Raw genomic sequence first — 114,586 nt, forward strand, 5'->3', positions numbered from 1 at the left:
TATATTGTTTGTTATTTTCAATTTATTGTTTTTAAAAATGAAAAAGCATTATATCAAAAAAAAAAAAAACGAAAGGGGGAGTTGGGGAGTTTTTGTGAAAAGTTTGGGGAATCTTAAGCATATACCTTAAGTTCATTATACAAGCTATCTCTTTCAACTGGGATTAAATTTGAAGTTTTAATCAGCTCTATAAAGGTATCAAGCTTAGTTCCTCTTGCGCTTTTTGCCCCGCCTGCACTTTGTATGCTTTCTTTTTCTATGGTGCCATCTAAATCATTTGCCCCAAATTCTTGTGCTACCATAGCTAAATTTAAGCCCATAGTCGCCCAGTAAGCTTTGATATTGTTGATATTATCAAGCACTATGCGGGCTATGGCTATGGTTTTAAGAATTTCTTCACTATCAAGCTGGTGCTTGACATCTAAAAAGCTATTATCCTTTTGCCACACAAGAGGGATAAAGGCATTAAAGCCCTTTGTTTCATCTTGCAAGGCACGAAGTCTTAGCATATGATCGATCCTGTGTTCTTTTTGCTCTATATGCCCAAAAAGCATAGTGGCGTTGCTTTGACGTCCCTTTTTATGCCAAAGTTTATGAATTTTAAGCCAGTTTTCACTGCTTACCTTGCCTTTGCAAATTTTAGCACGCACACCCTCATCAAAAATTTCAGCCCCACCTCCGGGCATAGAATCAACGCCGTATTCTATCATCTTTTCTATAGTATCTTCATACTCTAAGCCAAAACGACGTTTTAAAAAGTCAATTTCTGCTGCTGTCATAGCTTTGACATGAAGTTGTGGATATTTATCTTTAATCATCTTAAAAATTTCTAAATACCACTGCCAAGAGCGATCTTTGTTATGAGCTGAAACGATATGCACTTCTTTTGTGCCTCTTTGTATGGTTTCATCAACGATTTGCATAATCTCTTCATGACTCATAAAATAAGGATTTGGGTTTTTTCTATGAGCTGAAAAAGCACAGAATTTGCAAGTATCTGCACAAATATTTGTAGGATTGATATGACGATTAGCGTTAAAATATACCTTTTTGCCATGCAAATCAAGCCTTTTTGCATGAGCGTATTTTGCAAGGATAAAAAGATCTAAATCATAAAGCTTGTAAGCAAGCTCATCATCGATACGTTCTTTGTTTTCAAGTTTTTTTAAGAGTGTAGTCATCATCAGCCTTATCGTTTTTAAAGTGTAATTATAGGCTTAAATTGCTAAAAAAAAGTTTAGAAATTAAAATTTGAGTTTGTGAAAAGAAAAAATCCTCGCTGCAATAGCGAGGAAAAATATATTAACGTTTAGAAAATTGTGGGCTTCTTCTTGCTTTTCTGCGTCCGTATTTTTTACGCTCAACGCTTCTGCTATCGCGAGTAAGCAAGCCTTTAGGTTTAAGCAAAGCTCTAAAATCAACATCCATAGCCGCCAAAGCTCTTGAAATTCCATGTCTTAAAGCCTCAGCTTGGGCATTATAACCGCCTCCAAGCGTGCTTGCTTTTACATCCATTAAAGCTTCTTGTTTGGTTACAAGTAGAGGTTGAACAACTTTAAGCTTAATCGCTTCGTGTCCTCCAAGCCAAGCATTAAGATCCATTCCATTAACGAGAATTTTACCGCTTCCTGGTTTTACCCAAACCTTAGCTACAGCCGTTTTTCTTTTACCTGTTGCGTATGAAATTTTCATTTTTATCCTTTTTTAGCAAGCTGTGCAGTGTGTGGGTGTTCGCTTCCTGCATAGACTTTAAGTTTTTTAAGCATTTCTCTACCAAGTGTTGTTTTAGGGAGCATTCCTCTTACAGCAAGCTTGTAGAGTTTTACCGGATTTTTTTCAAGCAATTCTCCGAATTTTTCGCTCTTTGTGCTTCCAAAATAGCCTGAATGTCTGTGATAAAGCTTATCTTCTGCTTTATTTGCTCCAGTAAAAGTCGCTTTTGAAGCATTGATAATCACCACAAAATCTCCACAATCAACATTTGGAGTATAATAAGGCTTATTTTTACCTCGAAGTAAAATTGCCACTTCGGTTAAAAGTCGTCCAAAGCGCTTGCCTTGAGCGTCTAAAACTATCCATTCGCGTTTGATTTCGTTTGGCTTTTTTATCTTTGTCATTATTTACCTTTGCCAAAATTTTTAAAAGGAAATTATAGTCAATAAATCTTAATATAAACTTAATTTAAATAAATTTAAAGCTTTATTTTCGCATTTAAGTTCTTTAGCAAGTTTTTAAAGCTCTTCAAAATGGAGCGTATCCTCTAAACAATACGCGATAAAGGCTTTTGTTTGCTTTTTTGTAATTTGCTCTATAGCTTTTTTATACAGCCTTACTTGTTCGTAATGCTCTTCTTTGTGGCTTTGCCCTGTTTTATAATCAATGATAATTGCTTCTTTTTCATCAAGCAAAAGCAAATCAAGCTGCTTCAGTTCGTTTTCAAAGTATATTTTTTGCTCTTTTAGCACCTTTTTATCTTTGATAAGGTTTTGAAAAAACTCATTAAAAATAAGCCTATATGCTCTTTGAAAGACTTCAGCTAAACGCTTTTGCTCAAGAAAGTAAAAATACTCATTTTGAAGCTTTTTTTCTAAAATTTTGTTTTCTTTTGGCTCTTTAAAGTTAAATTCTTGCAAAAAAGTATGAAAAGCCAAGCCAAAATAACTTTCCTCATTTTTCGCAAAATTTGTATTTGCAAGCTTTTGCAAAGGCACCTTTTCAAAGCGCTCAAGTTCATCTTTTGTTGTAAGGATATTTTTTTCTTCAGTTTTTAAATTTATATCAAGCTCTCCTTGCTCAAAAGGCGTTAAATCAAGCATATCAAGGTATGATGGGTGACTCATATCAATGCAATCTTTTTGCCTTGTGATGATGATTAAACTTTCACAAGCCCTTGTAAAAGCGACATATAAGCTGTTAAGATCGTTTTCATAATCAAGCTTTTCTTTATTTGCCAAAAATTCCATAAATTCTTTTTCTTGAGTTTTGTCTCGAATGCTATCTTTAAAATGTAGCTGCCAAGCCTTTTTAAGATCGTATTCAAGCATGATAGTAGTTTCTGCGGCTTCTTTACTTAGAGAATCAATTAAAATCACATGCTTAAATTCCAAACCCTTAGACTTATGAACCGTCATCACACTCGCACCAAATCTTTGCTCGGGCAAGAGTTTTAGCTCACAAGGCTCAAATAAAAGCTCGAAAAAATTTTCTTTATTTTTTGCGTATTCAAAAAACTGAATCAAAGCAATATCATTAAGATCAAGTTTGAGCTTTTTTGCAAGATATAAGGCATTTTCAAGGCTTGTTTTGCTAAGATCAAGATGAAGTCTGTTAAAATCCACATTTTCAAGCAAGCTTTCAAGCTCTATTTTATAAAACTCATCGCCAAAAATGCAGTATTTTGCATAAGTTAAAAGTATATGCACGCTTGCTTTTTTCTCAAGAGCGATATTGCTTTGCGTAAAAGCCTTTATTTGATGATGTTTTAAAAAATCCACTATATCATCAGCGTCATTATTTTTCCAGCATAAAATACAAATTTCTTCTAAACTTATGTGCTTGCTTTGTAAAAACTCAATTTGCTCTAATATAGCCTCAAAACATGCGTTTTTAATCTCTTTTGCGTCTTTTTCCTTGCTTTGCACCACGCGGATAAAACCATTTTCCTTGCTTGCAAGGCTTTTTTGCGTGATATAATTTTCTTTATAAAGCTTTTTGAAAGTAGTATTGACAAACTCAACAAGAAATTTTGCACTTCTGTAGTTTGTGTCAAGGTATTCTTTTTCAATCTGTTTAAAATCATCAAGCAAGAGTTTAAAAAGCTCTTTTTTGGCATTTCTAAAGCGATAAATGCTTTGCTTGATATCGCCCACATAAAAAAAGCTTCTAAAGTCCTTTACACCTTGTCCTGAGACAAGTTCAGCGATAAGTGGCTTTAAAATTTCATACTGAATCACGCTTGTATCTTGAAACTCATCGATCAACAAATGCGTGATTTGCCCATCAAGCCTAAAATAAATCAAGTCTTTATCAACACTTTGAGTAAGCAAATACGCCTTTCTTGCTGCGTCGGTAAAGTTGAGTGTATTTTTATCTTTGATGATTTTATCTTTTGCTCGCTCAAAATGCTTTAAAAGACTTGAAAGACGAGCTATTTTGAAATTTTCTAAAGCCTTAGCATAGCTGTTTAAGGCTTCAATCAGCTCGGCTCTTTTTTGCAAAAATAAAGTATCGGTTTTTACGCTATTAAAATAATTTTTTTCAAAACTGCAAATAAGAGGCTTACTGCAAAGTGCTTTAAAATCCTCTCTTAAATTTTCACTAAAGTTTTTTTGATAATTTGTATTTGTGCTTAAATTTAAAGCATAAGCACAAAGTGCGTCAAAAGCTCTTTTTACAGCTTCTTTTTCAGCGTGCGGAAAGGCTAAATTTTCACTTTGAAATTCACAAGAGTTTTGATATAAGTGTTCTAAATGTAAAAAAAAATGCCTCTTATCATCAGCTTCGATGATATAATACGCAAGGCTTTGCAAACTTTTGCTATCAAGTTCTTTGATAAATGTATCATATACATTCAAAGCTTCATTACTCATCTTAAAATCACTCATTAAGCCCAAATTTAAGGCAAAACTACGGATAATTTTGATAAAAAAGCTATCAAAGGTTTGAATTTTAAGATTGCTTTGCAAAAACTCACTTTTTCGAGCATCTCTTAAACGCACAAGTTCAGCCTTGCTTTTACCAAGCAACTCACAAAGTGCGTTAGCGGCTGGATTTTCATCTTCATCAAAATGCAAAAAGGTTTCAATCACCCTTTTTTTCATCTCATTAGCTGCTTTATTGGTAAAGGTTAGGGCTAAAATTTCATTTAATTTTGCTCCTTTTAAGATCAAAGCCACAAAACGAATGCTTAAAGCAAAGGTTTTGCCACTTCCAGCGCTCGCTTCTAAGGCTAAAAAAGGCTTAAAATTCATTTCAAATCCTTTTCATAAAGAGCTGCATAAGGACAAAAATTTGTTTTTTCATTTTCAAAACTTATGGGCTGGGTAAGTTTGCTTAAGCTCAAAAGCTCATTTTCAAGCTCTTCAAGGCTTTTTGTTTTTTTACCCTCAGAAAAACTCATAGTTTCGCCCAAATCATAATACACAGCTTTTGCTTCTTTTTTATACACAGCCTTAAAAAGAGCTTGATAAAAGGCGAGTTGATAAGAATGATCAGGAACTTTTCCACTTTTATAATCAATGATAAGAATCATATCTTTGCTTTCATCGATACGATCAATCTTGCCATTTATATCAATGCTAAGCCCTTTAAATTCATAGTTTGATCTTATATCTTTTTCTAGCTCCATGATACAAAAACCTTGTTTGAAATGCTCATTTTCACTTTTTGCAAAGTGTTTGAATTGAATTTTTAGAAGTTCTTTATCAAGTCTTGAGATATAATTTGCCTTTTCATCAAGTAAGTGCGTGAATTGTTCGTAGTCAAAATGCTTTGCGTGAGCCTCATAATACTGCTCTAAAAGCTCGTGTATAAGCGTGCCTTTTTCAAGAGCGTTGCTTGCTAGGCTTAAAGCCCTTGCTTCTTTGAGTTTTAGGATATATTTATAATAATAAGTCCTTTTTTGCTCTAAAAAAGTTTTTAAGCGAGTAAAAGATAAGGAATGCTCAAAGATATTATGCTCTAAAACAGGAGCTTTAATAGGCGCAAGATCAATCTTTGCAGGCTCATAATCAAAACTTAATGCCTTAATATAAGCTTTATTTGAATAAGTCGTGTCTAAAATTTGCTTTATATCAAGCTCATCAAGCAAGCGAGATGGAATTTTTTCTTCATTTTCAACATAACTTATAGCAACTTTTTCAGCATTTTTAATCAATCTTTCATAATAAAATCTTTGTAAATTCTCTCTTCTTTCATACGAAATGAGCCCAGCTCTTGCTCTTACTTCGTTATTTAAAAAGAGTTCATTCACGCTTCTTTTTGGGATCAAATCATCATTAAAATCCACGATAATCACGCCTTTAAATTCAAGCCCCCTACTTTCTAAAAGCCCCATAACAGTCACTTCACCACCGCCAACACTACTAAGACTAAGTGAGCTGATTTTCATAAAAAAAAGCTCAAAAAGCTCTTTAAGCGTAAGCTTGTGATCTTTTTGAAGTTGCTTTAAAAAGAGAAGTTCTTGCTTGATAAGGCTTTGAAGCTCTTCATTTTCTTCTTTTAAAAAATGCTGGATCAAATCATAGAAATACTGCCAAACACTTTCTTTTTCAAACTGCTGTTTAAACTCTTTAAAACACTCTATTTGAAGGTATTTTAAAAGGCTATTATGTAAATCAAATTTAGTATTTTCATCTTCAAAATACAGCAAGTTTTCATTATATACAAAACCTTCTTCATTTGCCGCATCATACAAGGCTTTGAGTTTTTGGTAAAAAAAGCTTTGAGTAAGAGAATTGCCTTTAGCAAAATTAAGCATATTAAGCTTATCATAAGCTTTTAAAAGCTCACAAAAACTTTCATCGGGTGTAATAACAACGATTTCTTTTGCTTTTAATCCAGCTCTTAAAAAACTTGAAATTTTATCATACACAAAAGCAGTTTGCAAGCTTGCAAGTTCAAAGTTTCTAAGCTCAACCTTAGGGCTTTTGTCAAAAAAAGCTTCTTCTTTTTGTATGCTTTTTTCATGAAGTGCAAGTTCATAATGATGATGAAGTTTAAGACTGATATGAGAGCATTCAAGCTTCATTAATAGTTCATTTAAAAAGTCTTGATTAAACACGCTGGTATCAAAGTGTAAAACAAGCTTTGTAATCGCGCTGATTTGCTTTAAAATATCTCTTTCAAAGGCACTTAAAAAGCCCTGCAAGTCAAAAACTATCTCATCAAAAGAGCTTAAAAAATGCGTATTAAGTTTATAATCAAAACTTAAAGAAATTTCATCATAAAGCTCGTTTTGTTTTAAATTTGAAAGATAGTTTTTAAGGATTTCATCTAAAATTTCTAAATGTTCGTTGTATTGTGCGTAATAATCGTTATTTTGAAGGTCTAAAATGCTCTTTTTTTCAAGGCTGAGTTCTTTGAAAAAAGAAAATAAATATTCGTGATTTTTTAAAAAGGCGAAAAAATTTTCATTGATATGAAGTTTTTGGCTGTTTTTAGTTTGTAAGCAAGCCTTTTGCATTAAAAGCAAGCGCTCATAATCACTTGCTTTTCTATAAGGACTTAAAAGTATTTTATCTAAAAAATCCTGCACGCTTATAGCCTCATCAAGCAAGGCATTTTGCGTGCTTAAATTCTCATAATAAGCTCTAATTTTTCTTGAACTTGCAAAAACAAAAAGCTTCATTGTATCACTAGATTATAAGTATAAAAAGCAACTTGCATGTCGTTTTTTTGAGCTTTAAGTTTGAGTTGCCATCTACCTTTTTCTAAGTTTGGTAAGGCTATTTTTAAGCTATAGGTGTTAAAACTTTTTTTGAGCTTATTTGTCAAACTAAAAGACAAAATTTCAAGCTTTGTATCTTGTTTGTTCGTGTGCGGTCGAGTAAGTAAGGCTTCAAAGCTTATGTTATGAGCGCTTCTATCCTCACTTATCTCGTGAAGTAAAATTTCAAGTTCAGTAGCCGAGCTTTCAAGCTCATAAAACTCTCGCTTTTTTTTATCAAATTTGGGCTTTAAATTTAAACTCAAGCGATAATCTTCTTCAAAACGAGTTTGTTTTTGCTTGATATCGTTGATATTTCTATCAACGCTTTGGTATTTTTGCATAAAGCTATCATCTTCATACACTGGATAATCAAGCGAAAAAATGATCGTCGCCACACAAGCAAGGATAATAGCAAGGATTGAAAGAAGTATGCCGTAGGGCCAAAATGTTTTTTTCTTTGTTTGTGCGTTTGATTTTATATCAGGCATTATATTTCCTTCGTTTGCGTGTTATTTTTCTTTGAAAATAAAATAAAAGTGCAAAGCAAATAAAACCATAAATTCCAATTCTTAGTATATTTAAAGTATCTTTATTGGCATTTCCTATCGAATTTTCAAGTTTGAGATGAAAATAACTTGCGATTTGATCGCTTATGTCTGCGTAGCCATTTAGCAAGGCTGCATTATAAATATCTTTACCTTTGTTTGAAGTGAGTATAGGCAGGATAGAGCCAGTGCCTGAATACGGACTTAAAACAGCTTCTTTATCAAAAAAGCTTAAACTTTCTTTGCTAGCGATAATATCGACTTTGTGTTCGCTTTTAGAAAGCATAAGAAGCACAAATGGTGCTGGAAGTTCATTTGCCTTAGTTTCAAGACTTTTAATATCACTTGTATCACCTACTGCAAGAGCGACAAAGATATTTGTTTTGTCATAAAGCTCTTTACCTATAGCATTAATCTTGTTTGTGACTTGCTCGTTTAAAATATTATTTTCGTTAAAAACGACATTTTCAAGTGAAAAGGCTGAAGTGATAAAAAGAAAGGCGGCTAAAAAACCGCCTCTTACCAAATATCTCATTAGCCGATATTAAGATGATTTGTGCTTAAAACTGCCCAAGCAGTAACAACAGCTGAAACAACTAAACCAATCACAATAAGGTATTCTAACGCTTTAGTCATTTTGTATCCTTTATGAGCATATGTTCGCTTTCTTTAGAGCCAAATTGCTTTACTTCACTTGCCTTTTCTAAGCTATAAGGAGCCTGCATAACGCTTTGCTGAGCTTTAATGCCCCAGATAGTTAAACCCACTAAAATAGATATCAATAATATGGTGGCGATGAGCATTCCAGTAACACCAGAAAGCGAAAATACGCAACGATTTGTGTTTTCCATTATCTACCCCTTGAAAGTGAAATGATATACTCGCCAACAGCTTCTTTTTGAATATCATTTAAGATATTTGTATTAAAGCTTGGCATAGTGCCTATAGCACCGGCTTTACCTTTGCTTAAAACCTCAACCACAAAAGCACTTGAGCCATATTGTGTAAGATTAGCAGCCATTACTTCGCCGTCTATCTTGCCTGTGCCGTCTAATTGATGACAAGCTACACAAGTTGCTTCGTAAAGCTCTTTGCCTTTAGCAACTAAATTTTCATTTTTAGTTGTCTTAATCGCTGAAATTTCTTTAGCTACATAAGCAGCAATAGCAGGGATATCCTCCTTAGCTATGCCTAAACCCTCAGCTGGTGTCATTTCGCCTAAAGGATAATTCATACCCTTTGAGCCTTTTTCAATCACTTCTGCTAAAGCTTCTTCGCTACCCCAAACATTTAAATTTGCCGCCTTGCCATTGATACCATCAGCGGTAATGCCGTGGCATTGTGAGCATTGCACTAGGAAAAGATTTTGTCCCATAGCGATTTTTTCATCTTGACTAAGATTTTGAAATTTTTCACTAAATTTGGCATTGTGAGCTTGCACTTCAGCATTATACTCACCTATCCTTGAATATGATCCAAGAGGGTATCCCCATAAAAAATACCAAATCGTCCAGACTATAGTTAGGAAAAAAATAAGCATCCAGCCAAAAGGAGCATTGTTTTTTTGCTCACCTATACCATCCCAATTATGCTCCATAAGCTCAACTTCACCTTTTTGAGTCTTCATATGAGCAAACATTCTACCCACTACTATAAAAGTAATGGCGATAATGAGTATCGCACCGATAAGCGATAACAAATTTACATTATCTTCTAAATTTAACCATTGCATTACGCACTCCTTTTTTCTTCAACAACAGCGTCATCTAATCCATCTTTAAGGGCTAAATCGGCGTATTTTTCGTAATTTCTTTCGCCTTTTTTTTCTACCCTATAAAGATGAATCCAATACGCATATAAAACAACCACCATAAAAACAACCAAAAAGAAGAAGCCATAGCCTTGAAAAGCTTCCCATTGTTCGTAGGTAATAGAGCTTAAAAACTCACTAATGCCTTGCATACCAAACTACTTTAAGCTGTTAAGATAAGCTATTAGAGCAACTATTTCTTTAATCTCGCCTCGTTCAAAGGCAGCTTTTACTTCAGGATCTTTCATTTGCTCGACTATAGCTGCAGCTTCAGCTTTTACTTCAGCTTGTGCTTCTTCATAAGTTCCAAGTTTAGTTTGTCCTTCTTTATCATAAGGCACATTAAAGACTTTTTTACTTGTCAAAGCTGAAGCATAGGCTGTTTCTATATCAGCTGTCTTTTTAAACATATGTTTGTATGCTGGCATTATAGAAGTTGGCACAACTGAAGTTGGCTCAAACATATGATTTTCATGCCAATCAGCAGTTCTATAATCGCCCACTCTAGCTAAATCAGGTCCTGTTCTTTTTGAACCCCACAAAAATGGTCTATCATAAGCAAATTCGCCACTCACTGAATACATACCATAGCGATCTGTTTCGCTTTTAAATGGACGGATAAGTTGTGAATGGCAAGCATTACAGCTTTCGTTGATATACACTTGTCTTCCAGCAAGTTGTAAAACACTATAAGGTTTTTTGCTATCAAGCGGACGTGCGTTGTTTGCAAAGTCCGGTAAAACCTCGATCACCCCAGCATAAGCAATAACTACAAAAACCGCTACTGCAAAAAAGAATGGATTTTTTTCTAAGAAACTAAACATTTTCTCTCCTTAAGCTGCCATAGGCGAAGCATTGGCAGGTTCTTTTTCAAGGGTTTTTCCTGCGACGATTGATTTGTAGATATTGTAAGTAAACATGAAAAAGCCTACCAAATAAAGCAAACCACCAACCGCTCTAATCCAATAATAAGGGATAATCGCATCAACCGTATCGATGAAAGTATAAAGTAAGTTGCCGTATTCATCAGCAGCTCTCCACATCATACCTTGAGTGATACCTGCTATCCACATAGAAGCAAAATAAAGCACTATACCAGTTGTTTGTATCCAAAACTGCATTTCCATTAAAGATTTGCTATAAAGCTCCCTTTTAAACACGCGTGGAGTCATATGATAAAGTGCTGCCATAGTCATAAATCCAACCCAGCCAAGTGTGCCATCATGCACATGTCCTGGTATCCAGTCTGTAAAGTGCGCTAGAGCATTTACGGATTTGATTGAAAGTATAGGACCTTCAAGCGTAGAGAACATATAAAAAGTTGAAGCTAAAATCATAAATTTAATCAAAGGACTTTCTCTTAATTGCTCCCACTCACCCTTCATAGTAAGAAGTATGTTAATAGCTGAACCCCAGCTAGGCAAAATAAGCACTACAGAAAAAACAGAACCCATAGTTTGCATCCAATCAGGCACAGTTGAGTAGATAAGATGGTGTCCCCCAGCCCACAAATACACAAACATCAAGCCCCAAAATGAAAACAAAGAAAGCTTATAAGAAAAAATAGGCTGTCCGCTTTCTTTTGGCAAGAAATAATAAATTTGAGCGATAATCCCAACGGTAAAAACAAAAGCCACGGCATTATGCCCATACCACCACTGCACCAAAGCATCATTTGTGCCAGCATACATAGAAATAGAATGCCACCAATTACCAAGTCCGGTTACAAAGTAGGTAGGAACAGCCATATTGTTGAAAAGATAAAGCATAGCAATACCTAAAAAAGTCGCTATATAATACCAAAGTGAAATATAAAGCGTTTTTTCACGGCGAATTCCAATAAGTCCAAAAATGCTTACTCCCCAAAGCACCCAAACTAAAACCACAAGTATATCAAGGGGCCATTCAAGTTCAGCGTATTCTTTAGAAGTAGAAACTCCAGCAAAAAGTGTAATTACAGCAATAACCATTAAAAGCATATAAAGCCAAAAATGAAGCTTACCAACAACCATTAAGAATTTTGACTCAGCCATACTTACCTTAAGAACCCTTTGCCCTATATAATACCAGGTTGCCCAAATTCCAGAAAGCATAAAGCCAAAGATAACTCCTGAGGTATGAAGAGGACGAAGCCTTGAAAAGGTGCCGTATTCGCCTGCAAGATAATTTAAGTCCGGATATGCCATTTGAAAGGCTATGAGCGTGCCTATTGCCATACCCACTATACCAAACAAAATGGTAGAGAACATAAAGTATCTTGCAACCGTATAATCATAGTTTAATGCATTACTCGGGTGCATTGTTACTCCTTAAAAATTTGAAATGATATGGTATTATAGAATAAAAAATATATATTTTTTCTTAACTTTTGTTAATCAATGATTATCTTTTGAAAGTTTTTAATTAATTTTAATAATTTATCTTAATTTTATATAACAAAGTATCTTAAAATAAGTATTTATCTTAAATTTTTATATATATTTTTTGCAAATTAAATTCATTATTTTGAGTAAAAATGAAATATTTTATAAATTTTTGTAAAAATTTTATTTACTAACGAGAAAATTTCAAAGCAAGATAAAGATAATATACCCCGTAAACAATGATAATGCCATAAGTAAGATAAAGATAAATTTTGCCTAGTTTTTCATTTAAAAAGCGAGAAAAAAAGTTTAAAAATAGCAAAGCAGGCAGGGTGCAAAGCCCAAAAACAAACATAATAAGAGCCGAATAAAAAAGATTTTTCTGACTCATACTTAAAGCAAGGTAAAAATACACCAAGCCACATGGCACAAAACCATTTAAAAAGCCCAAAAACATAGCATTTTTATAGCCTTTAAAATGGAATTTTTTTAACATTTTTTCTCGCAAAAAATGAAAGATAAAATTGCGTTCAAAAAAGGCAAGAAAATTCCCACGCACAAACATAGCCAAGCCAAGAAGCACCATAAAAACACCGAGCATAAAAAAAAGTAGGCTTTGAGAAAAATGACTTATCACATTACCAAAGCTTGAAAACACAAGCCCTAAAAAGATATAAGCAAGTATTCTAAAACTATGATAGGTTAAAGAAAGTAGCAATGGGGATTTTTCTTTTGCATTCAGCCTTAAAAAAGCAAGATTTAATCCCGAACACATAGCATAACAATGCGTAAAGCTTGAAAGCAAAGCTACGCTAATAAGAGCGAGAAAATCCACACTCACATCAAATTCACAAATTCTTCAAAGATATATTTGCTCTCGTGCGGTCCGCTTGAACTTTCTGGGTGGTGCTGGACTGAGATAATAGGAAATTCTTTATATCTTACGCCTTCTACATTGTCTCCAAAAAGATTGCGGTGAGTGATGATAGCCACTTGACAAAGTTCTTCTGGGACATTGTAGTTATGATTTTGTGCGGTGATTTCAACCTTTTTATCTTGTAAATTAAGCACAGGATGGTTTGCTCCGTGTTGTCCAAATTTCATCTTATAAGTTTCATAGCCAAAGGCATTGCTTAAAAGCTGGTGTCCTAGACAAATTCCTAACATAGGCACCTTGGCTTCAGCTAGCTTTTTGATCTGCTCTATTTCTTGTTTTAAGATTTTAGGCTCACCTGGTCCATTGCTTAAAAATACCCCATTGATTTCTTTTTTTTCAAAAAGTGAGATAAGTTCTTCTGCCTTGACATTATAAGGAAAGACTTTAACCTCTAAACCAGCACTGACAAGCTCATTAAGTATATTTTTTTTCACACCATAGTCAATCACAGCTACTTTTTTACCAGCTTTTTGAGGCAGTTCATAGCTTTGGGTGTGTGCATTCCAAGCTCCTTGCTTATGTGTATAAGCTTTTTTGGTGCTTACTAGAGCAACTAAGTTTTGTTCTTCTATACGAGCACTTTGCTCAAGTTTAGCTTTAAGCTCCTCTTTGTTTGAAAGCTCAGTTGAGATGATAGCCCTTAAGTTTCCCTCATCTCGTATAAGCTTCACCAAAGAGCGAGTATCTAGTTCACAAATGCCTATTTTGCCATGTTTTTTAAGATAGATGCTTAAACTTTCTTTGGCTCTAAAATTTGAAAAGCTTTCATTAAGTTCACGAATGATAATCCCACTTGCAAAAACTTCTTTGCTTTCATTATCATCATCATTAGTGCCAACTATGCCAATTTCTGGCATAGAAAAAACGATAAATTGCCCTGCATAGCTTGGATCAGAAATAATTTCTTGATAGCCTGTCAAAGAAGTATTAAATACGAGCTCACCAAAAAAAGTCCCACCAGCTCCAAAGGCTTTTGCTGTTAAAAAAATATCATTTTCAAGGTAAATATAAGCTTTCATAGCATACCCTTTTTTTTAAGCTCTTCTTGGTAGAGTTTATCAAAGACGAGCTCATATTCTTCAGAACCCGGTATAAGTTTTCTTTTATAATGGCTGATTTTTTCACTCACTTCATCTTCTATGCTCTCATAATTTTTCAAATAATTTTCTATGCTTGAAAAGATAAGATTTTTTACGCGATTTTCAGAAACGCTAAAATTAATAAAATCATTTTCTATAAAATCTTGCAAGATAAGATGAGCAAGGTTATTATGCCTATCTTCATTGTTTAAAATCACACCAAATTCGCCTGCAAGCTTTTTTTTGACAAGCCAAAACATATTTTTTCGATCAACTTGCATAAATTCCATTTCTTCTTCTTGTTCTTCTAAAAGCTCTTTTACGCGTTCATCAAGCTTTTTTTCTTGCAATAAATCAGCCTCTAAAAGTGCTTTTGCGTTATGATTGAGTTTGTCGATATTGTCTTTAAGCTCGACAAAGCTCGAATTTGAGATATCTAAGATGATTTTATTGGCTATATAGGGGATATGAGGCATTTTGATACGCATAAATTTTCCTTTTTGTGTTGTTGTGATGAAATTATAAACTAAAATAAATAAAGAAGAATTAAAATAAAGTAAAAATCGAGCAGAAATTTAATAGCTCGTCTATCACTAAAAAAATAAAGAAGAGATAGGATAGTAAAAAAAGAAATTTTAATTATTATTTACACCACAAAAATAAGCTTTATATTAACTATTATTTTGACTAATCAAGCCTGCTTTGATGATTATTTTTCGTATTTTATAAAGACTTACTTTTAATTTTTCGTTTTATAATCCTTATTTTAAGAAAATAAAATCTTTTTATATCATTTTCAATTTGCCAGCCAAAATAAGGTTTTTTCCTTGGAGCTTGTAAAAAAATGAGCGGACAATCTTTAATCTTAAGTTTCGTATTTTCTTGTTTGTATTCGAGCCAAACGCTAAACATCCATTCTGAAAAAAAGCCAAATATTCTTGCTGTATAGGTATCATAACTTTGAATTGGCACTTTAGGAGCAAGTGTGAAGAGGACGTCAAAAAGCCATTCGCAATACTCAAAATATAAAGTTTTTTTCATGATCATCATATTTGCCATAGAAGTAGGATACTTACCGCTAAAAACGACTTTATCTAAAGCCTTTTGCATTTGAGGATATTTTTCTTGTATAATTTGAATACATAGATCAAGTTCATTCATTAAATTTAAATGTTTATAATCGTAATTATCTTTCCACCAAGGATTGAGTTTTATAATATCGTATTGTGGAATGATTTTATATAAATTTTCATCATCAAGTTTGAATTTTTTTAAAATTTTTGAATTTAAATTATGAGGATAAAAAATAGAGCCTGAAGAAAAACATTGCAAAAGTCTATATTTAAAGGCTTCAAAAGCAGAAAAGCAAAAAAATCGTCTATAATGAAACAATCCATAATAATCGGCTTCTAGGTTTTTGTAAGCCCAATAAATTGCAGTAAGTTCACAAAAGTTTGGATTAAAGCTCGAAATTTCTTGAGGAAAATTTTTTAGATCCGAAAGCTCTTGCTCTTTAGAATGTAAGCCCCCCCCCCCATGAGAATCTAAAATATCATCATCTCTTAAAAATTTCACATTTTGTTTTTCGCAGCTTTGTTTAAAATCATTCAAAACTTGAGGTTTTGCAATTTTAGCTCCTACAAAAATAGGTTGTAAAATACTACTAGCTATGAGTGGGGCAACTTTATGGTAGCAAACAAGAATTGTGATATTCATCTTATCTCCCAAAATCTAAAAATTTTATCTTTGGTATAGTTTTTTCAAGCCACTAAAAAGTGGCTTGAAGTGGATTTAGTGTAGATTTTCCCACACTTTGCGTTTCCAAAGCACAGCAAAGACACTTAAGATCGCAAAGAAAATCATAATGTAAATTCCTAAGCTTTCTCGCTCTTCTTTCTTGCTATCGCCTACTTTTTCAAGGTAAGAAACAACTTGAGTTTGCGTAGCTTCATTTAGTCCAACTCTTGGCATAGCAGTGCCCGGAAGAAGTTTTTGGGTATTGTTGATGAAATTATGTAAATACTCATCACCTCTTGATCGTATCATCATAGAAAGATCAGGTGGGATAGAACCTAAATAGCCTTTTAAGTCCTCTTTTTTTGACGGGCTAGCAAAGCTATCATAACGCATATCATGGCATCTTCCACAACTTTCTATAAACATATTTTTATCTTTGGCAAAGCTAAGTTCTTTAGCGATTAAAGCGGTTTTCTCGCCTTCTGTTAAGTCTTCAAGCTTGGCGTATTTTGCGTTGATTTCTTCGCTTGCTTTAGCTTCAAATTCAGTTTGGTATTGTTTGGCTGTATCTTTAAGATAAGCGATCAAATCAGCGATATTCGCGTTTATTACCTCTGCTTGTTCTCCTGTAGTTTCAGCATTATATGCTGTCATGAGGAAAGTGCCATCTGGGAATTTATGATCTACTTTTAAAGCAAGAGCTGGATTTAAGATCAAAGCAGCTAAAAACTTCTCATCATAAATAACTCCAGCTGAGCTTAGATCAGGTGGGATTACACCTAAAGCTGAGTCTGTAATCGCTCCTTCAATCCCAGCTGTTTTAAGCCCATGACATGCGATACAGTTTGACATAAATATTTCCGCACCTTTGCTTGAATCACCTTTTGCAAAGTCTATCTTTGCAACTTCGCCCCACAAGGCTTTATTTTGTTCTAAGCTTAACTTTGCTTTATCTGCAGCGTTTTGAGCTGAGTTTTGCTTATCATAAGCTGCTTTAAGCGTAAGAAGTGAGCTTTCATTTTCATCAAGAACAAGCTTGGCTTGAAGTTCTTCAAAAGAAAGGTTTAAGCTCAAGTCTTTCTTTGCTTTTTCAAGTTCATTTTGAGCATTTTTTAAGTCTGCTTCTTTTTGAGCTAAAACAAGCTCGGCAAAGCTGATATCTTCTTGCTCGAAGTTAAAATTTGCCGGCGTTGTGTGAGGTTTTAAAACAGAGTGTGCGTAAGGCTCAACTCCCCAATACACAAGGGCTGTAAAACACGCTACAACTAAAAAGATTTTAAATTCTCTCATTTTACACCACCTTGTTCAAATTCTTTTTGCTCCGCTTTTGTGATAAGTGGTAAGATCACTAAAAGCAAGAGTAAAAATACTATAGAAGCAACAAAGCCAACCCAAGCATTTACGCCTGTTGGAGGCAGTTTGCCATACACAGTTAAAACGATAAGATCAAGTAAAAGCACCCAAAACCATATAAAGAATTTACCTCTTGCATGGGCTGGTTTTACAACCTCACTTCGATCAAGCCAAGGTAAGAGGAAGAAAATGATTTGAGCGATACCAAAGGCAGCTAAACCTATATCAAAGGCTGAGATTGTTGCAAAGCCAAGATTGATATCAAAGAAAAAGCCTCTTAAAACCTCATAACTCCATAAAAAATACCATTCTGGATAAATATGAGCTGGTGTTTTTAAAGAATCAGCTGGATCAAAGTTGATTGGATCCATCGCAAAGCCGAATTTAAAGCTTACAAGATAGAAAAAGAAAATCATAAATAAGCTTATGTACATAAAGTCCTTACTTAAAAAAGCAGGCCAAAAAGGAATGACTTTTGAGCCTTTTGTGTCGCCATTTTTGTATTTTTCAGCTTCTATGTCAAAGTCAAGTTCTTCTGCGATTTCATTATTAACATGTGGGATTCTTAAAGAATAAAAGTGAAACACTATAATCATAATGATAACGATAGGAAGTAAGCACACATGAAGCATAAAAAAGCGAGTTAAGGTTGGATCACTTACTGCATAATCCCCTCTTATCCAAACAACCAAAGCATCACCTATAAAAGGCACACCGCCAAAAAGATTAGTGATAACTTGTGCTGCCCAGTAACTCATCTGTCCCCAAGGAAGCATATAGCCACTAAAGGCTTCAGCTGAAAATACTACAAATAAAAGCATACCGCTTAGCCAAATCATCTCCCTGCCTCTTTTATAAGAACCATAATAAATTCCTGTAAGCATGTGTATATAGATGATTAAAAAGATCACAGAAGCAGCAACGCCATGCATATGACGCCAAAGCCAGCCGTATTCAACCTCTTGCATAATGGTTTTATTCACGCTATCAAAGGCTAAAGCAGTATCTGGTTTATAATACATCACCAAAAGTAAGCCCGTTACAAAGAGTATAGTAAAAAGTACGGTTAAAATCACGCCCATAGCCCATAAAAAATTTATTTGCTTTGGTATCCAATACTCTATCATTAAGACATTCATTAATTTTTTTACAGCCAAACGTTGATCAAGCCAATCAACAAAACCTTCAGCTTTTCTAATATGAGCCATCTTACACCTCCGCTATCATTTTTTGATATTCAGGACCTTCTTCGCCTAAAACAAGCTTAGTCCCGTCTATTTTAAAAGGAGGTATGTCAAGTGGTCTTGGCGGTGGTCCAAAGACATTTTTACCGCTTACATCAAACTCACCACCATGACAGGCGCATTTAAACAAGCCCTCACTTGGTGCAAAAGCTGGAATACAGCCCAAATGCGTGCAAAGTCCTATCACAACGGTATAAGCAGCATTATCTACGATCACATCTCTTTTGCTATCTTTTGCCATATTGGCATCTTTTTTGAGAATGAAGATAGGCTTTTTACGCCATTCTATCGTTCTTAACTCCCCTTCTTGCATGGGTGAAAGATCCACCGTCGTAAAGCCAGCTGCACGAACGCTTGGTAAGGGATCCCAAGTCTTTTTCATCGCCACAAGGCTAAAAGCCCCGCCCACAGCAGCTACAGCACCAAAGCTCAAACCTATAAAGCTTCGCCTACTTTCTGAAGTAGCCATGTTTTTTCCTTTCTTTGTGTTATCTAAAAAATTTACAATACTTATAAGTGTAGCGAAAATTAAATAAATTTTTTCTTTTTCTTAAAAGCTTTAGATAAAAAATAAGGCTTTTTGATAAAAGTTTTACTCAAGTGCGTTGAATGCTGAGTTTAAGAGCATTATTTTCTTGTGTAAAAGTGTAGATAATCTCATCACTTTGAAAAGAAATTTCTTGTTTTATTTTGGCTGAATTTGGTTTTTCGTGAAGTTGTGCAAGCATTAAGCCAAGCTCTTTTTGGGCGAGTATTTTTAAAGACATACCCATGCCGTGATTTAAATTTTTAATGAATTTACCATCAACTTCGCTTTCATTTTCAATCATCATTAACTTTGCTTCAAAGCCCAAATTTCTAAGCTTTTCAAAAAGCTCTATTTTAACACTTGGTGGTATAAAATCAAAATCTTGTGCTGAGTGATACGACACGATCAAGGGCTTTTTATGCAAAGCTTGGGTGTGTAAATGCTCATCATCTAAGATATTGCGAATTCTATGGTATGCGTTTTTGAAGTGATTTTTAGAGTATTGATTTGAAGTAAAATGTGTTTTGGTTGATCCTGAAATAACAAGATGTTGATACCAAGAATGTAAAGAAAATTCAGCTTGCGTGATATAATCAAGCTCTTTTAAAAAGCCAAAAAGCCTTAAAGGAATTTGAATATAAGCTGAATTTTCGATCACGCCATCGATCAACCATGGAGCGATTTTCGCACACAAAAGTGCCAAATAGCCGCCATGAGATGATCCAAAAGCAATGGTTTTTGCCTCTTTTGCAAGCTCAAAGGGTGGATTAGCTTTTATATGCAAAAGAGCGTTGCAAATATCCATAGCCTGCATAAGCCCAAAGTTTTGATACTCATTTTTGCGCGGATTTAAACTTGCATGAATGTAAAGCTTAGCGTCTTCTTTAAGTTCTTTTGCGTCTTTAAGCATTTGCATTTGTGCGCTTAAGTCATTAAACACCCTTTTAATATCAGCTTGCGTAAGTTCATCTTGACTAAGTTCTTGTGGCACTTTTATCTTAAGAGCCTCGCACGAACTTTGAATGATTAAGCGATCGATCATGTCAAAATAAAATTTCGCTCCAGTTTGCGGGCGAGAGCCTATACAATGATAATCCACGCTTAAAACAGCCACGCTATATTCTTTAACCAAAACTCGCTTAAGTGCTTGATATATTCTTCATCATTATCCTCACCAAGCCCAGCGATAAAGATAAATATATCCTTTGTCTGCTTTTCATCATCAAAATACACCTTAAACTCAAGCTTATTTTCTCTTTTTATGTCAAGTTCTATATCATCACAACTTTGTATCTCATAATGCTTTGTAAGGATCATTTCTCAGCCTTTTTGCTTCTCATCTTAAGATAAATTTGCAAAATATCAATGGCTGCTGGAGTGATACCGCTGATCTGTGAGGCGGCAAATAATGTTGGTGGAGCAAATTTGACAAGCTTTTCAACCACTTCATTGCTTAGCCCACTAATGCCCTTAAAATCAAAATCACTTGGAATTTCAAGCTCATATAAGCTTTTCATCTTTTGAATTTGATCTTTTTGCATGCTGATATAATGATAATACTTTGCCTCGCTTAAAATTTCATTTAAAGAATATTCATCCATTTGTTCAAAAATTGGGGCAAGTTTTTTAAGCTTTTCTTTAGTAAAACTAGAGCGAGCCACTATCTTTTGCAAGGAGATGATGGAGCTTATCTTTTCTTCATTTATACTGGCTAAAAACTCGTTGTTTTGGGTGTTTGGCGTCCATTCATTTTCTAGTAGATAGTTTAAACCTTTGTGTAAATTTGACTTGATATTTTGAGTGAAGTTAAAATCTGCCTCATTTAAAAGCTTAAAATTATAACCATAATGAGAAAGTCTAACAATAGCATTTTCCTCGCGTAAGAGCAAGCGGTATTCAGCCCTTGAAGTAAACATTCTATAAGGTTCTTTTGTGCCTTTTATAACTAAATCATCTATCATCACACCTATATAGCCCTCATCTCGCCTTAATACAAAGGCTTCTTTTTCATCAAGGGCTAAAACAGCATTAATGCCAGCCATAAAGCCTTGTGCTGCAGCTTCTTCATAGCCTGTAGTGCCATTAATCTGTCCTGCGAGGTAAAGTCCTTTTATGCTTTTTGTTTCAAGGCTGTGTTTAAGCTGGGTTGGTTCAGCATAATCATATTCTATAGCATAACCAAAACGCGTTATTTTAGCATTTTCAAAGCCTTGTATGCTTTGAAGCATAGCTACTTGCACCTCATAAGGCAAGGAGGTTGAAAAGCCGTTGATATAGTATTCTGTAGCTTCTTTAGTTTGTGGCTCGATGAAAAGATGATGACTTGTTTTATCAGCAAAGCGGTTGATCTTATCTTCAATAGAAGGACAATACCTAGGACCCACGCCCTCAATCTGTCCTGTAAAAAGCGGTGCTTTATCAAAATTTGAGCGTATGATATGATGTGTTTGCTCGTTTGTGCGTGCTATAAAGCAAGGAAGTTGCTTTGGAGCAAAGTTTTTGGTGCGAAAGCTAAAAGGTTTTGGTTTTTCATCGCCATGCTGAATTTCAAGCTTTGAAAAATCAATACTTGAAGCTGCCACCCTAGGACAAGTGCCTGTTTTGAGCCTGCCAAGAGTAAGTCCTAAGTCTTTTAAAGAGTGAGAGAGCTTATAAGAAGGCATTTCTCCAACCCTGCCAGCTTCTATTTTTTGCGTGCCAACATGGATAAGCCCACTTAAAAAAGTCCCTGTAGTGATGATGAGTTTTGAAGTAAAATATACATTATGCAAATTTGTCTTTATGCCTTTGATCTCGCCGTTTTGGCTTAGAATTTCTAGGGCTTGTTCTTGAGAAATTTGTAAATTTTTTAAGGCAAAAAGCTTGTTTCTAGCGATGATTTTATAACGATCCATGTCAATTTGAGCGCGTGAGCCTCTTACAGCTACGCCCTTGCTTTCATTAAGAATGCGAAACTGAATACCAGCCTCATCAGTGATCTCACCCATAAGCCCACCCATAGCGTCAAGCTCTTTGACTAAATGCCCTTTAGCAAGTCCGCCAACAGCTGGATTGCAACTTGCTGCACCGATTTGTTCTATAAGTGTGGTTAAAAGTAGGGTTTTTTTACCCATTCTAGCAGCAGCCGCACTTGCTTCAATGCCTGCATGTCCTCCACCGATAACGATAATGTCAAAAGTATGCAATTTTTTTTCCTTTTAAAATGCAAAATTTAGAATATATACTATGTGTTTGTTTTAAACCATTTTTCCGTATTTTGTTTTTTAGCACCTAATCCGCAAGTTTTAAAGGTGCTGTTTTTGCTTGAATTATGCTTAAATAAGGCTAAAATTAAGCACTTAAGCGGAAGAAATTGTAGCTGATTTTACTTTTAAAAGTTCTTAATGTATGTGAAAATAAGTAGCAAAGTATAAAACAAAAAGCAAAAAAGGGTAAGAAACTTGTGCTAGAAAACACCAATCTTTTATCACAAAAGAAGCAAATAGCACTTAAAATATTTTTTTAATCTGCAAGAGCTATTTTAAAATAGCTCTCATAAATGCTTAATGCACTGAAATTTGATCTTTGATTTGCTCAAAAACTTTATCGCCTATGCCTTTGACTTTTTTCAGCTCTTCAACAGAAGTGAAGTTTTGATCTGCCCTATATTCAAGTATAGCTTTAGCCCTTGTTTCACCTATACCCTTAAGAGCTTTTAACTCTTCTAAGCTTGCTGTATTGATATTTACAGCTGCACATAAAAAGCCCACAAAGGCAAACAAGAAAAATAGAATTTTCTTCATCTTCACTCCTTCAAAATTTTGATAATTAAAAATATTATTTCATAAACTTACTTAAAAAGAAGTGCGAAAATGAAAATGAGTTAAATTTATGTAAAAAACTTACCAAAGGTTACATTTTTAAGCTTGATTTATCACAGCAAGAATTTTTTCACATACTCTTCTTGGTTCTTTATCTTTATAAATAGGGCGTCCAACAACTATAAAATCGCTTAGAGCAATTTTAGCAAATTCAAGATCAGCCACTCTTTTTTGATCATCATTTGCTTCTTTAAAAGGACGAATGCCCGGCGTTAGGGTAAGAAATTTTTCATTGGTATGCTCTTTAATCATCTTACTTTCAAAAGCCGAACACACCATTCCATCAAGTCCAGCTTCATAGGCAAGCCTTGAAAAGCTAACAACTGCTTGATTGATATCTTGCTTATAAATTTGCTTAAAGCTTTGTTCATCAAAGCTTGTAAGAGCTGATACGCCTAACACTAAAGGGCGAGAAGGAAGGGCGTTTAAAGTATCCATACACTCACTTAATGCTGTTTTTCCAGCACTTGCATGCAAATTTATCATATCAACGCCTAAATTTGCAAGCTCTTTGCAAGCATCACTCATAGTATTTGGTATATCATAAAGCTTTAAATCTAAAAAAAGCCTAAAATCAAGCTTTTTAAGCTCCTCAAGCAAAGCCTTGCCATCTCTATAAAAGCTTCTCATACCCACTTTCAGCCATAGATTAAGCCCTTGTAGCTCTTTGGCTAATTTTATGCACTCATTAAAACTTGCCACATCAAGCGCTACGCAAAGTTTCATTTTTTCGCCTTTATAATCGTATCAAGCACAGCATTAATGAGCTTTGAGGAGTTTTCATTGCCAAGTTCTTTGCCAAGTTCTATGGCTTCATTAATGATGATAGCTTTATCTGTATCACTAAAAAGCAGTTCATACACACTTAAACGAAGTATCGCAAGTTCTACTTTACTGAGGCGATCAAATTCTTTAAGATTGGCTTGTAAATTCGTATCTAAGGCATTTAAATTCACTTTTACACCATCATATAAAGCCAGAGCAAAGCTTTTTTGCTCGTTGCGAATTTTATTTTGTTCTAAAAATTCATCGATAAAAGCTTGATTTTCTCCGCTTAAATCGCTTGCATAAAGTAGCGAAACCACACTTTTTCGTGCTTGATGACGCGTCGCCATTTTAGCCCTTGAAGCTTTGTTTGAGATTTAGAATTTCTATTAAAGTTGTCATCGCCTCAAAGCCTTTATTTCCAGCTTTTGATCCGGCTCGCTCGATAGCTTGCTCGATAGTATCAGTAGTAAGCACGCCAAAACTTACCGGCACTTGGTGTGCCAAGCTTACATTGGCTATACCTTTAGTCGTTTCAGCTGAAACATAGTCAAAATGAGGCGTTGAGCCACGAATAACTGCTCCAACGCAAGCTATAGCGTCAAATTTCTTACTTTCAATCGCCATTTTAAGCACGAAAGGGATTTCAAAGGCTCCGGGCACAAGTATGAGGCTAAGATTTTCTTCCTTGCCTCCATGTCTTAAAAAAGCATCTTTTGCTCCCTCAACCAAACGATCAGTGATGATATGATTAAACCTTGCATTGATGATAGCGATTTTTTCACTTCCTTTAAGGGCAAGTTTTCCTTCTAAAATTTTCATTAATAATTCTCCTTAATTAAGCTAAATAAACGCAAATTCTAACACAATTTAAACTAAAAATTGCTGAATTTAAACCTTGCAAAAAAACGAAAAATCATCTCTGCCCAGCATAGTCAAATCTAGGCTCTTGCAAACGAAACTCAAAGCTTTTTCTATCTACCCAGCCTACGATTTTATCGCTTTTGTAAAGTTGTAACAAAAACTCAGCCATTTGCTCGCTTGTATGGTATTTAGCAAAGCTTGCGTCATAATCATAAGCCGCGTTCCCACTTGCTAATGCCCCAAATTCAGTCTTAGTCGCTGCTGGAGCTAAAACCTTGACTTTTAAAGGCTTATCTTTTAGCTCTAAAGCCAGCCCTTCGCTAAAACTACTCACATAAAATTTGCTCGCGCAATAACTTACAGCATTTGGCACTATGGTGTAACCGCCTGCTGAGCTTATATTGATAAGGCAAGCGTCCTTTTGCTCATAATCTCTTACATAAAGCGTGCTAAGTATGGTCAAAGCTTTAATGTTAAGCTCTATCATTTGTGAAATTTTGCTTAAATCTTGCTTGGCTACACTTGAATAATCACCAAAACCAGCGTTATTAATCCAAAGCCTAATGTCGTATTGACGCACATTTTCATAAAGCTTTAATACTTCATTTTCTTTGCTTAAATCGCATTTTAAAGTAATGATTTGTAAATTCGCATAAGTCTTACTAAGCTCTTGTTTTAGGCGCTCTAATCTTTCTTCTCTTCTGGCGACTAAGATAAGATTGTGTCCTTCTTTGGCAAAAACTTTAGCAAAAGCCTCACCCAAACCAGAGCTTGCTCCTGTGATTAAAGTGTAATGCATGATAATTCCCTTAATTTTTATGTATGATTTCATCTATCCTTAAAAGCATTTCAACGCAAGCTTTTAATCTTGCTGGGGTGAGTTGATTATCCCCGTCACATAAAGCTTCACAAGGATTGATATGCGTTTCAAAGAAAAAGCCATCAACACCAACTGCAGCAGCAGCTCTTGCTAGAGGCTCTATAAATTCGCTCTTTCCACTGCTTTTTCCTCCGCCAAGTCCGGGCATTTGCACGCTATGTGTAGCATCAAACACCACAGGAGCAAACTCACGCATGATAACTAAACTTCTCATATCCACGACTAAATTCCCATAACCAAAACTTGAGCCTCTCTCTGCTACAAAAACCCCATTTTTGAGGGCTGCTTCATAGCCTTCATTTACTTCGCCTCTTGTTTGAAGCACTTTTTTTACGCTGTATCTAATGTCATTTGGGCTTAAAAATTGTCCTTTTTTGATATTTACCTTTGCTCTTGTTTGTGCTGCTGCGACAAGCAAGTCAGTTTGTCTGCATAAAAAGGCTGGAATTTGAAGCACATCTACTACCTCAGCTACAGGTTTTGCTTGACTGCTTTCATGTATATCAGTAAGGATTTTCATACCAAATTCAGCTTTTACAGCCTCTAAGATACGCAAACCTTCATCAAGTCCTACCCCTCTGAAGCTTTCTATGCTGGTGCGATTTGCCTTATCAAAGCTTGATTTAAAATAAAAGTCTATCTTTTCATCATTTGCCAAGTCCTTTAAAGCTTCAGCCACGCTAAAAACAAGCTCTTTACTCTCTATCGCACAAGGTCCAGCTATAAGTATCATCTTTTGCATTTTACTTCCTTTTTACTAAAATAAGTCCTCCAAAAATAATGCCTATTATACCCATAAAAACCATAAAACTTGGTAAATTATCACCCAAAAATAAGCCTATGATTAAAGAAAAAACAACATCTAAATAACTCACTCCAGCCACTATTCCAGCTTTTTTAGCCACTCCATACGCTTTGGTGATATGAATTTGATAAATGGTGCCTAAAACGCCCATGATGATGATAAATACCCACGCTTTTAAGCTTGGCATCACAAAAGGAGCGATGATAAAATCAAGCTCTTTTGGAGCGTAAAATTCGCCTACAAGCATAGAAATAGCAGGCATTATCGCGCCTATAAGTATAAAAGAAAAGGCGATTTTTTCTGTAGGATAAAATTTTCTAAGCTGTCTTACACTAGTCAGTGCTAGGGCTGCAAAAAACCCGCTAAGCACGCCTAAACTTGAATTTTTTAGATCAAAACCAGTATGATTAGCAGTGTTTGCCCAAGGTTGAGATACGAGCAACACGCCCACAAAGGCGATAAGTATGGCAAAAACGCCCTTTAAGCCTATATTTTCTTTAAAGACAAAAAAAGCGATAAGTGTGATGAAAATGGGCGAGGTTTTTTGAAAGGCAAACGCCCCACCTAAAGAGATATGAGATACATTATAAAAAAACAGATACAAAGAAAGCGTGCCAACAACTCCACGAAACACCAAAAGCCAAAAATGCCCCTCTTCTTTGTGAATTTTAAGCTTGCTAATCATATAAAGCATAAAAAAAACGCCTATAATATTGCGAAAAAACATAATTTCTATGCTTGGCAGTTCTTCGCTTAAGATTTTTGCGCACGCTCCAACTAAAGCAAAGTCAAGGCAAGCTATCACCATAAAATACACGCCTAAATTATGTTTTATCACTCTTAGCATTTTTTTCCTTTTTTTTAAAAAAGTTTCATTATAACTAAGCTTTGTGAAATTTTTGCTTTAAATTTGGCAGTATTTTTTAAACAGAGCTTTTATGAGATATAAAATCAATCAAGTATAGCAAAAAAGATAATAAATATATTATCAAGAACAAATAGCATAAAAACTGGGATTACAAAAAAAGTGATAAACATAAAAACAAAAAATCGCACTAAGGTTTTAGCAAATTCTTTGCGTTTAAGCTTTAAGATAAAAGGATCAAAATGTAACTCATCAAAGTCTTTAAAAGCCTTTGCAAAACGTGCATAAAAGATATTGTGGCTGTGATTTAAAAGCAAATTTTGGGTATTTTGCTTGGCAAAGTCTTTAAAATACTCTATAAATTTAAGAGCGTTTTTTAAAGGAAGAGCCTTTGGAAATTCCTGTATTTCTTGCCAAACTTCGTCTTTGAATTTAAAGACTTTTTGCTGATTAAGATTGATTTTATATAAAGTTTCATTTCTTTCATATTCATAAAAGATTACAAACTCATCTTTAGCAAGGATAATGAGGGTTTTTCTTAGATTAAAAAAGGGATTAAGCCTTAAAACAAGGCTTACAAAAGCTTGCACGAGCAAAGAAAGAAAAATGACTAAAATACAATCTGTTAGAAAATAATCCAGTGGCTCTACCTTCGCAGGTATTCCTCGCGACATTTCTAAGGCTGCAAGAAAGCTAAAACATATTAGACTTATGAAAAAAGGCTTCATTCTTTTGCTTTATTTAAATTCCTTGTAAAATACATCGCAAGATATAGAGCAAACATAGCGATAATACTTCCTATAAGCAAGGCAAAATCACTTTGATACAGCATTAAAAGCAAGCAAATATAAAGCATTAAAAGCACCGCACACATAAGCAGGGCAAAGCTTCTTTGCCCTAGCACGCTTAAAGTATAAAGGCTGATTGGTAAAATCACACATAAGCTTGAGATACAATACGCACTCAAAAAGCCCAAATGCTCGCTAAAAGATAAAAGCGTAAGATAAAAGATCACCAAAGATGCCCCAACTAAAGCGTATTGGATCAAAAGAATTTCTTTTTTAGATACTAGCTCGCATAAAAACAAAGTCAAAAGCGTTAAAGCGATGAAAAAATAAGCGTATTTTATACTTCTTTCAATCAAGCGGTATTCATTAATGCTATCATCATGTAAGACAATCCTTACACGCTCTTGTCCGCTTGATTTAAGATCATAATTAGCATTAAAACCATTTTTATCGATACTATAACTTTGTGGTAAAAACTTTTCAAAGCTTGGTGAAGTGTGGTTTGAGTTTATGATGATATGTCTTTCTACGCCACCAAAGAAGAAGTCTAGCTGGTTTGCAGTTTTAAACTCAAACCTCATTTGCACTTTAAACTCTACACTTTTATCTTGCAGATCGCTTTGATCTTGTAAATTTAAATCAAAACCTATTATACCTCCATCGTTTCTTAAGTCTTTTAAATCTATTAACTTGCCATTGATTTCTAGCTTTGTATTTTTAGCTTTTAAAGAATCGATCGAAAAATAAGATATAGAGTTATCTAATTGTATCGTGCCTCTTTGAGCTTGATAGTCTTTAAACTCGTCTTTGCTTAGGATAAAACTTGCATTTACATCCACAAAAGCATTGCCAACAAAGGCTTTATAAAGTCCTTTGCTTCTTTGCTGCCTTTGCAAATTTACAAAGACTTCAAGTTCATCAGGGCTGTAAGTTTTTGTCAAAACATCTGCTTTATCTTCATCAGAGCTGCAGCAAGTTTTTGCCAAAGCATCTGCTTTATCAGAATGCAATGAAAGCAATGGAGTAAGCTCAAAAACTTCTTGTCCATTCCAAGAATCACTTATCTCCTCTTGCACTTTTTTAGCTGAACTTAATCTTTCTTGCAAAATATCATCAGTAAAAAATAAAGGCACAAGCAAGCCAAAAGAGATCAAAAAGAGCCAAAATGCCTTTAGACTATAAGTTGTTAGGTTTTTTTGTTTTTGATTTTGCTCAAAATACTCTTGCAAATTTGACATTTTTAGCCTTTAAATTATGAAATTAAAGGCAAAATTATAACCAAAACTAGCTTAAATTTAAGACAAATTTTATATAATCATAAAAAATATAACTTAGGAAAAAAATTGCAAAAAATCATACTCGTAGGCAAACCAAATGTTGGTAAATCAAGCCTTTTTAATAAAATCATCAAAAAACGTCTAGCCATAACTAGTGATATAGCAGGCACGACAAGAGATACAAACAAGGCAGAGTGTGAAATTTTGGGTAAAAAAGCCTTGCTTATCGATAGTGGTGGGCTTGATGAGAGTAATGAGCTTTTCAAAGCTGTGCAAAAAAATACACTAAAAAGAGCTCAAAATGCTGATATTATCTTGTATTTAGTTGATGGTAAAAAGCTGCCTGATGATGAGGATAAAGCCTTTTTTTATAAGCTTAAAAAGCTAAATAAGCCTATGGCTTTGGTGATTAATAAAGTAGATAATAAAAAAGATGAAGAAAGAGCTTGGGAATTTGTAAATTTTGGGCTCAAAGAAGTTTTTAATATCTCTGTAGCTCACAGCACAGGCTTTGATGAGCTTTATGAATGGCTTGCTAGCTTGCTTCACGAGCCTTTTTTGCAAGCTGATGAGGAAGAAAATTTAGAGGATTTTTTAGAACATTTTGAGCAAAATCAAGAAGGAGAATTTGAGTTTAAAAACATCGATGAAAATCACATCAAAGTTGGTATAGTAGGACGCGTAAATGTCGGTAAATCAAGCCTTTTAAATGCTTTAGTTAAAAGCGAGCGAAGCGTAGTAAGTGAAGTGGCTGGAACCACCATCGATCCAGTGAATGAAAGCTTAGAATACAAGGGTAAAATCATAGAATTTGTAGATACTGCAGGCATTAGAAAAAGAGGGAAAATCGCTGGACTTGAACGCTTTGCCTTAAACAGAACTGAAAAAATGCTAGAACAAGCACAAATTGCTCTTTTAGTGCTTGATTTAAACGAGGGCTTTAATGAACTTGATGAACGCATAGCTGGGCTTATTAGTAAGCATTATCTAGGCGTTATCATCGTGCTTAATAAAATCGATATTAGCGAGTATGAATATGATAAAGTCATCAAAGAACTTAAGCTTGATCGCTTTAAATTCCTTGCCTTTGCACCAATTATTAGCATATCAGCCAAAAGTGGTAAAAGAGTGGGGATTTTGCTTGATAAAATCCTAGAAGTCTTTGAAAACTTCACTCAAAAAATCCCTACTTCAAAGCTAAACGAACTTATACAAAATGCGATAAAAGCTCACCCCTTACCGCATGATAAGGGAAAATTAGTTAAAATTTATTATGCAGTGCAGTATGACTTAGCCCCACCAAAAATAGCCCTTGTGATGAACCGCCCAAAAGCCTTGCATTTTAGTTATAAACGTTATTTGCAAAATCAAATCCGCAAAAGCTTTAAGTTAGACGGCGTGCCTTTAATCCTAGCCAGTCGTAAAAAAGGCGAAAAAGATGAAGCATAACATCATCTTAATCGGCTTTATGGGCTGTGGCAAAAGCACTATAGCTAAGGCTTTGGCTAAAAAGCTTAATTATAAACTTTTAGATACAGACGCCTTTATAGAGCAAAAAAATCAAGCGAAGATTAAAGAACTTTTTGAAACTAAGGGTGAGGACTTTTTTAGAAATGAAGAAAAAGCCCTAGCACAAGAATTACACAATTTCAAAAACTATGTCATCGCCACAGGTGGAGGCTTTCATAAGGCTTTACTTGAGGATAATAACCAATATGTGGTGTATTTAAAAGCTCATTTTAACTATATCAAAGCTCGTTTAAGCAAAACTAGCCTTGAAAAACGTCCCTTGTTTAAAGATGAAAAAAAAGCAAGAGCACTTTACAAAGAAAGGCTAGCAGAGTACGAAAGCAAGGCAAATTTAATCATTTGCACCGAACACAAAAGCGTTTTACAAATCGTTACAGAAATCATGAAAGGGTATAAATGAGAATTTTAACAGGAATTCAGCCAAGTGGAAATTTGCATTTGGGAAATTATTTTGGCTCGATTAAAGCCATGCTTGAGGCTCAAGATAAGGAGGATATGTTTATTTTCATCGCTGATTATCATGCAATGACAAGCGTGCAAGATGGCACAAAGCTTTATGAAAACAAACTTAAGGCTGCTGCGGCTTTTCTTGCGCTTGGTATAGATGAGAACAAATGCACTTTTTGGCTGCAAAGTGATGTTAAAGAGGTTTTAGAGCTTTACTGGATACTTTCTCAATTTACGCCTATGGGACTACTTGAACGCGCTCATAGCTTTAAAGACAAGATAGCAAAGGGCTTAAATGCAAGTCATGGGCTTTTTTCTTATCCTGTTTTAATGGCAGCTGATATTTTGCTTTTTGAACCAAAACTCGTACCAGTAGGAAAAGATCAAGTCCAACACCTTGAAATCACACGCGATATAGCCTTGAAATTTAACAATGAATTTGGCGAGGTTTTTAGCTTGCCTGAAGCCTTAACTGATGAGGTTTTAGCTGTGGTGCCCGGAACTGATGGGGCTAAGATGAGTAAAAGCTATAAAAATACTATCGATCTTTTTGCTGAAGAAAAAACCCTTAAGAAACAAATTTCAGCTATCATTACAGATAGCACCTCCCTAGAAGAGCCAAAAGACTGGCAAACTTGCAATGTCTTTGCCTTAGCTAAGCTTTTTTTAGATGAAGCTGGGCAAAATGAGCTTAAAGCAAGGTATGAACGAGGGGGCGAAGGCTATGGGCATTTTAAGCTGTATTTAAATGAACTTGTGCTTGAGTATTTCAAGGAAGCAAGAGAGAAATTTCAAAAACTTATCAATGATGAAAAAAAACTTAAGGAAATTTTAGAATTTGGAGCAAAAAAAGCAGGTAAAATCGCCAAAGAAAAAATGCAAACAATTTATGCTAAAATAGGACTTTAGGAGAAAAAATGCTAGATTTAAAAACTTTAGAAAAAGATTTTGAAAATATAGCTTTAAAGCTTGAAAACAAAGGTGTTTCAAAGCAAGTTTTAGGCGAGCTTAAAGAGCTTTTTAAAGAGCTTAAAAAACAAAGAGAAGACTTAGAAAATTTACAAGCCTTTCAAAATAAATTCTCAAAAGAGCTTGCAAATACTGAAAATAAAGAAGAATTAAAAGCAAAGTTAAGCCAAAACAAAGCTAAGATAAGCACACAAAATGAAAAGGTAAAAGAGCTTGAAACAAGCCTTGAAGAACTAGCCTTTAGCGTGCCAAATATCCCTGATGAAAGCGTTGCTATAGGCAAAGATGAGAATGAAAATATCGAGCTTAAAAAGGTGCTTGAGCCAAGAAAATTTGACTTTGAGCCAAAAGAGCATTTTGAGTTGGGTGAAAAGCTTGATTGGCTTGATTTTACAAGGGGAGTAAAGCTGGCTGGTAGCCGTTTTTGCGTGCTTAAAAATGAAGCTGCCTTGCTTAATAGGGCTTTGATAAATTATATGATAGATTTTAACCGCTCAAGGGGCTTTGAGCTGGTAAATGTGCCCTTTTTAGCTAATGCAAATACCATGTTTGGCACCGGACAATTACCTAAATTTAAAGATGATATGTATAAGATAGAAGATGAGGATTTATATCTTATCTCAACGAGCGAGATTGCACTGACAAACCTTTTTAATGATGAAATTTTAAAGGCTGAGGATTTACCTATCAAAATGACAGCTTATAGTGCTTGCTTTCGTAAAGAAGCAGGCTCTGCAGGACGTGATACAAGGGGCATGATAAGACAACACCAGTTTGAAAAAGTGGAGCTAGTAAGCATCACTAAGCCTAGTGAGAGCGAGGCGGTGTTTAATGAAATGCTTGAGTGCGCGAGTGATTTACTTAAAAGCTTAGGTTTAGCCCACCGCCATATGCTTCTTTGCACCGGTGATCTTGGCTTTAGTGCAGCAAAAACTATCGATCTTGAAGTATGGCTACCCGGACAAAATAAATACAGAGAAATTTCCTCAGTTTCAAACTGCAAGGACTTTCAAGCCAGAAGAGCAAAAATCCGCTTTAAAAATGAAGTTGGCAAAAATGAACTCGTGCATACGCTCAATGGCTCAAGCCTAGCAGTAGGACGAACCTTAATCGCCATCATGGAAAATTATCAAGAAAAAGATGGCAAGATCAGTGTGCCTGATGTTTTAAGAAAATACCTTTAAAGGATACAAATGGCTGAAGAAGAGGTCATACTTAAAGAAAAAGAAGAAACAAGCGGTGGCTTTTCAAGAAGCGGTGGTGAAGAAAATGGCTCTGGTTTTTCAAGGAGTGGGGGTGAAAAACAAGATGATTCAAGCTTTGAAGAAGCTCCAAGGGAGAAAAAATGGTATGAAGATACTAAATTTGTCTTTATGCTAGCCGTTTTACTCGGTGTTGTAGCTATCTTGCTTGTCGTTTTATCTTTTTTATCCTCCCAAAAAAGCGAACCTAGCGGAGTGATCATTCCCACAACGCCACAAGCTCCTCAAGCTAGTGTTGATAATGAAAGCCTTCAATTTGATATGAGTAAAATGGATAGTATGATACAAAAGGCAAATGCTTTATACTTGCAAGGTGAAAGAGAGCAAGCCTTACAAGTTTATGAACAAATCGCCCTTTATAGCGAGGCTTTATCAAATTATAATCTTGGCGTTTCTCAAATGAATCAAAATAATTACGCTCTTGCGCTTGAAAGCTTTAAAAAAGCTATTGAGGGCAATGAAAACCAAACTGTTTCAGCCATAAATGCTGCTGTATGTGCCTTGCACCTTAATGATATAGCTAAATTCCAGTATTATCTTGATCTTGCTTATGTGTATTTGCCAAATGAAGGCAATTCTAAGCTTTTTAATTATTATTTAAGCCTCATTAATTACTATAAAGGCTTTTATCCAGAAGCCTTGCAAATGCTCCAGCTTACAAATGATGAAAGTTATGTGGATAATGCGAGGTATTTAAGTGCAAAAATTTATGCAAAAATGGGACTTGATGCCAAAGCTTTAGAAAATTTACAAAAACAAGGGAATTTCGAATCAAGCCTTTCTCAAGGACTAATTTATGCAAGAATGGGAGATTATGCTAGAGCAAAAACTGCACTAGAAAGGTCTTTAAAGATTGACAAAGAACGCAACCAAAGCATAGCGGCTTTAAATTTGATCGATCTTAAAACAGGCAAATATCAAGATATGCTCTCAAGGATAAGAGCTTTTTATCAAGGTGCTGAAAAAACCACACTTGACACTTACAAAATAAAAGTAAGGCTTAAAAAAGAACTTTTTGATATACAAATCGCTCAAGATAATTTTTCTAAGGACTTTTTACAAGATAAAAAAGCCCAGGCGGATTTTTTGTTTTATTTTGCACCTTATCAAGTTTTTGACACCAAACAAGCTGCAAATTATATCAATAAAGCCAATGTTGTGGATTTTTTAGAGGATAAAAAAGATGGTATAGAGCTTTTAAACGCAAGCCAAATGCTTTCTTCTGTGAATGTTAAGCTTGCTAAAATCATCTCAAAAGTCTTTGAAAGTAAACTCAAAGAAGCAAATAATGATTTTAAAACTTTACTCAATAGCTACCAAGAACACAGCATTTTACACTATAATCTTGCTTTAAGCTATGCTCAACTTCAAAACTATGATCTTGCATATAAGCATTTTTCAAGTTCATATCATTTAGATCCAAAAAACTACGCAGCTGGAGCTTTTGCGGTGTTGACTGGAAATTTAAGCCAAAAAAGCACTATTAGACTTGTCAATGAAATCAACGAAAATATTAGCGTTGATGATGAATTTAAGGCAAATGTTTATCAAAATATCTTACTTTTTGCAAACAATGATAATGCCGCAATGCTTCCTTTTTTAGATGACAATACCGAATCAAGCCCTCTAAGCTTTATGCTTAAAAGCATTATCGCTAAAAACAATGGGCTTTATAATCAGATGGACGCACAGCTTGCAAGGCTTAAAAATGCTGCAAAAGATGATATTTTAGCTGATATCTTGCTTTTTAACGCTCAAAATTCAAATCTTAATATCAAAGAATACGCCCAAAATGCACAACTTCACTTTAAAAATATAGAACTCAATTATAAAGCTTTAGCTGGCGGAGCCAATCTCATCCGCGAAAACTATATAAACTTAATGCGAGTTTCAGGCTTACTTAATCAAGAAAGAGAAAAGATCAAAGAAGAACTCGCCTTAGGCATGCAAGATGAAGCTGGGCTAAGCGCTATTTTAGCGTATATGGATATTTATGCAGGGCTGTATGCAGAAGCATATGCTTTGTATGATACCTTAATCAATGATTTTAATCACAAAGACTCAACGACTTATTTTCTAGCCGCAGTTGCAGCCATTGGCTCAAACAACCCAAATGCTGCCATTGCGCTTTTAGAGCTTGCAAAGCTTGAAGATGAGAGCAACCAAGAAGCAAGAGTAGCTTTAGGCTTACTCTATCAAGAGGTGCAAAACTATGAGCCTGCTTTATATCATTACGGACAAGTGGAAAATAATTTTCAAAGTAGATTTTTTACTTTTGACTTAAGATGATTGTTTGTTTAAGTCTTATTTACTTATCTTAAATATAATAAGCGCCTTAAATCAACAATAAAGGAAAAAAATGAAAAAAATACTAACACTTAGCGCTGTGCTTGCATGTATGCTTCATGCTGAAATTTTAGTGTATGGTCCCGGTGGTCCTGCTCCAGTTTTAAAGGAACTTGCCTTAGAATTTGAACAAAAACACAAAGAAAAAGTAAATATCACAGCAGGACCAACTCCAGCTTGGATACAAAAAGCCAAAGCTGATGCTGATCTCATCTTTTCTGGCAATACCTCTATGATGGATAGCTTTATTAAAGCCATGCCAGATGAGCTTGAATATAAAAATATACAAGTCCTTAACATCCGCCCATCTGGCATTATAGTGCGCCCTAACAATCCTAAAAAGATTAAAAACTTTGAAGATTTGCTCAAAAAAAATATTAAAATCATGGTCGTTGATGGAGCTGGACAAGTAGGACTTTACGAAGATATGGCACTTAAAACTGGCAAAAGAGAAAATTTAGTCGCTCTACGCAAAAATATAGTTTTATATGCTAAAAATTCAAAAGAAGCTCTTGAAAGCTGGAATAATAATAAAAACATAGACGCTCTTATCATCTGGTCTCATTGGGCAAAAGTTTTAGAAGGTAAAGCTGAATTTGTGAAGTTAAGTGAAGAATCAGTCATTTATAGATCATCAGAAATTATCCCTACAAACAAGGGGCTAAAAAATAAAAAAGCACTTGAATTTGTGAAATTCATACAAAGCAAAGAAGCTCAAAAAATTTGGCAAAAATATGAATGGCTTGAAAAATAATTTTGAAGTTTATTAAATCCCCTAAAAAGGGGATTTCTTAAGCTTTGATATCTACAGCATTGCCGCCTAGCTCTTCTATCCTTGCGCTTACTTTTTCAATTGCCTTAGTAATAGTATCTTGGCTGATCTGAGGAAGAGCTGAACCCCACATCTTTTCAGCTTGTTTAAAGCCTTGCTTCATACCTTCAAAGCCTTTTTGAAGCTTTTCAAGATCATTACCAGCCCCTTGTATGACAAAATCAGCTATTCTATTTGCTGTATTTTCCACACCAAAAAAGCCATTTTCACCGATTAAAGCATTAAGCTCATTTTGATTCATCGACAAAGGATTTTTGCCTGTGTAGCCAATAGCTGCAAAATCAACATTTGAAAATGCTGTAGCTGCTTTTGCGATATTATCCGCACTGCTACCAAAATTCCCTAAAAGTCCTAAAACTCCACTTTGAGAGCTAAAATTTCCAAAACTTGAGCTAAACATTTCTTGCTGAAATTGAGCTATATAAAGCTGAGTAATACCTTTACCTCCGAGCTTTGAGAGCTTTTCTAGATTGTCTTTGCTTAGCTCACTTGTGTTTAAAGACTCCGTATTTTTTGCGCTTGTATCACTTGCTTTTTTAGCACTTGTTGCAACGCCTGAAGTCGTTGTTAAGGTCGAATCTACTTGCATCCTTTTTTCCTTCCCTTCCTTAAATTTCATAAAGTATAAGCAATATCGACAAAAAACAAAAAAGCTTTAGTATTTTTATTACGAATGATTAACTTAAGTGCTTTATAATTTTTACTTATATAACACAATTTATTCATAGAAATACTCCTTAAAAATGAGCCTTTGTTTGGATTAAAGTCCTTCAAAGGCTTTTTTTATCTCATCTTTTTCATCTTTGAGTTTTTGTTTTTGGGCTTTATACTCATTTTTACTCATCATAGATTTGTTATTTTCAAGTACTTTAAGCTGAATTTCAAGCGCTTTTAGTCTTTGTTCTTTCTCAAGCTTATTTTGAGCCTTTTTATCATAAAAAAGTGGATCGCTTGCGCAATCTTCTTGAATTTGTTTGATTACAAATTCAAGCTTTTTACTCTGCGCTTCGTTTTTGTGAAGTTTGGCAAATTCAAGTTCTTTGTTAAGCTCTTTAAGCTTAAGTTCGCATTGAGTGTTTGCAAAAGCAAGACTTGCAGTTAAGATACTTAAAGCTACAACTTTCATCATTTCATCTCCTTTTTTTAGGCTAAATTTGCTTTGACTTTTTCAAATAATGCCAAAACTTTACTTTGAATGTCCTTAGCCTGTTCTAAACTTGTAGCTTCAAAGCGAGTGATGAGGTAAGGGCTGGTATTTGAAGCACGCAGCAAAGCCCAACCATAGCCAAAATCAATCCTTGCTCCATCAATCTCACAAAGTCCTTTCACGCCCTCAAGCTCACCTTTTTCAACTGCTTTTTTAAAAGCCTCCACAAGTGCAAATTTCTCCTCTTCACTGACTGCGATTTTAAGCTCATCACTAGTATAAAGCTTTGGCAAAGAAGTGATCATACCCTCTAAATCAAAACCCTTGTGGATAAGCTCAAGAGTGCGTAAAAAGGCATAAATTCCATCATCATAGCCAAAATATCTATGTTTAAAAAAGATATGTCCGCTTACTTCAGCGGCTAAGTCTATGTTTTGCTCTTTCATCATTTTTTTGATATTTGAATGCCCTGTTTTTCCCATGAAAATTTCACCAAATTTTCCTACCTCATCAAAGAGATTTTTTGAGCATTTTACCTCGCCTAAAACGCGTGGATTTGGGATATTTTTAGCAAACAAATAACAAAGCTCATCCCCACAAAAAATATGTGTTCTACTCAAAGCCACCATTCTATCAGCGTCCCCATCAAAAGCAAAGCCTATATTTAGGCTTTGATCCTCTCTTAAAAGCTCTTGCAGGGCTTGTAAATTTTCTTTTTCAGTTGGATCAGGAGCGTGGTTTGGAAACTGTCCGTTTGGCTCTGCAAAAAGCACTTTTGGCTTTAAATTTAAAGCCTTCATCAAAGGCTCTATCACAACCCCACTTGCTCCATTAGCACAATCAATAGCAAAATTATATTCAAAGCCCTTTAAATGCTTAAATTGCTCGCTCATAAAATGTATATATAAACTCAATATATCATACTCTTCACAGCTTTCATTTGTAGGAATTTCCTCATCTAAATGAGCCTCAACTTCCTTGCCAAAGGCTTTTAACTCAGCTCCAAAAAAGCTTTCTTTGCCTATAGTGATCTTAAAACCATTATAATCTTTTGGATTATGAGAGCCAGTAATCATAATATTTGCATCAAATTTTAAGCCCTCATAAAGCGAAAAATACCCAAGCGGAGTAGGCACAAGCCCAAGTTTATACACTTTAATGCCAGCTTTGTTTAAGCCACTTACAAGATAGCTAAAAAACTCTTCATTACTATACCTTGCATCATAACCAACACTGACATTTTTACACTTTTTCTCAAGCATTTTAAGCCCTAGTAAAAAGCCTATGACTTTAACACTTTTTTCATTAAGCTCTTTGCCATAAAGCCCTCTTATATCATACTCTCTAAAGATCACGCTTAGCATTTTTATCCTTTTTTCTTAAATTTTCTTTGAAATACAAACGATTTTCTGCTACAATTTTACAATATTTTACTTAAAGGAAAGATTTAATGGAAAACGAAGAAGCAACGAATGGTGAAGAGAAAAAGAAAAAAGGCGGTTCTTTAGTTCTTATCATCGTCATTTTTTTATTTGTTTTACTCCTTGTGGTTATCGGTGCGATCGCTTTTTTAATGTTTTCTGCTCCAAGTGATGAAAGTGCAAATGTAGCCACCACAGCAAGCGCAAACACAGCCACAACAACTGGTTCAGCCGCAAGTAAAAACGCAGCCGCTCCTACGCAAAGAAGTAGTGATTTTGCAAATATAGGTCCTATGTATCCGCTTCAGCCTTTTACTTTAAATTTACTCAGTGATGGTGGGGCAAGATATGTTAAATGCACTATTCAGCTTGAGCAAAATACCGAGCTTTTGCAACCCGAGCTTGAAAAGAAAAATGCTATCATAAGAGATATCATCATACGAACACTGACTTCAAAAACCTTTGAAGAAGTCAGCACCACAAAGGGCAAAGAAAGATTAAAAGATGAACTTGTAGGCAGAATCAATGAGGTTTTAACTGATGGCTTCATTAAAAATATCTATTTTACAGATTTTGTTGTTTCTTGATGAGAATAGGTTGTGATCTAGTCTCTATCAAACGCATAGAAAGGCTATTTAACAAACAAGCTTTTTGGGATAAGTTTTTAAGCAAGAACGAGCAAGAATATATCAAAAATCCAGCTTCTTTAGCTGGATTTTGGGCTGCTAAAGAAGCTGCGAGCAAGGCTTTAGGGGTTGGTATAAGCAAAGAGTGTAGTTTTTTTGATATGCAAATTTACAAAGACACAAAAAACGCTCCAAGACTTGAATTTTCAACCCGAATCAAAGAAAAATTTCACATTCAAAGCACAAGTTTAAGCATTAGTCATGATAGTGGCTTTGCTATGGCTGTTATACTCATCAAATGCTAAAGATAAATTTTCATTTTGGCATTTGATAAGAACAATTTAAAATATTCTTAAATTCATCTTTCATAAATATTTTGTTTAAAATTTTCTCTTGTATTCAATACCGATTTTATTTGATTTCAATAAGTCTTATTGTTTAGTTTTTATTTTGTTTTGAATAAAATTTAATCAAAAATGGAGTATTTTAAAAAAAGTAATGTTATAATTGCTGATGAATTTTATAAATTTATGGAGGGGAATTAAGGTGAATAAAACACTCTCAAGTTTAGTTTGGATTTTAGTCGCTGTCATTGCGGCTTGGTGTTTTGGTGTGGTTGCACTCAAACAAGGTGAAACCATTAGTGCGATTTGGATCGTTGTTGCTGCTGTGTGCGTTTATATGATAGGATATAGATTTTATAGCCTATTTATCGCACAAAAGGTGTTTGAACTTGATGATAATCGTGCCACACCAGCGGTATATAATGGTGATGGCAAAAACTATGTGCCAACAAATAAGATCATTTTATTTGGGCATCATTTTGCTGCTATTGCTGGAGCTGGTCCTTTAGTAGGTCCTGTTTTAGCCGCTCAAATGGGATACTTGCCAAGTATGATTTGGCTTTTAGTTGGCGTTGTTTTAGCTGGAGCCGTGCATGACTTTACTGTGCTTTTCCTTTCAATGAGACGCAAAGGAAGATCGCTTGGCGAGATGATCAAAGATGAAATGGGTAAAGTTACCGGCGGTATTGCTATGGTTGGCATACTTTTCATCATGTTTATCATCGTAGCCATTCTTGCTATGGTTGTGGTTAATGCTCTTGCTGAATCAGCTTGGGGGCTTTTTGTTGTGGCAGCGACTATTCCTATTGCGATATTTATGGGAATTTATATGCGTTTTATCCGCCCGGGTAGGATAGGAGAAACTGGTATCATCGGCTTTATCCTCCTTATCGTCGCTCTTTGGTATGGACACAGCATAGCTGATGCAGCGCATCCACTTCATCATTATTTCTTGCTTGATAAAAAACTTCTTGCTTTAATCGTGATTGGTTACGGCTTCATCTCATCTTTGCTTCCGGTGTGGTTTTTCCTTGCTCCAAGAGATTACTTAAGCACCTTCTTAAAAGTAGGCGTTATCGCTATCATGGCGATTAGTGTTATCATTGTAAATCCTGATTTACAAATGCCAAGCGTTACTAATTTCATTGATGGCAAAGGCACGGTTTTTGCAGGTTCAATTTTTCCTTTTCTTTTCATCACTATAGCATGCGGTGCGATTTCAGGCTTTCACGCTTTAGTCTCTTCAGGCACCTCACCAAAAATGCTTGAAAAAGAAACGCATGCGCGTATGGTAGGATATGGGGCTATGCTTATGGAAAGTATGGTTGGTATCATGGCTTTAATCGCAGCGTGCATACTTGAGCCTGGACTTTATTTTGCGATCAACACTCCGCTTAACACTCTTGATCCAAATGCGACAACCGCACTTTTAGGACAGGCTGGAAGCCCGGATTTAGCAGTAGTTGAGCAAAACTTAAAAACTATTTTACAAAATGCTGGCTTTACACTTGATTCAACAGCGCTTACTACGCCTTATGATCAACTTATCCCAGCAACAGCAGCTCAAATTGGCGAGCAAACTATAGTCTCAAGAACAGGTGGAGCACCAACTTTTGCGGTAGGTTTAACACATATCTTGCATAAACTTCCTTTTATCGGTGGGGAACACACAATGGCGTTTTGGTATCATTTTGCCATACTTTTTGAAGCGCTTTTCATCTTGACTGCCGTTGATGCGGGCACAAGAAGTGGTAAGTATCTTATCCAAGATATTTTAGGCAATATCTATAAACCAATGGGTGATACAAGCTCTGTGTATTATGGCTTTATCGCTTCTGTATTTTGTATAGCTGGTTGGGGATATTTGCTTTATCAAGGTGTTATTGATCCAAAAGGTGGAATTTTCACACTTTGGCCTTTATTTGGTGCAGCAAATCAAATGCTTGCGGGCATCGCACTCTTACTTGCAACGGTTGTGCTTTTCAAAATGGGTAAAGCAAAATACTCTTTTGTTACTATAGTTCCAGCATTTTGGGTGCTTTTAACCACACTTTGGGCATCTTTCCAAAAACTTATGCCGATGAATGGCGAAGCTGTGCATGATGCGGTAAGCCATGTGGCTGCGGTGCAAAAAGCTTTGGCTGTGCTTAATGATCCAAATGCGACACAAAGAGCTTTAGAAGCAGCACAAATTAATTTCCATAACAATTTACTTGATGCTGTGCTTTGCGGCTTGTTTATGATCGTTGTTTTTGTAGTGCTTTTTGAAACAATCAAAATTTGCTATTACACCTACAAAGGACAAGGACAAAGATGGCCACTTAGTGAAGAACCTTATCATAAAGCAAGTGATTATTCTTACTCACTTTCAAGCTCTCATTAAGGCAAAAGTGAATGGGAACAGCTTTAGTAAAGCGAAGCAACACCCTGCCAGCCCCTTTGGGGCTTGACAGGGAGAGCTTGCTTGATAAATTTAAAAAACTCTACAGAAAAAGTGATCGCTTTATCAACTTGCTTGTGGGAATGCCAAGTTATGACAAATATGTCGAGCATATGAAAACAAAGCACCCAGATCAAGAAATTCTTTCAAGAAGTGATTTTTTCAAAGAAGCTCTTGATGCAAGATACAATGGCGGTTTTACGCGTTGTTGCTAAACTCATCAAAGCGGGCGTGTAAAAGTTCTTCTAAGATAGTGGTAGCATAAGAGCCTTTTTGCAAGAAAAATTCCAAGCAAAAATGTGCCTTTTGCTCATCATATCGACAACAAGCTGCTTCTAAAAAACTCCACGCAAAGCGTCTTGAGCCTTGCATTTTACTTTTGAATGTATAAAAATCATGATAAATTTCATCTTCTAAGTTTTGAGCCAAACCCTCTTTGCACTCAAAAGCTTTTACACCAAGTAAAAGTCCCATAGGACTTAGTTCTTTGTTTAAAAAACGCTTGATTTCTGTATCCAAATCCTCACACAAAAAACATTTACCAAAAGGATAATGCCCCAAAACCTCGTTTTCAAGGAGTTTAAAAAACTGCTTTTGCTCTACAATCTTTCTTGCTCTAGCCTCATCAAGTTTATAAATAAGTGCAAATTCTTTAAGGCTAAGTTTGCTAGCAAAGTGTGATAACTCAACTCTTTTACTCAAATAACGATTAAAAAGTTCGCTTTGAAAAGCCGAGATAAAAAAATCACTCATTTTTTTATTTTTTAGCTTTTTTCCATGCAAAATTTCAAGCCCTAGATTAAAATTATCCTTAAATTTGCCAAAGCGTTGATAGCCAAAATAATTTGCAAAACCTTGCTCCTTAAGTGCCTTAAAAGCATTTTCAAGCTTGATAGCCTCAACTTTTCCTACTTTCTTAAGCCTGATAAAAAAAGAATTGCCTTTCAAATGCCCGATTTTGAGCTTATTTTTATGCAAAAAAGTATTTTTAATCTCAAGTTTTTCGTGCTTAAACTCCAAAAGCCTTGATTCAAAACTGCGAGGAAGCGATAAAAACTGCGTTGTATAGCCTTGTTTGTCTTTAAGCCCAGCATAACCAAAATCACGCATTTTTGCACCCAAATGCTCGCTTAAAAGCCTTAAAGCCTCATGTGTGCTTAAGTCCTTTTTAGCGATTTCAAAGACTAAATGCTCGCCCTCACCGCTAAATTCATACAAAGGCACTTCACGCACCACAAAATCTTTTGAATTTTTACTAAAATACGCCTTTATAGGACTATGATTAAGCGTAAAAACGGGCTTAAAAATGGTGTTCTTTTCCTCTAAATTCATATCTTCCTTTCTGTGCTTGCCCAAAAATAGTGATCTTTGTGTGTGTTTTTCGAGCCATTTTTTCTATAAATTCTTTGTGTTTTGGCTCAAAGGCAAAAAGAATTTCATATTCCTCGCCACTTTCTAGCTCGTCTTTGCTTAACTCACAAAGCCACTTAAGCCCAAGTTTATTTAAACCCAAAAGCCTTGATAAATCTTTGCTTAAACCATCTGAGATATCCATCGCACAAGAAAGCTTAGAAGCAACGCTATAAAAAAAATCTTGCCTTAGCTTTGGCTTAACAAAGCGATGATTTTTATCAAGCTTTACACCTTTTTCGCATGCTCTTAATCCTTGCAAACCCTGCCCGAGTTTTCCTGTAAAAGCAAGCAAATCGCCTTTTTTTAAGCCTGTTCTCAATACTGCTTTTTTGCGAATTTTTGAAATAAGTGTGATTGAAATAGCGATTTTGTCAAAACTTATCGTATCGCCACCAATGATTTGAATTTGAAAATCTTTAGCTGCCTTTAAAAAGCCTTTTTGTAAGGATTTGATCTCATCTTTGCTGATATCTTTTGGTAAAGCAAGTCCTAAAAGAGCGTATTTAGCCTTAGCATTCATCACTATGGCATCTGAGATATTCACGAGCATGGCTTTGTATGCGATTTGTTCTAAATCAAACCAAGTCCGCTTAAAATGCACGTCCTCAAAAAACAAATCCTTTGAAAAGCAATACTTACCAACAACAGCACCATCATCTCCGTTTTTAGCGTTTTCAAAGGCTTTGATGATTAAACTTTCTTTATCCATAAGCCGCATTATAGCTAAAAAGCTTGAAAATACTCTTTGAAAATTGCTGGAATTTAAGGAAAAATAAGACAAGTATTAAAGTGAGTGCTAAAAATGGGGCAGGGTTTTATCCTCCCCATTTTTTGATTTTATAAGCCTATAACACCGACGCGAGTTTGATTTAAATTCGCATTTTCTGCGATATCAAGCATAGCACTTGCGTAGTCTTTATAGCTTACTTTGCTTTCGCCTTTTGCGTTTGTTTCAAATACTTCGCCGATGATTTTGTATGAGTTTGTAGCAGGAGCTTCAAAGTCAAACACAGCTGCTGGGCATACATACACCCAATTAAAGCTTTTTTGTCCTCTTAAAACGCCCAAAACTTCAGCTGTAGCATTTGCCACGCCTTTAAATTCATCTGGAAAATCTGGCGTATCCATAAGTCTTGTAGTGTGGCTTTGATCAAGATATAAGCTTCCTGCACCACCTACAACAAGGAATTTGGCTTTATTGTTTTGCAAAAGTGACACTAAATGATCGATATGTTTTTTGTGTAAGCTTAAGTCCTTCCACTCCCCAAAAGCATCAACGATCACATCAAAGCCTTCTAAATCCGCCTTTTGCAGAGCAAAGATATCTTTAACAACAACTTTTAAATTCGGCTTTTCTTCAAGCTTGTTTGCGCTTCTTACAAAAGCCGTAACGCTATATCCTCTTTTTAAGGCTTCTTCTACGATGAGCCTACCTGATCTGCCACTTGCGGCTAAAACTGCGATTGTTTTCATTTTTTCTCCTTTTTTATGTGTTTGTGTAAAAGCTGGTATTGCTCCTGCAGTAATCACTGCTAAGCCTGCCAAGCTTTTTTGTAAAAACTTTCTTCTTGAAAGCTTATTCATCTTTTCTCCTTTAAATTTAAAGCTAGCTTACTCACTCAAAGTGATGATGAAAATTTATCAAAGTCAGTTTCAAAAGTCAAGAAGGCACTTTTTTATTCTATACTATCTTTTTAGTAAGTATTATGGAAAATTAAGCAAATACAAGCTATAATTTTTTTAAATTTTTTAAAAAAGGAAGTAAAAATGAAAGCGTATTTTTCTCCATGTCCTGTTGAAACAACCTTAAATCTCATCGGCAATAAATGGAAAATGCTTATTATAAGGGATTTGATGAATGGAGCCAAACGCTTTAATGAACTGCAACGTTGTATAGGAGCAACAAAAAATCAAAGCATATCTCAAAAAGTTTTAACACAAAACTTAAGAGAGCTTGAAAGCGCAAAACTTGTCAAAAGAAAAGTATATGCAGAAGTGCCACCACGAGTGGAATACTCACTTACTGAGCTTGGTTTAAGCTTGGATAGTGTGTTTAATAGTCTTGTAAATTGGGGTGAGTATTATAAAAAACTTGCGTAATAAAAGCTACTCTAAAAGCCCTTTTACGCGGTAATTAAGTTGCCACCAATCAAGCTCGTCATAAAGCTTGAAAAAATCTTGTTTTTCATTCGCAAAGCTTTTATTTGTTGGCATAAAAAAATGATCTTTAAACTCATATCCTATTTTTTCAATGCCCCCCCCCCTAGCAAAAAATCCGTGCTTATCAATATAAAGACTATCATTAAGAGCAAAATTATACCTTTCATCACTTGCGCTATCAAACAAATTGCGTCCGCCAAGCGTGAGATACTCATACTCTTTCAAGCTCAAAGCATAAAGGGTTGGAAAAATATCTTTGTGCGAGCCAAGCACCTTTTCATCAAAATGAAGCTGTGCTGAAAGTTCTTTTGGTATATACATATAAAGTGGCACAGCGTGCATAAGTAAAGGATTTTCAAGCACAACATCACGACTAATATGATCGCCACTTCCTGCGATGATCGTGTTTGAAGCAAGTTTTGAAGCTTTAAGCTGAGAAATAAACCGCCCAAAGGCATCACTTGCGTAAGTGAATACACCAAGCATAGTTTTGATTTTTTCTTGTTCTTCATACTTGAAAAACTGCGTTTTGCCCTCAAGCTTGTATTGTGGAGCATTAAAATGAGCTGGTAGGGTAAAAGGTGGGTGATTTGTCGTTGTAAGCATAGCGATAAAAGTGGGTTTTGTGGCGTTTTCAAGCAACTCAAAAGCAAGTTTATACGCATACTCATCAAGCACGCCATAAGTGTTTTTTGAGTCATTGCTCTCTTTAAAATACTCCATTATATAGTTACTATCATACACCGCATCAGTGCCTAAAACACTTGCATAATCGCCTAAATTTTGCCACGAGCGATTGCCTGTCGTGATAAAAATGACTTCATATCCAGCCTTTTTATATATATCAAAAGGCGTAAAAGCAAGCTTGGTGTTTTTAGCTTGTCCTAAGGAGATATTCGCACTTGCAGAAAGAAAAAAGAGTTTGGAAAAAGAAGGAGCTGTGCCATTAGCAGAAGATAAAAAACGCATAAAAGTAAAATCACTCTGCCCTTCTTTTGCTTTTAAACCAGCTTCAAAATGCTGCCTAAATTCGCCCAAAAGATCAAAGTCTTTTACATCATCAAGATAAAGCATATTTGTGCCAAAACTTTCCATTAAAACCGCGACAACATTCATAGGCTTTTGTATCTTAAATGGCGAAGTTTCTTTAAAAAAGATAGGAAAAAGCTTTTCTTCAAGAGCTTTACCCTCGCTAAGTTTGACTTGATGAAAATTTTCTTGCTCTTTATAATGCTTTAAAGCCCAGCCAAAAGCGATGATAGGATTTGTAGCGATATGATTTACCAAAGGATTTTTAGAGATATGGTGCATATCCTCGCGCAAAGGAAAAGTGCCAATGCTCCCACGCACACCAACGACAAGCAAAACAATCACTAGCGCATTTATAATCACACTTAAAATAAAGCTTTGTCTTGCAAAAGAAAGCAAAAGTATCTTTTTAGCAACAAAAGCACACACAAATGCGTATAAAACGCACACAAAAGTAATGACAAGCACAGGATAATCTTGCCAAATGATCTTTAAAATCGCAGCCGTATCATCATCTTTTAAACCAAAGATAAAAACATCTATCTTAGTATGATAAGCTTTAAAATAATAAAATCCCCCAAGCGCGCTAAAAGCGACAAAAGCAGCAAAACAAGCCACTATAAAAATAATAAATTTTTTATCAAAAGAATTTGAAAAAAAGACGGAGTTAAAGCCCTTTGAAGCAAGAAAGCACGCAAATTTTTGCTTTAAAAGCACGATGTAACCCAAACACAAAATAACTAAAAGCATAGGGCTAATCGCTCTCATATCTAGCAAAAAGCCCATTTTATAAAGAGCAAATATCTCATCTAAGTCAAGGTGAGGCAAAAAAGCAAGATCAAGGCTTAAACGCATGATAAAAAAGCTCAAGGCAAAGATGAGCGCAAAAACAAAGCATAAAAGTAAAAAATTTCTATGAGTAAGCATTTACTTCCTTAAGATAAGAGCAAAGACTCATAAAATAGCTTAAACTCTTAATTTTAAACTTTAGTATATCAAAAAAAGCAAAATATCTATTTTAAAAATGCTTTTGAGTTGCAAGATTTTTAGCTAAAAATGCACCAAATTTAAGATTGGCAAATAAAAATATCATAATGACGCTTAAGATATATTTACTCGGTGATAATAAGCGTTTTGTGCTATAATTGTCATAAATTTAAATTTAAGGATACCAATGCCAGAAAAATCCGCACGAGTGTTAATCGATGAGCTTTTAAGCAAGGCTGGTTATGTTTTGTGTAAATTTGAGGATTTTCAAAATTCTAGCTTACATTTGACAGCAAATGTTGCGGTGATGGAATTTATCTTTGATGATGATAAGCGGGCTGATTATGTGCTTTTTGTGGATTCTAAGCCAGCAGCTATCATTGAAGCAAAAAAGCAAGGACTAGCACTAAGTGGAGCAGAAAGTCAAAGCAAGGGCTATGCCGATAAATACGGCATTTTTCTTTGCTATGAAAGCAATGCTAATGAAATTTATTTTACAAACTATAAAGAGCCAAACGCAAGAGCAAGAAGGCTTTTTGCTTTTCATAACCCAAAAGAACTCAAAGAGCTTATAAACGAGCAAACTAGCCTTAGAGCAAGACTTCATGATATTTTACCTCTTGAGCGTTTAAATTTACGCCAGTGTCAATTTGAAGCTATAAACAGCCTTGAAAATTCGCTTAAAGCAGGCAAGCAAAGAGCCTTGATCCAAATGGCAACAGGAGCTGGCAAGACTTTTACGGCTTGCAATTTTACCTACCGCCTTTTTAAATACGCCCATGCTAAACGCATTCTTTTTCTTGTGGATAGAAACAACCTTGGCTCACAAGCAAAAGCAGCATTTGATGATTTTAATCCACCAAATTCAAAGTATAAATTTTCACAAATTTATGAAGTAAATCACCTCACAACAAACACTATTGCAGATGATTCTAAAGTCGTTATTACCACGATTCAAAGGCTTTATTCTATGCTTCAAGGCGAGCTTGAGTTTAATGAGGAGCTAGAAAACAGCTATCAAAGCGATAAAAAGACAAAAGAAGTTGTTTATAATCCAAATCTTGGCATTGGCTTTTTTGATTTTATCATTATCGATGAGTGTCATAGAAGCATTTATGGCGAGTGGAGGCAGGTTTTGGAGTATTTTGATGCCTTTCTTATAGGGCTTAGCGCCACGCCTTCAAAACATACCATAGCCTTTTTTGATCAAAACTTAGTCTCAAGCTATACGCTTGAAGAGTCCATCATCGATAAGGTTAATGTAGATTATGAAATTTTGCGTATAAAAACACAAATCAGCGAAAATGGTAATATCATCAAAAAAGACTGCGAATTTGAAGTGCCTGTGATGAATAAAAACACAAGAAAGATTGAGTATGAAGAGCTAGATGAGGATTTAGAATACGATAAAAAAGATTTGGATTCTAGGATTTTAGCTCCAGATCAAATCCGCACCATTTTGCAAGCCTATAAAGACAGCATTTTTACCAAGCTTTATCCACAACGAGAGGCAAATTTTGATCTTATCCCAAAAACTTTAATCTTTGCAAAAGATGATAATCACGCTGAAAATATCACAAGGATAGCAAGAGAAGTCTTTAACAAAGGCAATGATTTTGTAAAAAAGATCACCTATAGTGTAAGTGGAGTAAATGCAGGCGATCTGATAAATGAATTCCGCCACTCTCAAAGCTTTAGAATCGCCGTAAGTGTGGATATGATAGCTACTGGAACAGACATCAAGCCCCTAGAAGTGCTTATCTTTATGCGTGATATCAAATCAAGTGCGTATTATGAACAAATGCTAGGGCGTGGGGCAAGAAGTATAAGCGATGAGGACTTGCAAGAAGTTACGCCAAATGCAGACTCTAAAACGCATTTTTATGTCGTTGATGCTATAGGCGTAACTGAGAGTGAAAAGCACCACACTAGAGTGCTAGAGCAAAAGCATTATATGAGCTTTAAAGAGCTTTTAAACGAGCTTAAACAGCCAAACCCAGCTAAAGAAATCCTAACCAGCCTTGCTTCAAGGCTCATTAGAATCACAAACAAGCTTGATGAAACCGATATGGAAATTTTGCAAAGCTTTATCCCAGAGCCAAGCTTTGATATAAACTCAAATGATGAAGTGGAAAATAAAAACGATGATAAGCAAGCTTTAACAGCTCCTCAAAGCCTAAATACCATAGCAAGCGAGCTTTTAAACTTAGCTGATGAGTTTGAGATAGAGGATAAGCCAAATAATGAGCCTTTAAATGAGAAAAACTCGGCACAAAAAGAAAGCTCAAATAAAGAAATTCTCAAACTCTTTCACAACGAAAAATTCACAAACAAACTCCTAGAATTTGCACAAAAATCAAAGCTTTATATCGATATAGCCGGCAAAGATGAGCTTATAGAAGCTGATTTTAGCAAGGAAAAATCCCAAAATTTGATTAATGACTTCACACAATTTATCTTGCAAAACAAAGATGAAATCACAGCCCTACAAATCATTTATTCACAAAACTACGCAAAAAGACATTTAACTTACGAGCTGATAAATGAGCTAAGTAAGAAGCTAAGGGCTGAAAATTTCGATATAAACAAGCTTTGGAATGCTTATACTATGCTTGAAACTAAAAAAGTAGCAAAATGCAAAAATCCAGCCAAAAACCTAACAAATATAATCCAGCTTGTCCGCTTTGCCCTAGGACAAGATAAAATCTTGCAAGATTTTAGCAATCTAGCAAATTCTCGCTACAATCTTTGGCTTGGAAGATGTATCAAAAAAGGCATTGATTTTAACAAAGAACAACTTGAGTTTTTAGAGCTTATAAAAGACTATATAGCGATGAATGGTTGTGTTATCATACAAGATATACAAGCAATCTGCGAGGATATGGGCGGAATTTATAGAGCAAGAGCGATTTTCAAAGAGGATTTGGATATAATCCTTGAGGAATTAAATTTGGCTTTGGTGGGTTAGTATTTAAAATGGAGTATGATGATGAAGATTAATTATGAATTTTTAAAAAAGATTTTACCAAATAATGCAAAAAACAATGATTGCTTTACTAGCAGTGACTATTTAATACATATTAGGGGTTCTTAAATAATGACTAAACTACCAAAAACTTGGGAAGTTAAAACACTTGGGGAAGTGTGTGAATCAAAAAATTCTAATATTATTTTGCGAAATATTGAAAATAATGAGGGAATTTATCCTATCTATGGAGCAAAGGGGATAATTAAATATATTGATTTTTATGAAAAAGAAAATGAATGTATTGGCGTAGTAAAAGATGGCTCGGTTGGAAAAGTATTTTTGCTACCTAAGCAATCATCTGTTATTGGGACGATGCATTATTTAGAATGCAACCAAGAGGTTTATATAAAATATCTTTTTTACTTTTTGCATACAATAAATTTTAATCAATACATAAGCGGTTCGGTGATACCTCATATTTATTTTAGGGACTACAAAAAAGAAAAAATCCCCCTACCGCCGATTGAAACTCAAAAACAAATCGTAGAGATTCTAGAATCTAAATTTGCTAAGATAGAAAATGCTACAAATGCTTTGAATTTAGTTAAAAAAGACTTAGTAAAACTTAAGGCTTCATTACTTAACTCTGCTTTTAATGGGACTTTATTGCAAGATAATGACTTGCAAGCGCTAAGCCACGATGATACTGCTTCTAATTTACCGCGAGATTGGGAAGTTAAAACACTTGGGGAAGTGTGCGAAATTATTACAGGCTCAACACCTAGTAAGAAAAATGCTGAATATTACGGAAATAACTATCCATTTTATAAGCCAACGGACTTAAATAATGGATATTTCGTTGATAGTGCATTGGATAATGTCTCTTTAAAAGGTTATGAAATTTCTAGGCAACTTCAAAGCGGTTCAGTTTTGGTTACTTGTATTGGTGCAACTATTGGAAAAACAGGGCTAATAAGAAAAGAAGGAATATGCAATCAGCAAATTAACGCTATTTTGCCTTCTGATAATTTTTTGCCAGAATTTATGTATTTTTATTGCATATCGCCTAAATTTCAAGAGCTTATCAAAATAAATGCCTCATCTACCACATTACCAATTTTAAATAAAAATAATTTTGCAAAATTACCAATCCCCCTACCACCTGTAAAAACTCAAAAACAAATTGTAGAGATTCTGGAATCTAAATTTAAAGCCATAGAAAAGCTAGATTATTTTGTAAATGATAGTTTGGATAAACTCAGCAAATTAAAAGCCTCGCTTTTAAATAAGGCTTTTAGTGGGGAATTAGTATGTTAAGTATTATGTCAATACCAAGCTTTTTAATTTGTTTTTACAAGGTATATGTTAAAATTATGCTTATTTTTTGATATGAGAAAGTTTAAAGGATAAAAATGCAAGAAAATGCTATCGTTACAAAAGTGTGGAATTTTGCGACTATTTTGCGTGATGATGGGGTTACTTATACGGATTATGTGGCACAGATTAGCTACTTGCTCTTTTTAAAAATGGAAGATGAAAAAGAAGAGGTGGGCGAGACTTCGCAGATTCCAAGTGAGTTTCGCTGGCAAAGGCTTAATGCCCTTGATGGCGAGGAGCTTTTGGAGGCTTATAACAACGCGCTTAACACACTTTCAAAGCAAGGTGGCGTAATGGGGCTAATCTATAATGGCGCACAAAATAAAATAAAAGAACCAAATAAACTCAAAAAGCTTTTTACGCTCATTGATAGTGAAACTTGGATGGGGCTAAATGTCGATGTAAAAGGTGCGATTTATGAGGGCTTGCTGGCAAAAAATGCGACTGAAACAAAGGCTGGAGCGGGGCAGTATTTTACGCCTAGGGTGCTGATTGATAGCATTGTAAGGCTTATGCGCCCACAAATTGGCATGAGTGTTTGCGATCCTGCGTGCGGAACTGGCGGCTTTTTGCTGAGTGCTTTTGAGTATATGAAAAAACAAAAACCAAATAAAGAAGAGCTAAAAAAGCTGAAAACTCAAAGCCTTGTAGGCAAAGATGTAACGCAACTTGTGGCGAGTTTATGTGCGATGAATATGTATTTGCATGGAATTTATACGCCAGATATTGAGATAGGCGATTCTCTTGCTAAAAGGGGCGAGAAACGTTTTGATATGGTGCTAACTAATCCGCCCTTTGGTAAGAAGTCCGCTACAAAGGTGCTTAGCAGCGATGGCAAGGTGAAAAATCAAAAAGAAGAATATAGCCGAGATGATTTTTTTGCAAGCACTTCAAATAAGCAAATAATTTTTTTACAACATATAATGAGTATCTTAAATGGCAGTGGAAAAGCCGCTGTGGTGCTTCCTGATAATGTGCTTTTTGAGGGCGGGGCTGGTGAAAAGGTGAGAAAAAAGCTTTTGAATGATTTTAGCTTGCATACGATTTTGCGCCTGCCAACTGGGATTTTTTACGCACAAGGTGTAAAGGCAAATGTAGTGTTTTTTGACAGAGTCAAAACAAGCGATAAAGATGCAAAAGTATGGGTGTATGACTTACGCACAAATATAAATTTAAGCTTGGTTACAAATACTTTAAGTAGCGAGCATTTAAAGGATTTTGAGGAATGTTTTTGCGCTGGAGACTTTAAAGCACGCAAGGAAAGCGAGCGATTTAAAAGCTTTAGTATAAGTGAGATTTTAGAGCGAGATAAGAGCAATTTAGATATTTTTTGGCTCAAAGATGAGAATTTACAAGACTTAGAAATGCTAGAAAGCCCACAAATTTTATGCGAGCAAGTAAGGCAGAATTTAGAGCTTGCGTTAAGCGAGATTGAGGGGATTTTGTAAAAGTGTCTTATCCTTTAGGAAAGAGCAAAGGTTCTTTCCTAAAGTAAAATGAAGCAAATTTAACTCACACAAAAGCTTTTAAACTCTGCTCTAGCCTTTCTTTCATCTCATCTATATGCTCTTTTTTGATGATGAGGGGTGGTAAGAAACGCAAATCATTTTTGCCGCAGCTAATGAGTATGAGTTTGTTCTCTCTTGCTTTGCTAAGCACATCAGCTACCTTTACCTTAGGGCTTAAACTTAGTCCTTGCATAAAACCTAAGCCGCTTCTTTTTTGTATAAATTTGTATTTTTGCACGAGCTCATCTAGGGTTTTTTCTAGGTAAGGGCTAAGTTTTTTGACATTTTCTAGGATTTTTTCTTCTTTAAATGCTTTAAATACAGCATTAACAGCCGCACATGCTAAAGGATTGCCCCCATAAGTGCTTCCATGATCGCCATACTCAAGCGAGTGCTGAGCTACCTTTTCACTTACTACAAAAGCTCCTACGCTAAGCCCACAACCAAGAGCCTTTGCGCTTGTCATCACATCAGGTAAAACGCCAAAATGCTCGTATGCAAAAAACTTCCCACTTCGCCCCATACCACACTGAATTTCATCAGCGATAAGCAAAATGTCTTTTTCATCACAAAGCTTTCTTAAAGCCTCATAAAAAGCCTTTTGCGCTGGGTTAATCCCTCCTTCGCCTTGCACGCTTTCAAGCACTATGGCACAAGTTTTATCGCTTAGTTTTGCTAGCACGCTTTCAAGCTTGTTAAACTCGGCAAATTTTACTCCGCGGATAAGTGGCTTAAAGGGCTTTTGGTATTTTTCATTTGCTGTTAGGCTTAAAGCTCCTAGTGTGCGTCCGTGAAAAGAGTGCTTCATCGCTATAAACTCAGCATTTTTAATGCCTTTATTATACGCGTACCTGCGAGCAACTTTCATCGCTCCTTCTATAGCTTCTGTGCCTGAATTTGTGAAAAAAACACGGCTTAAACCACTTGCTTTGGCTAGGTTTGAAGCAGCAGTAGCGATATTTTCGTTATAAAAAAGGTTACTTGTGTGTATAAGCTTATCAAGCTGTGTTTTTAAGGCTTCATTAAAGCCCTTGTGCGTATAGCCTAAGGCACAAACCCCTATCCCAGCAGCAAAGTCAAGAAAAACTTGTCCCTTATCATCGTAAAGATACACGCCCTCGCCTCTTTCAAGCACGAGATCAAAGCGTTTGTAAGTTTGCACTATATGGCTTTGTTCTTTGTATGACTTCATAAATCCCCTCCTATCAATGTCCCTAAACCATCATCTGTAAAAATTTCAAGCAAAAGGCTGTGTTTAACGCGTCCGTCCAAGATATGCACTCTTTTTACGCCATTTTCAAGGGCATCAACGCAAGAATTAAGCTTTACAAGCATACCGCCTTGTGTGTGCTTGATAAGCTCTTTTGCTTCTTTGATCCCTATCCTTGAGATGAGTGAGTTTTTATCCTCGTAGTTTTTATAAAGTCCCTCGACATCGCTTAAAAACACAAGTTTTTCAGCCCTTAAAGCCTTTGCAACCTCGCACGCTACATCATCAGCATTGATATTAAAACTTTCGTAGTTTTCATTCATACCAATAGGAGCGATGATAGGCAAAAAGTCCTTTTCTAGCAAGTCTTTAAGCACACTTTGGCGCACGCTTTTGATACGCCCTACAAAGCCCAAACTTTCATCTTGCTTTTCACAATGCAAAAGCCCGCCATCTTTGCCACAAATTCCAAGCGCTTTCACGCCTTGACATTCAAGGTTTTGCACTAAGGTTTTATTGATCTTAAAAAGCACCATTTCAGCCACTTCTACAGCTTCTTTTGAGCTTATTCTAAGCCCGTTTTTAAATTCGCTTTTGACATTGAGTTTTTCGCACATTGAAGTGATTTCTTTACCACCACCATGCACGATAACAGGCTTTAAGCCGACAAGCTTTAAAAGGGCTATGTCTTGCATAACGCTGATTTTAAGGGCTTCATTTTCCATAGCCGATCCGCCGTATTTAATCACTATGATTTTAGAATTAAACTTGCGTATATATGGCAAAGCTTCAATGAGCGTATTTGCTTTTTCAAGATAAGTTTTCATCGCTTTTTCTCGCTTTTTATACAAAAATTTTCTTAAAATTGTAGTATCTTTTTGCTTTATTTTTAATGTGTTTTATATAAATTTATAAGTTTTTAAATCAAAAAAATTATAATTACTCAAAAAAGGATACCTAATGATATACTATCTTACCGCTTTTTGCATGGGGCTTGCTATCGCGTTTTTATTTATATTTTCATAAAAAAAGATTTTTATGCTATAATGCTGATTTTTTATCGATTAAAAGGATATGCTTTGCGTTTGATACTTTTTGTTTTACCGGCTCTTTTGCTTATTTTCAGTGCTTGTGCAAACCACGCAGCAGATAATCAATTTTACGAAAAAGCTTTAAGCGATCATTTTTGTTCTGAAAGCTTCTTTAAAGCAGAACAAAAGCGAATGGATAGCAACAAAGATATCATTTACACAGGCTTAAACGCAGGAGCCATCGCAAGAAATTGTCAAGATTTTAATACCAGCAATGATTTCTTAGATAAAGCTGAAGAGGCTTATAAATACGATGTAGATTTAGAAGGACTTGGATCAAAAGGTGCAAGGCTTGTTGGATCAGCCCTTGTAAATGAAGCTGTGTTTGATTATCAAGGCACGCTTTATGAAAGGATAATGGTTAATGTCTATAAGGGCTTAAATTTTATGAGTTTAAACGACTTTGAAAACGCAAGAGTTGAATTTAACAGGGCTTTAATGCGTCAAGACAAGGCAAAAGAGTACTTTGCAAGCCAAATCGCAGCCAGTAGAGCCGAATTTGAAGAAGCCAAAAAAACACAAAATTTTGATGAAAATATGCAGCAAAACTATGAAAATGTGCTCTCACAATACGATCACCTCCTCAAAGACTTTGATACAAGTAAAAACTTTATCAACCCTTATGCTACCTACACCGCAGCCTTATTTTTCTTTTTAGATAAAGATTATACAAGGGCGGTTGATTTGCTTAAAGAAGTGGCGGTGATTAACTCAAGAAGTGCCGAGTTTAAAAAAGAATTTAGAGTGTTTAACCAATACGCTTCCTCAACAAACCCACAAAGACTTCAAAAATACATCTTTGTTGTGTATGAAAGTGGCTTTGGAGCTGGGCTTGATGAGCTTAGCTTTACGCTACCTTTTATCTTTGATGATAATCTCATCACAAGTTCTTTTGCGCTACCAACCTTGAAAAAAAGGGAAAATTCCTTTAGCTATCTGCTTGCAAATGAGACTAAAACTTCACAATTTGTCAGCTTTGATGATGTGATTGCCACTGAGTTTAAAACAGAGCTTGCAAGTAAGATCACTAAAGCTATCAGCTCAACCATACTTAAAACCACGCTTAATGCTGCAGTGGCTAAAAATGATCCAACAGGAGGCTTACTTAGCATGGCAAGCAGCATAGTTACAGCCTCGACAAGCAGAGCTGATGTGCGTTTTTGGAATGCTTTACCTAAATTTGCAAGCGTAGCAATGATAGAAAATAATGGCGAACTTGTCATAAAAAGCGATGATGGCAGGATTCTTTACACAAACAATGAAATCAACAAAGATAAAAACGCTATGCTTGTGATAAGATCGTATTTAAGATACTTACCAAATGCGTTTTATCTAATCCAACCTTAAAGGAGAAAAAATGAGGAAAAATTTACTTATCTTAAGCCTTGCAAGTCTTGCTTTTGTCTTTCTTGCTTGCTCAAGTAAAGAACCAAACGCTTTAGAAAAAAGGGTGCAAAAGCACATTAGCTTTCAAGGCGTAGAAAAGCAAATCGTAAAAGAATTTAACTATAAAACCAATAGCAACGGCTTGCTTGAATTTGAACTTGTGCTTTTAAGTGAAGATGAGCTTAAACTCAGCTATCAAATTTCGTGGAAAGATGAAGACGGCTTTACACTTAAGACTTATCAAGATGGTGTGTTTAAAGACATTACGCTCAAAGAAAATCAAGAGTTTTTGATCCAAAGAGTAGCAAGCGATAAAGACGCTAGCGATTTTAGGATCATTTTAAGTGAAAAATAAATTCAAAAAGGAGAAACAATGAAAAAAATTCAAACACTAGCTCTAAGCGTTATGCTTGGCGCACTACTCACAGCGTGCGGCACTAAGCCTGTTTATACTGATGGCAAAAGCGGACAAGTCAAACAAGGCGATGCGCTGACTTTAGGACTTGATAGAGAAGATTTTGAAAATGCTGCTGATGTGATGATACAAAGCATGCTTAAAGATCCAGCTTTTGCAAATATCGCCCCAGGACAAAGAAAGGTTATCGCTATAGGACGCATAGTCAATGACACACCTCAAAGGATTGACACAGATAAGCTCATCTCAAAGATCACTATCGCTCTTAGAAAATCAGGTAAATTTGTGCTTACTACAGCTGTAGCAGCTGGTGGGGCAAGAGATAGTATGAGCCATGATGTAAGAGAGTTAAGAGATAATGATGAGTTTAATCAAGGCACTATCGCTAAAAAAGGCACTCTTGTTGCACCGGATTTTTCACTAGCTGGCAAGATCAGACAAGATACTGTTAAGCTAAGAAATGGCGATATTCAAGCTGAATACTTCTTCTTGCTTAGCGTAACTGATCTTAACAGCGGTTTGGCGTATTGGGAAGATGAACAAACTATCTCAAAAGCAGGCGATAAAAAGTCTGTAACTTGGTAAGGCTTTTGTGATGAAAAGGTTTTTTTTATTCGTTTTATGCACCTTTAGCTTTGTTTTAGCCCAACCAAACGAGCAAGCAGTAGAATCAAATTCTACTGCGACAAATTTTAGCCCAGATACTGCCACTTCTGTTGTAAGCAAAGAAGGCACTTTTATCAAAGTTTCAAGCGGACAAGCAAGTGCGCCAACTCAAGAAGAAGCTTTAAGGCTTGCTATTATCGATGCAGTAATGAAACTTAAGGGCTTTAATACAGCAAATTTCAAACAACAAATCCGCACACAAAACTTTTCAAATTTCAATCTTTTTCAGCCTCAAGTCTTCACAAGCTCAACTTTTAAAGCCACAAAAGGCTATATAGACAGCTATGAGCTTACTAAAGTGGCTTTAGAGCCAAATGGAAGGTATTTTGTGAGCGTTAATGTCTTTAAGACACTTTTTTCACGCAATGAAAAGCCAAATTTGGTGATTTTTAATGCTTCAAGATTTAAGGCTTTGGGCGAAAACTTAGGACAAAAACTTGTTAATGATTTCACAAAAAGCAAGAAATTTAATGTCTTAGATAGAAAAAACGAAGCCTATTATAAGGCTGAAAAAGCTGTGATTGAGAGTGAAGATGGCTCAAGTGAAGATATTTTCAAGCTTGGCAATGTCATGGGAAGTGATTATATGCTGATTTTTAACCTAAGAGATATTAGCGCAAGTTCGAGTAAAAGCTCAAAGCTCACCACTCAATCAAATACGCTTAAAGGCGATGTGGCAGTGGATTATCGCTTGATCTTATTTGCTACAAAAGAGATTAAGCTTGCAAATACCATTACTTTGCAACTTAGCCTTAAAGATGAGAGTGTTAAAACAAATGAAGAAGCTTTAACAAAAATAGCAAATGCTCTTTCAAAAGACATTTTAAATGAACTTTATCCAGCTTATATCACGCTTGCAAATGAAGGTGAAGTAAGCTTTGAAGAAGAGCTTGAGCTAAACGCAGTGTATGAGTGTATAAACAAAAGCAATGGCACAAGCTCAAAGGTGCAAATCACAAGTGCTAATAAAAACAGCTCAAAAGGCAAGGTTTTACAAGGCACAGCAAGCTTTAATGATACTTGCACGCTTTCAAGCGAACAAGGCAGAGAAGCTACTTACAAACTTGGCACAAATGGCGGTGTGAATTTAGGCTTTTAAGCTCACAAAACAAAAATAGACAAAAAGACAGCTAGTCCCTTTGTCTATTTTGATCTTTTTTTTCTACTTTTCATTCTTAGCTTTTTTTCGTATATAGATATAAAGCACGCTTGCAATAGCAATGAGGATAAAGATAATGATAAGAATTTGGTGCAAATACTCAGCGATAAGCTCTTCATTTTGCCCTAAAAAATATCCAAGCAAGACTAAGATACTAACCCACAAAAAACTCCCCAAGCCTGTAAAAAAGATAAATCTTTTTAGGTTCATTTTCGCTAAGCCAGCTGGCATAGAGATATATTGACGAATGCCCGGTATCAAGCGACACACAAAGGTTGAAAACTCGCCATGTTTATTAAAAAATGCCTCAAATTTAGCAAATTTAACTTCATTGATCCCTATATATCTACCCCATTTTAGCACAAAGGCTCGCCCAAAGAAAAAGCAAAGATAGTAATTAATCAAAGCCCCTAAAATAGAGCCTAAAACCCCACACGCTATACACGCGTATATATTAAACTCGCCCTTATGAGCCAAATATCCAGCCGGAATCATCACAACCTCGCTAGGAAAAGGGATAAAACAGCTTTCTAAAGTCATTAAAAGCACTATGCCAAGATAGCCAAGCTCGCTTGCAGTGCGAAGTATAAAGTCTATAAGTTCTTGCATGAGTTCATTTCAAAAAAGAATTAAAAAGCAAAAGCCCAAAAAATGGGCTTTTTGAAAGGCTAGGTTTATTTACCAGCAAATGAAGCTTGATTTGGATTATCAGCAGCTCCAGCTAAAAGGCATTCTCTAAGCGCATCAGCATCGGCTGGGTTGCTGACTTTGTTTTTTACCCAACGCTCGATTTGTGCCATAGTTTTTGAAGCTGGATTTGGAGCTTGATACTGCTTTGAAAGCGCTGCACAATCAGCTGCTAAACTTAAACTTGGTAAAGCAAAAAGTGCTATTAATAAAACTTTTTTCATCTTTACTCCTTTTTAGAATTTCACATTATATATAAGCATAATGTTATCTGCTGTGCTATCAGCACCTGCGCTTTTACCTATGTTTTTACCCGGTGCTCCATTTATAGGTAAGCCTCTGTTGCCCCAAAGATTGTTAATCCTTGTATAGCTTAAGCGGAAGAATTGATTTTTATCCACTTGAGCGATCGCATACACATCAAAAGCATGTCCTCTTGTTTGTCTTATATTTAAAGGATCATTAAAGCTTGATCTTGAAAGGGTATACCAAAAACGGCTTCCGTAGAAGTATTCGCCACCAAGTTTGAAGTATTGGTTAAAATCATATCTTAAACCTACATGTGCAGCATAGGCATTTTTTTCATTGAAAAGTTTTGATGTAGGTACAGAAGGTGCAAGCTCTTTTGCATCACTTCCCTTATAATAACCCAAAGAGCCAAAATAATTCAAGCCTATATCCCAAAGATTATACGCTTCAAAGTGTAAATTTACGATATCAGAATTTCCCAAATTACGCACGCCACCATAAGTAGCACCTAGTGGTAAAGAAAAATTATTCAAACGTACATAAGAAAGCATTAAGAGGTTATTACCTACACCAAATTGCTCGAAAGGAAGTCTCATCTCAGCTGAAGCATACCACAAATCAGAATCTGCCTTTGAAGTCGATCCTGACCAATCCCTAATAGTTCCTTCCTCATCATACTGATACACCTTTCCATACGCTCCACGCACTGCAAAAGCAAAATCATTAAGCAAAGCTGGCTTAAAAGTAACCACCGCTGCATCACCTAAAGTATTGATAGCAAGGGCTGGGTAGGTTGATTGGCGAAGAGCATTGTTTCTAAGGTTGCTTCCTGGACCTTCAGTTCCTGGCTGACGTCCTAAGGTGAAAACTACTTCTTCAGTGGCAAAAAGATCGATATAAGCACGACTTACATAGATACTTGATCCACTTGTGCGAGTGTTGCGTCCAGCATCTATATCAAGTGGATCGCCTACACTTGCAACATCCATTTGCCCCCAGTTTTTTGCCATAGATAAGCGACCATAGAATTTAGTATAGTCGTTAATCGCCGCATTCATATTAAGATGCAATTCACTCGCCCATTTGTTGTGAGCTTTGTATTTTTGATCGTTAATGTTGTAGGTTGTATCGCCCACGCCCATTGAAAAATCAAGACCAAATTTGATCTTATCCAAACCTGTTTGAAACTCTGTGTCATCGAGTCTTTCTTCAAGCTCACTAATCCTTGTTTCAAGTCTTTGCATAGCTGTTGGCTGAGGAGCCGGCGCAACTCTTTGAGGCGGAGTTTGTCTAGGAGCATTTTGCCTTGGGGCTGCATAAAGCGAAGAGCCAAGCAAGGCAAGAGCTAAAACTACTGAAAATTTTGATTTCATGTAAAAATCTCCTTAAAAATTTGAAATTATCGCTTGCAATTCTAGCAAAATAAAACTTAAAAACTTATATTTTTTAAAAAAATCATACAAAAAGAAGCATTTTGTGAAATTTTGACTTTAAATTCTTAGTATTTTAAGCTCAAAAAAGTAAAGATGAAAATACAAAAAACTACAAACAAACTGATGAAAGATCAAAGCCTTTATATCGTTGTTCTTAAACGATATAAAGGCTATAAAAATTGAGTTTATCTTTTTTTAGCTTTGCTTTTAAGCTTGGTGCGTTGGGTTTGGGCTGGAATTTTTTCAGCTTTTTGTGTTGAGATTTTATCTAAGTTTTGCTTACTTTTTAAAGCTTTTTTGATCTGCGTGGTTGTTTTATCATCTTGAGCCTTGGAAGTTTGGGTGTTTTTAGCTTTTGTAGTTGGACTTTTAGCCTTTTCATCTTTAAAAATCTTTATATCTTCGATAATATCACCTTGTTTAATACTATCAAGCACCTTTAAACTCGCTTCATCATTTAAATCAATCTGTCCAAACACAGTATGAACGCCGTCTAAATGAGGCTGTGGGCTATGTGTGATGAAAAACTGGCTTCCGCCTGTATCACGTCCTGCATGAGCCATACTGAGCGTGCCACGAAGGTGCTTGTGCCTTTGATTATCGCACTCGCATTCTATCTCATAACCTGGACCGCCCATGCCATTACCATAAGGACAACCGCCTTGAATGACAAAATTTGGGATTACTCTGTGGAATTTCAAACCCTTATAAAAGCCTTCTTGAGCCAAATTTGCAAAATTACACACCGCTTGAGGCGCTTCATCTGCAAAAAGCTTGAGCTTTATGTCCCCTTTAGAAGTCGTAATTAAAGCGTTTTGATACTCATTTGCCTTGCTTGTATCTATTTTTTTAAGCATTGTTTGTCCTTTTTTAATCTATATTTGTATAAACAGCTTGTACATCATCATCATCTTCAAGCTTGTCAAGCAGTTTTTCTATATCTAAAAGCTGATTTTCATCAAAACTTAGGGGCGAATTTGGCACATACTCAAGCCCAGCTTTTTTAAGCACTAAACCCTTATTTTCAAGAGTGGTGCTAAGCTCGCCAAAGGCGGTATAATCGCCCATGATTAAAAGTTCTTCTTCATTTTGTTCTAAGCTTTCAAGTCCAAAGTCTATAAGTTCTAGCTCAAGTTCTTCTAAATCGCCTTTAAAAGGCTCAAGATGAAATACTGCCTTTCTTGAAAACATAAAGCTTAAAGAGCCATTTTGTAGAAGTTCTCCGCCATTTTTGCTAAAAATAGCCTTGACATTTGCTACTGTGCGTGTGGGATTATCACTCATACACTCAACCATAATCAAAGCTCCGTGTGGGGCTTTGCCTTCATAATGGATATTTTTTATATCAGCTCCATCTTTGCCACTGGCTCGCTTTATGGCTGCGTCGATATTATCTTTTGGCATATTGCTAGCTTTTGCTGTAGCGATGGCTGAGCGAAGCTTGGGATTCATCTCAGGATCTAGCCCACCTTCTTTGGCGGCTACTTGAATAGCCTTAGCAAGTTTAGGAAAAAGCTTACTCATCTTATCCCAACGAGCCTCTTTTGAAGCCCTTCTATACTCAAACGCACGTCCCATGGCTGTCCTTTTTTCATAAAAATTTGACTTTTTAAAATGAAAGTATAGGATAAAAATGTAAATTTCAAAGCAAGCTTTCTAAGCTTAGATAAAAGCTACTTGGGATATACTAGCTTTTTTCAAATAGGGGAGAAAATGCTAGGTGTAGGCTTGGTGCTTTTAGGTGCTGTGTTTTGGGCGATTAGCGGGGTGCTGGCTGAATATCTCTTTAAGAGTGGCTTTAGCGTAGAATGGGTGAGCTTTTATAGGCTTTTATTTACTTCATTTGTGCTTATTGCTTTGAGTTTTAAGAAAAGAAATTTTGTGCTTTTTAAACACAAAAATAAAGTTTTTTCTTTGCTAGGCTTTGCTTTGCTTGGACTTTTGCTTACTCAATATGGCTATTTTAAGGCTATATTTTATACAGACGCTGGCACAGCTACGATGATACAATACTCTGCCCCACTTTTAATCATGATCTTTGTTTGCTTTAAGGCTAAGGTTTTACCTAAAAAGCTTGAAATACTTGCTTTAATACTCATTTTTATAGGATTATTTTTACTGGCAACACACGGAGATTTTCACTCTTTAAATATCAGTTTTTGGGGTTTATTTTGGGCTTTGGCTGGTGCTTTTGGGGTGGCGTATTATTCACTTGGAGCAAGGGCTATTATCGCTTCTTATGGGCTCTTTTTTGTCATGGGCTTTGCAAGTTTGTTTGCAGCTTGTATGCTTTTTGTACTTTTAGGATTTAAAATACCTTACCACGAACTTGACATAAAAGCCTTTCTGGCAATGTCCGGCATAATTTTCATAGGCACTATAGGAGCATTTTGCTTATATTTAAAGGGTGTTGAGTATATAGGAGCATTAAAAGCAAGTATGATAGCCTGCGTTGAGCCTGTAGCCGCCGCAATTATGAGCTTTGCTTTTTTAGGCACAAGATACACTTTCATAGATATTTTTGCTTTTATACTCATCATCTTAAGCGTGATTTTAAATGCGAAAAATAGGGCTTAAACAAGGCTTGCAAAAATATCCTCAACCTTTGTTTTAACATATTCATCATAGCCTTTTAGCTCTGGTTTTTCATTATAAAAAAAGAGTTTGACATTGATATTTTGCGAATTTGCTTGTTCAAAAATATGCCTAAATCCTTCGATTTTATTTATCGCTATATTTTGTGCATGTTTTAAGCCCTTTGGGTCGATAAATATTATAGTATTATCCTTAGTTTCTTTATGTCTTAACCAAAAAATAAAATCTGGATAGAATCTTTTCTCACTTTGCGTTTCTTCATCAAAATATGGGATATAAATTTCATCAATATTTTCTACAAGCTTGCTAAAACACCATTCATAAGCTTTTAAAACATTATCATCAAGCTTTATATATTCTTTTAATTTCTTTAAAAACTCAATTTCACTTGGTATTTTAATGCTATAAGAGATTTTGTCATCATTTTCTTTGATGATTAATGGACCATAATAATGCTCTTTGAATTCAGCATCAATGATATAGCTGTTAACCTCTATTTTTTGCAGCCCCTGTCCCATAGCTTCCTTAAGGCTTTTTCCAGCTCTAATCTCTGCTTCTATCTCCTCATCGCTTTTTGCTCTTAAAACTTCTTTTATTTTTTGATTTAATTCCTCAATCATATTATAATTTAGCGTGCTTGTAAAATGATGAAAATGCTTTATCTCGTCATTTATTGGCTCAAATTTTTCTAGCACCTTATAGCTTCTTGCAAAAAAGTTATCAAGCATTTTTAGCATTTTTTCATAGTCATGAGATTGCTTTCTGCCTTCTATCACGGCTATATTGCTTTTATTTTTGATTTTTTCTAAAGTTTTAAAGCCTAAAGCTTCACTTTTTAAATTAGCACTTAAAAGCAAAACATCTTCATCATAACTTTGCATAAAATCACAAAGTCCACTATAATCATCTTGTGAAATCTTATAGCTTCTTTCTTGCATAGCTTCTGTCTTATATTTTGGCACATATAAAGGCTTAAAAGTTTGATTTTTTCTAAAACCTTTTAGGGCTTTTTTCGAGCTAAATTGCTGCATTTTTTCTAAGATATATTTAATCGCTTCTTTATCGCTAGCCATGATAAAAAGCGTTTCAAGCCATTGATTTTTAAAGCCTAGTTTTGCACTTATATCAAAGCTTTTTAAGCCACATTTTTCAAGTCTTTTACGCAAGTATGCAAAAGGCTCGATTCTCACGCCTCTACCTATGGTTTGTAGCACATATTTTTTTGCTTGCGTGCTGCCTATATTGATAAAATTTATGATATTTACGCGGTTACTATCCCAGCCCTCGCTAAAAACCTTGCTACCCATCATTATATTTATAGGCGAATTTATATCATTAATATTTGCAAAATATCCCTGCTCTAAATCCTCGCCTATATCAATTCCTAGCTTAAGTATATAATCTTTTTGCCACTCCTTAATATTTCCTATATTTAAAAGTAAAAAGGGCTTGCTTGCATTCTTGCTTTTAAAAACAAGTTCCTTATCATTACCCTTTATCTTGCAAGCCTCAATGCCAGCATTTGCACTTGCATAAAATACACTTTGTTTTACCTCATCTAAGCTTATGTCTTTTAGCTTTTCTATAAGTGTATGAGCCAAATAATCTGTCCCAAAATATAAGCTTGCTTTTTCTAAATCCTTGCAAAGTTTTGCTAATAAATCCTCAAAGTCCTTAACCTCGCCTTTAACTATCTTTAATATAGCTTCAAAATACAGCTTTATACCAGCTATTTTCGTATTTACCTTATCTGAAACTGCTATGATTAAAGGATTATGATAAAGCAATTTTTTATGTTCATCTTTCTCAAAAGAATTTTCAAACTGCGTAAAAAGCTCCTTTTTAGCCTTTAAAATAGCCGCAAAGATAATAAAACTTTGCATGATTTTTTCAAGCTGTTCTACTTCGTTTTCTTCGCTTGAAAAAGCCTTTAAATCAGAATCTAGCACAGCGATATTTTTACCATAGCCATCAAGATTAAAGCGTTCCAAATTATAATTAAACGCACAAGTTTGCATATCAATTTCATCATCAAAAGTCGCAGAGAAATTAAAGATAAATCCACTTGGTTTAGCATCCTGCCTAAGTCCTTTTGCAAGCTCGTTTATATAACTTTTTCGTGTTGAAAAGCCACTATCGCCCCTATGTGCTTCATCAAGTAAGATATACCAGCCATTTTCACGTAAATAATTTTTATAATTTAGCCTTTTTGCCTTTTTATCTTTGCCTACATTTGTTTCATTATCAAGCAAATCACTCCTTGCTATATACAGCTTGCACGCACTTTCAAAAAGATTTGGTATGCTTTGTTTTTCGTATTCTTTAAGTTCTAGAATCTGAATGGGCTTTTCTTGAAAATTATTATAAAGCAAGATAGTATTTTTAAATTGTTCTAAAATTTTATCATTTGGAGCAAGGAGCATTATGGGCTTAGATTCTAATTCTTTTTTATGCATAAGCCTAGCTAAAATAGCAATAAGCTTTATCATAACAATAGTTTTTCCACTCCCTGTAGCCATCCAAAAACTCGCGCGATTGATATTCTCAAGTTTTAGCCTACTATCATAACTTTGATAATGTGCTAGCAAGCCTTTTATATCATAAGTTTCTTGAGGAATAGGGCATTCTTCAAAAAACATTAAAGCAATAATGGCATTTCTAAGCGCTTCGCTTTGATAATTTTCAAGCGTGATTTTATCACTAAAACTAGTAAAATCAATATTTTTCAAAATATCTTGAAAGCTAGTTTTATCAATGCCTTGATTAATGATTTCATTGAGTATTAGCGTATCTGCTTTTTGTGTATTTTGCTTTTTGCTCATTTGTTTTCCTTTGTACGATCACTTAAGGCTTTATATTCTGCTTCAAGTATGTTTTCATCGTCTTTATCAGCCTCTAAAGCCTGTTCTCTTTTTCTTTTTTCATCAAAAATTTCATATTTTGGTATAACTATATTTTTCATTTGCTCATTTGAAATACTTCCATTTCCTTTTAAAATTTCTAAGCCTTGAAATTTAAGCAAGGTATCTACATTTTCCCTCCAAAAATCCATAGTTAAAACTTGTTTTGATTTAACACGAAGTTCAGCAGATTCTAAAAATACATTTACTAAGCGATTTAGGCTATCTAGTTCATCTTTATTAAGGTAGTTTTTAGCAATGATAATATCGCCCTTTCTTACAACATTGCCCTTAAAGCTTGTAAGCCCCATATTTAAAGCATTTTCATCAGCTCTTGTGCAAATAAGTTCAGCCGCACTTTGTCCTGTGATAGCAAAAAGCAACTTATTTTGTGTATTTGCAAAAAACATTTGTGTTGTTTTATCGCTTGTATCATAATCCACACTTAAAGCAAAAAGATCGCGAACCTTTTGATAAAACCTCTTTTCACTGGCTCTAATATCTCTAATTTGCTCTAAAAGCTCATCAAAATAATCAGTCCTACCATTTGGATTTTTAAGCCTATCAGTATCGATGATAAAGCCTTTTTGAAGATAATGTCTAAGATTTTCATTCGCCCAAATTCTAAACTGCACGCCTCTTTTGCTACGCACACGAAAACCAACAGCCAAAATCATCTCTAAAGAATAAATTTTTATTTTATATTGCTTGGAATCTGTAGCAGTATGTAAGTAATCCTTACATACTGAAATCTCGCTTAACTCCCCATCTTTTAGGATATTCCTAATATGCATGGTTATATTTTGAGTAGAGGTAGCAAAAAGTTTTGCCATATCATTTTGAGACAGCCAAACACTACTGCCTAGCTCATAAAGCTCGACTTGTGTTTTTCCATCTTTAGTGATGTAGATTATTGGGGGATGCATTAGCTATTTCTCCTGAATTTCTGGCATTGCTTGAATTACAAGAGCATTTAAAAAAATTTTTAAAAGCAAAAATAAGAATAAAAAATTTTCTACAAATATCGACATTAATAAAGAAAAAGCAAAAATAGATAGCCATTTGTTTTGAAAAACAAGAATTAACAACACTATAAAAGATACTATAACCGTCAATAAAGCACAATAAACTGCCAATTGAAAATATTCCTTTAATGTATGTATTTTTCTTTGTGTAGGCTTATTATGGTCTTCTGTATATAGTTTTTTAAGGTACTTAGATGAAAATAATATAGATAAGCTTGTCAAATAAAAACCGAAACAAATAGACATAAAAGTGATTATATTAGAAACACTTCCTTTCATATATTCATTTATATCTTTTTGTAAAATATCCGAGCAATAAAATAAAATATACAACACAGATATACATGCAAATAAAGAACTTAAAAATATAACCCAAACTATTTTTTTATGATTTTCATAAATTTTATTAAACATTCAATTGTTCCAATAATAAATTCTTAATTAATTCCGGATTATACATACCAAATTGATCCTTTTGAGCTTTAAGTTGAATTTTTTAAGATAAGTTTCCAAATTAAAAATCTTTTCTATTCCATTGTCATCTTCTCCGATACAAATCATTTTATCTATTTCTGCATTATCCTTCCTCTTTTTACATCTTGCTAAAAAACTTAAACATTTACCAGGATCAAAAATACTTTCTTTAATTTTTACCTCTAAAGAAAAATTAACCGCAGATCCATAACCACAAGCATCTTCTACATCTCCAAAAATACCACCATTAAACAAGTTTTTATTTGCTGAAGCAAACTTTAAATACGAAACAGAAGTAATTTCTTTAACAAATTCATCTGGAGAAATTGTATAATTTTTAATTGAAAACTTATTTTTAAATTTATCTTTTAAATATTCCGATAAAAATTTATTTTTCTTAAAATATGATGTGTATAAAATTAATTCTTCTGGGACATATAAATAAAATATTTGATTCCTTAATTCCGCCTCATTTGGATTTCTTGGATTTTTCTTATTCTCTTTAGTATCTATATTGAGTATTTCTTCTGCATAAGGCTTGGCTTTGCCATGCTTAACATAAATCCAAAGCATTTTATTATTTATAATTTCACAAGATACACTATAAGATATACTGTCAAACTCATATATGTCGTTTTCTATATTTCGAAAAAGTTCTATTGATGGGAAAGTTACTCCATCAATAGCTAAGCCACATGCTGTAAAAACTATTTTATTTTCCATTTTCACTTCTCCCAAAAGATAAGGTTTTTTAGTCTTGGGTATTTTTGTATATCTATACTATCACTTTGCACTATGTCGCCATTGTCAAATTCGCAAGTTTGCTTGCCTTTATTATCAAGAAAAATTCTTTTTATTTTAACGCCATTTAGGTTGCTAAGCGTGGTAAATATATCAAAATCCTCTCTATAAGCACTCATATCTAAATGTGCTATTTTGTCTTTTTGTATTGTTTTTATGAGTTTGCGGGATTTTTTATAGTCTATTATTGCTTGGTGTTTTTGCAGATTTTGTGGATTGCTTCGCTCGCTTTGCTTGCTCGCAATAGAATCTAGCACATATTCACAATTTGCTAAGGCTTCATCATAGCTTTCTAACTCATAGTATTTAAAAGCTCCACCACCTTTATAATCCACTTCTTTGCTAATCCCACTCGCAAAACCTGCTATAACTTTTTTCATACGAGGAATGATAACCTTATAAAAATGCTCACCCATTTCTACACCTAACCATTTACGCCCTAGTTTTTGGGCTGTGGCTATGGTTGTTCCACTGCCTGTAAAAAAATCTAAAATTATGGAATTTTGCTTGCTGCTTGCTTCTATAATTCGTTGTAATAATGCTTCTGGCTTTTGAGTCAGACTAATATCTGATTCTATGCGTTCCATCTTATCCTTTGGGTCAAGATAAGATATATCATTCCAGCAAGAATCTAGCGGTTGTGATTGAAATATATATAAAACATCGTCTTTGCTAGGCTCTTTATTGGGGTTATTTCTCTTCCACTTGTTGAGATTTCTTTCTAATTTAAATATAAACAAATCTAAATTTTTAACATATAAATTAATAATATCGTGTTTTCTAGGATAATATCTTGTAGTTTGTCCAACAAAACTTTTATATGCCCATACTATTTCATTGACAAAATTATCCTCTCCAAAAACATTATTTAAAAGTTCACGCCCACGATAGTTTGCATTATGGTCTAAATGTAGATAAAAACTCCCCTTGCTGCTTAGTAAATCTCTTGCAAGCTCAAGGCGGTTATGCATTAAACTTAGCCATGTAGAATCTTGGAATTTATCTTTGTATTCAAAGTCGCTACCTGTATTAAAAGGCGGGTCAATATAAATTAAATCAATTTTATTTTGATATTTTGGCATAAGGGTATTTAGAGCTTGAAAATTATCACTTTTGATAAGCTCGCCATCAAGATGATTTTCAAGATTATCAAAGAGGCTTAGAATCTTAAAAGTCATTTCTTTACTAAAATGCTTTGTATCGAGGGGTAAAAAGAGGTATTGCTTTTTATCATCATTGCGAGCCGTATTTGTGCGACGTGACAATCCATTATTATTTGTTTGGATTGCTTCGGCTTCGCCTTGCAATGACAAAATAAAAGCTTCTTGCAAAGTCTCCAAAAACTCATTAGCATTAAAATTTTCACTAGCAAGCTTTAAATCCTGCCATTCTTTAAGCTGGGCTTTAAAACCCTTATCTTGCGTTAAATTTAACAAAAATTCCTGCCACAAGCTTTGTTCTTTAATCTGCTTTGCAATCTTATCAAGGCTAAAAACATAATGTACTTTTTTAGCAAATTTAGGTTTTAACCAAATTGCTTTTAGCTCATCTTCAAAATCAGCGATTAAATTTATCGTTAGCTTTGCGGCGTCTTTGATTTTTGTAATTTTTGCTAAAGTTTCTTGCGTAAAATCACTTAATTTATCATCTTTATGTAAATAGGAAAAAAGCCACAAGTCAAACTGCTCATTTAAAAACTCACGCGCATTTTTATGGATAAAAAAATCCACTTCATTTTGCCTTTTATAGCTTGAAAAATCCTTTTTTAAAGCTTCTTCATCAAGTTTATAAGGCTTTATGGATTTTATAAAATCCTCGCTAAATTCACTTGAGTTTTGCTTGAAAACATTGCTAAGATTCTCAAAAAGTTCTTTTTGATTGCTTACTTTTATGTTGATTGTTAAATCCTGCTCCTCTTTTTCTATGCTAGCTATTTTAAAAATTATTTTGTTTTTTGTATTATCAGCATTTTGTTTAAACTCGCTCGCATCAAATTTAAGTATATAATTTTCGCCCTCAAATTCCATGCTTTTATAAAGTGTATCAGATTTTACATAGTATAAATCCTGCGTTTTATAAAATAAGCTTGTATCGCTAGAATTGCTATAAACTCTAGCGTAAATGTTTTTATAAATGGGGGTAGTATTAAAAAAAGGCGTGCCTGTTTCGTTTAGATAAGTATCAAAAAAGGTATAAAGCTTGTTGTAAATATCTTGATTTTCATGAGTGTCTGCACCTATGAAATTTTCTAGTTTTGATTTTAAGTGTTTAAAATATTTTGCCTTAATTTCAAGCAAATTTGTAAAACCGCTTTTATCTTTTATATCTTTGATTTTTGAGCCAAGATAAGAGCTTTCTAATCTTGAGTAAAATTCTAATTTGTGATTCATTTTCCACCTTGATAAGTTTTATCTAAACATTATAACCAAACTTTACTTAAGCTTTTATTGTTCTAAGCTTGACAAATTTTAGCCTGCTTGGTTATAATCACGCTTTTTAAAAGTGTATATTTTTAGAAAATCAATCAAGGAAAAAGAGTGAAAGATCGATCTTGGCTTAGGATTATGTTTAATTCTTCAAAGTTTTTGTCTTGGATTTTTTTGCTTTTAGCTATAGCTTTTGAAGTGCTTGGCACGAGCTTTTTAAAGCTTGAAAATGTGAGTTTGGCTCTTTTTTTGATGGCTGTTTTTATCGCTATTTCTTATTTTTTTATGGGACTTTGTTTAAAACACATTCAAGTTGGCATTGCTTATGCGCTTTGGGAGCTTTTAGGCACGCTTGGTATAGTTTGTATAGCTTTGTTTGTTTTTAAAGAAAGTTTGAGTTTTACTCAAATTTGTGGCATTGTTTTAGCCTTTATTGGTATCATTTTGATCAATTTTGGCGAGGTTAAGCCATGAAAATTTATATATTTATCATCATTGCTTCAGCTATTTTAGATATTTTTGCTAACTTGGCTCTTAAAAAATCAAATACCTTTGAGAAAAAAAGCTGGGGGATATTTGCGATCATCTTAGCTATCCTAGCCTTTTTCTGCCTTTTTTTAAGCTTAGAATATGTGCCTTTAAGTATAGCTTATAGCACTTGGGGAGCTATAGGTATCATTGGCACTTGTTTGGGAGGCTATGTTTTTTATAAAGAAAAGCTTAATTTTATCGGCATTTTAGGCATAGCTTGCATTATCTTAGCTGTCGTGCTTTTAAATATTTAATTAAGCTTTTTTTCATCTTAAAAAGATAGAATTTATCAAGTTTACAGCAAAGGATAAGCCATGAAAACATTTCAAGTTGCTAATGTTAAATGTCAAAATTGTGTCAATTTAATCAAAAACGCCCTTGAAGACGAGTTTGGCAGTATCAAAATCAATCTTAACACAGAGCCAAAAACTTTAAGCATAAACTTAAGTGATGAAAGACTAGCAGAGTTTAAACAAGCCCTTGAAGAGCTTAATTTTAGCATTTTAAAAGAACTTTAAGCTATGCAAGAATGGCGTTTAAAAATCGGCAAAATGACTTGCACAAACTGCTCAAATGCGATTGAGCGTATATGTTCTAAAATGCAAGGTGTTGAAAAGGCAAGTGTTTCATATCTTAACGCCAGTGGGATTTTTTTACTTTCAAGCGAGGAAGTAAAGGCAAAAATTCAACAAAAAATCAAAGATTTAGGCTATGAAGTATTACAAAATGATGAGGATATATATGAATTTAAACTCAAAGAGCTTCAAAAGTTAAAATTCAATCTCATCTTAAGTGTGATAATAAGTGCTTTGGCTATGCTTTTAATGATGAGTTTTCATGGGATTTTAAGCGAGCTTTTGCAGATGGTTTTGGGACTTTTTGGGGTGTTTTATTGTGGGCGAGGCTTTTTTATACATGCGTTTAAGGGCTTGAAAAATCTAGCTCTTGATATGAATACCCTTGTAAGCTTGGGTTCTTTAAGTGCTGTGATTTACTCCTTTTTAGCTTTTTTGGGTATTTTTCAAACACATTTGTATTTTGCTGAAGCAAGTATGATTATCACTTTTGTGCTTTTAGGCAAATTCTTAGAAGAAAATGCTAAATTTAAGGCAAATAGCGCTCAAAAAGGGCTTGAAAAATTTGAGCTAAAAACTGCAAGATTAGTGCAAAAAGATGGCTCTTTTAGCCTTGTAAATCCTTCCTTTTTGCAAGTAGGCGATGAAGTGCTTGTTAAAGAAGGTGAAAGCATTAGCGTTGATGGCGTGGTGCTTGAGGGTAAGGCTGAAGTGGATATGAGTGTGATAAGTGGGGAGTTTATGCCCTTGCTTAAACAAAAAGGAGATGAGGTAGAAGCTGGTGGGTTGTTAGTAAGTGGTTTGTTGCGTATAAGAGCGAGCAAAAAGGCTATGGATAGTAATCTTGAGCATATTAAAAATCTTATCTTTCAAGCAAGCAATGCTAAAATGCCTATAACTTTGCTTGTTGATAAGCTTTCAGCGTATTTTGTGGGTGCGATTTTAATGCTCGCTCTTATCACTTTTATGGCTTGGTGGTTTATAGCCGGCTTAAATGAAGCTTTTTTGCATTCAAGTGCGCTTTTGCTTATCTCTTGCCCTTGTGCTTTAGGACTTGCAACGCCGATTGCTTTAGTTTTGGCTATACATAATGCCTCAAAACATCATATCCTTATTAAAAACCCTAGTGCTATAGAGCTTTTACGAAAGATAAAAGAGGGGATTTTTGATAAAACAGGCACTTTAAGCGAGGAAAAATTAAGCATTTATGCTCATAATTTAAGCAAAGAAAATTTTGAATTGCTTAGCAAGCTTGAGTATTTTAGCACTCATCCTATAGCCAATGCGATAAAAACAAATGATGTGGCTCAAGTTAAGCATATTAATAAAGACAAGCTCGAGTTTTTCACAGCTCGTGGGCTTTTATATACAGATGAAAAGGCTGTGTTTTTAGCTGGGAATGAGACTTTTTTAAAAGAAAGAGGCGTTACAATCTCTCAAGAACAGCACAATTTCGTGTTTGAAAATGCTAACCTTGCTCCTATTGTAGTGTATTTTGCTAAAGATAAAACTTGTCTTGGCTGTGTGTGCTTGCAAAATGAGTTGCGAAAAGAAGCACATACGCTCATTGCTTCACTAAAAGCTTTAGGTATAAAAAGCCTCATTTTAAGCGGGGATAATGAAAAAAGCGTGCAAAGTGTAGCTCAAAAGCTTGATATTAAAGAATATTATGCAAATTTAAAGCCTGAGGATAAGCTTGAGTTTATTAAAAAAAGACCAAATGCCTTTTTTGTAGGAGATGGAGTTAATGATGCAGCAAGTTTAAGACTTGCAAGTGTGAGTTTTGCTTTAAATGCTGGCTCAAATTTGGCTAAAGAAAATGGGGATTTTATCTTGATGAAAGATGATTTGATGGGCATTGATTATGCTTTGAGGCTTTCTAAGAAAACCTTTAGTATTATTAGGCTTAATCTTTTTTGGGCTTGTATTTATAATGCCCTTTGCATACCCCTTGCTGCTGGGCTTGTGCCAGGTATTAGCCTAAGTCCGCATATTGCTGCTCTTGCTATGTGCTTTTCTTCTTTGTGCGTGGTGATGAATTCTTTGCGGCTTAAAAAGGATATCTAAAAAAACAAGCTTAACCAAAAACTCAAATCACTCTTTTGTAGGTTCGCCAAAACACTCATCAAGTGCAGCTTTTGCTTCAGCTTGATGATCGCGAGCCTTTGCTCCTTGCCTTAGGCTTGCAAATTCAGCTTTTAAATCCTTTTGAGGCGTTAAACCTTGAGCATTTTGAAAATCTTGCGTTTCATTTATATTTTTTTTTTCGTCTAAATTTGAGCTTTGTTTAGCTTTTTGTAAATCCTGAAGCTTGCTCTCATCAATTTGCATAGCTTTTTGCACACTGAGTTTGGCATTTAAAAGCTTTAAGGCAAGCTCTTGGATAAGCTTAAAACCGCGATTTAAAATACCTTTATCTTCTTCACTAGCATGAGAACTTATGCTTAAAATATCATTTTCAAAGCTTATAAAGGCTGTAGAGCGTTCAAAACATTGTCCTAAGGTATAATCCCTATCATAAATTGCTTCAAGTAAGCGTTCATAAGGATTTTTCTTTTCTTCTTTTATACTTGTTTGAGGGCTTGGCTCATTAGGGCTTATCTTTTGCGTACTTATAAGCTTTTCTTCATTTTGTGGCACTTGGGGCTTGCTTAAGTTTTGAATTTCTTCATCAATACTCTTAAGAGCACTTGCTTCCATAAGCATAAAAGCCATAACGCAAAGCACAAAAGCATCATCATCGCAGTGAGCAAGCATGGTTTTTGCTCTTGAGAGTATCCTAAAAAAACGTTCATAAACAAGCAAAGAAAATTCCTCGCTTTTAGCAAAAAAACTTTCTTTAAGATAAAAAATCATCTCATCTATAACATTGCTCGCTTCATAATCTTGCAAGCTTTTTAAAAACTCAAGCACCTTTTCTTTATCTTTTTGTAAGATAAGCGTATAAAACTCGCTCACCTTTTGAGGATCTAAAAACCCAAGCATTTCAGCCATTTTCAGGCTAGTAAGTTCATTTTCACAAAAGATAATGGCTTGATCTAAAAGTGTAAGTGTATCCCTTAAAGAACCCTGCCCGCTTCTTGCGACAAGTTTTAAAGCTTCATTTTCAAATTTCACGCCTTCTAAATTTAAGATATGTTCTAAATGTTTTACAATCTCGCTTTGAGGAATTTGCTTAAAACGAAAATGCTGAGTGCGAGAAAGCACGGTAGCAGGTAGTTTTAAAGGATCAGTAGTTGCCAGTATAAACTTAACATAACTTGGTGGCTCTTCAAGGGTTTTTAAAAGAGCGTTTGCTGCTTGAGGCGTAAGCATATGCACCTCATCGATGATGAAGATTTTAAATCTTGCCATAGAAGGAGCGTATTTGGTTTGCTCGATAAGCTCTTGAATGTCTTCTAAGCCCCTATGAGAAGCTGCGTCCATCTCGATAATATCTATATGCTTGCCCTCAAGTGCTGCTAGACAATGCTTGCACTCCCCACAAGGTGTGGCACTTGGTCCTTTTTCACACACCAAGGCACGCGAAAAAATCCTTGCACTTGAAGTTTTTCCACTGCCACGAAGTCCTGAAAAAAGATAAGCATGGGCTAGGCGTTGGTGGTTTAAAGCGTATTTTAAGCTCGTGCTAATCGTGCTTTGCCCGATGAGTTCATCAAAGGTTTTAGGGCGGTATTTAATGGCAAGGGCTTGAAGCATTGTTACTCTCTTTGAATTTTCAATTTATTCGTTCATAATAGATAAAAGCTCGACATTGTCTTTAGTTTTTAACATCTTTGAGTATAAAAATTTCAAGGCTTCTACATCGTCCATTTGAGAAATGGCTGAGCGAATCGCCCAAATTTTTTGCAAATCACCCGGATTTTGCAAAAGTTCTTCTTTTCTTGTGCCTGATTTGATGATATTGATGGCTGGATAAATTCGGCGATCCGAGATATTGCGATCAAGCACGATTTCACTATTTCCTGTGCCTTTAAACTCCTCAAAGATCACATCATCCATTCTTGAGCCTGTATCTATGAGTGCAGTTGCGACTATGGTTAAAGAGCCACCATTTTCTATATTTCTAGCTGCTCCAAAAAATCTTTTTGGTTTATGTAAAGCATTAGCATCAACACCCCCACTTAAAACCTTGCCAGAGCTTGGCGTAGCGGTATTATACGCTCTTGCAAGTCTTGTTATGCTATCAAGCAAGATGATAACATCTTGTCCCATTTCTACCATTCTTTTTGCTTTTTCTATGACAAGTTCAGCTACACGCACATGATTATAAGCTGGTAGATCAAAAGTTGAGCTAAACACCTCTCCTTTAACACATCTTTGCATATCAGTAACTTCTTCTGGACGCTCATCGACTAAAAGCACGATGAGTTGCATTTCTGGGTGATTTCTAGCAACTGCTGCAGCTAGTTCTTTCATGAGCTCAGTTTTTCCTGTGCGAGGAGGTGCTACTATAAGTCCTCTTTGCCCCTTGCCTATGGGCGTAAAAAGATCAAGCACGCGTCCTGTAAGCTTGGTAGCTTCATATTCAAGTTTGATTTTTTCTGTTGGAAAGATAGGGGTTAGATTGTCAAATAAAGGACGTTCTCTTGCTTCTTGTAAAGGCATATAATTAATGGCTTCAATCTTAAGCAAGGCATAATATTTTTCTTGATCCTTTGGCTCTCTAACTTGCCCTGTAACGATGTCTCCTACTCTTAGGGCGAATTTGCGAATTTGAGAGTTTGAAACATAAGCATCATTTACACTATCGCTTAAATTTGCGTCCATTCCACGCAAAAAGCCATAGCCTTCATTTGAAATTTCTAAAATCCCTGTAAAAAGTATAAAGCCACCTGCTTTAGTTTGAGCCTTAAGTATCTCAAAGATAAGCTCTTGGCGACGCAGTTCTCTTGGGTTTTCAATACTAAGTTCATTAGCGATTTTAACGAGACTTTCTAAGTCTTGCAACTTTAAATCTTCGATTTTATACCCCTCCACTGGAATGTGGGTTCTTTGTTTTTTGTTATTTTCCATAAAACCTCGTAAGTTAGATAAGTAGTTTATTTTGTATGTTTAAGCTTAAATTCATTTGTAATTATAAGCAGTTTTACTTAAAAAAAAGCTAAATTTGCATTTTTTTATACCTAAGCCCTTTTTCAAGCAAATATGCTACAATTAAAACTTTAAATTCGCAATAAAGAAAGTAATGAAACAAAGAAAAAGATGAAATGCACACATTGCAAGCTTGAATTTAATAAGGCACAAATGCTTGAGAAAAACGGACATTTTTTTTGTTGCAAAGGCTGTGAAAGTGTGTTTGAGATACTTGAAAATAAAGGCTTAACAAGCTTTTATGAAAAGCTTGGCACACAAAGCCTTGAGCCAGCCAAACTAGAAGAAATAAGTAATTTTGATAGTTTTGTGCGTCATAACAAAGACGGCTTTAGTGAGATTCATCTTATCATCTCAAAAATTCATTGTGCAGCATGTATTTGGCTTAATGAAAAAATTCTCATCAGCGAAGAAGGCATTATCGAAGTGCAAATCAGCCCCTTAACGCACAAAGCACGTATAGTTTTTGATGAAAAATCAATCTCTTTAAAGCAAATTCTAACCCTCATTCAAAGCATAGGCTACACAGCAAGTGCGTATGATCCTTTAAAAGCTGAGTCAAAAGCTGTAGCTTTAAAAAGGGAGTTTTACTCAAGGCTCATCGTTGCCATAGCTTGCGTGATGAATATCATGTGGATAAGCATAGCAAAATACGCTGGTTTTTTCAGCGGTATGGATGAGGAGACAAAAGATATTTTAAATTTTGCCGAGTTTGTTTTGGCAAGTCCGGTGCTGTTTTACACCGGCTCAAGCTTTTATCAAGCTGCTTTTTATGCTTTAAAAAATAAAATCGTTACTATGGACTTGCTTGTCATTAGCGGTTCAAGCTTGGCGTATGTATATTCGCTTTGGGCGATGTTTTCAAGGGTCGGGGAAGTGTATTTTGACTCAGTAGCGATGATTATTTGCTTTGTTTTTGTGGGAAAATACCTTGAAGTGCTGATGAAAAAAAATGCAAGCGATACGATGGATGGCTTGAATGAGTTTTTAAAAGCTGAAATTTTAGTATTTGACGGCGAAAAATTCACCGCAAAAGATCCTTATGCAGTGCAAATTGGCGATATCATCAGCCTTAAAACAGGCGATAAAATCATCATTGATGGAATTTGCACCAAAGGTGAAGCAAGCATAGATAGCTCAAGCTTAAGCGGGGAAAACGAGCCTATCTTAATCAACAAAGGTAAAGAGCTTTATTCAGCCTGTATAGTCATAGACGGAAGCTTAGAATACAAGGCTAACAAGCTTTACAAAGACTCAAAACTTAGCCAAATCATCTCTTTGCTTGAATTATCTCAAAACAAAAAGCCAAAAATTCAAAGCCTAAGCGAAAAAATCAGTATGTATTTTTCAAGAATTATGCTTGTTTTGGCTTTGCTTTGTTTTGTGCTGTGGTTTTTTGTGCTTCAAAGCTCCTTTGAACTTGCTTTAGTTACGAGTATTTCAGTTTTAATCATCGCTTGTCCTTGTGCCCTAGCTCTTGCAACGCCTATTAGCAATCTTATCGCTTTATTTAAGGCTTTGCAATTTAAAATTTTATTTAAAAACTCAAGCGTGATTGAGGATTTAAGTAAGTGCAATCAAGTTGTATTTGATAAAACCGGCGTTTTAACCTCTGCAAAACTTGAAGTTTCGCGTTTTGAGTGGAACAAAAACTTAAATTTAAATGAACTTTTAAGCTTTATCAGTCTTTCAAAGCACCCTGTATCTGCAAGTTTGGCTGAGTTTTTAATCAAAAAAGGGGCAAAAGATGAACATTTAAATTTCACAGATTTTAAAGAGCTTAGAGCAAAAGGCTTAAGTGCGAACTTGAATGGGAGTTTTTTGCTTGGTGGAAATGCGTATTTTTTAAAAGAAAAAGGCTTGGAAGTAGCATATAATTTTGAAAATTCGTATTTTATTTATGCAAAAAATGATGAAATTCTTGCTTTTTTTGAATTTGAAAGTGTGTTAAAAAAAGGAGCAAAGGAGCTAGTTAGCTACTTAAAAGACAATCAAATTCCTATAACAATGCTTACTGGAGACAATGAAAAAGCCGCAGCTAAAATAGCAAAAGAGCTTGATATAAAGGATTTTAAAGCCTCTTGCCTGCCACAAACAAAAATGCAAATCGTGCAAGAGCTCAATAAAAAATACAAAGTTTTAATGGTAGGCGATGGCATAAATGATGCTTTAGCTTTAAAAAATGCAGCTGTTGGTATAAGCTTAAAACAAGGCTCTGATCTGGCAAATGAAACAAGTGATATAATCATGCTAAATGATGATTTAACAAGCCTTAAAAACGCTCTTAAGCTGTCTAAAAAAACCTTTGTTATCATCAAGCAAAACCTTGCTTTTTCTTTGCTTTATAATGCTTTGACTATACCACTGGCTTTTTTGGGGCTGATTAATCCGCTCATCGCTGCTCTTTCAATGTCTGCAAGCAGTATAGTTGTGGTGCTTAATGCTTTGCGTATAAAGGGGCTTAAATGAATGGTGTGATTATGATGATGATAGCGGTGTCGATTTTTGTCTTTTTTATCGCTTTAAGTGCGTTTTTATGGGGGATTAAAAACAAACAATTTGATGATGAATACAAATTTACAAGCTTAAATGATAGCGAAGAAGCCTTACATGATGCGATCAAGCTTGAAGAGCGAAAAAAAGAAGCTTTGAAACGCAAAAAATTTCAAAATGATGAAAAAACATAAAAAAATAAAATTTCAAAAAAGAATTTCGTAAGAAAAAGAGCAAGGAAAAAATTCCTTGCTCAAAAAGGCTTATTTTAGGGTTTCGATGTATTCTTCAATCGCCTTAAAATCAGCTTCAGTCAAGCCTTTAAGGTTGATCTTCATAATCGCACCTTGTCCATAAGCATTTCTCTTGCCCTCAGCATAATCTTTCATATACTGAAATCTCTCAGCTGATGTGAGAGAGTTTAAAGCTGGAACTTTGTTAAGATACACTTTTTCAGCTTTTGCTCCATGACAAACCGCACATTTTTTATAAAGTGTCGCTCCATCAGCAGCGTAAGCTGAAATCCCCATACAGGCTAAAGCTGTAATTGCTAATACTTTTTTCATTTGTTCTCCTTTTTGAAAAAATTTAATCAATTGATTATACATTATTTTTGTTTAACTTTGTCAAATTTTTTATCAAATTCTCAAAACATATCACAACGATAAAGACAAAATAAATGAATTTTTAAGCTTTTTTTCTCTATGATATGAGAAAATTTTTCAAGGAAAAACTATGTTTAAAAAGCTTATTTTACCATTTTTGCTAATGTTTATCTTTATAGCTTGTAAGGAGAATTCTCCTGAGTTTATAAGAGCTCAAACAAGCGGTGTGATAAAAGCCTATGAACATGTTTTTGTAAGCTTTATGAATACAAGTTTAGATCAAGAAATTTTAAGCCAAAACAGCATTGATGCAAAAATCAATGGCAAAGAAAGTAAGATCGCTATTAGATTTGACTCAAGCCAAACACTTCTTTTATACCCAAATCTCGAAGCGAATAAAAACTATAAGATTGAATTTAATATCGCAAATATCCCTGTAAAGCTTGAGTTTAAAACAGATTATATGAACTTAAGTCTTGAAAATTCACAATTCATTAGCAAAGACGAAGATAAAAGTTCGCTTTTTATAGAGTTAAAAAGCTCGTTTGAAGACTTAAATCAAAGCATCTTAGCCCAAAGTATGAGTCTTACTCAAGATGGAAAAATGATCGATTTTTTCTTGCAAAATGTCAATCAAGGACTTATAAGCTTACAAAGTGAAGCTTTTAAGCTCAGTGATAAATCTTTGAAATTCACACTTCACATAAGGGCTGATAAACTTGGCTTAAAAGAAGATATAGATCTTCATTTTAATAGCCCATCAAAAAACAAATTTGCATTCATCAATAGCAAAAGTAGTAACGATGAGATCGAGCTTGAGTTTTCCCAAGCCCTAAATGAAAAGCAAAATTTTAATGATCTTATCAGCATAGAACCAAAGATCGATTTTAAAGCCTTTGCCATAGGTAACAAACTTAAAATAAATGCTGCATTTTTACCACAAAATGAATACAAACTCACCCTTTCTTCAAATCTTAGCTCAAATAAAAACACAAAACTTGAAGAAAGCACAAGTTTAAATATCTCTTTTGGCTACCAAGCCCCTGCGATTAGCTTTTCAAGTGATGGTATTTTTTTACCAAGTCTTGCTGATAAAAAGATCGCCTTTAAAAGCTTAAATATCAACAAAGCAAGGCTCAAAGTGTATCAAATTTATGCTAATACCTTGCACGAATACTTAAGATACAAAAACTTCACTGGTAAAAAAGGCTTAAGTCCTGACTCAAGCGATATAGAAGATGATACTAGATATACAAGTGATTTGGTGCTTGAAAAAGAATTTAAACTTGACGCGCAGGCAAATACTTGGGTGCAAAATGAAATCAAGCTTGATGGACTTAAAAACCTAAAAGGAGCCTTTATCGTTGAGCTGGGTTTTACAGAAGATGATCTTATGTTTCCAAGCTTTTTTGAAGATGAAGGCTATGAGGATTGGGAGAAAGATCGCTTTTTTTACCGAAGAGCTATAGTGAGTAAAAATCTTGTTTTTTCTGATCTTGGTATTATGGCTGAAGCGATAAATGATCAAATTTTTGTGCGTGTAAATAACTACACGAATTTAAACGCTTTAAATGGCGTAAAAATAGAAGCTATCAACCGCAAAAATCAAGTCATCGCAAGTGCTATAAGCGATGTGCAAGGACAAGCTGTGCTTGATGCAAAAGAACAAGATGTGCTTTTCATCATCGCAAGCAAGGGCGAGGAAGCTGGCATTTTAAGGCTATCAAATCCACTTTCAACTGATGGCTTTGATGTGAGCGGCGCACAAGAAGCAGGTTTGATAGAAGCTTTTATATACACAGATAGGGGCGTGTATAGACCCGGCGATAATGTGCATTTAAACATCGTCGCAAGAAATAAAAAAGCGATGATAAACCACCCCATCATTTTAAAAAGCTTTAAAGATCCACAATCAAGCACTTTGCTAAGCAATATCACGCTAAATCCAAGCTCAAATGGTATGTTTTATCAAGAGCTAAAGCTTGCAAAAGACGCAGCTACTGGGATTTATGAGCTTAAATTTGACATTGCTTCACAAACTTTTTCACATAAAATATTAGTGCAAACCCTAGCTCCAAACCGCATAGCCGTGCAGCTTCAAAACGAAGAAAGCCTTGATATAAATAAAAATTCAGAGCTTGAGTATAACATAGAAGCAAAATACCTCTTTGGCGCTCCTGCAGCTAAGCTTAAAACACAAACAACTTTAAATGTCATCAAAGATAATTACAAAAATCCAAAATTTACAAATTATATCTTTCAAAATCCTAGCCTTTACATCAGCGAATATTCAAAAAATGATGATGGTGTGCTTGATGAAAATGGAAAACTTAGCTCAAGCATTACGCTTGGCGAAACTATACTCAACACTCAAGGAACAAATTTTAAAGCCCTGCTTACAAGCGAAGTCTTTGAAGCAGGTGGTAGAAGCACAAAAGCCCTTTCTACAATGAAGCTTGAAAAGTATAAATACTTCATTGGTATTAAAGAGCTTGAAAACTACTATATCAATAGCGGTGATAAGATCAGCTTTAGCGTCATTGCAAGTGATTTAAATTTCAACACACTTAAAGGTAAAAAAATCACTTATAAAATTTATAAAAACAGCTCTTCATGGTGGTTTGACTATGATAATTACAGCGAATTTTTACGCTCTATCAAAAAAGACAAAAACACCCAAATCATCGCACAAGGCGAGATTACAAGCTCTGATAAACCGGTAAGTTTTAGCTTTGATAGCAAGGATTATTATGGCGAAATGTTTGTTGAGCTAGTTGATAATGAAAGCGGTGTAAGCACCGGCGAGCGTTTTTATGTGAGTTCTTGGGGAGCTGTAAATAACGCTGATATAGTCTCAAGCCTTAAAATAAAAAGCGATAAGGACAAATACCAAGTTGGTGAAAAAGCTATAATCGAATTTGAAAGCACAAAAAATTCAAAAGCTTTTGTTACGATAAGTAATAACAAAGGCATCATCAAACAATTTAGCCTAGAGCCTCAAGGCACAAGCACGAAATTTGAGCTGGATTTAAGTAAAGAATACGCACCAAATGTCTATGTAAGTGTTTCTTTGCTGCAAGATTATAATACATGGCAAAATGATAGAGCCTTGAGGCTTTTTGGGGTTGTGCCTGTGCTTGTGGAGGATAAAGCTACCAAGCTTGAGCTTGATTTAAAAGCTCCTGATAAAATTCTACCGCAAAGCGAATTTGAGCTTGAAATCCAAAGTAAAGACAAAAAAGCCTTTACTTATACTTTGGCTATAGTTGATGAGGGGCTTTTAAGCTTGAGTGATTTTGAAACACCAGATATTTGGGGATATTTTTATGCAAAAACCGGCTTTAAACTCAAAGTCTTTGATACTTACGAACAAATCATTGCTAAAACACTTGGCAAGGTTTCAAAGGTGCTAAGCACTGGAGGAGACTTAGAAGCTAGCTTTAACAAAGCCAAAAGAGCAAACAAAAACAAGGCTGATGAACAAGCAGAGAGATTTAAAGCTGTAGTGCTGTATCAAGCCCCTATACAAAGTGATAAAAAAGGCTATGCAAAGCTAAAATTTCAAATGCCAGCATATATGGGTGCAGTGCGTGTAATGCTTATAGCAAGCAATGGCGAGGCTTTTGGTAGCGTGGAAAAAGAAATCATCGTCAGTGCGCCTGTAAGTGTGCTTGAAACCTTTCCAAGAAGCTTAAGAATAAATGATAAATTTGAGTTTTTAGCTCAGGTATTTAAAAACGAAGAAAGCGTTACAAACGCAAGCTTGAGCCTTAAAAGCAAAAACAAACTTCTTAGCCTTGATAAAGAAGAAGTGCAAATTGCGTTTAATGGCGATGAAAAAGTTAAAAATATCATCTTTAATATCGCGGTAAATGATGATAAATTAGGACTTGAAGAGCTTGAACTTGAGCTTAAGAGCAAGGATTATAACTTTAAAAATACAACACAAATTGATGTTAAAGCTATCAATGCTTACACGTATGAGGGCGAAAATTTCATCATCAAGCCAAATGAAAAAAAAGAATTCCATATCGATCAAAGCTATATCAAAGGAAGCACGCAAGCTGTTTTAGAGTTAAGCTCAACGCCGATTTTAAATTTAAATCACCGCTTAAAATACCTCATTGCTTATCCTTATGGTTGCATTGAGCAAACTACTTCAGCTGTTTTACCTCAGCTTTATTTAGATGAACTTGGCGTAAAGATTAATAAGCAAAAAGTGATTGACAACATAAACGCCGCTCTTACTCGCTACATGCGTTTTCAAACGGCTAATGGTGGCTTTGCGTATTGGCAGGGTGGCAAAGAAGCAAACGCTTGGGGAAGCAACTATGCAGGCTTATTTATGATTTTGGCTAAAAATAATGGTTTTTATGTCAGTGATAGTGTGTATAATGCATGGCTTGAATACCAAAAAGATTATATAGACAACAATCTTTACAACACAGATAGTGCCATACTTGTGAATTCTTTATATCTTTTAGCCTTAGTGCAAGAGCCAAATATCGCTGCGATGAATGCCGTGTATGAGCACAAAGATAGGCTAAGCAACACTGCTCTTTGGCAACTTGGTGCGGCTTATAAGCTTGCTGGACTTGAAGATATTGCTTTAAAACTTGTGGCAAATGCTTCTTTTATGCCAAATTCAAGCGAGGAGTTTTACCGACAAAGTTATGGCTCTGATCTAAGAGATAAGGCGATTATCCTTGCTTCTTATATAGATATCTATAATAAAATCAATGAGCCTTTATTTAAAGAACTTAGCGAAATTTTAGGCACAAATACTTATCTAAACACCCAAAATGCAGGCTATATGCTCTATGCTTTAGCTAAAGGTGCAAATTTAAATAAAAAAGATGATAAAGCAGGACAACTTCAAGGCACACTCGAGCTTTTAAGTAACGCTCAAAACAAAACTTTGCAACTCAATGAAAGCAAACAAAGCGTTGAGTTTAGCGAAGGTAAAGCGGTGCTAAATGCCAAAAACGCTATATATGGGCATTTTGGTGTTGAGGGCATTAAGCTTGAGCTTAGCAAGCCTTTTACAAATAAGATCAATATTTCACGAAGTTTTTATAACGAAAAAGGCGAACCTATCGATGAAAGCAAGCTTCAAAGCTCACAAAACTTTTATATGAGACTTGATGTGAGCCTAAATAACGCTGCTTCAGTGCAAAACTTAGCTCTTACCCAAGTGCTTCCTAGTGGTTGGGAAGTAGCAAATACGCTTTTAGATACAAAAATTCCACGATTTGCCGACAACTCAAAACTTGATTTTATCGATATAAGAGATGATAAGATTATGTGGTTTTTTGATCTATCTAATGATGAAACAAAAAGCTTTTTCATCAAGCTCACCGCAGTAACACCGGGCGAATTTACTTTAAGTGGCGCCTTTGCAGAAGCAATGTATGATAACACTTATCAAAGCTTAAGTGAAGGTAAAAAAGTCATTGTTTCACGCTAAATTTAGCCTTAAGCTTTTGCTTTTGGCTTTTTGTGGTATTTTTGTTTATGTGCTTTTTGTGTTTTTTAGCTTTGATGAAAAAGAACTTCAAAAAGAATTTGAAGCAAGATATAGCAAGGTTTTGTATGATAGAAATGACGCAATTTTAAGCACCTTTATCAACAAAGAAGAACAATGGCATTTAAAAGCTAATACCATACCAAAAAAGCTTGAAGTAGCTGTTTTGCTGTATGAGGACAAGAATTTTTATTCACATTCTGGGGTGGATTTTCTTGCGATTTTAAGGGCTTTGAAAAGCAATTTTTTAGGTGAGAAAAAAAGCGGTGCAAGCACCATTTCTATGCAAGTTATCAAGCTTTTAGAGCAAAATGAACGCACTTTTTGGCATAAATTTAATGAAATGATAAAGGCTTTAAGCCTAGAACAAAGCCTCAGTAAAGATGAAATTCTTAAGCTTTATCTTAACAATGCTCCTTATGGAGGCAATCTTGTTGGTTTTTACTCAGCAATTTTGTTTTATTTTGATAAAGATCCAGCTTATTTAACTTGGAGCGAAGCTGCGCTTTTAGCTGTTTTACCAAACGCACCGGGTTTGATTAATCTTGAAAAAAACAAAAACAAGCTCCGCCTTAAAAGAGATGCTCTTTTACACAGGCTGTATGCAAAGCATTATTTTGATGAAAATACACTCAAACTTGCACTAAGCGAGCCTTTACCAAGCTTTAAACCAAGAAGCAACCTTGCCCCTCATCTAGCCATAAAACTCCTTGATGATACGCACAAACAAGTAAAATCAAGCATAGATAAGCATTTGCAAATCAAATTTGAAGCAAAGGCAAAAGAATTTAGCCTTAAACTCAAGCAAAAAGGCATTAATAATCTTGCGATTATCCTTGCTGATACAAAAAGCTATGAAACGCTAGCTTATGTAGGTTCTCAGGATTTTTATGATGAAGCTGCTTTAGGACAAGTCAATGGTGCAAGTGCTAAACGTAGCGTAGGATCTGTTTTAAAGCCTTTTTTATATGCTTTAAGCATAGATGAAGGACTTATCGCGCCAAACTCTTTAGTGCTTGATGTGCCAACTTTTTTTTCAAGCTTTGCTCCGCAAAATGCAAGCAAAAACTATTATGGCTTAATCAGAGCTGATTTTGCCTTAAGCAAATCCTTAAATGTCCCTTTTGTCCAGCTTTTAAAAGAATACGGCTATGAAAAGTTTTTCTATCAGCTTAAAAGCTTTTTAAATTTTAGCGATGAAGACTATAAAAAATACGGACTAAGCCTCATACTAGGCACCAAAGAGTTTAGCCTTGAAGATATGATGAAGCTGTATTTGGCTTTAGCAAATTATGGCAAACTCAAAGAGCTTGCTTTTTACCCAAACTCAAACAACACAAATGAAAGACAAATTTTCACTCAAGGTTCAGCTTATCTTACCCTACAAAGCCTTAAAGACTTAAAAAGAGTAGGCTTAGAAGAATACAATAAAAGCGAAAAAATCATTTCTTATAAAACAGGCACAAGTTATGGCAGGAAAGACGCTTGGGCTATGGCAGCTACGCCTAAATACACGCTTGGTGTTTGGGTGGGAAATTTTAACGGAGAAGCAAATGCTAATCTTTACGGCGTAAGTATAGCTGGGGATTTACTTTTTGAGCTTTTAGGCGAACTTGATGACTTGAGCTTAGAATTTACACCTCCAAGTGATCTTTTTAGCCTTAAAATCGATGCTTTAACAGGGTATCGTTATGATGAGAATTTAAAAACACAAGCTTCAAACACACTTTTTCCAAGAGAAGCTAAGATTTTACGCACTTCACCTTTTTTAAAAAGAGTTTTTGAGTATGAGGGTAAAGAATTACACTCTTTAGATGAAAATTTTAAATTTGCAAAAGAAAGGATAAAGCTTGATCTGCCCTTAAACGCCCTTGCTTTTTTACATGATAATCAAGTCAAACTCAAACAAGAAAAAAGTGTAAAAATCCTTTATCCAAACTCAAATTTAAAGCTTATACGCACTAAGGATTTAAACCAAAAAAACTCCATCATCGTTAAATTTGCGAATTTAAATGATGAAAAATTATTTTTGTATCTTGATCAAAAGCTTATTTTTGAAGGAAAAACAAAGAGTTTAAGCCTTGATTTTACTCAGGGCAAGCATGAACTTTTTGTGATGAGTGCAAGCGGACAAAGCGATAGCGTGAGCTTTGAAGTCGAGTAAATTCAGCGAAAAAAAAGCTTTTTTAAGTTATAATCCTAACCTTTATTTTAACAAAGGAAACACAATGCCAAAGATGAAAAGCGTCAAAAGTGCAGTGAAACGCTTCAAAGTCGGCAAAAACAAGATCAAAAGAGGCTCTGCTTTTAGAAGCCATATTTTGACTAAAAAGCCAGCTAAAAGAATGCGTGATCTTCGCGGCGTAAAATATGTGCATGCAACCAATGTCAAAGCGGTTGAAAAAATGCTTGGAATTTAAGTTTTTGACAAAAGTCATTCAAACTCTCCTTGCTTTTATGAAACAAGGACAAGTTCTTATCACAAAGACGCCACTTTATGAAAGGAAATAAAAATGGCAAGAGTAAAAACAGGTGTCGTAAGACGCAGAAGACATAAAAAAATCCTCAAACTCGCAAGAGGTTTTTACAGCGGACGTCGCAAACATTTTAGAAAGGCAAAAGAACAACTTGAAAGAAGTTTAGTCTATGCTTACAGAGATAGACGCCGCAAAAAGCGTGAATTTAGAAAACTTTGGATTATCCGTATCAATGCAGCATGCAGACTCAATGGCTTAAGCTATTCTCGTTTTATGAATGGACTTAAAAAAGCTGGCATTGAACTTGATAGAAAAATCCTTGCTGATCTTGCGATGAATGATAGCACAGCTTTTGCAAAAATCGCTGAAGAAGTCAAAAAAGCTTTATAAAACTACAAATCAAGCTTTACAATAAAGCTTGATTCTCTTTTTTCTTTTAAATCTTTTTGTTTTAAAAATTACCATTTTTTAAATTTATATATAAATTTTATCAATTTATTTGATTCTTAGCCTTCAGCTTTTTAATAGCCTCGGTTTTTGCTCTTTTTGCAAAGCATTGCTTTTTTCAAATTCATCAAGTTTTTAAACCCAAACTCAAAATAAAAAAGCTATAATTGCAAAATGTTTTTCAAACAAAGGCTTTATCTTATCAAAAAGGCTTGATTTATGCTTTCACTTCTTAGCAATCCCATTCTCATCAGCGTTGTGTTGATGTGTGTTTTATGTTTGTTTCGTTTTAATGTGCTTTTAAGCATACTTATCTGTGCGCTTGTAGCTGGGCTTTTAAGTGGCTTTAGCTTGCAAGATAGTATGCAAATTCTTACACTTGGTATGCAAGGCAACCTTAAAACCGCTTTAAGTTATATACTCTTAGGTGCTATAGCAGCGGCAATTTCTCGCACGAATTTAACAGCTTTTTTGGTGCATTTTGTCTCTCGTTTCATCTCGCACAAAAAATACCTTTTGATCTTTTCAATAGCCCTTATTGCTTGTTTTTCTCAAAACCTCGTGCCTATACATATAGCCTTTATCCCTATACTTATACCGCCTTTGCTTGTGGTATTTAATAAGCTAAAGATTGACAGAAGAGCAGTAGCGTGTGCTTTAACCTTTGGGCTAACCACACCTTATATGGTGCTTCCTTTGGGCTTTGGGCTGATCTTTCAAGATTTGCTTCGTGAGAATTTAAATCAAAATAATGTCTTTGTCAGCCTTGAAATGGTAAGCAATACTATGTATCTTGGAGCTATTTGTATGCTTGTGGGCTTGATTTTGGGCGTTTGTGTGTTTTATGCTAAACCAAGAGAGTATAAAGAAGCACAAATTCAAAAACTAGATCTTGATAATCTTAAAATGCAGCGCAAAGAATGGGGCGTATTTATAGGGCTTATCTTTATGCTTGCATGTCAAATTTATACTCAAAATTTGCCTTTAAGTGGGCTTATAAGTTTTATTTTGATGATTATTCTAGGTGGGGTGGAGTATAAAAAAGTAGATTTTGTCTTTGATGAGGGCTTAAAGATCATGGGTTATGTCGCCTTTGTAATGCTTGTAGCAGCTGGCTTTGCTGAAGTTTTAAAACAAAGTGGAAGTATCAATACCCTTGTTGAGTTTGTCCTGCCTTTTATGCGTGAATACAAACTTATCGCTATCATCTTAATGCTACTCATAGGACTTCTCATCACTATGGGTATAGGCACTTCCTTTGGCACTATCCCTATCATCGCAACGCTGTTTTGCCCACTTTGCTTAGAACTTGGCTTTTCTTATGCTGCCATTATCTTTATCATCGGCATAGCTGGAGCCTTAGGCGATGCAGGCTCTCCTGCAAGTGAAACTACACTTGGCGTAAGTGTAGGCTTAAAAGCAGACACACAAGCTGATCACATCAAAGATGTATGCATACCAACTTTTATCTGTTTTAATGGCTCTTTGCTCGTCATTGGCTCGATTATCACTTTGTTTTTATGAGTTTTAATAGGGCAAATCATCTTATAAAATTAAGTTGATTTGTCTATATTTTTAATCAAGGTTTTAATCTCTTCATTAAACAACTCGTCTTCATTCATTCTCTCTCTCATCTTAAAACCAGCTTCTATAAGGGCATAAAGTTCAGGCTTTGTGCTTTTCCAGCGTTGCAAAGTTCGAGTCGTAAGCCTTAAAATCCTTGCTTTATCTTGTTGGGTGTATCTCAAAGCTTTTTTCCTAAAAATATTTTTATCATTGTAATAAGCTTTTTCTTTATTTCAAATTGCGACAATATTTCATAAATTTATATAAATATAAGAAAATATGTCGTATAATGCCTATAGTTAAATTTATCTTAAAGGAGAAATCATGATAAAAATATTTTTTGTTTTTATCGCAAGTCTTTTTATAACCGCTTGTGCTTATACTCAAGGCACTGAAATTTCACAAGCTCAGCTTGAAAAGCTTCAGGTTAATAAAAGCACTCAAACAGATGTTGAAACCATAGTAGGCTACCCTCAACGCAAACAAAATCTCAACGGAGGCGAAATTTGGTATTATGACTTTAGTAAAATTAGCGCAAATCCATTTGGTGGCAATGTCGATGAAAGCACTATTTTTGAATTTGACAAGCAAGGCAGGCTTAAGAAAAAATACAAAAGTTCTAACTTCGGAAATAAAAATCCCCTACTTGGCAACTAAGGTAAAAATATGAATGCAATTAAAAGGACTTTACGGAATTTAAGTTTTGCATATTTTTTCAAAAACTATGTCTTTGCAGCGCTTATAGCTGCGGTGCTTTTTTACTACGCCCCAATGAAAGACGCACCTACCATTAGCCTTATAATCATCAATTTTATATTTTATCCCTTTGCAGTTTGTGTTTGGGATAATTTAAGAGATTTGTTTTTTGGAAATTTGTATTTGTGGGCAACTGGAACTTTTATTTTGCTTCTTTTTGGTATCAAAATATTGATAAAATGATATTATTTATGCTTGCTCTGCCCCTTGGGATACTTGGTTTTTTACTTCTTATGTTTCTTACACGCAACGAAGAATAAAACCTAATAACTGCAAAAGCTGTTTTATAGACTTTTGCAGTTAAATTTTAAAATTGTATAAAAAGAATATATAAAAATTGATGAGAAAATTCTAAAAGCTATTTATTAAAAGAATTAAGCACCTTTTTCACGGCTTGTTTGGCGGCTTCTTTTTTCACTTCGGTTTTAATTTCTTCTTGCTTCTTGCTGATACCTTCACTTGTTTTTGTTTTTAAGTCTTGCTTTTGTTCTTCATAAATTTCACTTACGCTCTTGCCTTCTTGGTAGGATTTAAAGGCATTTGCACCCATATTTTTAAGCTCTTCTTTGTATTCTTCTTTATTGTTTTTTTCTTTTTGAGCTTGTTTTTCATATACATTTTTGCCTATTTCTATGCCGGTGCTAATATCTTCTTTACTTAAAGAGCTAAAATCAAAGGCATTTAAAGCCAAAACGCTAAGGGCTAAAGAGTTGAAAATCTTTTTCATTTTTTTCCTTAAAAAGCTAAAATAAAATGTGATTATAACACAAAGCTTAAAACAAATTCAAGCTTTTTTAAGTTAAGATATGATTTTAAAAAGGAAATCATCATGCAAAGCTACACAAATGCTGCGATCACAGGAGCAAGCTCTGGTATAGGCAAAGAACTTGCCCTGCTTTTAGCACAAGAACAAACCACACTTTTTTTAAACGCAAGAGATGAAACAAGGCTTAAAAAGGTGCAAACTAAGGCTCAAGAATTTAACAGCAAAGCCTTTATTTATACCTTTGATGTGTGCGATGAAAAAGCGTGCAAAGCTTGGTGTGAGGAGCTTTTTAAAGAGCCTTTGGATTTACTTATTTTAAATGCTGGCATAAGTAGCGGTGATGATGAGAGCGAGCAAAAACAAATTCAAATTGCTAAAACCAATGTCCTAGGCATTACAAATCTTATCTTTTATGCCATAAATGCTATGCAAAAGCAAGAATTCAAGGGCAAATTCAAAGGACAAATCGTCTTAGTTTCTTCCATAGCTTCACTTTTAGCCCTGCCAAATGCTCCTACTTATAGTGCGTCAAAGCATTTTGTTTCAGCACTTTGCGAGGCTTTAAGCTTAGCTCATCCTGAAATTTGTTTTACTTGCATTTGTCCGGGTTTTATTAAGACGAATTTAACCAAGCATTTAAAGCTAAAGATGATGGATGCGGACACTGCCTCGCTTGAAATTTTAAACGCTATAAAAGCGAAAAAGAAAAAATTTATTTTTCCTTTTCATATCGCTTTAGTTGCAAGAATTTATGGGTTTTTGCCTTTTTTTATCAAGCGTTATTTTGTGCGTTTTTTACAAAAAAGAGCCAAGCTTTAAGGACGAGTAAGCTTAAAATCCTCGATCAAAGCTTCACAAATTTTAAAAAAATTCACCCCATTTATAGAGCTATAATCCTTAAAGAAATCATACATACCCCAAAAACCACTTTCAAGCTCTTTTGACTTTACTCCATAACTGATAGAAAGCCCAGCTTCAATAAAAGCAGCTAATTTATCACAATATTTTAAAGCCTTACCATCAATGGCTTTATATTCATTGCTATTAAGTGAATCTAAGCTGCCACTACACACGCCAACTTGATTGTTTTTAAAGCTTCTATTTTCAAATTCATTTTTAATAAACACGCCATTTTCATCTTTGCGAATACCTAAAATATAAGCAAACTCAGCCCTAAACTCACTTGGTACAAAGGGTAAAATTCGCTCATCAATAAGCTTCATCTCGTATTCAGCTATGAGGGTGTGAAGTCCTTCTATGCCGTATTTTACAGGGCTTATAATGTCTCTTGTCAAGCTTTCTGGTAAATCATGAAATAAAGCACAATAAAAATTATACTCAAGCCTTGTATCACAAGCTTTAATCTCAAGTGAGTAAAAATAGCTCAAAATTGCCACCACAAGCATATGCCCAAGCACCGCAGTTTCAGGTATGCGAGGCGTTTGCGCCCAACGCTTTTGAAAACGGAGTCTGCCACTTAGATCGATGATTTTAGCGATTTTTTGATTTAAGGCGATTTTCCTTGCACCTATGAGCTCATAATAATCCTCAAGTTCTTCCTCAACCTTACTTTTAATCTCTTCTATATCACTTAAAAATTGACTTGTTTGATAGATGATATTAAATTCCCACCTTGTGGCAAAATAAGAAGCCGCCTTTAAGATAAGCCTTTCTTTTTCATACTCATCTGAGTGCAAATAATGCTCAAAACGTTTTAAAAACTCACCTCCTTCAAGCCCTTCTATCATGGGCTCAAGCTTGCTTAAAACCCAAGCATTAACCTCATCTTTTTTTTGTTTGACGATCTCACGATACACATCAGGACGTATATCAGTAACAACCACGCGACTTAAAAACTCAAAAATTCCAGCCTCTATAATGCGTCTCATATCGACATTTTTTTCCATTTTGGCGATAAAATATGCGATGATAAATTTATGAGCTTGTTTATCAAGTTCAACCAAATTTGCCATTCTAGGATAATCATTCCAACGACTGATTGAAGCGGCTTTGAAGATATGTTCTATAAGTTTAATATCTATCATTTTTTTACTTTGCCTTTTTTTGCTTTATCTTAAAAAATATGTAAATTTATACGCCTACCATAACAGAAGTCGCTTTTATAATCGCTGTAGCTTCTTTGCCAACGGCTAAATCAAGCTCTTTAACAGAGTCTAAAGAAATGGTTGCACTGATGATATTGCCTCCGCCAATGTCAATTTTTACGATGGCATTAACTGAACCCTTTTCAATCTCTGTGATTTTGCCTTTGAGTTGATTTCTTGCACTGATTTTCATTGTTTGTCCTTTAAAATATAATTTAAAAATTTATTGTATCATCTTTTAAACAAAAATGAAATTTTTTTTAGGAAAAAATATGAATTTATGGGACATAAAAGCTAAACACTACGCTCGCTACACGCCAAAACTAAATCATTTACAAAAGAAAAGCTTTGAAGCTTTAAGCAAACTTAACATAGACTTAAACAATAAACATATTATCGATATAGGTTGTGGCACAGGTGTTTGGAGCTTACATTTAGCAGGCAAAGCAAAGCACCTTGACGCGCTTGATAGCTCAAAAAATATGCTTGAAATTTTACAAGATGACGCGTTAAAGCTTAAATTTCACAATATCACATATATTCACTCAAGTTTTAAAGACTTTGTGCCTAAGCAAAGCTATGATCTTGCTTTTCTTTCTATGTCAAGCGCCCTTGAAGATGAAGCTTTGATGCAAAAATTTCTCAAACTTGCTCCTAAAAGAGTGTATCTTAACTTTATAGGAAACAGAAAGAGTGATTTTTTAGCCTTTGTGTTTAAAGCCTTTAAGCACGACAATAAAAAGCCAAGAAAAAAGGACTTAGAAAGCTTTTTAAAGCAGCACCAAATTCCTTTTTATAAACAAGTTTTTAGCGAAACAAAAAGGGTAAAAAGAAGCCCTCAAGAAGCCTTAGAAAATGCAAGTTGGCATTTAAAGATGAGTGGCATTGATCCAGCAGGGCTTGAAAAACTCATAGGCACACAAAACATAGATGAAACTATACGTTCAAAATTCAAACTTTTAATCTTCTAATTTGGCTTGATACTGCAAAGTCTGCCCTGCCATAAAAGGCACGATTTTAAGACTTTTATCCTTGCTTGCATACACACTTGGCACTTGCCATTGCTTTTGTTCTAATGTGATGATCTTATCTTTTTTAAAGCTTAGTTTATGAGCCTTGCAGGCATTATCTGAGATAAATTTTTGCAAATTATTTAAATTTGAATGCTTTGTGAAAAGCTCTGCTAAAACACTTATAATCACAGGAGCTGAGAAAACCCCAGCCGCACAGCCACAGCATTCTTTTTCATGTTGAGGGTGAGGTGCTGAATCACTTCCAAACATTACCTTTTCAAAACCAGAAAAAGCAAGCTTACATAAAGCTTCTTTATCTACTTCTCTTTTGGCTATAGGCTTACAAAAAAGATGCGGTTGCATTTTGCCCCCTATAACATCATCAAGCGTAAGCAAAAGGTGGTGCAGGGTAATGGTAGCGTATAGATTATCAAAGCTTTGAACAAGCTCGCAAAGCACTTTTGTCGTGATATGCTCCATAACAATCTTAAGCTTTGGAAAATGAAGAGCGAGTTTTTCATAAATTGGTGCAAACCTAGCCTCTCTATCCATCACAAAATCATTCGTCTCGCCATGCACAAGCAAAGGAATTTCAAGCTCACTCATCGCCTCAAGCGTAGGTTTAAGCTCATCTATATCAAACGCACTCACTCCACCATCTGAATTTGTCGTAATGCCGGCTGGATATAGCTTGATAGCAAAAATTTCATCTCTTAGGCTTTGTAAAAACGCCTTATCATATCCTTTATAAAAAAGTGTCATTAAAGGCGTAAAGTCTTCTTGCTTACACGCGTTTAAAACCCTTTGTTTATAAGCTTTTAAAGCACTTGGTTCAGTTAGTGGTGGCACTAAATTTGGCATGATAACCCCAGCCTTAAATTCCTTCGCAGAAAATGGTGCGACAAACTCAAGCATAGCTTCATCTCTAAAATGTAGGTGCATATCAAGGGGATTTGTAAGTTTCATAATCTATCCAATCTAAGCTGATAAAAGCCGTTTTTAAGGCGTTTGAAAAGCTTTTTTTCTTCTAAAAACCCAAAAGTGCTGATGATAGTAGGCTTTGAGATATTAAGCTCTTTTGAAAGCTCATCTATCTTACAAAAAACAAAGCCGTTCTCATCAGCTCTTTGGCACAAAATTTTTATGATTTCAAAACGTTTGCGTCCAAGTAACACAGCACACAAATTTTGCATTCTTTCGTTCATAAGCAAGATTGTAGCATAACTTGCTTAAATTTAAAGCTAAAAAAGCAAAGTAAAAAGCACAAAAGCCCAAACGCCAACAGCAAGGCACACACTTAAAAAAACAGCCGCTGAAGCACAATCTTTGGCGATTTTTGCTTTTTCGTGCCATTCTTGCGTAATGAGATCAACACAAGCTTCTATGCTTGAATTTACGCATTCTGCGATAAGTATAAAAAATAAAACAGCGATTAAAAAAAGATGAATTTCAAAGCTTACAGGCAAAAAAAGGCTGATGATAAGGGCTGGGATAATGATAACAAGCTCGATTTGAAAGGCTCTTTCGTTTTTTATCATCGCCAAAAGCCCCGCTAGAGCGTAGCTTGCGTTTGAAAAAAAGCTGTATTTTGGTTTCATAATCCCTCCTTAACTTGCAAACTTAGTATATCATAATTTGGATTATAAAACTTGCTTTGCACTTTAAAATACCCAAGCAAAGTGCTAAAAATATAATCATGCGAAAGTTCGTAGTTGCTATGTGCCTTTGCTGTTTGCATAAGCGTTGTATCGTTTGAGTAAAAGATGAGTGGAATTTCTGTTTGCTCAAGTGGCGCAAAAGCATACGGCATGGCGTGCAGATAAATTCCATTCTCACCTAAGCTTTCTCCATGATCTGAAACATAGATCAGCGAGCTTTCTTGATCTTCTTTTTGAAGTAAAGTTATGATCTTAGAAAGCAAAAAGTCTGTGTAAAGCAAGGTATTATCATAAGTGTTGATAATAGCCTCACTACTGCACTCTTGAAGCTCATTTGTATCACAAGTTGGCTCAAAACGTCTAAACTCGCTTGGATAACGTTTATAATAAGTTGGTCCATGTGAGCCTTGCAAATGAAGCACGATGATCTCATACTCATCTTCACTGAAAAGTTCTTTTTTAAAACCCTCAAGCAAAGCCCCATCAAATTCAGCGTCAAGGTATTTTGAATGAGCTATTCTTTTGCAAATTCCTTGACAACCTCCTGAATTATTGCCTAAAATACTTACTTTTACCCCTACTTTTTGCAAGATATCAAGGGCATTTTCTTGAAATTCAGAGCTTGAATACTCCTTTCGCGTTGAAACTGAAAACATACAAGGCACACTCACAGCTGTAGAAGTGCCACAAGAGCTTACCTCAGTAAAATACACTGCCCCTAAATTTGAAGTATAAGCGGTGGTGTCGTTGATATGATCTTTGTTTTTAAAGCGGAAATTTGCTGCTCTTGCTGTTTCGCCGATGACAAAAACGAGTAGTTTTCTTTTTATATTTTCACTGAGTTTGGCATCTTGGGAGATGATTTTAAGTTCAGGCTTTTTCACGACTTTTTGTTTGACATATCGCACGAAAGAATAAATTTGAAAAACAGGGGCATTATATACTCTTGTTTGATTGTAGTTGCGGAAAAATGGGATAAGAGTTTTACTTTGCGGTAAAAAACAAGCAAGCACGATAATTAAAGCGATGAAAATGCTGGTGAATTTAATCGCTATATGTCTAAGCCCCCCCCCCCAGCGAATTTTACACTTTAAGATCAACAAACTTGGCACAAGCCCTAAAAACACGGTCCAAAATAAAAAAGTAAAATTAAAAAGCTCTTTAAGCTCTCTTTGATCGGTATTAAGAGCATTTTGTATCATATCTTTATCAATAACAACCCCATAAAAGTGCATAAAATAAGCACTCACGCAAGTTACGAGTACAAAAACAATCGCAAAAAACTGCGTTAAAAAAGGCAAAAATAATAAACCAAAAATCATCACCAAAAGTGAAAAATAAATCAGCACAAAAGAAATTTTAAGCCACAAGCTCGCATCTTCATCTAAATTCGAATAAATAAAATCAAAAAGATGAAAATTCATCAAAGTGATGAAAAGAGCATTCAGCAAAACAAAGTTTAACCAAGAAATTTCAAAACGTTTCATCAAAGCTTCCTTTAAAAAATAAAAGGCGTATTATAAGATAAAAGTGTGAAATCAGTGTTAATCAAAAAGCAAGTTTTCAAACACCAAAATCTTGACAAAATTGTTATTAAAATATGCTATGATTAGCCTTTTTAAAATGAAAAGGTATAAGATGAAACTGCTTTCTTGGAATGTCAATGGCTTGCGTGCCATTTGTGATAAAAACGCTTTAGCTTGGTTAGAAAAAGAGAGTTTTGACTTTGTAGGCTTTCAAGAGATCAAAGCCCATGAGGATAAATTCCCAAAGCAAATTTATGAGCTTGATTTTAAACATATCGCCTCAAATTCAGCCAAAAGGGCTGGGTATTCTGGGGTGATGAGCTTGTATAATTTTGAGGCACAAACAAGTAAATGCCAGTTTTGCGATGATGAGGAAGGACGCGTGCTAGAACACCGCTTTGGCAATGTGGTGCTTTTTAATATCTATTTTCCAAATGGACAAAAAGATGAAATTAGGCTTGATTTTAAGATGAAATTTTATGCGGATTTTTTAGCGTATCTTAAAGATTTGCTGGTTGAAAAAAAGGACATTATCATTTGTGGCGATGTAAATACAGCGCATAAAGAAATTGATCTAACCCACCCAAAAGCAAATGCAAAAACTTCTGGCTTTTTGCCTATAGAAAGGGCTTGGATAGATGATTTGCTTGCGCTTGGTTTTATTGATACTTTTAGGGCAGTAAATGGCGATATTAAAGAAAAATACTCATGGTGGAGCTATAGAATGAAGGCAAGAGATAGGAATGTGGGCTGGAGGATTGATTATTTTTTCATCTCAAAAAGCCTTGAAAATAAGCTTAAAAATGCCTTTATACGAGATGATATATTTGGCTCAGATCACGCTCCTGTTGGTATAGAACTTGATATTTAAGATTGCTTTTGAGTATTTGTTGTGGCTTTTTGCTGTAATTTGTTTTGTTTAAGACTTTAAAAAGTAAGATTAAAGATGATAACTTAGCTTTCTAAAAGGTGCTGTAAAAGGATTTTAGCTCCTATGCAAATCAGCACCACACCACCGATAAATTCAGCTTTTTCTTTAAATTTCGTGCCAAATTTTTTACCGATTTTAAGAGCAAGCGCTGAAAAGATGAAAGTAATCACGCCGATGATTAGCACCGAGCTAAAAATTTCAATATGCAAAAAAGCAAAACTCACCCCAACAGCTAAAGCATCGATACTTGTCGCCATAGCAAGCAAAAACATAGTTTGAAAGCCAAATTGATCGCTGTTTGCATCACAGCTATCTTTTTGTCTACTCTCTTTAATCATCTTTAAGCCGATCAAACTCAACAAAATAAAAGCGATCCAATGATCATAATCATCAATGAATGAGCTTAAAGCAGAGCCTAAAAAATACCCAATCAAAGGCATTAAAGCTTGAAAACCGCCAAAATAAAGCCCTACGATCAAAAAATGCTTTATTTTAAGCTCATTTACGCTAAAACCCTTACACAAAGCTACAGCAAAGGCGTCCATTGATAAAGCACAGGCGAGAAAAACGAGGCTTAAAATATCCATTTTGATAAAAGTTCCTTAATTATTAATTATTACAATTTTAGTCTTTAATTGTAAAACTATAACAAAAGCAAACTAAATTAAAAATTAAAAAGTTAAAAACGATAATTCAGCAATTTTTAAGTCCTTAATTGCTATAATCTCACTTTTAAATTTAAAGCTATATTTGGCCCATTCGTCTAGCGGTTAGGACATCGCCCTTTCACGGCGGTAACACGAGTTCGAGTCTCGTATGGGTCACCACCCTCCTTTTTTTCTATCAAACTTTTGTAAATTTAAGTGCTTTTTACTATGATTTGTTTTATTTTTTAAGCATTCTTTGCTATAATGCAAGTTTTATTTTATCTTTAAGGTTTAAGCGATGAAAAATGCCGATACTTTGTTTTTACAACTCAAAGAAAAGGTTCCAAGTGATTCATATGCAGCATTTAAGCAAAGTCTTGATGAGGCGGAAGATTCTCAGTTTGATGCTTTGTTGTTGATAAGTTATAAAAACCCTATTTTAGCTTTGATTTTTAGCGTTATCGTTCCTGGGGTTGATCGAATTTATAAAGGCGATGTGGCTTTAGGTGTGTTTAAGCTCATCTTTGTTTGCGTCATATACGCGACTTTTAACTTTTATATCGATAAAGCAGATCAGCTTCAAACAGGAGTTTTTATCATACTTTGTGTGCTAGCAATCATCGCTTTTATCTGGGTGGTAAGTGATATTTTTTTGGTATATAAGGGCGTAAAAAAAGACAATCTAAGAAAAATTTTTGAAGTTTTACAAAGGAAACAATGATGAAAAATGCAGAACTTATACTTTTAAATATGAAAGATAAAATTCCAAATGATGCGATTTTTGCTTTTAAAGAAAGCCTTGAAAAAGCAGATGATGACAAATATCAAGCTTTGCTTCTTTTAAATCTTAAAAATCCTATCATAGGTTTGCTGCTTTCTTTATGTATGGGAATTTTTGGCATTGATCGCTTTTATAAAGGCAATATAGGTTTGGGTATCGCAAAACTTGCGGTTATTTTTGGGGCGTATTTAGGAATTTTTTCATTAGGTATTTTCACAAAGGGTGGTTCTTACTATGTTAATCCAGGAGTTGCAGATACGGTTTTAGTTGTTGTTTCTATTTTTGTTATGCTTGCTTTTATTGTGGCTCTTATTTGGTATGTTGTGGATATATTTTGCGTGTTTTTTGGTATAAAAAAAGACAATTTGCGAAAAATTTACGCCGTTTTAGGATAAGGATTTAACACAATGGATACTAAAAATTTTTTTCTTATGGATATAGTAGATAAAATCGATGGAGCAAATATACCTTTACTCAAGCAAAATATTGAAGAGCTTAGTGATGAAGAAATGCAGTCTTTAATGTGTATAAGTTTTAAAAATCCCGTTGTTGGTTTGTTATTTGGATTTTTCATGGGAATTTTTGGCTTTGATCGCTTTTATAAAGGTGATATGATTTTAGGTGTGCTCAAAATCATCTTATTTGTGCTTTGTGTTGTGTTGTTTGTCTCAGGTATTGTGATCTTAGCTACATCTAGTTTTAGGGATGAAGAACAGGCTATTACCTTGCTTGTTTGTTTAGGTTTAGCTTTTTTAGCAAGCTTGATTTGGTGGTTTGTTGATCTTTTTATGGTGTATTTTGGGATTAAAAAGGATAATTTTATAAAAATCATGGAAGCAATACATATTTTAAAATCTTAATAAAAACAAATGGCAGATAGGAAGGGATTTGAACCCTCGAAAGCTTGCACTTTACACGCGTTCCAGGCGTGCTCCTTCAACCGCTCGGACACCTATCTATGTTTAAAAAAGAACTTGATTATATAAAATTCTTGTTTAAAATCAGCAAAATTTTAGCAAAATAATGTATAATTTTAACTTAGTTTTTTACTCGAGTCAGGGTAGCTCAGCTGGTTAGAGCGCTGGTCTCATAAGCCGGAGGTCGGGAGTTCAAGTCTCCCCCTTGATACCATTTATACATAAAACCAATACAAACCAATACAAACCAAGTAAAATTTTAAATCAACCAAACTCCCATAGAATAGAACTTTAAAAGTATTTAAAGCTTATATAAAGTATAACTTGGATAAAATCCCAAGCAAAGAAAAAATTACTAACTTTTCTACTAACTTTTGAAGTTAGTTTGATAAAAGTTAGTAGAAATATTTATTAAACAATTATTTTATAGATGTTTGAGGGGGTATTGCTTGCTAAGTGATAAAGAGATAAAGGCTTTAGAACCAAAGCTTGATAAAAAATATTTAGTGGCTGATTTTGAAAAGTTATTTGTTCTTGTATATCCAAGTGGCAAAAAATCTTTTGTATTTGATTACAAAGACCCAAAAACAAGAAAACTTAAACGCATAACATTAGGAACATACCCTAAAATGTCTTTAAAGGAAGCAAGAGAGGAAAGAACTAAAATTCAATATAATCTGCTTACTCGCAATTCTATCAATGAAAAATCTTCTATAAAAGAAAATTTCAAAGAACTTTGTGAAAAATACTTTATCCAAAAAAACGATGTTTCGCCAAAAACCTTGCAAACTCTTAAATCTAGGATTTATATCCATTGTAAAGATATATTAGATTATCAAATTGATAAAATCAACAAAAACGAAATTTTAGATATTTTTGAAAGGTTAAAAATTACAAAAAAAGCTTCTGTTGCTAAAAAATTATTCAATGATCTAAATAATATCTTTATCTATGCTATAAATAAAGATTTAATAGAAAATAATCCTATATCTAGCATCGTCAAGAAAAATATCATCTATAAAGCTCCTGTAAGGCATTTTGCAACTATTGTGGAAGTAGATAAAGTGAAACAACTTATAGGGGATATTTTAGATACTGAAGCGAATATAAGCACTAAGGTTGCTACCCTACTTTCTTTATTTACCGCTCAAAGAAGTTTTAGTATAAGAAGTGCAACTTGGAGCGATATAGACTTGGATAAAGGTATTTGGGAAATACCTGCTGAAAAGATGAAAATGAAGAAAAAACACTTGGTCCATCTTAGCCCTCCTTGTCTTAAAATACTGAAATGGTATAGACAAGTAAGTTTCAATGACAAGCTTTTTGCTTCTTTACATAATAAAAATGAAATTATGAGTGATAATACCATTCGTATGATGTTTAGGCGTATGGGATATAGCAATGAAGATTTTACACCTCACGGCTTTCGTTCTATGTTTAGCACGCTTTGCCACGAACATAGAAATGAACATAATTTAAGCAGCGATATTATAGAACTTTGTCTTGCTCACGCTGATAAAAATTCAGTTAGAGCAAGCTATAATTTCGCCTCAAATTTGGAAGAAAGAAAAAAACTCTTTGAATGGTGGGGAGGGTTTTTATGCAAGCTTGATCCAAGGCTTAAAGAATTTGGATTAGAATTTGTATAATATCGTTTTATTATTTAAATTACAGAATACTTTATAAATAGGCTTTACCATTTAAGCTTTTTATCAAAACCAAGTTCATCAATGAGCCTATTTCTAAAAGGTATTAAGTCTTTCATAAGCTTATCCATAGCTATGCTATGGCTTACTAGCACAAGCTTTACCTTGTCTCCAAAAAATTCAGCTGTATATATGTTTTTGGTGTTTTTATTCATAAAGACATCATCTACATTTGCATAAGGTGTATATTCTTTGGCAAATATTTCATTGCTTACTGTAAATACTTTTCCTTGTATATCTATAACTTCATCGTGTTTCATTATATATCCTTTTTTAAATATGTTAAATGTAAGATATAAACAATATCTCAAAAATAGATATATTATTTATATCCTTTTTTTGCTTTGTTTTTCAGCATTTTATCATAAAAAGCTTGGGCTTGTTCTAATTCATCGAAATAATCTATTTTTAGTCCTGTATGCGATTTGTAATTAACATTGCCATATTTCCTTTCTACTAAAAAAGTGTTGAATAGGGTTTGTTCCATACTCATTTGATAATACCTTGTATTACCTTTATCAGTGGCTCTAAAGATAGTGGTTTGCATCTTCAAGCCTTTGGATTTTTAAGAGTTTCTTCTATTTCTTTGATGTTATATAAAGGGCTTTTAGTGCTTTTATGAATACGATATTCCTTAATATAACCCTGTTTAACCCAGTTAATAATGGTTGCACAACTTACTTGCAGAATTTTAGCAGCTTCATCTCTTCTGCAATATATTCTTTCACTCATTGTTTTCTCCTATAACTTTTCCTTGCAAACAATCATTTTGAAGTTTAATAATTTCATCTTCTTCTATGTAAATAGCCCTGCCAAATCGTGAAGCTTTTATAGCTTTTGTTTTAACCCATCTATTAATAGTAGGATAACTTACACCAAAAAATTCAGCACTTTCTTTAATGCTGTAATAACGCTTTTTTATATTTTTGCCATCTTTTACGAGTATAAGAAACTCTTTCATTATTCCTCCTTATGTTATGGTTATACGATCTTTACAATATTTTAAAAACTTATCATCAAGTAAATAAGCTCTGTCTACAATAAGTTCAGCTTTACTTCTTGTTAGAGCAACATAAAAAAGATTAAGTTCTTCTTTGGTTATCTCTGCATTTGAATTTTCTTCAAGTATTTCTCTTAAATTGATAAAATCATCAATAATTTCCACTATATCCCATTCAAGTCCTTTGCTTTTATGTCCTGTGCTAAGAATTAAATGAGCTTTGGTTGGGTCCTTAACTACACTTGTTTTTATTTTTTTAATAAGCTCAAAAATATTTTCTCCCATATATTTAAAGCAAATAAGGAGCTTTTGCTTTAAGTCAATCTCCTTGCTTTCATCAGAATAGGCTATAAGTTCTTTAACATTGTTAAATCTAGCAATAAAAGCATTTTGAATGCGTTCTTTTTTACCACAAAGCAAATTTTGAATATCAAGTAGATCGTTGAAATTGTAGCTTTCTACTCCACCTACTAAAAAAAGTTTTTTATCTAGGTTTTGCACAGCTATGTCAAAAAGTTTGGCATTGGTGCGAGTAATAATTGCTTTTTGTTCATTTAATTTTTTACGCTTATCTGGTTTAAAAGAGCCTTTAAATTCTTTTTTTGCTCCCAAGAGTTGCAAGTATCGATTGGCTTCTTTTGCTATGCTTTCAGGGCAACGAAAGCTTTGCGTAAGATAAAGCACTTTTGCATTTGGGTATGAAGATAGAAATTCTAAAGAATTACACGCTCCTCTAAATTTATAAATACTTTGATAAGTATCTCCTATAAAGACTTTTTTAGCTTTTTGATTTAAAACTATATCTATGACACAGCCATTAATATCTTGAGCCTCATCAACAACTATAAAATCATAATCTAAAACAGGCTTGCTAAGCTGAAAATCTTTAAGGTAAAAGTCGTGCTCATAAAGTAGTTTTTTATCATTTGGAATTTTTTCCAGCCACAAAGTCCTTAGCTTTCTTAAAATATAACTTGTATCCATACGAGGGTTAAGTCCATAGTCTTTTAAATTTTTACTTACTTCGTTGATAAAATCTTCAAGATTAAAATTTGTATTGCAAAAGTTACGAAGCAAAGAAAGCAAAGAGCTTGCATAAAAGTTTTTTTCTTTTTCATCACGATCATTTAAAAGAGGATTTAAATCTAAGGCTCTTAAAGAACCAAGCCTTTCTTTGATGGATTTATTAGTATTTTCATAAGCTAGAGAGTGCATAGTCTTTACACTTACATTTTTAATATGTTTAAATTTAGATTCAGCCTCCACCCTCATCGCAGAATTGTAGGATAAATAAAGAATTTTATACTTAGCTCTTTGTTCGCAAAATTTTACTAAAGTGGAAGTTTTGCCTGTTCCAGCATAAGCATTAATGAGAAGTATGTTCTCAAATTCGCAATTTACAATATGATCTTGTTCTTTAGTTAAGGAAGAAACTGACATTATCATTTCCTTTATAAGTAAAAGTATCATTTTTAAATACAATATTAAATTCCGCAAGCAAGTGAATATTTTTATTAAATTCTTGTTTGATAGCTCTATAATACCTATCGCCTTTGTTTGCTTTTACACCTATAGCAAGCAATAGATTGTCAAAACTTAGATTTAAGGCATTATGCGAAATGAAAAAACGAATAGCTGTTTTTATTGTGGAATTTTCTACATTGACTATATTTAAAGTTTCTTTGTTATAGTTTATGGCAAAAGTATCTTTATAAAATTTCAAATACTCACTTGAAAGAAATATGCCTAAAAATTCTTCTTTATCATTGTATTTCATTGCTGAAATAATGTGAAAAGCATAGCCTACACCATCATTTGTTTTAAGATGGATAACTGCAGACATTATCTCATCAAGCATAGATTTAAACCACTTGTAATTAAAGCCCTTATCTCCATAATGCTTAAGCACATTTGCGGTGCTAAATTCAACCAAAAGCCTATTATCATTAGTAATTTTTTTATATTTTGCACAAAATATAATCAAATCGAGGAGGTCTTTATGAGCTTGAGTGAGCAAAAAGCCTTTTATTTGCACCTTGCCCCATTTTGTTTGCACACTTCTTGTCCTTTTATTTGCCAAGAAGTCTTTAAAAATGGCAGAACTCGGACTTGTTCTTTTTATAGGTGCAAAAATAGGTAATCTCAATTCTTGCACGCTACAAATAGTATTTTGAATTTTGTGATTAAAAAATGTTTCATTTGCATAATTTTCTTTATTCATAATAGTATTATATAATAATAAATAAAATATTCATATAAATTATTAAATTTTTTAGCTTCTTTCTTTTAATATATCTATTTTATGGGAATTTATATAAATAAATATCTTATTTTTTAATTCAAATAAATTCATAAATAACTATATTTTTTTATAAAAAATATTCCTAATAATAATATTTTATGATATAATTTTAAGATTGATTTAATCAATAATGGGTGCTGTTTTTACAGCAAAGAAAGCGTTGAGGGCTCTTATAGGCTCTTTAGTTTTTTAATCTTTTTATTTGGCTAAGAATTACAAATCCAAATTTAAGGTTAAAAATGAAAAAGCTTTTATTGTTTTTAATGTTTGTATTTACCTTTGGAGCAATTTCGCTCTTTGCGGGCAATACTGATGGACTTGGTGCAAAAGGATTATGGGATACGGTAAGTTCTTGGCTAGATGATACTTACGCTTCAAGAATTATAGCCCTTTTGTTCTTTTGTGTTGGAGTGTGGAGAGCCTTTGCTGGTTCTATACTTCAATTTTTCTTAATGCTTGGTTTTGCTGTTTTGGTAACTCAAGGAAATTCTATTATCGAAGCACTTAATTCAGGCTTGTTTTAAAAGAAAAAAGGAGGATTTTACCTCCTTTTTCTATATAGATTGTGTGAATGAAAGGATCGTTTTTGGCTAAAGATTCAAATGGATATGTAGAAATTAATAAATTTATTGATACCAAGCCTATGTTTGGAAATTGGGAAATTGATACCCTTATTGTTTTTTCTGCTTTTGTGGCTATTGCTATACTTTTTACTAAAGGGGCTATTAGTTTCGGAATTTTCTTTGTTTTGGGTATTGTTTGCTCAAAACTCTATGAAAAACTTAAAAAATCAAGGATTAAAGGTTTCTTTTTGCATTTGCTCTATATGACAGGCATAAGACAACCTAAAAAAATGCCACCCTCTTATATGAGATATTTTGTAGGAGCGTAAATGTTATTTGATAAATACAAAAATAAAATGGATAAATACCTTTATGAGAATATTACTTTTAGAATAATCTCTATTGTTTTAAGCATTGTGATTATTTTCTTGGTATATATCATCGTAGCAAGGACTGATTCTCAAAAAGTTGTTTTTGTTCCACCAAAAATTGTCAATCAAGAATTTTGGATAGCAGGCAATGAAGTTTCTAAAACCTATTTACACGAGATGGGGCAGTTTATTACTTTTAACTTGTTAAATGTTACAAAATCTAATGCAAATAACAATATCGAAAATATCCTCACTCTAGTTGATCCAAAATTTTATGATGAAGTAAAATCAAAACTTTTAGAGCAAGCAAGATATATCATAGAAAACTCTATTTCAAGGACTTTTTTTGTCTCTTCAATCGATGCTGATGTCAAAGGTGTTATTAAAGTTTATGGCGTAGTTAAGGATATTATTGATAGCAAAGTTGTCCGCTCTGAAAATGCTGAGTTTGATATTAAGTATGACATTATACTTGGTAGATTTTTTTTAACTGATGTTGTGCCTATTAAACACGAAAAAGGAGGAAAAAGTGATAACTAGGAAAAAAGTTGCCATTTTTATGGCTTTTATTATATCTTTTACAAATCTAAATGCCATAGTTGTAATTGATAATCCACCAAGTGAAGCTATCACAATCAATGTGTCAAACAATAGTGTTAATAGACTTGTCTTGCCAAGCACTATACTTGATGTTTCTTATTCTAAGGAAAAAGGTGTAGATATTAAGGTTGTGAATAACCAAGCTTTCATTAAATATCAACCTGTGCTTAAAGAAAAAATACGCACAACAGGTAAGAATAAGGTTGAAGTTATAGGACAGCCAGAAACTATTTATGATAGAGCTCAAAGTTCTGAGGTGTTTTTTATCACTGAGTCTAAAACTTATTCTATTGTGCTTAATCCTGTAGAAATGGAGGCTGAAACTATTGTTATTAATGACTTTGCGGCAAGTAAGGAAGAAATTTTAAAATATGAAAGCAATGATCCTTTTATAGCTACAATGGGTAAAATCACACAAAGTATATTTGCAAATGGCGTGCCACAAGGTTATAAAACTAAAAAAATAAATAAAATAATTGCAAATGATAGCACGCTTGAGATGAAAGAAATTAATACCTATGATGGTGTGATATATAGTGCTGCTTTAATTGAAGTAAGAAACAAAACCGATAAAGCTCTTGTTTTAAATCCAAAAGATTATATTAAATTCGCAAAAGAAAGCCCAAAAGCCATAAGTGTATATTATGACAATGAGGTTAATCATCTTTTACCCTATTCAAGAGCTAGCATAGTTATCATCACAAAGGCTGTAAGATGAATAACCCATTTTTGAAATTCTTTAGCAATGACAAAGATCCAAATAATGCTCAAAAAAATCAAAGTAAAAATAAGATTATTATTTTTATAGGACTCATTGTAACGCTTGGGTGTTTAATGTTTTTGGTTGGAGATAAAAAACAAACAACGAGTAGCAATACAGCAGGTAACTTTAAAATTGTTGAAGAAAATCCAACTGCTAAAACACAATGGGTTGGTTCAGCAGTCGATGATTTAGCTTTAGCCAAGAAAGATTTAATCAACTTGAATACAAGGAATGAAAGCCTTGCTAAAGAAGTTAATGACTTAAAAAAACTTATTATTGATATGCAAAAAGAAAATGCAAATTATTTAAAAAATAATGCAAAAGATGAAACTAAAGCTAATGAGATACCTTTGCAACCTACAACTACAAATACAAACAATCAGACTAATTCCATTGAAAACAATGATAGTTTATATAAGAATTTTCCAATGCCAACAGCAGAAATTGAAAGTCAAACACTAATGCAAGAAGAAAAATTTGGTTTAACAAAACTTGGAGAAGTGCCTGATTTAGAAGAGGTGGAAGAGATACGCTATACACCAATAGAGGGGACACTTTCTTTTACAAATGTTACTCAGCCTAAGCCAAAGGAAGAAAAGCCAAAAAAGTTAGAGGGGCATATCATACCTACGGGATCAATAATTAAAGCTGTATTGCTTTCAGGTATGGACGCCCCTACAATGACACAAGCTAAAAGTTCTCCCTTGCCTGTATTGATGAAAGTAACTGATTTGTCTATTTTGCCAAATTATTTTGCCTATGATATTGTGGATTGTTTTTTAATGGGCGAGGGTTATGGGGATTTAACTGCTGAAAGAGCTTATATCAGAGTTAATAATATCTCTTGCATTACTAATAAAAGAGAACATATTGATATGGCTTTAAGAGGTGCAGTAAGTGGCGAAGATGGTAAGCTTGGGCTCAAAGGCGAAGTTATTACAAAGCAAGGTGCCTTGCTTGCTAGGACACTTATTGCTGGATTTTTACAAGGTGTAGGAGAATCATTTGCTAATCAAAATCAAATCATTACTTCAGGTTGGGGCGGCACAACAACACAAACAGGCAATATGAGTGCAGGAGAAAGTTTGCAAGCTGGAGCTTTTAAAGGACTTTCAAGTTCGGCTGAAAAATTGGCTGATTTTTACCTTAAAATGGCTGATCAGGTTACCCCTGTGATTGAAATTTCAGCAGGAAGAGAAATTAATGTTTTAGTAACTGAAATGACAGCACTTGATACAGTAAATAATCAACAAACAGCAGACGGCAAAAAACCAAATACTCAAACACAAGTTCAACAAAATAATCAACAACAAATTCAAAATCAATAAGGAGAAACCAATGAAATTAAAATTGACAACTTTTTTAGGATCAAGTCTTGCTCTTTTTAGCTTTCTTAATGCAACCGAGCCTACTACTCTCATAGAGCAACAAGAAGAAGCTCTTGTAAAAGGTATTATACCAAGCACAAAAATAGATAAGGTTGAAAGAGCTGAAATTGATGGCTTTTATAAGGCTTATTTAGGCAATGGTAATATCTTTTACATTAATCCTTTCAAGCGTGTTTTATTTATAGGAGAACTTTATACAGCTACAGGCGAAAGCTTAACAGCTAATGATGCAAGCAAATGGCAAGCTGAACTTAATGAAAAGGCTTTAAAAGATGCTAATGCAACAGAACTTTTGCAAAATGCAAAAAGAGTCGTGTATGGAAGTGGTAGCAAAAGATATGATTTTGTTATTTTTACCGATCCAGAGTGTCCATTTTGTGCCAAAGTTGAGGAATTTTTTGAAAAGCAAAATGTGAATGTATATGTAAATTTTTTTCCTTTAAGTTTTCATCAGAATGCTAAGAAATGGAGTGGACAAATACTTTCTAGCAAAGATATAAAATTAGCGATGAGGCAAATTAGAACCACTCAGAAGAATTTAAACGATGTGAGCATAAGCAAGGAAGCTGAAAATACTTTAAAGGCTACCATAGCTTTGGGCGAAAAGCTTAATATTACAGGCACGCCAAAACTCTTTGTTATAGACAAAATAGAACAAAATAAGGTTGTAGCTGTAATTGATGGGGCAAATTTTGAAAGGATAAATGAATTTTTAGTTAAGGATAAGGAATGAAAGGACATTTGTTAAAGCTTTCTAGTGCTGTTATCTTTGGAGCTTTTTTAATTCAGGGTTGCTCTGCTATGCTTCCTTATAGAGATGATTTTCAGTGTCAAAAGGGCAAAAATAGTGGAGTTTGTGGCTCGGTATCTGAAGTTTATGATTTAAGCTCTGATATGGAAGACTTGAGGACAAGAACACTTGATGGTGGTAAAGCTCAAGATCAAAAGAAAAAAGCAAAAGAGCTTGAAGCAGAAAAGCAAAGACAAAAGGATATGTTTGCTAAACAAAAACTTCAAGAGATGGTAGAGGCTACTGAAATTCGCAATATTCAAAATGAACACCCTGTGATTTTTAGATTTTATCTTGATGAAGATAAAAGAGTGCCAACGAGCACGCCTTTGGTGTGGAATAGTGATTACTCTGCTACAGCTAGTAAAAACACACAGACAAAGGTTAGAAAAAATAAAAAGCCTAAGATTTCAAAAAAAGGCAATAAATCCAAAACTTCTCAAACAAAGGCTCTTGCAAGCTCAAAAACAAATGACAATGGGGTAAGTGCTTTATGGGACAATATAGGAGAAAGTAATGCAAGCAAAATAGAAAATAATGTGACAAATTCTACGCTCGCAGGAGATTTAAATACAAGCAATGTATCACAGACTTTAGTTGATTGTTCTGCAAGCGGTGGAGCTAAGAAAGAAATTAATGCAGAGGTTAAGGTTTGTGTCTATGCTGCAAACATAAGACAAGAGCCAAGTTGTAAAGCAAAGGTGCTAAGGATAGCTAACAAAGATGAAGTGCTTTTTGCACTTTATGAACAAGATGGTTGGGTAAAACTAAACGATGGAACATTTATACATAAAAGCATTATCACACAAGATTAAGTTGGTTGTTGTAAGTTTAACAATAGCTCCAAGTTTATTAATGGCAATGCAAAGCGATAAAGAATTGCAAGGGGATATTCTTTTAAAGCAAGCTCTTATTTCTTTGTTTGAAAAAAATAAGGCTTTAGAAGAGCGTATTGCTCTTTTAGAAAAGAATGTTTTTCCAAATAAAACCACTCCAAAAGGTAAAGCACAAAATCCTTACACTTTCTTTGACTTAGTCAAAGAAAATATAGCTAAAAAGAAATTTAGTTATGGTAAGGCTGTAAAGATTGTTACAGTAAGAAAACAACCTGATACTAAGGCTCAAAAGGTAGCAGTTGTGCCTGTGGGTGGCAAGCTTATTGTAAAAGATTTGGTGCAGTCTAAGACAGGCTCTTATTGGTATAAGCTTGATGAGGGAGCGTATGTTTATATTGAAAACATTACCTTTTGGAGTGATAAAAAATGAGAAAGACTAGTCTTGTATTTGCATTGGTAGGTTCTTTATTGATGGGTGCTTGTTCTTTTAAAGATAGTCCTATTGTGGCAAAAAATAAAGATTTAAACAATAAGCTTAAAATCCTTATTAATGATGATATAAATTACACTGCTTTACCAAAAGGCAATGAAGATGAGCTCATTAGAGAATTTTTAACAAACTCTCCTGCTTTTGCTCAGCAAAATAGACAAAGTGCTGTAAGAGAAAATATCACAAAGTTACCAAACACTATGCCACTTTTTAGACAGCCTTTATTTGCTCAAATGGTTATATTTCCTTTTGTGAGTGATGATGGGCTTTATCATAGCTATAGTGAAAGCTGGCTTAAAATTAAAGATGGAGAGTTTGTTCTTAGTGATCCACGAAGTGGAGAAGAAGCCAAAGAAAAAATCTTTGATTTCAATGTAATAAATGGAGAATAATATGTCTTTTATGGATTTTATTGCTAGCAAAATGGATAAACTTAAAGAGCCTGCAAAGGATTTGAGTTCTTTACCTACTCAAACCTACAATGCCTTATTTGAGCGTTATAAATTTAGTGATTTTTTACCCTATATGAGCTTTGATGAAAATGAGGGTATTTACATCAACAATGACAATAGTTATGGTTGCATATTTTTTGCTTCTCCTCGCATACGAATGGGCGAGAGCACAGCTACAGCCATAGAAGAAATGCTTTCTAAGTTGTCTGATGATACTTTTTTGCAATTTATGCTTTTTGGTTCTAAAAATATACGAAATAATGTAGAGTATTGGAAGCACGAGCACCTAAAAAGGGCTAATTTTGAAAACAATGAACTTCTTAGAAAAGCTGTAATCAATATGAGCGAGTTTTATTATTCAAAAACCAAAGAGGGGGTTTCTCGCTCTATGACAGCTAAAATTAAAAATTTTGTTCTTTTAATCAGTATCAAATCAGATAAAAAAGAAAATATAGTTCAA

Annotated in this window: 114 protein-coding genes, 3 tRNA genes and 3 pseudogenes (1 of these 120 cut by a window edge); 51 read left to right on the forward strand and 69 right to left on the reverse strand. The window is 34.5% G+C overall.

Annotated elements, in window-relative coordinates; translation table 11 throughout:
• Positions 1-113: 113 nt before the first annotated feature.
• From mqnE to DMB95_RS06415, 31 genes and pseudogenes are all read right to left on the reverse strand, one after another.
• Positions 114-1,181, reverse strand: coding sequence for an aminofutalosine synthase MqnE (gene mqnE / locus DMB95_RS06265; protein ID WP_142931374.1), 1,068 nt, complete (start codon positions 1,179-1,181; stop codon positions 114-116).
• A 121-nt stretch (positions 1,182-1,302) separates the two neighbouring features.
• Positions 1,303-1,692, reverse strand: coding sequence for a 30S ribosomal protein S9 (gene rpsI, locus DMB95_RS06270; protein ID WP_137632615.1), 390 nt, complete (start codon positions 1,690-1,692; stop codon positions 1,303-1,305).
• Positions 1,693-1,694: 2 nt separating this feature from the next.
• Complete coding sequence (gene rplM, locus DMB95_RS06275) at positions 1,695-2,117, reverse strand: 50S ribosomal protein L13 (protein WP_034903490.1); 423 nt, start codon at positions 2,115-2,117, stop codon at positions 1,695-1,697.
• A gap of 114 nt (positions 2,118-2,231) precedes the next feature.
• Entirely contained in the window at positions 2,232-4,970 is a 2,739-nt protein-coding gene (locus DMB95_RS06280) for a RecB-like helicase (RefSeq protein ID WP_142931375.1), read from the reverse strand.
• Positions 4,967-7,348 carry a PD-(D/E)XK nuclease family protein gene (locus DMB95_RS06285; protein ID WP_142931376.1) on the reverse strand — a complete coding sequence of 794 codons (2,382 nt, stop codon included), beginning with the start codon at positions 7,346-7,348 and terminating at the stop codon, positions 4,967-4,969. The genes DMB95_RS06280 and DMB95_RS06285 overlap by 4 nt, the downstream gene beginning before the upstream one ends.
• Positions 7,345-7,917, reverse strand: coding sequence for a FixH family protein (locus tag DMB95_RS06290; RefSeq protein WP_142931377.1), 573 nt, complete (start codon positions 7,915-7,917; stop codon positions 7,345-7,347). Before DMB95_RS06290 ends, DMB95_RS06285 begins: the two co-directional genes overlap by 4 nt.
• The gene (locus DMB95_RS06295; RefSeq protein WP_137632611.1) at positions 7,910-8,509 is read right to left on the reverse strand and encodes a hypothetical protein; all 600 of its coding nucleotides are present in this window, start codon (positions 8,507-8,509) and stop codon (positions 7,910-7,912) included. The genes DMB95_RS06290 and DMB95_RS06295 overlap by 8 nt, the downstream gene beginning before the upstream one ends.
• Positions 8,509-8,610 (reverse strand): hypothetical protein, encoded by a 102-nt coding sequence (locus tag DMB95_RS09760; RefSeq protein ID WP_238386964.1) that lies wholly within the window; start codon positions 8,608-8,610, stop codon positions 8,509-8,511. The genes DMB95_RS06295 and DMB95_RS09760 overlap by 1 nt, the downstream gene beginning before the upstream one ends.
• On the reverse strand, positions 8,607-8,825 hold the full coding sequence (locus DMB95_RS06300; RefSeq protein WP_137632610.1) for a DUF4006 family protein: 219 nt from the start codon (positions 8,823-8,825) through the stop codon (positions 8,607-8,609). The genes DMB95_RS09760 and DMB95_RS06300 overlap by 4 nt, the downstream gene beginning before the upstream one ends.
• Positions 8,825-9,706 (reverse strand): c-type cytochrome, encoded by an 882-nt coding sequence (locus tag DMB95_RS06305; protein WP_142931378.1) that lies wholly within the window; start codon positions 9,704-9,706, stop codon positions 8,825-8,827. The genes DMB95_RS06300 and DMB95_RS06305 overlap by 1 nt, the downstream gene beginning before the upstream one ends.
• A complete protein-coding gene (locus DMB95_RS06310; protein ID WP_137632608.1) occupies positions 9,706-9,936 on the reverse strand; it encodes a cytochrome c oxidase, cbb3-type, CcoQ subunit in 231 nt (76 codons plus the stop codon). The genes DMB95_RS06305 and DMB95_RS06310 overlap by 1 nt, the downstream gene beginning before the upstream one ends.
• A gap of 6 nt (positions 9,937-9,942) precedes the next feature.
• Entirely contained in the window at positions 9,943-10,608 is a 666-nt protein-coding gene (gene ccoO / locus DMB95_RS06315; protein WP_137632607.1) for a cytochrome-c oxidase, cbb3-type subunit II, read from the reverse strand.
• 9 nt (positions 10,609-10,617) lie between these two features.
• Positions 10,618-12,084: a cytochrome-c oxidase, cbb3-type subunit I gene (ccoN, locus tag DMB95_RS06320; RefSeq protein ID WP_137632606.1), complete on the reverse strand. Its 1,467-nt coding sequence runs from the start codon at positions 12,082-12,084 to the stop codon at positions 10,618-10,620.
• A gap of 253 nt (positions 12,085-12,337) precedes the next feature.
• Positions 12,338-12,988 (reverse strand): sulfite exporter TauE/SafE family protein, encoded by a 651-nt coding sequence (locus DMB95_RS06325; RefSeq protein ID WP_142931379.1) that lies wholly within the window; start codon positions 12,986-12,988, stop codon positions 12,338-12,340.
• A complete protein-coding gene (gene carA, locus DMB95_RS06330; RefSeq protein ID WP_142931380.1) occupies positions 12,985-14,103 on the reverse strand; it encodes a glutamine-hydrolyzing carbamoyl-phosphate synthase small subunit in 1,119 nt (372 codons plus the stop codon). The genes DMB95_RS06325 and carA overlap by 4 nt, the downstream gene beginning before the upstream one ends.
• Complete coding sequence (locus tag DMB95_RS06335) at positions 14,100-14,651, reverse strand: DUF507 family protein (protein ID WP_137632603.1); 552 nt, start codon at positions 14,649-14,651, stop codon at positions 14,100-14,102. Before DMB95_RS06335 ends, carA begins: the two co-directional genes overlap by 4 nt.
• Before the next feature lie 235 nt (positions 14,652-14,886).
• Complete coding sequence (locus tag DMB95_RS06340) at positions 14,887-15,879, reverse strand: DUF4422 domain-containing protein (RefSeq protein ID WP_142931381.1); 993 nt, start codon at positions 15,877-15,879, stop codon at positions 14,887-14,889.
• A gap of 75 nt (positions 15,880-15,954) precedes the next feature.
• On the reverse strand, positions 15,955-17,190 hold the full coding sequence (locus DMB95_RS06345) for a c-type cytochrome (RefSeq protein WP_142931382.1): 1,236 nt from the start codon (positions 17,188-17,190) through the stop codon (positions 15,955-15,957).
• Positions 17,187-18,461 (reverse strand): cytochrome b, encoded by a 1,275-nt coding sequence (locus DMB95_RS06350; RefSeq protein WP_137632599.1) that lies wholly within the window; start codon positions 18,459-18,461, stop codon positions 17,187-17,189. Before DMB95_RS06350 ends, DMB95_RS06345 begins: the two co-directional genes overlap by 4 nt.
• A 1-nt stretch (position 18,462) precedes the next feature.
• Positions 18,463-18,966: a ubiquinol-cytochrome c reductase iron-sulfur subunit gene (gene petA / locus DMB95_RS06355; RefSeq protein ID WP_137632598.1), complete on the reverse strand. Its 504-nt coding sequence runs from the start codon at positions 18,964-18,966 to the stop codon at positions 18,463-18,465.
• 127 nt (positions 18,967-19,093) lie between these two features.
• Positions 19,094-20,343 (reverse strand): annotated as a pseudogene (locus DMB95_RS06360) (DUF2920 family protein).
• The gene (mnmG, locus tag DMB95_RS06370) at positions 20,340-22,211 is read right to left on the reverse strand and encodes a tRNA uridine-5-carboxymethylaminomethyl(34) synthesis enzyme MnmG (RefSeq protein ID WP_142931385.1); all 1,872 of its coding nucleotides are present in this window, start codon (positions 22,209-22,211) and stop codon (positions 20,340-20,342) included. Before mnmG ends, DMB95_RS06360 begins: the two are co-directional and overlap by 4 nt.
• A 357-nt stretch (positions 22,212-22,568) precedes the next feature.
• Positions 22,569-22,808, reverse strand: coding sequence for a ComEA family DNA-binding protein (locus DMB95_RS06375; protein ID WP_137632593.1), 240 nt, complete (start codon positions 22,806-22,808; stop codon positions 22,569-22,571).
• A 117-nt stretch (positions 22,809-22,925) separates the two neighbouring features.
• Complete coding sequence (gene pyrF / locus DMB95_RS06380; protein WP_142931386.1) at positions 22,926-23,612, reverse strand: orotidine-5'-phosphate decarboxylase; 687 nt, start codon at positions 23,610-23,612, stop codon at positions 22,926-22,928.
• Positions 23,609-24,001 (reverse strand): transcription antitermination factor NusB, encoded by a 393-nt coding sequence (gene nusB / locus DMB95_RS06385; protein WP_142931387.1) that lies wholly within the window; start codon positions 23,999-24,001, stop codon positions 23,609-23,611. The genes pyrF and nusB overlap by 4 nt, the downstream gene beginning before the upstream one ends.
• A 1-nt stretch (position 24,002) precedes the next feature.
• Positions 24,003-24,473, reverse strand: a complete 471-nt coding sequence (ribH, locus tag DMB95_RS06390) for a 6,7-dimethyl-8-ribityllumazine synthase (RefSeq protein ID WP_137632590.1) — start codon at positions 24,471-24,473, stop codon at positions 24,003-24,005.
• 94 nt (positions 24,474-24,567) lie between these two features.
• Positions 24,568-25,314: an SDR family NAD(P)-dependent oxidoreductase gene (locus tag DMB95_RS06395; RefSeq protein WP_142931388.1), complete on the reverse strand. Its 747-nt coding sequence runs from the start codon at positions 25,312-25,314 to the stop codon at positions 24,568-24,570.
• Positions 25,315-25,324: 10 nt separating this feature from the next.
• Entirely contained in the window at positions 25,325-26,137 is an 813-nt protein-coding gene (kdsA, locus tag DMB95_RS06400) for a 3-deoxy-8-phosphooctulonate synthase (RefSeq protein ID WP_142931389.1), read from the reverse strand.
• Between the two features lies 1 nt (position 26,138).
• Positions 26,139-27,047 (reverse strand): DMT family transporter, encoded by a 909-nt coding sequence (locus DMB95_RS06405; protein ID WP_142931390.1) that lies wholly within the window; start codon positions 27,045-27,047, stop codon positions 26,139-26,141.
• Positions 27,048-27,151: 104 nt separating this feature from the next.
• Positions 27,152-27,793 carry a hypothetical protein gene (locus DMB95_RS06410; protein WP_142931391.1) on the reverse strand — a complete coding sequence of 214 codons (642 nt, stop codon included), beginning with the start codon at positions 27,791-27,793 and terminating at the stop codon, positions 27,152-27,154.
• Complete coding sequence (locus DMB95_RS06415; protein WP_142931392.1) at positions 27,790-29,091, reverse strand: inner membrane CreD family protein; 1,302 nt, start codon at positions 29,089-29,091, stop codon at positions 27,790-27,792. The genes DMB95_RS06410 and DMB95_RS06415 overlap by 4 nt, the downstream gene beginning before the upstream one ends.
• Positions 29,092-29,196: 105 nt before the next feature.
• Here DMB95_RS06415 and der point away from each other — a divergent pair, with 105 nt between their 5' ends.
• The 6 genes from der to DMB95_RS06445 all read left to right on the forward strand — a co-directional run bounded on the left by der (position 29,197) and on the right by DMB95_RS06445 (position 36,438).
• Complete coding sequence (gene der, locus DMB95_RS06420) at positions 29,197-30,579, forward strand: ribosome biogenesis GTPase Der (RefSeq protein WP_142931393.1); 1,383 nt, start codon at positions 29,197-29,199, stop codon at positions 30,577-30,579.
• The gene (locus DMB95_RS06425) at positions 30,569-31,060 is read left to right on the forward strand and encodes a shikimate kinase (RefSeq protein ID WP_137632583.1); all 492 of its coding nucleotides are present in this window, start codon (positions 30,569-30,571) and stop codon (positions 31,058-31,060) included. The genes der and DMB95_RS06425 overlap by 11 nt, the downstream gene beginning before the upstream one ends.
• Complete coding sequence (trpS, locus tag DMB95_RS06430; RefSeq protein WP_142931394.1) at positions 31,057-32,016, forward strand: tryptophan--tRNA ligase; 960 nt, start codon at positions 31,057-31,059, stop codon at positions 32,014-32,016. Before DMB95_RS06425 ends, trpS begins: the two co-directional genes overlap by 4 nt.
• Before the next feature lie 8 nt (positions 32,017-32,024).
• Positions 32,025-33,260: a serine--tRNA ligase gene (gene serS, locus DMB95_RS06435; protein WP_142931395.1), complete on the forward strand. Its 1,236-nt coding sequence runs from the start codon at positions 32,025-32,027 to the stop codon at positions 33,258-33,260.
• A gap of 9 nt (positions 33,261-33,269) precedes the next feature.
• Positions 33,270-35,627 (forward strand): tetratricopeptide repeat protein, encoded by a 2,358-nt coding sequence (locus tag DMB95_RS06440; RefSeq protein ID WP_137632580.1) that lies wholly within the window; start codon positions 33,270-33,272, stop codon positions 35,625-35,627.
• Positions 35,628-35,697: 70 nt separating this feature from the next.
• On the forward strand, positions 35,698-36,438 hold the full coding sequence (locus DMB95_RS06445; protein ID WP_137632579.1) for an extracellular solute-binding protein: 741 nt from the start codon (positions 35,698-35,700) through the stop codon (positions 36,436-36,438).
• A gap of 37 nt (positions 36,439-36,475) precedes the next feature.
• Here DMB95_RS06445 and DMB95_RS06450 read toward each other — a convergent pair whose 3' ends face one another.
• The 3 genes from DMB95_RS06450 to DMB95_RS06460 form a co-directional block, all read right to left on the reverse strand.
• Positions 36,476-37,105, reverse strand: coding sequence for a hypothetical protein (locus DMB95_RS06450; RefSeq protein ID WP_137632578.1), 630 nt, complete (start codon positions 37,103-37,105; stop codon positions 36,476-36,478).
• 171 nt (positions 37,106-37,276) lie between these two features.
• Positions 37,277-37,645, reverse strand: a complete 369-nt coding sequence (locus DMB95_RS06455; protein ID WP_137632577.1) for a DUF1090 family protein — start codon at positions 37,643-37,645, stop codon at positions 37,277-37,279.
• 14 nt (positions 37,646-37,659) lie between these two features.
• The gene (locus tag DMB95_RS06460) at positions 37,660-39,027 is read right to left on the reverse strand and encodes a phosphomannomutase/phosphoglucomutase (RefSeq protein ID WP_137632576.1); all 1,368 of its coding nucleotides are present in this window, start codon (positions 39,025-39,027) and stop codon (positions 37,660-37,662) included.
• Between the two features lie 86 nt (positions 39,028-39,113).
• On the opposite strand from DMB95_RS06460, the gene fliL reads away from it, so the two are divergent.
• From fliL to kcuS, 4 genes are all read left to right on the forward strand, one after another.
• Positions 39,114-39,671, forward strand: coding sequence for a flagellar basal body-associated protein FliL (gene fliL / locus DMB95_RS06465; protein ID WP_137632575.1), 558 nt, complete (start codon positions 39,114-39,116; stop codon positions 39,669-39,671).
• Entirely contained in the window at positions 39,671-40,015 is a 345-nt protein-coding gene (gene acpS, locus DMB95_RS06470; RefSeq protein ID WP_142931396.1) for a holo-ACP synthase, read from the forward strand. Before fliL ends, acpS begins: the two co-directional genes overlap by 1 nt.
• A gap of 241 nt (positions 40,016-40,256) precedes the next feature.
• A complete protein-coding gene (locus DMB95_RS06475) occupies positions 40,257-42,437 on the forward strand; it encodes a carbon starvation CstA family protein (protein WP_142931397.1) in 2,181 nt (726 codons plus the stop codon).
• A gap of 11 nt (positions 42,438-42,448) precedes the next feature.
• Positions 42,449-42,709, forward strand: coding sequence for a KCU-star family selenoprotein (gene kcuS, locus DMB95_RS06480; protein ID WP_137632572.1), 261 nt, complete (start codon positions 42,449-42,451; stop codon positions 42,707-42,709).
• On the opposite strand, the gene truD is transcribed toward kcuS, so the two are convergent.
• The 3 genes from truD to DMB95_RS06495 all read right to left on the reverse strand — a co-directional run bounded on the left by truD (position 42,693) and on the right by DMB95_RS06495 (position 45,380).
• A complete protein-coding gene (truD, locus tag DMB95_RS06485; RefSeq protein WP_142931398.1) occupies positions 42,693-43,826 on the reverse strand; it encodes a tRNA pseudouridine(13) synthase TruD in 1,134 nt (377 codons plus the stop codon). The genes kcuS and truD overlap by 17 nt on opposite strands.
• Positions 43,795-44,616 carry a thiamine-phosphate kinase gene (locus tag DMB95_RS06490; protein WP_142931399.1) on the reverse strand — a complete coding sequence of 274 codons (822 nt, stop codon included), beginning with the start codon at positions 44,614-44,616 and terminating at the stop codon, positions 43,795-43,797. The genes truD and DMB95_RS06490 overlap by 32 nt, the downstream gene beginning before the upstream one ends.
• 128 nt (positions 44,617-44,744) lie before the next feature.
• Positions 44,745-45,380 carry an SDR family oxidoreductase gene (locus DMB95_RS06495; protein WP_142931472.1) on the reverse strand — a complete coding sequence of 212 codons (636 nt, stop codon included), beginning with the start codon at positions 45,378-45,380 and terminating at the stop codon, positions 44,745-44,747.
• A 294-nt stretch (positions 45,381-45,674) separates the two neighbouring features.
• On the opposite strand from DMB95_RS06495, the gene rrpB reads away from it, so the two are divergent.
• Positions 45,675-46,007, forward strand: a complete 333-nt coding sequence (gene rrpB / locus DMB95_RS06500; protein WP_142931400.1) for a MarR family transcription factor RrpB — start codon at positions 45,675-45,677, stop codon at positions 46,005-46,007.
• Between the two features lie 6 nt (positions 46,008-46,013).
• Here rrpB and DMB95_RS06505 read toward each other — a convergent pair whose 3' ends face one another.
• Positions 46,014-48,023 (reverse strand): LTA synthase family protein, encoded by a 2,010-nt coding sequence (locus DMB95_RS06505; protein ID WP_142931401.1) that lies wholly within the window; start codon positions 48,021-48,023, stop codon positions 46,014-46,016.
• 247 nt (positions 48,024-48,270) lie between these two features.
• Between DMB95_RS06505 and DMB95_RS06510 the strand changes: the two genes are divergently transcribed.
• The 3 genes from DMB95_RS06510 (at position 48,271) to DMB95_RS06520 (ending at position 53,876) form a co-directional block, all read left to right on the forward strand.
• Positions 48,271-51,051: a type I restriction endonuclease subunit R gene (locus DMB95_RS06510; protein WP_142931402.1), complete on the forward strand. Its 2,781-nt coding sequence runs from the start codon at positions 48,271-48,273 to the stop codon at positions 51,049-51,051.
• Between the two features lie 129 nt (positions 51,052-51,180).
• A complete protein-coding gene (locus DMB95_RS06515) occupies positions 51,181-52,368 on the forward strand; it encodes a restriction endonuclease subunit S (RefSeq protein WP_142931403.1) in 1,188 nt (395 codons plus the stop codon).
• A gap of 95 nt (positions 52,369-52,463) precedes the next feature.
• Positions 52,464-53,876 (forward strand): type I restriction-modification system subunit M, encoded by a 1,413-nt coding sequence (locus DMB95_RS06520; RefSeq protein ID WP_142931404.1) that lies wholly within the window; start codon positions 52,464-52,466, stop codon positions 53,874-53,876.
• A 64-nt stretch (positions 53,877-53,940) separates the two neighbouring features.
• Here the strand turns inward: DMB95_RS06520 and DMB95_RS06525 are convergent, their stop codons facing one another.
• A complete protein-coding gene (locus DMB95_RS06525; protein WP_142931405.1) occupies positions 53,941-55,128 on the reverse strand; it encodes an aspartate aminotransferase family protein in 1,188 nt (395 codons plus the stop codon).
• Entirely contained in the window at positions 55,125-55,973 is an 849-nt protein-coding gene (gene argB, locus DMB95_RS06530; protein ID WP_137632561.1) for an acetylglutamate kinase, read from the reverse strand. The genes DMB95_RS06525 and argB overlap by 4 nt, the downstream gene beginning before the upstream one ends.
• 252 nt (positions 55,974-56,225) lie before the next feature.
• On the opposite strand from argB, the gene DMB95_RS06535 reads away from it, so the two are divergent.
• From DMB95_RS06535 to DMB95_RS06550, 4 genes are read left to right on the forward strand one after another with little or no spacing between them, the layout of a single operon-like run.
• Positions 56,226-57,584, forward strand: a complete 1,359-nt coding sequence (locus DMB95_RS06535) for a hypothetical protein (RefSeq protein WP_185906686.1) — start codon at positions 56,226-56,228, stop codon at positions 57,582-57,584.
• A 10-nt stretch (positions 57,585-57,594) separates the two neighbouring features.
• Positions 57,595-57,978 (forward strand): DUF1425 domain-containing protein, encoded by a 384-nt coding sequence (locus DMB95_RS06540; protein WP_137632558.1) that lies wholly within the window; start codon positions 57,595-57,597, stop codon positions 57,976-57,978.
• A gap of 18 nt (positions 57,979-57,996) precedes the next feature.
• Positions 57,997-58,623: a penicillin-binding protein activator LpoB gene (gene lpoB / locus DMB95_RS06545; RefSeq protein WP_137632557.1), complete on the forward strand. Its 627-nt coding sequence runs from the start codon at positions 57,997-57,999 to the stop codon at positions 58,621-58,623.
• Positions 58,624-58,633: 10 nt separating this feature from the next.
• Positions 58,634-59,803 carry a CsgG/HfaB family protein gene (locus DMB95_RS06550; RefSeq protein WP_142931407.1) on the forward strand — a complete coding sequence of 390 codons (1,170 nt, stop codon included), beginning with the start codon at positions 58,634-58,636 and terminating at the stop codon, positions 59,801-59,803.
• 63 nt (positions 59,804-59,866) lie between these two features.
• Here DMB95_RS06550 and DMB95_RS06555 read toward each other — a convergent pair whose 3' ends face one another.
• From DMB95_RS06555 to DMB95_RS06575, 5 genes and pseudogenes are all read right to left on the reverse strand, one after another.
• Positions 59,867-60,472: a DedA family protein gene (locus DMB95_RS06555; protein WP_142931408.1), complete on the reverse strand. Its 606-nt coding sequence runs from the start codon at positions 60,470-60,472 to the stop codon at positions 59,867-59,869.
• A gap of 65 nt (positions 60,473-60,537) precedes the next feature.
• Positions 60,538-60,774, reverse strand: a complete 237-nt coding sequence (locus DMB95_RS06560) for a hypothetical protein (protein ID WP_137632554.1) — start codon at positions 60,772-60,774, stop codon at positions 60,538-60,540.
• Between the two features lie 12 nt (positions 60,775-60,786).
• A complete protein-coding gene (locus tag DMB95_RS06565) occupies positions 60,787-62,172 on the reverse strand; it encodes a DUF3373 family protein (RefSeq protein ID WP_142931409.1) in 1,386 nt (461 codons plus the stop codon).
• A gap of 449 nt (positions 62,173-62,621) precedes the next feature.
• Positions 62,622-63,089: pseudogene (locus DMB95_RS06570) on the reverse strand (peptidylprolyl isomerase); the annotation flags it as partial.
• 13 nt (positions 63,090-63,102) lie between these two features.
• Positions 63,103-63,810 (reverse strand): YebC/PmpR family DNA-binding transcriptional regulator, encoded by a 708-nt coding sequence (locus DMB95_RS06575; protein WP_137632553.1) that lies wholly within the window; start codon positions 63,808-63,810, stop codon positions 63,103-63,105.
• A gap of 135 nt (positions 63,811-63,945) precedes the next feature.
• On the opposite strand from DMB95_RS06575, the gene DMB95_RS06580 reads away from it, so the two are divergent.
• Positions 63,946-64,809 carry a DMT family transporter gene (locus tag DMB95_RS06580; protein ID WP_142931410.1) on the forward strand — a complete coding sequence of 288 codons (864 nt, stop codon included), beginning with the start codon at positions 63,946-63,948 and terminating at the stop codon, positions 64,807-64,809.
• Here the strand turns inward: DMB95_RS06580 and DMB95_RS06585 are convergent.
• From DMB95_RS06585 to DMB95_RS06605, 5 genes are read right to left on the reverse strand one after another with little or no spacing between them, the layout of a single operon-like run.
• Positions 64,806-67,649, reverse strand: coding sequence for a DEAD/DEAH box helicase family protein (locus DMB95_RS06585; protein ID WP_142931411.1), 2,844 nt, complete (start codon positions 67,647-67,649; stop codon positions 64,806-64,808). The genes DMB95_RS06580 and DMB95_RS06585 overlap by 4 nt on opposite strands.
• On the reverse strand, positions 67,646-68,653 hold the full coding sequence (locus DMB95_RS06590) for a virulence RhuM family protein (protein WP_142931412.1): 1,008 nt from the start codon (positions 68,651-68,653) through the stop codon (positions 67,646-67,648). Before DMB95_RS06590 ends, DMB95_RS06585 begins: the two co-directional genes overlap by 4 nt.
• Before the next feature lie 3 nt (positions 68,654-68,656).
• Complete coding sequence (locus DMB95_RS06595) at positions 68,657-69,166, reverse strand: hypothetical protein (protein WP_142931413.1); 510 nt, start codon at positions 69,164-69,166, stop codon at positions 68,657-68,659.
• A gap of 27 nt (positions 69,167-69,193) precedes the next feature.
• Complete coding sequence (locus tag DMB95_RS06600; protein WP_142931414.1) at positions 69,194-69,949, reverse strand: hypothetical protein; 756 nt, start codon at positions 69,947-69,949, stop codon at positions 69,194-69,196.
• Between the two features lie 2 nt (positions 69,950-69,951).
• Positions 69,952-72,417, reverse strand: coding sequence for a site-specific DNA-methyltransferase (locus DMB95_RS06605; protein ID WP_142931415.1), 2,466 nt, complete (start codon positions 72,415-72,417; stop codon positions 69,952-69,954).
• A 174-nt stretch (positions 72,418-72,591) separates the two neighbouring features.
• Here DMB95_RS06605 and DMB95_RS06610 point away from each other — a divergent pair, with 174 nt between their 5' ends.
• Genes DMB95_RS06610 through DMB95_RS06625 form a run of 4 tightly spaced genes read left to right on the forward strand, consistent with a single transcriptional unit; the run spans position 72,592 to position 75,626 of the window.
• Entirely contained in the window at positions 72,592-72,927 is a 336-nt protein-coding gene (locus tag DMB95_RS06610; RefSeq protein ID WP_142931473.1) for a DMT family transporter, read from the forward strand.
• A gap of 2 nt (positions 72,928-72,929) precedes the next feature.
• Positions 72,930-73,238, forward strand: coding sequence for a DMT family transporter (locus DMB95_RS06615; protein WP_142931474.1), 309 nt, complete (start codon positions 72,930-72,932; stop codon positions 73,236-73,238).
• Between the two features lie 60 nt (positions 73,239-73,298).
• Complete coding sequence (locus tag DMB95_RS06620) at positions 73,299-73,502, forward strand: heavy-metal-associated domain-containing protein (protein ID WP_142931416.1); 204 nt, start codon at positions 73,299-73,301, stop codon at positions 73,500-73,502.
• A gap of 3 nt (positions 73,503-73,505) precedes the next feature.
• On the forward strand, positions 73,506-75,626 hold the full coding sequence (locus tag DMB95_RS06625; RefSeq protein ID WP_142931417.1) for a heavy metal translocating P-type ATPase: 2,121 nt from the start codon (positions 73,506-73,508) through the stop codon (positions 75,624-75,626).
• Between the two features lie 27 nt (positions 75,627-75,653).
• On the opposite strand, the gene DMB95_RS06630 is transcribed toward DMB95_RS06625, so the two are convergent.
• Both DMB95_RS06630 and rho read right to left on the reverse strand, forming a co-directional pair.
• On the reverse strand, positions 75,654-77,258 hold the full coding sequence (locus DMB95_RS06630) for a DNA polymerase III subunit gamma/tau (RefSeq protein ID WP_142931418.1): 1,605 nt from the start codon (positions 77,256-77,258) through the stop codon (positions 75,654-75,656).
• Between the two features lie 24 nt (positions 77,259-77,282).
• Positions 77,283-78,575 carry a transcription termination factor Rho gene (gene rho / locus DMB95_RS06635; RefSeq protein WP_137632548.1) on the reverse strand — a complete coding sequence of 431 codons (1,293 nt, stop codon included), beginning with the start codon at positions 78,573-78,575 and terminating at the stop codon, positions 77,283-77,285.
• 189 nt (positions 78,576-78,764) lie between these two features.
• Between rho and DMB95_RS06640 the strand changes: the two genes are divergently transcribed.
• Entirely contained in the window at positions 78,765-81,122 is a 2,358-nt protein-coding gene (locus DMB95_RS06640) for a heavy metal translocating P-type ATPase (RefSeq protein WP_142931419.1), read from the forward strand.
• Positions 81,119-81,340, forward strand: a complete 222-nt coding sequence (gene ccoS / locus DMB95_RS06645; protein ID WP_142931420.1) for a cbb3-type cytochrome oxidase assembly protein CcoS — start codon at positions 81,119-81,121, stop codon at positions 81,338-81,340. The genes DMB95_RS06640 and ccoS overlap by 4 nt, the downstream gene beginning before the upstream one ends.
• A gap of 69 nt (positions 81,341-81,409) precedes the next feature.
• Here ccoS and DMB95_RS06650 read toward each other — a convergent pair whose 3' ends face one another.
• Positions 81,410-81,712, reverse strand: coding sequence for a c-type cytochrome (locus tag DMB95_RS06650; protein ID WP_142931421.1), 303 nt, complete (start codon positions 81,710-81,712; stop codon positions 81,410-81,412).
• Positions 81,713-81,881: 169 nt separating this feature from the next.
• On the opposite strand from DMB95_RS06650, the gene DMB95_RS06655 reads away from it, so the two are divergent.
• The 5 genes from DMB95_RS06655 to DMB95_RS06675 all read left to right on the forward strand — a co-directional run bounded on the left by DMB95_RS06655 (position 81,882) and on the right by DMB95_RS06675 (position 91,723).
• A complete protein-coding gene (locus tag DMB95_RS06655; protein WP_142931422.1) occupies positions 81,882-87,218 on the forward strand; it encodes an alpha-2-macroglobulin family protein in 5,337 nt (1,778 codons plus the stop codon).
• The gene (pbpC, locus tag DMB95_RS06660) at positions 87,205-89,439 is read left to right on the forward strand and encodes a penicillin-binding protein 1C (RefSeq protein ID WP_238386968.1); all 2,235 of its coding nucleotides are present in this window, start codon (positions 87,205-87,207) and stop codon (positions 89,437-89,439) included. Before DMB95_RS06655 ends, pbpC begins: the two co-directional genes overlap by 14 nt.
• A gap of 64 nt (positions 89,440-89,503) precedes the next feature.
• Positions 89,504-89,695: a 50S ribosomal protein L35 gene (gene rpmI / locus DMB95_RS06665; protein WP_034905871.1), complete on the forward strand. Its 192-nt coding sequence runs from the start codon at positions 89,504-89,506 to the stop codon at positions 89,693-89,695.
• Between the two features lie 93 nt (positions 89,696-89,788).
• On the forward strand, positions 89,789-90,142 hold the full coding sequence (rplT, locus tag DMB95_RS06670; protein WP_142931423.1) for a 50S ribosomal protein L20: 354 nt from the start codon (positions 89,789-89,791) through the stop codon (positions 90,140-90,142).
• A 276-nt stretch (positions 90,143-90,418) separates the two neighbouring features.
• A complete protein-coding gene (locus tag DMB95_RS06675) occupies positions 90,419-91,723 on the forward strand; it encodes a Na+/H+ antiporter NhaC family protein (protein WP_137632540.1) in 1,305 nt (434 codons plus the stop codon).
• A gap of 29 nt (positions 91,724-91,752) precedes the next feature.
• On the opposite strand, the gene DMB95_RS06680 is transcribed toward DMB95_RS06675, so the two are convergent.
• Positions 91,753-91,947, reverse strand: coding sequence for a hypothetical protein (locus DMB95_RS06680; RefSeq protein WP_137632539.1), 195 nt, complete (start codon positions 91,945-91,947; stop codon positions 91,753-91,755).
• A gap of 142 nt (positions 91,948-92,089) precedes the next feature.
• On the opposite strand from DMB95_RS06680, the gene bamE reads away from it, so the two are divergent.
• Positions 92,090-92,422, forward strand: a complete 333-nt coding sequence (gene bamE / locus DMB95_RS06685) for an outer membrane protein assembly factor BamE domain-containing protein (protein ID WP_142931424.1) — start codon at positions 92,090-92,092, stop codon at positions 92,420-92,422.
• A 9-nt stretch (positions 92,423-92,431) separates the two neighbouring features.
• On the forward strand, positions 92,432-92,704 hold the full coding sequence (locus DMB95_RS06690; protein WP_142931425.1) for a hypothetical protein: 273 nt from the start codon (positions 92,432-92,434) through the stop codon (positions 92,702-92,704).
• Positions 92,705-92,879: 175 nt separating this feature from the next.
• Here DMB95_RS06690 and DMB95_RS09565 read toward each other — a convergent pair whose 3' ends face one another.
• Complete coding sequence (locus DMB95_RS09565) at positions 92,880-93,248, reverse strand: hypothetical protein (RefSeq protein ID WP_137632536.1); 369 nt, start codon at positions 93,246-93,248, stop codon at positions 92,880-92,882.
• 102 nt (positions 93,249-93,350) lie between these two features.
• Between DMB95_RS09565 and DMB95_RS06695 the strand changes: the two genes are divergently transcribed.
• On the forward strand, positions 93,351-94,106 hold the full coding sequence (locus tag DMB95_RS06695) for an SDR family NAD(P)-dependent oxidoreductase (protein ID WP_142931426.1): 756 nt from the start codon (positions 93,351-93,353) through the stop codon (positions 94,104-94,106).
• Here the strand turns inward: DMB95_RS06695 and DMB95_RS06700 are convergent.
• Both DMB95_RS06700 and DMB95_RS06705 read right to left on the reverse strand, forming a co-directional pair.
• Complete coding sequence (locus DMB95_RS06700) at positions 94,103-95,332, reverse strand: HD domain-containing protein (RefSeq protein ID WP_142931427.1); 1,230 nt, start codon at positions 95,330-95,332, stop codon at positions 94,103-94,105. The two genes, DMB95_RS06695 and DMB95_RS06700, sit on opposite strands and share 4 nt — an antisense overlap.
• Before the next feature lie 46 nt (positions 95,333-95,378).
• On the reverse strand, positions 95,379-95,585 hold the full coding sequence (locus DMB95_RS06705) for a TOBE domain-containing protein (RefSeq protein WP_137632533.1): 207 nt from the start codon (positions 95,583-95,585) through the stop codon (positions 95,379-95,381).
• A gap of 79 nt (positions 95,586-95,664) precedes the next feature.
• On the opposite strand from DMB95_RS06705, the gene DMB95_RS06710 reads away from it, so the two are divergent.
• A complete protein-coding gene (locus tag DMB95_RS06710; protein ID WP_142931428.1) occupies positions 95,665-96,363 on the forward strand; it encodes a class I SAM-dependent methyltransferase in 699 nt (232 codons plus the stop codon).
• Here the strand turns inward: DMB95_RS06710 and pyrC are convergent.
• The 4 genes from pyrC to DMB95_RS06730 are packed head-to-tail and all read right to left on the reverse strand — an operon-like array spanning position 96,352 to position 99,550.
• A complete protein-coding gene (pyrC, locus tag DMB95_RS06715; protein ID WP_142931429.1) occupies positions 96,352-97,371 on the reverse strand; it encodes a dihydroorotase in 1,020 nt (339 codons plus the stop codon). The genes DMB95_RS06710 and pyrC overlap by 12 nt on opposite strands.
• The gene (locus DMB95_RS06720; RefSeq protein WP_442861451.1) at positions 97,368-97,598 is read right to left on the reverse strand and encodes an ArsR family transcriptional regulator; all 231 of its coding nucleotides are present in this window, start codon (positions 97,596-97,598) and stop codon (positions 97,368-97,370) included. The genes pyrC and DMB95_RS06720 overlap by 4 nt, the downstream gene beginning before the upstream one ends.
• Before the next feature lie 48 nt (positions 97,599-97,646).
• Positions 97,647-98,003: a diacylglycerol kinase gene (locus tag DMB95_RS06725; protein WP_137632529.1), complete on the reverse strand. Its 357-nt coding sequence runs from the start codon at positions 98,001-98,003 to the stop codon at positions 97,647-97,649.
• On the reverse strand, positions 98,000-99,550 hold the full coding sequence (locus tag DMB95_RS06730; protein ID WP_142931430.1) for a phosphoethanolamine transferase: 1,551 nt from the start codon (positions 99,548-99,550) through the stop codon (positions 98,000-98,002). The genes DMB95_RS06725 and DMB95_RS06730 overlap by 4 nt, the downstream gene beginning before the upstream one ends.
• A gap of 151 nt (positions 99,551-99,701) precedes the next feature.
• On the opposite strand from DMB95_RS06730, the gene DMB95_RS06735 reads away from it, so the two are divergent.
• Positions 99,702-100,460, forward strand: a complete 759-nt coding sequence (locus DMB95_RS06735; RefSeq protein ID WP_142931431.1) for an exodeoxyribonuclease III — start codon at positions 99,702-99,704, stop codon at positions 100,458-100,460.
• Positions 100,461-100,543: 83 nt separating this feature from the next.
• On the opposite strand, the gene DMB95_RS06740 is transcribed toward DMB95_RS06735, so the two are convergent.
• A complete protein-coding gene (locus tag DMB95_RS06740; protein ID WP_137632528.1) occupies positions 100,544-101,107 on the reverse strand; it encodes a manganese efflux pump MntP in 564 nt (187 codons plus the stop codon).
• A 165-nt stretch (positions 101,108-101,272) separates the two neighbouring features.
• On the opposite strand from DMB95_RS06740, the gene DMB95_RS06745 reads away from it, so the two are divergent.
• The 4 genes and pseudogenes from DMB95_RS06745 (at position 101,273) to DMB95_RS06760 (ending at position 102,808) form a co-directional block, all read left to right on the forward strand.
• Positions 101,273-101,347, forward strand: a tRNA-Glu gene (locus DMB95_RS06745).
• Between the two features lie 118 nt (positions 101,348-101,465).
• Entirely contained in the window at positions 101,466-101,888 is a 423-nt protein-coding gene (locus DMB95_RS06750) for a hypothetical protein (RefSeq protein ID WP_142931432.1), read from the forward strand.
• Positions 101,888-102,119, forward strand: a pseudogene (locus DMB95_RS09895) (TM2 domain-containing protein); the annotation flags it as partial. The gene DMB95_RS06750 and the pseudogene DMB95_RS09895, both read left to right, overlap by 1 nt.
• Before the next feature lie 236 nt (positions 102,120-102,355).
• The gene (locus DMB95_RS06760; protein ID WP_142931433.1) at positions 102,356-102,808 is read left to right on the forward strand and encodes an NINE protein; all 453 of its coding nucleotides are present in this window, start codon (positions 102,356-102,358) and stop codon (positions 102,806-102,808) included.
• Positions 102,809-102,818: 10 nt separating this feature from the next.
• On the opposite strand, the gene DMB95_RS06765 is transcribed toward DMB95_RS06760, so the two are convergent.
• Positions 102,819-102,906, reverse strand: a tRNA-Ser gene (locus DMB95_RS06765).
• 96 nt (positions 102,907-103,002) lie between these two features.
• Here DMB95_RS06765 and DMB95_RS06770 point away from each other — a divergent pair.
• Both DMB95_RS06770 and DMB95_RS06775 read left to right on the forward strand, forming a co-directional pair.
• Positions 103,003-103,079 (forward strand) — tRNA-Met (locus DMB95_RS06770).
• A gap of 235 nt (positions 103,080-103,314) precedes the next feature.
• Entirely contained in the window at positions 103,315-104,514 is a 1,200-nt protein-coding gene (locus DMB95_RS06775; protein ID WP_142931434.1) for a tyrosine-type recombinase/integrase, read from the forward strand.
• 44 nt (positions 104,515-104,558) lie between these two features.
• Here the strand turns inward: DMB95_RS06775 and DMB95_RS06780 are convergent, their stop codons facing one another.
• From DMB95_RS06780 to DMB95_RS06805, 6 genes are all read right to left on the reverse strand, one after another.
• A complete protein-coding gene (locus DMB95_RS06780) occupies positions 104,559-104,831 on the reverse strand; it encodes a hypothetical protein (RefSeq protein ID WP_142931435.1) in 273 nt (90 codons plus the stop codon).
• A gap of 62 nt (positions 104,832-104,893) precedes the next feature.
• Positions 104,894-105,118, reverse strand: a complete 225-nt coding sequence (locus DMB95_RS06785) for a WGR domain-containing protein (protein WP_142931436.1) — start codon at positions 105,116-105,118, stop codon at positions 104,894-104,896.
• A gap of 2 nt (positions 105,119-105,120) precedes the next feature.
• On the reverse strand, positions 105,121-105,303 hold the full coding sequence (locus DMB95_RS06790; RefSeq protein ID WP_034903090.1) for a helix-turn-helix domain-containing protein: 183 nt from the start codon (positions 105,301-105,303) through the stop codon (positions 105,121-105,123).
• The gene (locus tag DMB95_RS06795) at positions 105,296-105,532 is read right to left on the reverse strand and encodes a helix-turn-helix domain-containing protein (protein WP_034903091.1); all 237 of its coding nucleotides are present in this window, start codon (positions 105,530-105,532) and stop codon (positions 105,296-105,298) included. The genes DMB95_RS06790 and DMB95_RS06795 overlap by 8 nt, the downstream gene beginning before the upstream one ends.
• Before the next feature lie 9 nt (positions 105,533-105,541).
• Positions 105,542-107,011 (reverse strand): UvrD-helicase domain-containing protein, encoded by a 1,470-nt coding sequence (locus DMB95_RS06800; RefSeq protein WP_142931437.1) that lies wholly within the window; start codon positions 107,009-107,011, stop codon positions 105,542-105,544.
• A complete protein-coding gene (locus DMB95_RS06805) occupies positions 106,989-107,792 on the reverse strand; it encodes a hypothetical protein (protein WP_142931438.1) in 804 nt (267 codons plus the stop codon). Before DMB95_RS06805 ends, DMB95_RS06800 begins: the two co-directional genes overlap by 23 nt.
• Before the next feature lie 320 nt (positions 107,793-108,112).
• Between DMB95_RS06805 and DMB95_RS06810 the strand changes: the two genes are divergently transcribed.
• The 10 genes from DMB95_RS06810 to DMB95_RS06855 form a co-directional block, all read left to right on the forward strand.
• Positions 108,113-108,397, forward strand: coding sequence for a hypothetical protein (locus DMB95_RS06810; protein ID WP_034903092.1), 285 nt, complete (start codon positions 108,113-108,115; stop codon positions 108,395-108,397).
• A gap of 62 nt (positions 108,398-108,459) precedes the next feature.
• Positions 108,460-108,765, forward strand: coding sequence for a type IV conjugative transfer system protein TraL (gene traL / locus DMB95_RS06815; RefSeq protein WP_142931439.1), 306 nt, complete (start codon positions 108,460-108,462; stop codon positions 108,763-108,765).
• Positions 108,766-109,347 carry a TraE/TraK family type IV conjugative transfer system protein gene (locus DMB95_RS06820; RefSeq protein WP_142931440.1) on the forward strand — a complete coding sequence of 194 codons (582 nt, stop codon included), beginning with the start codon at positions 108,766-108,768 and terminating at the stop codon, positions 109,345-109,347. It begins immediately after the preceding gene.
• Positions 109,337-110,125, forward strand: a complete 789-nt coding sequence (locus DMB95_RS06825; RefSeq protein WP_231549657.1) for a TraK domain-containing protein — start codon at positions 109,337-109,339, stop codon at positions 110,123-110,125. Before DMB95_RS06820 ends, DMB95_RS06825 begins: the two co-directional genes overlap by 11 nt.
• The gene (locus DMB95_RS06830) at positions 110,122-111,498 is read left to right on the forward strand and encodes a TraB/VirB10 family protein (RefSeq protein ID WP_142931441.1); all 1,377 of its coding nucleotides are present in this window, start codon (positions 110,122-110,124) and stop codon (positions 111,496-111,498) included. Before DMB95_RS06825 ends, DMB95_RS06830 begins: the two co-directional genes overlap by 4 nt.
• A 10-nt stretch (positions 111,499-111,508) precedes the next feature.
• Positions 111,509-112,291 (forward strand): DsbC family protein, encoded by a 783-nt coding sequence (locus DMB95_RS06835; protein WP_142931442.1) that lies wholly within the window; start codon positions 111,509-111,511, stop codon positions 112,289-112,291.
• Entirely contained in the window at positions 112,288-113,163 is an 876-nt protein-coding gene (locus DMB95_RS06840; protein WP_142931443.1) for a TraV family lipoprotein, read from the forward strand. Before DMB95_RS06835 ends, DMB95_RS06840 begins: the two co-directional genes overlap by 4 nt.
• Positions 113,164-113,203: 40 nt before the next feature.
• Positions 113,204-113,614, forward strand: a complete 411-nt coding sequence (locus tag DMB95_RS06845) for an SH3 domain-containing protein (RefSeq protein ID WP_142931444.1) — start codon at positions 113,204-113,206, stop codon at positions 113,612-113,614.
• Positions 113,611-114,066, forward strand: coding sequence for a hypothetical protein (locus tag DMB95_RS06850; RefSeq protein ID WP_142931445.1), 456 nt, complete (start codon positions 113,611-113,613; stop codon positions 114,064-114,066). Before DMB95_RS06845 ends, DMB95_RS06850 begins: the two co-directional genes overlap by 4 nt.
• A gap of 1 nt (position 114,067) precedes the next feature.
• On the forward strand, positions 114,068-114,586 hold the beginning of the coding sequence (locus DMB95_RS06855) for a TraC family protein (RefSeq protein WP_142931446.1). It continues 2,001 nt past the right edge of the window; only the first 519 of its 2,520 coding nucleotides appear in the window; the start codon lies at positions 114,068-114,070; its stop codon lies beyond the right edge, outside the window.

The sequence above is a fragment of the Campylobacter sp. MIT 12-8780 genome (genome assembly GCF_006864535.1).
Classification (GTDB): Bacteria; Campylobacterota; Campylobacteria; order Campylobacterales; family Campylobacteraceae; genus Campylobacter_D.

What these genes read in the sequence shown, in the direction of transcription:
- mqnE (WP_142931374.1), bottom strand. Translation starts at nt 1,181, where the DNA reads ATGACTACACTCTTAAAAAAACTTGAAAACAAAGAACGTATCGATGAT.
- rpsI (WP_137632615.1), bottom strand. Translation starts at nt 1,692, where the DNA reads ATGAAAATTTCATACGCAACAGGTAAAAGAAAAACGGCTGTAGCTAAG.
- rplM (WP_034903490.1), bottom strand. Translation starts at nt 2,117, where the DNA reads ATGACAAAGATAAAAAAGCCAAACGAAATCAAACGCGAATGGATAGTT.
- DMB95_RS06280 (WP_142931375.1), bottom strand. Translation starts at nt 4,970, where the DNA reads ATGAATTTTAAGCCTTTTTTAGCCTTAGAAGCGAGCGCTGGAAGTGGC.
- DMB95_RS06285 (WP_142931376.1), bottom strand. Translation starts at nt 7,348, where the DNA reads ATGAAGCTTTTTGTTTTTGCAAGTTCAAGAAAAATTAGAGCTTATTAT.
- DMB95_RS06290 (WP_142931377.1), bottom strand. Translation starts at nt 7,917, where the DNA reads ATGCCTGATATAAAATCAAACGCACAAACAAAGAAAAAAACATTTTGG.
- DMB95_RS06295 (WP_137632611.1), bottom strand. Translation starts at nt 8,509, where the DNA reads ATGAGATATTTGGTAAGAGGCGGTTTTTTAGCCGCCTTTCTTTTTATC.
- DMB95_RS09760 (WP_238386964.1), bottom strand. Translation starts at nt 8,610, where the DNA reads ATGACTAAAGCGTTAGAATACCTTATTGTGATTGGTTTAGTTGTTTCA.
- DMB95_RS06300 (WP_137632610.1), bottom strand. Translation starts at nt 8,825, where the DNA reads ATGGAAAACACAAATCGTTGCGTATTTTCGCTTTCTGGTGTTACTGGA.
- DMB95_RS06305 (WP_142931378.1), bottom strand. Translation starts at nt 9,706, where the DNA reads ATGCAATGGTTAAATTTAGAAGATAATGTAAATTTGTTATCGCTTATC.
- DMB95_RS06310 (WP_137632608.1), bottom strand. Translation starts at nt 9,936, where the DNA reads ATGCAAGGCATTAGTGAGTTTTTAAGCTCTATTACCTACGAACAATGG.
- ccoO (WP_137632607.1), bottom strand. Translation starts at nt 10,608, where the DNA reads ATGTTTAGTTTCTTAGAAAAAAATCCATTCTTTTTTGCAGTAGCGGTT.
- ccoN (WP_137632606.1), bottom strand. Translation starts at nt 12,084, where the DNA reads ATGCACCCGAGTAATGCATTAAACTATGATTATACGGTTGCAAGATAC.
- carA (WP_142931380.1), bottom strand. Translation starts at nt 14,103, where the DNA reads ATGAAAGCTTATATTTACCTTGAAAATGATATTTTTTTAACAGCAAAA.
- DMB95_RS06335 (WP_137632603.1), bottom strand. Translation starts at nt 14,651, where the DNA reads ATGCGTATCAAAATGCCTCATATCCCCTATATAGCCAATAAAATCATC.
- DMB95_RS06340 (WP_142931381.1), bottom strand. Translation starts at nt 15,879, where the DNA reads ATGAATATCACAATTCTTGTTTGCTACCATAAAGTTGCCCCACTCATA.
- DMB95_RS06345 (WP_142931382.1), bottom strand. Translation starts at nt 17,190, where the DNA reads ATGAGAGAATTTAAAATCTTTTTAGTTGTAGCGTGTTTTACAGCCCTT.
- DMB95_RS06350 (WP_137632599.1), bottom strand. Translation starts at nt 18,461, where the DNA reads ATGGCTCATATTAGAAAAGCTGAAGGTTTTGTTGATTGGCTTGATCAA.
- petA (WP_137632598.1), bottom strand. Translation starts at nt 18,966, where the DNA reads ATGGCTACTTCAGAAAGTAGGCGAAGCTTTATAGGTTTGAGCTTTGGT.
- DMB95_RS06375 (WP_137632593.1), bottom strand. Translation starts at nt 22,808, where the DNA reads ATGAAGAAAATTCTATTTTTCTTGTTTGCCTTTGTGGGCTTTTTATGT.
- pyrF (WP_142931386.1), bottom strand. Translation starts at nt 23,612, where the DNA reads ATGAAACTTTGCGTAGCGCTTGATGTGGCAAGTTTTAATGAGTGCATA.
- nusB (WP_142931387.1), bottom strand. Translation starts at nt 24,001, where the DNA reads ATGGCGACGCGTCATCAAGCACGAAAAAGTGTGGTTTCGCTACTTTAT.
- ribH (WP_137632590.1), bottom strand. Translation starts at nt 24,473, where the DNA reads ATGAAAATTTTAGAAGGAAAACTTGCCCTTAAAGGAAGTGAAAAAATC.
- DMB95_RS06395 (WP_142931388.1), bottom strand. Translation starts at nt 25,314, where the DNA reads ATGCATTACACTTTAATCACAGGAGCAAGCTCTGGTTTGGGTGAGGCT.
- kdsA (WP_142931389.1), bottom strand. Translation starts at nt 26,137, where the DNA reads ATGCAAAAGATGATACTTATAGCTGGACCTTGTGCGATAGAGAGTAAA.
- DMB95_RS06405 (WP_142931390.1), bottom strand. Translation starts at nt 27,047, where the DNA reads ATGCTAAGAGTGATAAAACATAATTTAGGCGTGTATTTTATGGTGATA.
- DMB95_RS06410 (WP_142931391.1), bottom strand. Translation starts at nt 27,793, where the DNA reads ATGAAGCCTTTTTTCATAAGTCTAATATGTTTTAGCTTTCTTGCAGCC.
- DMB95_RS06415 (WP_142931392.1), bottom strand. Translation starts at nt 29,091, where the DNA reads ATGTCAAATTTGCAAGAGTATTTTGAGCAAAATCAAAAACAAAAAAAC.
- DMB95_RS06425 (WP_137632583.1), top strand. Translation starts at nt 30,569, where the DNA reads ATGAAGCATAACATCATCTTAATCGGCTTTATGGGCTGTGGCAAAAGC.
- trpS (WP_142931394.1), top strand. Translation starts at nt 31,057, where the DNA reads ATGAGAATTTTAACAGGAATTCAGCCAAGTGGAAATTTGCATTTGGGA.
- serS (WP_142931395.1), top strand. Translation starts at nt 32,025, where the DNA reads ATGCTAGATTTAAAAACTTTAGAAAAAGATTTTGAAAATATAGCTTTA.
- DMB95_RS06440 (WP_137632580.1), top strand. Translation starts at nt 33,270, where the DNA reads ATGGCTGAAGAAGAGGTCATACTTAAAGAAAAAGAAGAAACAAGCGGT.
- DMB95_RS06445 (WP_137632579.1), top strand. Translation starts at nt 35,698, where the DNA reads ATGAAAAAAATACTAACACTTAGCGCTGTGCTTGCATGTATGCTTCAT.
- DMB95_RS06450 (WP_137632578.1), bottom strand. Translation starts at nt 37,105, where the DNA reads ATGCAAGTAGATTCGACCTTAACAACGACTTCAGGCGTTGCAACAAGT.
- DMB95_RS06455 (WP_137632577.1), bottom strand. Translation starts at nt 37,645, where the DNA reads ATGATGAAAGTTGTAGCTTTAAGTATCTTAACTGCAAGTCTTGCTTTT.
- DMB95_RS06460 (WP_137632576.1), bottom strand. Translation starts at nt 39,027, where the DNA reads ATGCTAAGCGTGATCTTTAGAGAGTATGATATAAGAGGGCTTTATGGC.
- fliL (WP_137632575.1), top strand. Translation starts at nt 39,114, where the DNA reads ATGGAAAACGAAGAAGCAACGAATGGTGAAGAGAAAAAGAAAAAAGGC.
- acpS (WP_142931396.1), top strand. Translation starts at nt 39,671, where the DNA reads ATGAGAATAGGTTGTGATCTAGTCTCTATCAAACGCATAGAAAGGCTA.
- kcuS (WP_137632572.1), top strand. Translation starts at nt 42,449, where the DNA reads ATGGGAACAGCTTTAGTAAAGCGAAGCAACACCCTGCCAGCCCCTTTG.
- truD (WP_142931398.1), bottom strand. Translation starts at nt 43,826, where the DNA reads ATGAATTTAGAGGAAAAGAACACCATTTTTAAGCCCGTTTTTACGCTT.
- DMB95_RS06490 (WP_142931399.1), bottom strand. Translation starts at nt 44,616, where the DNA reads ATGGATAAAGAAAGTTTAATCATCAAAGCCTTTGAAAACGCTAAAAAC.
- DMB95_RS06495 (WP_142931472.1), bottom strand. Translation starts at nt 45,380, where the DNA reads ATGAAAACAATCGCAGTTTTAGCCGCAAGTGGCAGATCAGGTAGGCTC.
- rrpB (WP_142931400.1), top strand. Translation starts at nt 45,675, where the DNA reads ATGAAAGCGTATTTTTCTCCATGTCCTGTTGAAACAACCTTAAATCTC.
- DMB95_RS06505 (WP_142931401.1), bottom strand. Translation starts at nt 48,023, where the DNA reads ATGCTTACTCATAGAAATTTTTTACTTTTATGCTTTGTTTTTGCGCTC.
- DMB95_RS06510 (WP_142931402.1), top strand. Translation starts at nt 48,271, where the DNA reads ATGCCAGAAAAATCCGCACGAGTGTTAATCGATGAGCTTTTAAGCAAG.
- DMB95_RS06515 (WP_142931403.1), top strand. Translation starts at nt 51,181, where the DNA reads ATGACTAAACTACCAAAAACTTGGGAAGTTAAAACACTTGGGGAAGTG.
- DMB95_RS06520 (WP_142931404.1), top strand. Translation starts at nt 52,464, where the DNA reads ATGCAAGAAAATGCTATCGTTACAAAAGTGTGGAATTTTGCGACTATT.
- DMB95_RS06525 (WP_142931405.1), bottom strand. Translation starts at nt 55,128, where the DNA reads ATGAAGTCATACAAAGAACAAAGCCATATAGTGCAAACTTACAAACGC.
- argB (WP_137632561.1), bottom strand. Translation starts at nt 55,973, where the DNA reads ATGAAAACTTATCTTGAAAAAGCAAATACGCTCATTGAAGCTTTGCCA.
- DMB95_RS06540 (WP_137632558.1), top strand. Translation starts at nt 57,595, where the DNA reads ATGAGGAAAAATTTACTTATCTTAAGCCTTGCAAGTCTTGCTTTTGTC.
- lpoB (WP_137632557.1), top strand. Translation starts at nt 57,997, where the DNA reads ATGAAAAAAATTCAAACACTAGCTCTAAGCGTTATGCTTGGCGCACTA.
- DMB95_RS06550 (WP_142931407.1), top strand. Translation starts at nt 58,634, where the DNA reads ATGAAAAGGTTTTTTTTATTCGTTTTATGCACCTTTAGCTTTGTTTTA.
- DMB95_RS06555 (WP_142931408.1), bottom strand. Translation starts at nt 60,472, where the DNA reads ATGCAAGAACTTATAGACTTTATACTTCGCACTGCAAGCGAGCTTGGC.
- DMB95_RS06560 (WP_137632554.1), bottom strand. Translation starts at nt 60,774, where the DNA reads ATGAAAAAAGTTTTATTAATAGCACTTTTTGCTTTACCAAGTTTAAGT.
- DMB95_RS06565 (WP_142931409.1), bottom strand. Translation starts at nt 62,172, where the DNA reads ATGAAATCAAAATTTTCAGTAGTTTTAGCTCTTGCCTTGCTTGGCTCT.
- DMB95_RS06575 (WP_137632553.1), bottom strand. Translation starts at nt 63,810, where the DNA reads ATGGGACGTGCGTTTGAGTATAGAAGGGCTTCAAAAGAGGCTCGTTGG.
- DMB95_RS06580 (WP_142931410.1), top strand. Translation starts at nt 63,946, where the DNA reads ATGCTAGGTGTAGGCTTGGTGCTTTTAGGTGCTGTGTTTTGGGCGATT.
- DMB95_RS06585 (WP_142931411.1), bottom strand. Translation starts at nt 67,649, where the DNA reads ATGAGCAAAAAGCAAAATACACAAAAAGCAGATACGCTAATACTCAAT.
- DMB95_RS06590 (WP_142931412.1), bottom strand. Translation starts at nt 68,653, where the DNA reads ATGCATCCCCCAATAATCTACATCACTAAAGATGGAAAAACACAAGTC.
- DMB95_RS06595 (WP_142931413.1), bottom strand. Translation starts at nt 69,166, where the DNA reads ATGTTTAATAAAATTTATGAAAATCATAAAAAAATAGTTTGGGTTATA.
- DMB95_RS06600 (WP_142931414.1), bottom strand. Translation starts at nt 69,949, where the DNA reads ATGGAAAATAAAATAGTTTTTACAGCATGTGGCTTAGCTATTGATGGA.
- DMB95_RS06605 (WP_142931415.1), bottom strand. Translation starts at nt 72,417, where the DNA reads ATGAATCACAAATTAGAATTTTACTCAAGATTAGAAAGCTCTTATCTT.
- DMB95_RS06610 (WP_142931473.1), top strand. Translation starts at nt 72,592, where the DNA reads ATGTTTAATTCTTCAAAGTTTTTGTCTTGGATTTTTTTGCTTTTAGCT.
- DMB95_RS06620 (WP_142931416.1), top strand. Translation starts at nt 73,299, where the DNA reads ATGAAAACATTTCAAGTTGCTAATGTTAAATGTCAAAATTGTGTCAAT.
- DMB95_RS06625 (WP_142931417.1), top strand. Translation starts at nt 73,506, where the DNA reads ATGCAAGAATGGCGTTTAAAAATCGGCAAAATGACTTGCACAAACTGC.
- DMB95_RS06630 (WP_142931418.1), bottom strand. Translation starts at nt 77,258, where the DNA reads ATGCTTCAAGCCCTTGCCATTAAATACCGCCCTAAAACCTTTGATGAA.
- rho (WP_137632548.1), bottom strand. Translation starts at nt 78,575, where the DNA reads ATGGAAAATAACAAAAAACAAAGAACCCACATTCCAGTGGAGGGGTAT.
- DMB95_RS06640 (WP_142931419.1), top strand. Translation starts at nt 78,765, where the DNA reads ATGAAATGCACACATTGCAAGCTTGAATTTAATAAGGCACAAATGCTT.
- ccoS (WP_142931420.1), top strand. Translation starts at nt 81,119, where the DNA reads ATGAATGGTGTGATTATGATGATGATAGCGGTGTCGATTTTTGTCTTT.
- DMB95_RS06650 (WP_142931421.1), bottom strand. Translation starts at nt 81,712, where the DNA reads ATGAAAAAAGTATTAGCAATTACAGCTTTAGCCTGTATGGGGATTTCA.
- DMB95_RS06655 (WP_142931422.1), top strand. Translation starts at nt 81,882, where the DNA reads ATGTTTAAAAAGCTTATTTTACCATTTTTGCTAATGTTTATCTTTATA.
- rpmI (WP_034905871.1), top strand. Translation starts at nt 89,504, where the DNA reads ATGCCAAAGATGAAAAGCGTCAAAAGTGCAGTGAAACGCTTCAAAGTC.
- rplT (WP_142931423.1), top strand. Translation starts at nt 89,789, where the DNA reads ATGGCAAGAGTAAAAACAGGTGTCGTAAGACGCAGAAGACATAAAAAA.
- DMB95_RS06675 (WP_137632540.1), top strand. Translation starts at nt 90,419, where the DNA reads ATGCTTTCACTTCTTAGCAATCCCATTCTCATCAGCGTTGTGTTGATG.
- bamE (WP_142931424.1), top strand. Translation starts at nt 92,090, where the DNA reads ATGATAAAAATATTTTTTGTTTTTATCGCAAGTCTTTTTATAACCGCT.
- DMB95_RS06690 (WP_142931425.1), top strand. Translation starts at nt 92,432, where the DNA reads ATGAATGCAATTAAAAGGACTTTACGGAATTTAAGTTTTGCATATTTT.
- DMB95_RS09565 (WP_137632536.1), bottom strand. Translation starts at nt 93,248, where the DNA reads ATGAAAAAGATTTTCAACTCTTTAGCCCTTAGCGTTTTGGCTTTAAAT.
- DMB95_RS06695 (WP_142931426.1), top strand. Translation starts at nt 93,351, where the DNA reads ATGCAAAGCTACACAAATGCTGCGATCACAGGAGCAAGCTCTGGTATA.
- DMB95_RS06700 (WP_142931427.1), bottom strand. Translation starts at nt 95,332, where the DNA reads ATGATAGATATTAAACTTATAGAACATATCTTCAAAGCCGCTTCAATC.
- DMB95_RS06705 (WP_137632533.1), bottom strand. Translation starts at nt 95,585, where the DNA reads ATGAAAATCAGTGCAAGAAATCAACTCAAAGGCAAAATCACAGAGATT.
- DMB95_RS06710 (WP_142931428.1), top strand. Translation starts at nt 95,665, where the DNA reads ATGAATTTATGGGACATAAAAGCTAAACACTACGCTCGCTACACGCCA.
- pyrC (WP_142931429.1), bottom strand. Translation starts at nt 97,371, where the DNA reads ATGAAACTTACAAATCCCCTTGATATGCACCTACATTTTAGAGATGAA.
- DMB95_RS06720 (WP_442861451.1), bottom strand. Translation starts at nt 97,598, where the DNA reads ATGCAAAATTTGTGTGCTGTGTTACTTGGACGCAAACGTTTTGAAATC.
- DMB95_RS06725 (WP_137632529.1), bottom strand. Translation starts at nt 98,003, where the DNA reads ATGAAACCAAAATACAGCTTTTTTTCAAACGCAAGCTACGCTCTAGCG.
- DMB95_RS06730 (WP_142931430.1), bottom strand. Translation starts at nt 99,550, where the DNA reads ATGAAACGTTTTGAAATTTCTTGGTTAAACTTTGTTTTGCTGAATGCT.
- DMB95_RS06735 (WP_142931431.1), top strand. Translation starts at nt 99,702, where the DNA reads ATGAAACTGCTTTCTTGGAATGTCAATGGCTTGCGTGCCATTTGTGAT.
- DMB95_RS06740 (WP_137632528.1), bottom strand. Translation starts at nt 101,107, where the DNA reads ATGGATATTTTAAGCCTCGTTTTTCTCGCCTGTGCTTTATCAATGGAC.
- DMB95_RS06750 (WP_142931432.1), top strand. Translation starts at nt 101,466, where the DNA reads ATGAAAAATGCCGATACTTTGTTTTTACAACTCAAAGAAAAGGTTCCA.
- DMB95_RS06760 (WP_142931433.1), top strand. Translation starts at nt 102,356, where the DNA reads ATGGATACTAAAAATTTTTTTCTTATGGATATAGTAGATAAAATCGAT.
- DMB95_RS06780 (WP_142931435.1), bottom strand. Translation starts at nt 104,831, where the DNA reads ATGAAACACGATGAAGTTATAGATATACAAGGAAAAGTATTTACAGTA.
- DMB95_RS06785 (WP_142931436.1), bottom strand. Translation starts at nt 105,118, where the DNA reads ATGCAAACCACTATCTTTAGAGCCACTGATAAAGGTAATACAAGGTAT.
- DMB95_RS06790 (WP_034903090.1), bottom strand. Translation starts at nt 105,303, where the DNA reads ATGAGTGAAAGAATATATTGCAGAAGAGATGAAGCTGCTAAAATTCTG.
- DMB95_RS06795 (WP_034903091.1), bottom strand. Translation starts at nt 105,532, where the DNA reads ATGAAAGAGTTTCTTATACTCGTAAAAGATGGCAAAAATATAAAAAAG.
- DMB95_RS06800 (WP_142931437.1), bottom strand. Translation starts at nt 107,011, where the DNA reads ATGTCAGTTTCTTCCTTAACTAAAGAACAAGATCATATTGTAAATTGC.
- DMB95_RS06805 (WP_142931438.1), bottom strand. Translation starts at nt 107,792, where the DNA reads ATGAATAAAGAAAATTATGCAAATGAAACATTTTTTAATCACAAAATT.
- DMB95_RS06810 (WP_034903092.1), top strand. Translation starts at nt 108,113, where the DNA reads ATGAAAAAGCTTTTATTGTTTTTAATGTTTGTATTTACCTTTGGAGCA.
- DMB95_RS06820 (WP_142931440.1), top strand. Translation starts at nt 108,766, where the DNA reads ATGTTATTTGATAAATACAAAAATAAAATGGATAAATACCTTTATGAG.
- DMB95_RS06830 (WP_142931441.1), top strand. Translation starts at nt 110,122, where the DNA reads ATGAATAACCCATTTTTGAAATTCTTTAGCAATGACAAAGATCCAAAT.
- DMB95_RS06835 (WP_142931442.1), top strand. Translation starts at nt 111,509, where the DNA reads ATGAAATTAAAATTGACAACTTTTTTAGGATCAAGTCTTGCTCTTTTT.
- DMB95_RS06840 (WP_142931443.1), top strand. Translation starts at nt 112,288, where the DNA reads ATGAAAGGACATTTGTTAAAGCTTTCTAGTGCTGTTATCTTTGGAGCT.
- DMB95_RS06845 (WP_142931444.1), top strand. Translation starts at nt 113,204, where the DNA reads ATGGCAATGCAAAGCGATAAAGAATTGCAAGGGGATATTCTTTTAAAG.
- DMB95_RS06850 (WP_142931445.1), top strand. Translation starts at nt 113,611, where the DNA reads ATGAGAAAGACTAGTCTTGTATTTGCATTGGTAGGTTCTTTATTGATG.